This window comes from Archangium lipolyticum (assembly GCF_024623785.1).
Lineage (GTDB): Bacteria > Myxococcota > Myxococcia > Myxococcales > Myxococcaceae > Archangium > Archangium lipolyticum.
In genome coordinates, this window is sequence record NZ_JANKBZ010000009.1 from 1 (window position 1) to 113,138 (window position 113,138).

General features: G+C 68.7%; 95 protein-coding genes and 3 pseudogenes (1 of these 98 running past the window's edge). 42 read left to right on the forward strand and 56 right to left on the reverse strand.

Going from position 1 to position 113,138, the window contains the following annotated elements; genetic code table 11:
* Positions 1–60: 60 nt before the first annotated feature.
* Complete coding sequence (locus tag NR810_RS20335) at positions 61–408, reverse strand: GNAT family N-acetyltransferase (RefSeq protein ID WP_326522512.1); 348 nt, start codon at positions 406–408, stop codon at positions 61–63.
* A 187-nt stretch (positions 409–595) separates the two neighbouring features.
* On the opposite strand from NR810_RS20335, the gene NR810_RS20340 reads away from it, so the two are divergent.
* A complete protein-coding gene (locus tag NR810_RS20340; RefSeq protein ID WP_257454714.1) occupies positions 596–1,345 on the forward strand; it encodes a hypothetical protein in 750 nt (249 codons plus the stop codon).
* Positions 1,346–1,556: 211 nt separating this feature from the next.
* Here NR810_RS20340 and NR810_RS20345 read toward each other — a convergent pair whose 3' ends face one another.
* Together NR810_RS20345 and NR810_RS20350 are read right to left on the reverse strand one after the other, a co-directional pair.
* Complete coding sequence (locus NR810_RS20345; protein WP_257454715.1) at positions 1,557–2,309, reverse strand: hypothetical protein; 753 nt, start codon at positions 2,307–2,309, stop codon at positions 1,557–1,559.
* A 37-nt stretch (positions 2,310–2,346) separates the two neighbouring features.
* Positions 2,347–4,449 carry a PilZ domain-containing protein gene (locus NR810_RS20350; RefSeq protein ID WP_257454716.1) on the reverse strand — a complete coding sequence of 701 codons (2,103 nt, stop codon included), beginning with the start codon at positions 4,447–4,449 and terminating at the stop codon, positions 2,347–2,349.
* A 522-nt stretch (positions 4,450–4,971) separates the two neighbouring features.
* On the opposite strand from NR810_RS20350, the gene NR810_RS20355 reads away from it, so the two are divergent.
* Positions 4,972–5,307, forward strand: a complete 336-nt coding sequence (locus NR810_RS20355) for a tellurite resistance TerB family protein (RefSeq protein WP_257454717.1) — start codon at positions 4,972–4,974, stop codon at positions 5,305–5,307.
* A 45-nt stretch (positions 5,308–5,352) separates the two neighbouring features.
* Positions 5,353–5,949, forward strand: coding sequence for a DUF2378 family protein (locus NR810_RS20360; RefSeq protein ID WP_257454719.1), 597 nt, complete (start codon positions 5,353–5,355; stop codon positions 5,947–5,949).
* A 20-nt stretch (positions 5,950–5,969) separates the two neighbouring features.
* Here NR810_RS20360 and NR810_RS20365 read toward each other — a convergent pair whose 3' ends face one another.
* From NR810_RS20365 to NR810_RS20380, 4 genes are all read right to left on the reverse strand, one after another.
* A complete protein-coding gene (locus NR810_RS20365) occupies positions 5,970–9,662 on the reverse strand; it encodes a VIT domain-containing protein (RefSeq protein WP_257454722.1) in 3,693 nt (1,230 codons plus the stop codon).
* Positions 9,663–9,726: 64 nt separating this feature from the next.
* Entirely contained in the window at positions 9,727–10,062 is a 336-nt protein-coding gene (locus NR810_RS20370) for a hypothetical protein (protein ID WP_257454724.1), read from the reverse strand.
* 137 nt (positions 10,063–10,199) lie between these two features.
* Complete coding sequence (locus NR810_RS20375) at positions 10,200–11,165, reverse strand: zinc metalloprotease (protein WP_257454725.1); 966 nt, start codon at positions 11,163–11,165, stop codon at positions 10,200–10,202.
* Positions 11,166–11,200: 35 nt separating this feature from the next.
* Complete coding sequence (locus NR810_RS20380; RefSeq protein WP_257454726.1) at positions 11,201–12,991, reverse strand: PAS domain-containing sensor histidine kinase; 1,791 nt, start codon at positions 12,989–12,991, stop codon at positions 11,201–11,203.
* A gap of 210 nt (positions 12,992–13,201) precedes the next feature.
* On the opposite strand from NR810_RS20380, the gene NR810_RS20385 reads away from it, so the two are divergent.
* Positions 13,202–14,902, forward strand: a complete 1,701-nt coding sequence (locus NR810_RS20385) for a dihydroxyacetone kinase family protein (RefSeq protein ID WP_257454728.1) — start codon at positions 13,202–13,204, stop codon at positions 14,900–14,902.
* A gap of 123 nt (positions 14,903–15,025) precedes the next feature.
* On the opposite strand, the gene NR810_RS20390 is transcribed toward NR810_RS20385, so the two are convergent.
* A complete protein-coding gene (locus NR810_RS20390) occupies positions 15,026–16,495 on the reverse strand; it encodes a serine hydrolase domain-containing protein (protein WP_257454729.1) in 1,470 nt (489 codons plus the stop codon).
* A gap of 86 nt (positions 16,496–16,581) precedes the next feature.
* The gene (locus NR810_RS20395; protein WP_257454730.1) at positions 16,582–17,661 is read right to left on the reverse strand and encodes a prephenate dehydrogenase/arogenate dehydrogenase family protein; all 1,080 of its coding nucleotides are present in this window, start codon (positions 17,659–17,661) and stop codon (positions 16,582–16,584) included.
* 98 nt (positions 17,662–17,759) lie between these two features.
* On the opposite strand from NR810_RS20395, the gene NR810_RS20400 reads away from it, so the two are divergent.
* Entirely contained in the window at positions 17,760–18,203 is a 444-nt protein-coding gene (locus tag NR810_RS20400; RefSeq protein ID WP_257454731.1) for a nuclear transport factor 2 family protein, read from the forward strand.
* Positions 18,204–18,267: 64 nt separating this feature from the next.
* On the opposite strand, the gene NR810_RS20405 is transcribed toward NR810_RS20400, so the two are convergent.
* Complete coding sequence (locus NR810_RS20405; RefSeq protein ID WP_257454733.1) at positions 18,268–20,856, reverse strand: U32 family peptidase; 2,589 nt, start codon at positions 20,854–20,856, stop codon at positions 18,268–18,270.
* A 232-nt stretch (positions 20,857–21,088) separates the two neighbouring features.
* Between NR810_RS20405 and NR810_RS20410 the strand changes: the two genes are divergently transcribed.
* Positions 21,089–21,925 carry a DUF6544 family protein gene (locus NR810_RS20410; RefSeq protein ID WP_257454735.1) on the forward strand — a complete coding sequence of 279 codons (837 nt, stop codon included), beginning with the start codon at positions 21,089–21,091 and terminating at the stop codon, positions 21,923–21,925.
* Here NR810_RS20410 and NR810_RS20415 read toward each other — a convergent pair.
* Positions 21,922–23,118 carry an aminotransferase class I/II-fold pyridoxal phosphate-dependent enzyme gene (locus NR810_RS20415; RefSeq protein WP_257454736.1) on the reverse strand — a complete coding sequence of 399 codons (1,197 nt, stop codon included), beginning with the start codon at positions 23,116–23,118 and terminating at the stop codon, positions 21,922–21,924. The genes NR810_RS20410 and NR810_RS20415 overlap by 4 nt on opposite strands.
* Before the next feature lie 165 nt (positions 23,119–23,283).
* On the opposite strand from NR810_RS20415, the gene NR810_RS20420 reads away from it, so the two are divergent.
* On the forward strand, positions 23,284–23,829 hold the full coding sequence (locus NR810_RS20420) for a hypothetical protein (protein ID WP_257454737.1): 546 nt from the start codon (positions 23,284–23,286) through the stop codon (positions 23,827–23,829).
* 299 nt (positions 23,830–24,128) lie between these two features.
* On the opposite strand, the gene NR810_RS20425 is transcribed toward NR810_RS20420, so the two are convergent.
* The 4 genes from NR810_RS20425 to NR810_RS20440 all read right to left on the reverse strand — a co-directional run bounded on the left by NR810_RS20425 (position 24,129) and on the right by NR810_RS20440 (position 30,628).
* Positions 24,129–27,293, reverse strand: a complete 3,165-nt coding sequence (locus NR810_RS20425) for an efflux RND transporter permease subunit (RefSeq protein ID WP_257454738.1) — start codon at positions 27,291–27,293, stop codon at positions 24,129–24,131.
* 6 nt (positions 27,294–27,299) lie between these two features.
* On the reverse strand, positions 27,300–28,532 hold the full coding sequence (locus tag NR810_RS20430) for an efflux RND transporter periplasmic adaptor subunit (protein ID WP_407653807.1): 1,233 nt from the start codon (positions 28,530–28,532) through the stop codon (positions 27,300–27,302).
* A complete protein-coding gene (locus NR810_RS20435) occupies positions 28,520–29,950 on the reverse strand; it encodes a TolC family protein (protein ID WP_257454741.1) in 1,431 nt (476 codons plus the stop codon). The genes NR810_RS20430 and NR810_RS20435 overlap by 13 nt, the downstream gene beginning before the upstream one ends.
* Positions 29,951–30,088: 138 nt before the next feature.
* Complete coding sequence (locus NR810_RS20440) at positions 30,089–30,628, reverse strand: M15 family metallopeptidase (protein ID WP_257454742.1); 540 nt, start codon at positions 30,626–30,628, stop codon at positions 30,089–30,091.
* Positions 30,629–30,934: 306 nt separating this feature from the next.
* On the opposite strand from NR810_RS20440, the gene NR810_RS20445 reads away from it, so the two are divergent.
* Positions 30,935–32,302, forward strand: coding sequence for a cytochrome P450 (locus NR810_RS20445; protein WP_257454743.1), 1,368 nt, complete (start codon positions 30,935–30,937; stop codon positions 32,300–32,302).
* Here NR810_RS20445 and NR810_RS20450 read toward each other — a convergent pair.
* A pseudogene (locus NR810_RS20450) lies at positions 32,276–33,391 on the reverse strand (MDR family MFS transporter); the annotation flags it as partial. The gene NR810_RS20445 and the pseudogene NR810_RS20450 sit on opposite strands and share 27 nt — an antisense overlap.
* A 223-nt stretch (positions 33,392–33,614) precedes the next feature.
* Between NR810_RS20450 and NR810_RS20455 the strand changes: the two are divergent.
* A complete protein-coding gene (locus NR810_RS20455; RefSeq protein ID WP_257454744.1) occupies positions 33,615–34,517 on the forward strand; it encodes an AEC family transporter in 903 nt (300 codons plus the stop codon).
* 6 nt (positions 34,518–34,523) lie between these two features.
* On the opposite strand, the gene NR810_RS20460 is transcribed toward NR810_RS20455, so the two are convergent.
* Positions 34,524–34,739: a hypothetical protein gene (locus NR810_RS20460; protein WP_257454745.1), complete on the reverse strand. Its 216-nt coding sequence runs from the start codon at positions 34,737–34,739 to the stop codon at positions 34,524–34,526.
* Positions 34,740–34,953: 214 nt separating this feature from the next.
* On the opposite strand from NR810_RS20460, the gene NR810_RS20465 reads away from it, so the two are divergent.
* Both NR810_RS20465 and NR810_RS20470 read left to right on the forward strand, forming a co-directional pair.
* Positions 34,954–35,190, forward strand: a complete 237-nt coding sequence (locus NR810_RS20465) for a hypothetical protein (protein WP_257454746.1) — start codon at positions 34,954–34,956, stop codon at positions 35,188–35,190.
* 77 nt (positions 35,191–35,267) lie between these two features.
* Complete coding sequence (locus NR810_RS20470; protein ID WP_257454748.1) at positions 35,268–35,555, forward strand: hypothetical protein; 288 nt, start codon at positions 35,268–35,270, stop codon at positions 35,553–35,555.
* 73 nt (positions 35,556–35,628) lie between these two features.
* Here the strand turns inward: NR810_RS20470 and NR810_RS20475 are convergent, their stop codons facing one another.
* Both NR810_RS20475 and NR810_RS20480 read right to left on the reverse strand, forming a co-directional pair.
* Positions 35,629–36,840: an aminotransferase-like domain-containing protein gene (locus NR810_RS20475; protein WP_257454750.1), complete on the reverse strand. Its 1,212-nt coding sequence runs from the start codon at positions 36,838–36,840 to the stop codon at positions 35,629–35,631.
* Positions 36,841–36,843: 3 nt separating this feature from the next.
* Positions 36,844–37,314, reverse strand: coding sequence for an Lrp/AsnC family transcriptional regulator (locus NR810_RS20480; RefSeq protein WP_257454751.1), 471 nt, complete (start codon positions 37,312–37,314; stop codon positions 36,844–36,846).
* Between the two features lie 206 nt (positions 37,315–37,520).
* On the opposite strand from NR810_RS20480, the gene NR810_RS20485 reads away from it, so the two are divergent.
* From NR810_RS20485 to NR810_RS20505, 5 genes are all read left to right on the forward strand, one after another.
* Positions 37,521–38,405: a hypothetical protein gene (locus NR810_RS20485; RefSeq protein ID WP_257454752.1), complete on the forward strand. Its 885-nt coding sequence runs from the start codon at positions 37,521–37,523 to the stop codon at positions 38,403–38,405.
* A 116-nt stretch (positions 38,406–38,521) separates the two neighbouring features.
* Complete coding sequence (locus NR810_RS20490; RefSeq protein WP_456062032.1) at positions 38,522–39,994, forward strand: HNH endonuclease; 1,473 nt, start codon at positions 38,522–38,524, stop codon at positions 39,992–39,994.
* A gap of 2 nt (positions 39,995–39,996) precedes the next feature.
* Entirely contained in the window at positions 39,997–40,434 is a 438-nt protein-coding gene (locus NR810_RS20495; protein ID WP_257454754.1) for an SMI1/KNR4 family protein, read from the forward strand.
* A gap of 78 nt (positions 40,435–40,512) precedes the next feature.
* Positions 40,513–43,602 carry an MG2 domain-containing protein gene (locus NR810_RS20500; RefSeq protein ID WP_257454756.1) on the forward strand — a complete coding sequence of 1,030 codons (3,090 nt, stop codon included), beginning with the start codon at positions 40,513–40,515 and terminating at the stop codon, positions 43,600–43,602.
* Positions 43,599–45,980 carry an alpha-2-macroglobulin family protein gene (locus NR810_RS20505; RefSeq protein WP_257454757.1) on the forward strand — a complete coding sequence of 794 codons (2,382 nt, stop codon included), beginning with the start codon at positions 43,599–43,601 and terminating at the stop codon, positions 45,978–45,980. The genes NR810_RS20500 and NR810_RS20505 overlap by 4 nt, the downstream gene beginning before the upstream one ends.
* Positions 45,981–46,265: 285 nt before the next feature.
* On the opposite strand, the gene NR810_RS20510 is transcribed toward NR810_RS20505, so the two are convergent.
* The 9 genes and pseudogenes from NR810_RS20510 to NR810_RS20550 all read right to left on the reverse strand — a co-directional run bounded on the left by NR810_RS20510 (position 46,266) and on the right by NR810_RS20550 (position 52,374).
* Positions 46,266–46,646 carry a DUF3969 family protein gene (locus tag NR810_RS20510; protein ID WP_257454759.1) on the reverse strand — a complete coding sequence of 127 codons (381 nt, stop codon included), beginning with the start codon at positions 46,644–46,646 and terminating at the stop codon, positions 46,266–46,268.
* Positions 46,647–46,962: 316 nt separating this feature from the next.
* Positions 46,963–47,956: pseudogene (gene sitA5 / locus NR810_RS20515) on the reverse strand (SitA5 family polymorphic toxin); the annotation flags it as partial.
* A 227-nt stretch (positions 47,957–48,183) separates the two neighbouring features.
* Positions 48,184–48,477 carry a hypothetical protein gene (locus tag NR810_RS20520; RefSeq protein ID WP_257454762.1) on the reverse strand — a complete coding sequence of 98 codons (294 nt, stop codon included), beginning with the start codon at positions 48,475–48,477 and terminating at the stop codon, positions 48,184–48,186.
* A complete protein-coding gene (locus tag NR810_RS20525; RefSeq protein WP_257454763.1) occupies positions 48,474–48,782 on the reverse strand; it encodes a DUF3969 family protein in 309 nt (102 codons plus the stop codon). Before NR810_RS20525 ends, NR810_RS20520 begins: the two co-directional genes overlap by 4 nt.
* A 67-nt stretch (positions 48,783–48,849) precedes the next feature.
* On the reverse strand, positions 48,850–49,077 hold the full coding sequence (locus tag NR810_RS20530) for a hypothetical protein (RefSeq protein WP_257454764.1): 228 nt from the start codon (positions 49,075–49,077) through the stop codon (positions 48,850–48,852).
* A 14-nt stretch (positions 49,078–49,091) separates the two neighbouring features.
* Entirely contained in the window at positions 49,092–49,367 is a 276-nt protein-coding gene (locus NR810_RS20535; RefSeq protein ID WP_257454765.1) for a hypothetical protein, read from the reverse strand.
* Between the two features lie 259 nt (positions 49,368–49,626).
* Positions 49,627–50,637, reverse strand: a pseudogene (gene sitA5 / locus NR810_RS20540) (SitA5 family polymorphic toxin); the annotation flags it as partial.
* Positions 50,638–50,767: 130 nt separating this feature from the next.
* On the reverse strand, positions 50,768–52,087 hold the full coding sequence (locus tag NR810_RS20545; RefSeq protein ID WP_257454767.1) for a cytochrome c peroxidase: 1,320 nt from the start codon (positions 52,085–52,087) through the stop codon (positions 50,768–50,770).
* 59 nt (positions 52,088–52,146) lie between these two features.
* On the reverse strand, positions 52,147–52,374 hold the full coding sequence (locus tag NR810_RS20550) for a hypothetical protein (protein ID WP_257454768.1): 228 nt from the start codon (positions 52,372–52,374) through the stop codon (positions 52,147–52,149).
* Between the two features lie 76 nt (positions 52,375–52,450).
* On the opposite strand from NR810_RS20550, the gene NR810_RS20555 reads away from it, so the two are divergent.
* The gene (locus tag NR810_RS20555) at positions 52,451–52,897 is read left to right on the forward strand and encodes a nuclear transport factor 2 family protein (protein WP_257454769.1); all 447 of its coding nucleotides are present in this window, start codon (positions 52,451–52,453) and stop codon (positions 52,895–52,897) included.
* A 36-nt stretch (positions 52,898–52,933) separates the two neighbouring features.
* Here NR810_RS20555 and NR810_RS20560 read toward each other — a convergent pair whose 3' ends face one another.
* From NR810_RS20560 to NR810_RS20585, 6 genes are all read right to left on the reverse strand, one after another.
* On the reverse strand, positions 52,934–53,719 hold the full coding sequence (locus NR810_RS20560) for a hypothetical protein (RefSeq protein WP_257454770.1): 786 nt from the start codon (positions 53,717–53,719) through the stop codon (positions 52,934–52,936).
* 91 nt (positions 53,720–53,810) lie between these two features.
* Positions 53,811–55,088: an alpha/beta hydrolase family protein gene (locus NR810_RS20565; protein ID WP_257454772.1), complete on the reverse strand. Its 1,278-nt coding sequence runs from the start codon at positions 55,086–55,088 to the stop codon at positions 53,811–53,813.
* Positions 55,089–55,125: 37 nt separating this feature from the next.
* Positions 55,126–56,007, reverse strand: a complete 882-nt coding sequence (locus tag NR810_RS20570) for a GspE/PulE/PilB domain-containing protein (RefSeq protein ID WP_407653808.1) — start codon at positions 56,005–56,007, stop codon at positions 55,126–55,128.
* 60 nt (positions 56,008–56,067) lie between these two features.
* Positions 56,068–56,841 carry a ZIP family metal transporter gene (locus tag NR810_RS20575; protein WP_257454773.1) on the reverse strand — a complete coding sequence of 258 codons (774 nt, stop codon included), beginning with the start codon at positions 56,839–56,841 and terminating at the stop codon, positions 56,068–56,070.
* A gap of 18 nt (positions 56,842–56,859) precedes the next feature.
* Positions 56,860–57,657 carry an alpha/beta fold hydrolase gene (locus tag NR810_RS20580; protein ID WP_257454774.1) on the reverse strand — a complete coding sequence of 266 codons (798 nt, stop codon included), beginning with the start codon at positions 57,655–57,657 and terminating at the stop codon, positions 56,860–56,862.
* Between the two features lie 46 nt (positions 57,658–57,703).
* Entirely contained in the window at positions 57,704–59,065 is a 1,362-nt protein-coding gene (locus NR810_RS20585) for an erythromycin esterase family protein (RefSeq protein ID WP_257454776.1), read from the reverse strand.
* Between the two features lie 236 nt (positions 59,066–59,301).
* Between NR810_RS20585 and NR810_RS20590 the strand changes: the two genes are divergently transcribed.
* Positions 59,302–59,850 carry a chalcone isomerase family protein gene (locus NR810_RS20590; RefSeq protein ID WP_306818354.1) on the forward strand — a complete coding sequence of 183 codons (549 nt, stop codon included), beginning with the start codon at positions 59,302–59,304 and terminating at the stop codon, positions 59,848–59,850.
* A 6-nt stretch (positions 59,851–59,856) separates the two neighbouring features.
* On the opposite strand, the gene NR810_RS20595 is transcribed toward NR810_RS20590, so the two are convergent.
* Complete coding sequence (locus tag NR810_RS20595; protein WP_257454778.1) at positions 59,857–61,086, reverse strand: cyclic nucleotide-binding domain-containing protein; 1,230 nt, start codon at positions 61,084–61,086, stop codon at positions 59,857–59,859.
* Positions 61,087–61,218: 132 nt separating this feature from the next.
* Here NR810_RS20595 and NR810_RS20600 point away from each other — a divergent pair, with 132 nt between their 5' ends.
* Both NR810_RS20600 and NR810_RS20605 read left to right on the forward strand, forming a co-directional pair.
* Entirely contained in the window at positions 61,219–63,126 is a 1,908-nt protein-coding gene (locus NR810_RS20600) for a hypothetical protein (RefSeq protein WP_257454779.1), read from the forward strand.
* A 60-nt stretch (positions 63,127–63,186) separates the two neighbouring features.
* Positions 63,187–63,426, forward strand: coding sequence for a hypothetical protein (locus tag NR810_RS20605; protein ID WP_257454780.1), 240 nt, complete (start codon positions 63,187–63,189; stop codon positions 63,424–63,426).
* Between the two features lie 260 nt (positions 63,427–63,686).
* Here the strand turns inward: NR810_RS20605 and NR810_RS20610 are convergent, their stop codons facing one another.
* Positions 63,687–63,875, reverse strand: a complete 189-nt coding sequence (locus NR810_RS20610; RefSeq protein ID WP_257454781.1) for a hypothetical protein — start codon at positions 63,873–63,875, stop codon at positions 63,687–63,689.
* Positions 63,876–64,322: 447 nt separating this feature from the next.
* Complete coding sequence (locus NR810_RS20615) at positions 64,323–64,739, reverse strand: SRPBCC domain-containing protein (RefSeq protein WP_257454783.1); 417 nt, start codon at positions 64,737–64,739, stop codon at positions 64,323–64,325.
* Between the two features lie 52 nt (positions 64,740–64,791).
* On the opposite strand from NR810_RS20615, the gene def reads away from it, so the two are divergent.
* The 3 genes from def to NR810_RS20630 all read left to right on the forward strand — a co-directional run bounded on the left by def (position 64,792) and on the right by NR810_RS20630 (position 68,129).
* Positions 64,792–65,394, forward strand: coding sequence for a peptide deformylase (gene def, locus NR810_RS20620; protein WP_257455167.1), 603 nt, complete (start codon positions 64,792–64,794; stop codon positions 65,392–65,394).
* Positions 65,395–65,398: 4 nt separating this feature from the next.
* Positions 65,399–66,631, forward strand: a complete 1,233-nt coding sequence (locus NR810_RS20625; RefSeq protein WP_257454784.1) for a cellulase family glycosylhydrolase — start codon at positions 65,399–65,401, stop codon at positions 66,629–66,631.
* Positions 66,632–66,764: 133 nt separating this feature from the next.
* Complete coding sequence (locus NR810_RS20630; protein WP_257454785.1) at positions 66,765–68,129, forward strand: alpha/beta fold hydrolase; 1,365 nt, start codon at positions 66,765–66,767, stop codon at positions 68,127–68,129.
* Between the two features lie 12 nt (positions 68,130–68,141).
* On the opposite strand, the gene NR810_RS20635 is transcribed toward NR810_RS20630, so the two are convergent.
* Positions 68,142–69,392: an Hsp70 family protein gene (locus NR810_RS20635; RefSeq protein ID WP_257454786.1), complete on the reverse strand. Its 1,251-nt coding sequence runs from the start codon at positions 69,390–69,392 to the stop codon at positions 68,142–68,144.
* A gap of 260 nt (positions 69,393–69,652) precedes the next feature.
* Between NR810_RS20635 and NR810_RS20640 the strand changes: the two genes are divergently transcribed.
* On the forward strand, positions 69,653–70,039 hold the full coding sequence (locus NR810_RS20640; protein WP_257454787.1) for a hypothetical protein: 387 nt from the start codon (positions 69,653–69,655) through the stop codon (positions 70,037–70,039).
* 23 nt (positions 70,040–70,062) lie between these two features.
* Here NR810_RS20640 and NR810_RS20645 read toward each other — a convergent pair whose 3' ends face one another.
* The 6 genes from NR810_RS20645 to dps form a co-directional block, all read right to left on the reverse strand.
* Complete coding sequence (locus tag NR810_RS20645; protein ID WP_257454788.1) at positions 70,063–70,953, reverse strand: CHAD domain-containing protein; 891 nt, start codon at positions 70,951–70,953, stop codon at positions 70,063–70,065.
* A gap of 9 nt (positions 70,954–70,962) precedes the next feature.
* Positions 70,963–71,511, reverse strand: a complete 549-nt coding sequence (locus NR810_RS20650) for an inorganic diphosphatase (RefSeq protein ID WP_257454789.1) — start codon at positions 71,509–71,511, stop codon at positions 70,963–70,965.
* A gap of 81 nt (positions 71,512–71,592) precedes the next feature.
* Entirely contained in the window at positions 71,593–72,069 is a 477-nt protein-coding gene (locus NR810_RS20655) for a hypothetical protein (protein WP_257454790.1), read from the reverse strand.
* Positions 72,070–72,265: 196 nt separating this feature from the next.
* The gene (locus tag NR810_RS20660; protein ID WP_257454791.1) at positions 72,266–72,892 is read right to left on the reverse strand and encodes a glutathione S-transferase N-terminal domain-containing protein; all 627 of its coding nucleotides are present in this window, start codon (positions 72,890–72,892) and stop codon (positions 72,266–72,268) included.
* A complete protein-coding gene (locus NR810_RS20665) occupies positions 72,889–73,752 on the reverse strand; it encodes an SDR family oxidoreductase (RefSeq protein WP_257454792.1) in 864 nt (287 codons plus the stop codon). Before NR810_RS20665 ends, NR810_RS20660 begins: the two co-directional genes overlap by 4 nt.
* A gap of 84 nt (positions 73,753–73,836) precedes the next feature.
* A complete protein-coding gene (dps, locus tag NR810_RS20670; protein WP_257454793.1) occupies positions 73,837–74,394 on the reverse strand; it encodes a DNA starvation/stationary phase protection protein Dps in 558 nt (185 codons plus the stop codon).
* A gap of 530 nt (positions 74,395–74,924) precedes the next feature.
* On the opposite strand from dps, the gene NR810_RS20675 reads away from it, so the two are divergent.
* Entirely contained in the window at positions 74,925–75,548 is a 624-nt protein-coding gene (locus NR810_RS20675; protein WP_257454794.1) for a hypothetical protein, read from the forward strand.
* A gap of 3 nt (positions 75,549–75,551) precedes the next feature.
* Here the strand turns inward: NR810_RS20675 and NR810_RS20680 are convergent, their stop codons facing one another.
* Both NR810_RS20680 and NR810_RS20685 read right to left on the reverse strand, forming a co-directional pair.
* Positions 75,552–76,268, reverse strand: a complete 717-nt coding sequence (locus tag NR810_RS20680; RefSeq protein WP_257454795.1) for an esterase/lipase family protein — start codon at positions 76,266–76,268, stop codon at positions 75,552–75,554.
* A gap of 34 nt (positions 76,269–76,302) precedes the next feature.
* Positions 76,303–77,439 (reverse strand): esterase/lipase family protein, encoded by a 1,137-nt coding sequence (locus NR810_RS20685; RefSeq protein WP_257454797.1) that lies wholly within the window; start codon positions 77,437–77,439, stop codon positions 76,303–76,305.
* A 197-nt stretch (positions 77,440–77,636) separates the two neighbouring features.
* On the opposite strand from NR810_RS20685, the gene NR810_RS20690 reads away from it, so the two are divergent.
* Positions 77,637–79,634, forward strand: a complete 1,998-nt coding sequence (locus NR810_RS20690; protein WP_257455168.1) for a S46 family peptidase — start codon at positions 77,637–77,639, stop codon at positions 79,632–79,634.
* A gap of 48 nt (positions 79,635–79,682) precedes the next feature.
* Here NR810_RS20690 and NR810_RS20695 read toward each other — a convergent pair whose 3' ends face one another.
* Positions 79,683–80,222, reverse strand: coding sequence for an OsmC family protein (locus tag NR810_RS20695; protein WP_257454800.1), 540 nt, complete (start codon positions 80,220–80,222; stop codon positions 79,683–79,685).
* Between the two features lie 81 nt (positions 80,223–80,303).
* Complete coding sequence (locus NR810_RS20700) at positions 80,304–80,690, reverse strand: hypothetical protein (RefSeq protein ID WP_257454802.1); 387 nt, start codon at positions 80,688–80,690, stop codon at positions 80,304–80,306.
* Between the two features lie 295 nt (positions 80,691–80,985).
* Between NR810_RS20700 and NR810_RS20705 the strand changes: the two genes are divergently transcribed.
* Together NR810_RS20705 and NR810_RS20710 are read left to right on the forward strand one after the other, a co-directional pair.
* Entirely contained in the window at positions 80,986–81,600 is a 615-nt protein-coding gene (locus tag NR810_RS20705; RefSeq protein WP_257454803.1) for an adenylate/guanylate cyclase domain-containing protein, read from the forward strand.
* A 39-nt stretch (positions 81,601–81,639) separates the two neighbouring features.
* Positions 81,640–82,290 (forward strand): glutathione S-transferase family protein, encoded by a 651-nt coding sequence (locus NR810_RS20710; protein ID WP_257454806.1) that lies wholly within the window; start codon positions 81,640–81,642, stop codon positions 82,288–82,290.
* Between the two features lie 4 nt (positions 82,291–82,294).
* Here the strand turns inward: NR810_RS20710 and NR810_RS20715 are convergent, their stop codons facing one another.
* From NR810_RS20715 to NR810_RS20725, 3 genes are all read right to left on the reverse strand, one after another.
* Positions 82,295–82,900, reverse strand: coding sequence for an HAD family hydrolase (locus NR810_RS20715; protein WP_257454808.1), 606 nt, complete (start codon positions 82,898–82,900; stop codon positions 82,295–82,297).
* 9 nt (positions 82,901–82,909) lie between these two features.
* Positions 82,910–84,805, reverse strand: coding sequence for a methyl-accepting chemotaxis protein (locus NR810_RS20720; RefSeq protein ID WP_257454809.1), 1,896 nt, complete (start codon positions 84,803–84,805; stop codon positions 82,910–82,912).
* Between the two features lie 200 nt (positions 84,806–85,005).
* Positions 85,006–85,440, reverse strand: coding sequence for a host attachment protein (locus NR810_RS20725; protein ID WP_257454810.1), 435 nt, complete (start codon positions 85,438–85,440; stop codon positions 85,006–85,008).
* Positions 85,441–85,571: 131 nt separating this feature from the next.
* Here NR810_RS20725 and NR810_RS20730 point away from each other — a divergent pair, with 131 nt between their 5' ends.
* From NR810_RS20730 to NR810_RS20765, 8 genes are all read left to right on the forward strand, one after another.
* Positions 85,572–86,783, forward strand: a complete 1,212-nt coding sequence (locus tag NR810_RS20730) for a M20 family metallopeptidase (RefSeq protein WP_306818355.1) — start codon at positions 85,572–85,574, stop codon at positions 86,781–86,783.
* A 114-nt stretch (positions 86,784–86,897) separates the two neighbouring features.
* Positions 86,898–88,139, forward strand: a complete 1,242-nt coding sequence (locus tag NR810_RS20735; RefSeq protein WP_257454812.1) for a PEGA domain-containing protein — start codon at positions 86,898–86,900, stop codon at positions 88,137–88,139.
* Positions 88,140–88,141: 2 nt separating this feature from the next.
* Positions 88,142–89,422, forward strand: a complete 1,281-nt coding sequence (locus tag NR810_RS20740) for a MopE-related protein (RefSeq protein ID WP_257454813.1) — start codon at positions 88,142–88,144, stop codon at positions 89,420–89,422.
* Positions 89,423–89,600: 178 nt separating this feature from the next.
* Complete coding sequence (locus NR810_RS20745) at positions 89,601–90,899, forward strand: serine/threonine-protein kinase (protein ID WP_257454815.1); 1,299 nt, start codon at positions 89,601–89,603, stop codon at positions 90,897–90,899.
* On the forward strand, positions 90,874–91,563 hold the full coding sequence (locus NR810_RS20750; RefSeq protein WP_257454817.1) for a tetratricopeptide repeat protein: 690 nt from the start codon (positions 90,874–90,876) through the stop codon (positions 91,561–91,563). The genes NR810_RS20745 and NR810_RS20750 overlap by 26 nt, the downstream gene beginning before the upstream one ends.
* Positions 91,564–92,023: 460 nt before the next feature.
* On the forward strand, positions 92,024–93,172 hold the full coding sequence (locus NR810_RS20755; protein ID WP_257455172.1) for a peptidylprolyl isomerase: 1,149 nt from the start codon (positions 92,024–92,026) through the stop codon (positions 93,170–93,172).
* A gap of 23 nt (positions 93,173–93,195) precedes the next feature.
* Positions 93,196–97,737 (forward strand): PKD domain-containing protein, encoded by a 4,542-nt coding sequence (locus NR810_RS20760; protein ID WP_257454818.1) that lies wholly within the window; start codon positions 93,196–93,198, stop codon positions 97,735–97,737.
* 14 nt (positions 97,738–97,751) lie between these two features.
* Entirely contained in the window at positions 97,752–98,441 is a 690-nt protein-coding gene (locus NR810_RS20765; protein WP_257454820.1) for a hypothetical protein, read from the forward strand.
* 65 nt (positions 98,442–98,506) lie between these two features.
* On the opposite strand, the gene NR810_RS20770 is transcribed toward NR810_RS20765, so the two are convergent.
* Positions 98,507–99,058 carry an FHA domain-containing protein gene (locus tag NR810_RS20770; protein WP_257454822.1) on the reverse strand — a complete coding sequence of 184 codons (552 nt, stop codon included), beginning with the start codon at positions 99,056–99,058 and terminating at the stop codon, positions 98,507–98,509.
* 249 nt (positions 99,059–99,307) lie between these two features.
* Between NR810_RS20770 and NR810_RS20775 the strand changes: the two genes are divergently transcribed.
* On the forward strand, positions 99,308–103,966 hold the full coding sequence (locus tag NR810_RS20775; protein WP_257454825.1) for an amidohydrolase family protein: 4,659 nt from the start codon (positions 99,308–99,310) through the stop codon (positions 103,964–103,966).
* A gap of 95 nt (positions 103,967–104,061) precedes the next feature.
* On the opposite strand, the gene NR810_RS20780 is transcribed toward NR810_RS20775, so the two are convergent.
* From NR810_RS20780 to NR810_RS20795, 4 genes are all read right to left on the reverse strand, one after another.
* Positions 104,062–104,700: a TetR/AcrR family transcriptional regulator gene (locus tag NR810_RS20780; protein ID WP_257454827.1), complete on the reverse strand. Its 639-nt coding sequence runs from the start codon at positions 104,698–104,700 to the stop codon at positions 104,062–104,064.
* Between the two features lie 22 nt (positions 104,701–104,722).
* A complete protein-coding gene (locus tag NR810_RS20785; protein WP_257454829.1) occupies positions 104,723–105,913 on the reverse strand; it encodes a metallophosphoesterase in 1,191 nt (396 codons plus the stop codon).
* 69 nt (positions 105,914–105,982) lie between these two features.
* Entirely contained in the window at positions 105,983–106,888 is a 906-nt protein-coding gene (locus NR810_RS20790) for a TIGR01777 family oxidoreductase (protein ID WP_257454831.1), read from the reverse strand.
* Complete coding sequence (locus NR810_RS20795) at positions 106,885–107,418, reverse strand: peroxiredoxin family protein (protein WP_257454833.1); 534 nt, start codon at positions 107,416–107,418, stop codon at positions 106,885–106,887. Before NR810_RS20795 ends, NR810_RS20790 begins: the two co-directional genes overlap by 4 nt.
* A gap of 133 nt (positions 107,419–107,551) precedes the next feature.
* On the opposite strand from NR810_RS20795, the gene NR810_RS20800 reads away from it, so the two are divergent.
* The 5 genes in view from NR810_RS20800 to NR810_RS20820 are tightly spaced (at most 13 nt apart) and all read left to right on the forward strand, a layout consistent with a single transcriptional unit that may run on beyond the window.
* On the forward strand, positions 107,552–108,637 hold the full coding sequence (locus NR810_RS20800; protein ID WP_257454835.1) for a polyprenyl synthetase family protein: 1,086 nt from the start codon (positions 107,552–107,554) through the stop codon (positions 108,635–108,637).
* A 13-nt stretch (positions 108,638–108,650) separates the two neighbouring features.
* Positions 108,651–110,195: a phytoene desaturase family protein gene (locus NR810_RS20805; protein WP_257454837.1), complete on the forward strand. Its 1,545-nt coding sequence runs from the start codon at positions 108,651–108,653 to the stop codon at positions 110,193–110,195.
* Positions 110,192–111,217, forward strand: a complete 1,026-nt coding sequence (locus NR810_RS20810) for a phytoene/squalene synthase family protein (protein WP_257454839.1) — start codon at positions 110,192–110,194, stop codon at positions 111,215–111,217. The genes NR810_RS20805 and NR810_RS20810 overlap by 4 nt, the downstream gene beginning before the upstream one ends.
* Positions 111,214–112,536: a hydroxymethylglutaryl-CoA reductase, degradative gene (locus NR810_RS20815; RefSeq protein ID WP_257454841.1), complete on the forward strand. Its 1,323-nt coding sequence runs from the start codon at positions 111,214–111,216 to the stop codon at positions 112,534–112,536. The genes NR810_RS20810 and NR810_RS20815 overlap by 4 nt, the downstream gene beginning before the upstream one ends.
* On the forward strand, positions 112,533–113,138 hold the start of the coding sequence (locus NR810_RS20820; protein WP_257454843.1) for a phytoene desaturase family protein. 852 nt of this gene lie beyond the right edge of the window; only the first 606 of its 1,458 coding nucleotides appear in the window; its start codon is at positions 112,533–112,535; its stop codon lies beyond the right edge, outside the window. Before NR810_RS20815 ends, NR810_RS20820 begins: the two co-directional genes overlap by 4 nt.

Sequence of the window (113,138 nt, forward strand, 5' to 3'; positions counted from 1 at the left end):
TGATCGCCAAGGCCGTCGCCGCCGGCGGCCGTACTCCGCATCCGCCCGAGGACCACGGCTTCATGTATGACCAGGGCTTCGAGGACCTCGACGGCCACCTGTGGAACCTGGTCTGGACGGCGCCGCAAGCCTGATGCGGCCGGCCTTTTCCAGCACCCGCGCCGAGCCGATGTTACGCGGGTCGATGTCGGCCTCGATGCGGTTCAGGTTCAGGGCGTCGAAGCCATGGCGGATCGCCGCGCGCAGCGCTTCGGTCGCATAACCTTCACCCCAGTGGCGGCTGGCGAGCGCGTAGCCGATCTCGCAGCGGCGGTTCTGCTCGAAGAAATGGTGCAGGCCGACGTTGCCGATCAATTCGCCGGTCGACAGCGGTTCGATACCGAAGCGGACCTCGCCCTCGTACAGCACCGTCCCCTCCGGCCGTCTCCGCCGGTACTCCCACCCGCGCTCCCCCACCTGCCCCTCCCTGGCCATACCCAGCCAGGGCACACGCTACCGCCAGGCTCCTACGAAACTCAGTCGGGCCCGCTCTGGGAGTGCCAGGCGGCGGGTTCGATTTCCGCCGCTTCCGTGCGTTTCTGCTAGGACGCACCGCATGCACTTTCACATGCCTCGCATCGTCCCAAGGTGGTCCGCTCTGGCCCTCTGCCTTTTGCTACCCGTCGCTCACGCGGCCGAGGTCTCCCCCGCCAGCCAGGTGGAGACCTCCCCCGGCCTCTCTCCCGAAGCGGTCAAGCGCGTCTTCGAGCAGCAGCGGCAGGCGCTGGCCTCCTGCATGCGCCTGCTCACCGAAGAAGACCCCAGGGAAAACACTCCTTGGAACCCTCCTCCCGATGTGGATGACCGGGTCTTGCTGAGCTTCGAGGTGGGGCGCGACGGCAAGGTGCGGGAGGTCGCGCACGACGGAAAAGGACCGCGCGTGGAAGGTCTCTACCTGGACAGAACCTGTGTCCGGATGCTCGTGCGCTCCTGGCGCTTTCCCGCGTTTCCCGCCCGTCAGGGCGAGTGGGTGAGGGTGGAGATCCAGGCGCGCTTCAGCACCACGGCGGCCGAGCGTAAGGCAGGACTGGCTCGAATCCGCGAGGAGTTCGAAGCCCTCTGCCGCGCCCTCTCCGCGCTGGGTGGAGGCAAGCCGCCACCGAAGCAGGACGTGACGCAGATCCTCCAGCGTTTCCTCGCGGAGCGTCGCTCCCGCCTTTTTCCGGGCATGCGGTACAGCCTGGAGGGGCTGTTGGACGTCAACGTGCGGGACATGGTGACCCTGTACGAGAACTCCGCCATCGAGCTCCTGGGCACGCCAGTCGCATGCCCCACGGTCCATGGCTGGAGTACACAGGAGCCATGAGGTTGAGCTGAGGTTGTCGACACCACGCCAGACATCCTCTTGTCCAGCACTACTTTCCCGGTTACGTCTCGCACGGCTCCTCTTCAACCAGGCCCATGCGGTGAACGGTTACCGCCCACCCGTTCACCTGGTCGTGGACTCGCTCCAAGATGTACGGGTGGGTGGAGCGCCGCCTCTCCTGACTATGTCCAAAAACTTCGCGGACACTCCACTAGGCCACCGCCACCACCTCGGTCGGGGTCCATAGCGCGGTCTCGGCCGAGTGCAGGCAGTCCCCGATGAAGCGCAGGTAGATGTCGAGCGCCTCGGCGCCGAGCTCCGCGATCGCCCGGGCGTTCTCCGGCATCTGCTGCAGCAGTTCCTCCAGCAACCGCTCGTTGAGCGCCGTGTGGCCGACGTCGAGTTTCACGTGCTCCTTGAGGAAGCTGAGCCCCTCCAGCGTCTCGCGGCCGAGCACGCGCGCCACGTTGGACAGCAGGTGCGGCCCCAGCACCACGGACAGGTTCTCGATTTCGAACTCGATGGCGATCTGCCCCGCCGGCAGGTCCCCGTTGAGGGTCTGCTCGTGGAGCTGCCGGTAGGCGCGCATCGCGTCCGTGGGGTGCTGGGCGAGCAGCCGCTCCACGTGCAGGGTCTGCGCGCGCCGCGCGTTCCACCTCCGCACCAGGTGGCGCACGTCGTCGATCATCATCTGGTGGTGGCCGGCCTCGTGCTTCGCATGCGCGACGAGGGACTTGCCGATGGAGTCCTGGCCCTGGGAGATGCAGCGCTGGCCGGCGCGGCGGATCCACCCCTCCACGGGCTCGGTCATGTACACGCCCAGGGAGTTGAGCTGGATGAAGAACCGCTCCAGGACCAGCGGCTCGATGGCGGGGTCGACCAGCCTGCGCATCACCGGATCCGTCGAGATACGGGCGCGCGCGGGCAACACATAGGGCTCGTACAGCTCTTTGACCAGACTCATGGTGCCTACTCCTTGGGTACTGCGGACTGCTCTACAATCAGGGGTTGCGGTTCGCGGGCATCAATCGGCCCACGGTCGCCTCGCTCACGTACTCGAGGAACTCGGGAAGCAGCCGGGCGGACAGCAGCCAGAGGCAGGGCCGGGTGCCGGGCTCGTCATGCAGGCGCGCGGCGGCGGCGTAGCTGTCGTCCTCGTCCTCGCGCAGGAAGACGAAGGAGGAGCGGCCCCGGCGCGCGTACCAGCGGCGGGCCTCGTCCAGCAGCGCCACGTAGGCGTCCCGGCCCTCGGGCGCGAGCGGGAACAGGCGCGCGGCGTCCAGCAACCGGAAGAGGTTCGTCCCGGGAGGGCCCAGCTCCAGGACGATGGCGGCCAGCGGCACGCCGTCGCGGCGGGCCACGAGGATGCGGCGCTCGCGCTCCAGCCCGGCCGAGAGCCACGTCTCCGACGCGTCCCGCATGTCCATCCGCTCGCGCGAGAAGTCCAGCGCGTCCACGTAGCAGGCCGGGCGCGTGCGGGCGATCTCCTCCGCCAGGAGCAGCTTCTCCGAGGCATGGGCGGGGCCGATGTCCAGCCCGTCCGCGGGCAGTCCGCTCTCCTCCTCGCAGCTCACGTCCATGAGGCGCACGGGCATCACCAGGGCATCTCCGCTCGGGGCCTGGGCCCGGGCGTAGGCGATGTGGACGCGCTCCATGAGGGGGACGGTGGACTCGGCGTAGGCGATCAGCCACCGGAAGTGGGGGTCGCTCTGCGAGTGCTCCAGCGTGCGCACGTGGATGTCGCGCAGGATCTGTCCGGGCGGCACGTCCCCGGCGGGCTTCCCGGGGCGCTTGGCCAGCTGGTGCACCAGCCAGCCGTGACGGTAGGGGCGCACGGAGGACAGCGTGGCTTCCACTCCCCGCTCGGAGGGCCACACCGTCTGGCAGAAGAGCCGGGGCAGGTGCGCGGCGCGATGGCTCAGGTGCATGAAGCCGGTGCGCAGCTCCTCGAAGTGCTCCGTCGTCTTGCCGGCCAGGTTGAAGTAGCCCGAGTCGACGAAGAGCTCCCACAGCGGCTCGAGCAGCTCCGCGCCCCCGCGCGTGGAGGGGCAGAGCGCCTGGGAGACGAGGTGCACCCAGCGCGCCTCGTCCATGGGCGAGCAGGGCGTCACCTGGAGGCCGTACATCCGCTGTCCCTCCGGCTGCTTGTCCGCCACGTGGCGGATCTCCCCGCGCAGGAGGATGGGCTCGTCGTCCTCGCCCCAGACTTCGATGGGCTGGAGGAGGAGGCCGGGAAAGACGAGGTCCTCGGGGACGCCCCGCAGCCCCATGCCGCTGAAGGAGAGATCCACGACCTCGCGCTCCCGGGGTCCCAGCTGGTTCCACAGCGGGTGTTGGAAGCGGGCGCGCAGGCCCGCGGGAGCCGCCACGCGCCGATGCCAGCGGTGGCGCACCTTCCACAGCCGCCGGGGCATGGGGGTGATCATCCGGTCCCCGCGCACGTCGATGGCCGGCACGCGCATGCGGTAGGCCGAGTTGTAGCCCACCACCTCGATGTCATAGGGGGCCGCGCCCCAGTCGAGCTCCGGATCCTCCCGGCGCCAGTGGAGCTGGGAGGACTCGACGTCGAAGTACTCCAGGGTGACGCGCAGGGTCCGGCCGAGCTGCCGCAGCAGGCCCTGGTGCTTCATCACGCACACGGACTTGAGGATGGAGCGGATGCGCTCGGGCTGGACGAGGGCCTCCTCGATGGGCAGCGGCGAGACCGCGGGCCGGGCGCGTCCCCGCCGGGCCTCCGTGTCCAGCAGGGAGAGGATCTGCTGCCCCTGCTCCAGGGACACCCCCACCAGCTGGATGCCGAGGGGCGCGTCATACCGGCGCGAGTCGCTCCACAGAATCTCACCCCGCAGCGGGCCGATGGTGTGGCCGTTGCCATCCAACAGCAGGTGGAGGGGCCGCTCGCGGGAGGGGAGCTCGGCACCCGGCGAGGGGATGGCCCACACCGAGGTGGGGCTCAGGCGCGTCACCCGGCTGCAACTGAGGCCGGGCTGGGACAGGATGAGGTTGATGCCCTCCTCGGGACCCTGGGCATGCAGCGAATAGCCCGAGTAGCTCCCGGCGGCCAGCACCGGTCCGGTCGGGGTCTCGAGGTCTGTACTGCTCATGGCTCCTCCTTCTCCGGGGGACGCAGCGGCGAGGGCGCTGCCTCATCGTGGTCTTTCTTGTTCCACGAGAGGGTAATCCCTTGCACGAAAATGAGAACGCCCATGCCCTTTTTTCGTCAAGCGGAGCTGCCATTCTTTGCCCAGCGTCCGCCGTGCGCCCGGCGTGGCTGGAAAACTCCGCTCCTCCCGGTCGAGACCCTGGAACCCCTGTATATCTCAGGGAAAACGGCTCCCGCCTGGAGTCGGGCAAACAATGACTTGCAGGGTGCGTGGGAAGGCTTGTCAGGCTTTTGCCGGACTGGCGGAGCTGCAGTCCCGCCGCATCAATTGCCTCGGGACGTGAGAATCCGTCCGCCACGTGAGAGGGGTTGCGGGGTTTGGAGGAATTGCGAGGCCCTGGCCGCCACCGGGGTGTCGCCGGGTGGGCGGAGTCCGGGGACGGGGTGTGCGGCGCAAGACGGTCGAACGCGCTGTGGACGGCCGCTGCGGGAACGGCGAGGCTCCTCCCTGGGAGGATGCCGCATGGCCAGGCGTACCGCCGAGGACGACTTCAACATCGAGGTGCTCAAGCTGATGCTCCAGCTGGCCTGGAGCGACGGTCAGCTCGATGAGCGGGAGGTGGGGCTCCTCCTCGGCTCGGCGAGGAGCTGGGGAGTGCCGGAGTCGGAGGTGGCCGCCCTGAGGAAGGCGCTGGAGAGCAACGCGTTGCCCCCGGCTCCGGACCTGGCGCTGCTGCGCAACCGCCCGGACGAGGTGTTCGAAGCGGCCCGCGCGCTCATCGCGTGCGATGGCCAGTTGCAGGCATCCGAGCAAGAGATGCTCGAGGAACTGCGCATCATCCTGAGCCCCGGGCGCTGACCCAAGGGTCCTGGCCGCATCCGGGTGTGCAGGGGAGGGGAGTGGATGCTAGAGGATACGAAAGAGGCACTACGGCAACGGCTCCTCCGGACGAAGCCGGAGGATCAGATCGCCGGGATGTTCTGCGAGAGCGCCTTCCTGGCGATGAGCGAGCTGTTGGGGCGCGAGGAGGCGGAGTCGATGCGCGCCGCCGTGTGGCCCATCTGGGAGTGGGTGGGGGTCGCGCGGTATCCCATGGCGGACCTGCTGCGGCTGGCCGACGCCGCGGCGGACCGCCTGGCGAGCCAGGGCGAGCTGTCGTACGGGAAGGCGCTGGAAGTCATGGGGGAACGCATGACGGGGCGGGTGCTGCAGCTTCCGCTCATCAAGGCCTACCGCATGAGCGACAGCGGCAACGCGCATGACCGCCTGGCCTTCTCCATCAAGTCGAGCCAGTTCATCTGCACCTATGGAGAGCGCAGGTACGAGAGCCTGGGTCCCAACCAGGGCCGGCTCATCCTCGTGCGTGAGCTGCTGGGGCCCTCGTGGGTGCTGGGGCTCTACAAGGGGACCGTCAAGAACATCACCAGCGTCCGGACGACGGTCTTCCTGGAGGCGTGCTGGGAGCCAGGGCTGGAGTTCCACCTGTTCTTCTCCTGGTAGGGCGCGGACGGAGGAGGCGCTCACTCCTCCGTCCTCGCCACCGGGACGCTCTCCGCCAGCACCACCTCGCGCCGCAGCAGCAGCCGTGCGTCCTTCTTGGGGAGGATGCGCACCTGGAAGCGCCGCTGGTACGCGTCGTCCTTGGCGAAGGCATCCCGGTCCGACACCAGCAGCAGGGCAGTGGGGACCGCGTACCTCGGCGAGTTGTTGCCGTAGTAGTGCACCACCACGAAGTACGTGCCCGTGACGGCCTCGCGTGCGTGGTACAGCTCGGGGCCCAGCCCGTCCGTGATGTCCCAGTGGAGTTGTCCGCCCAGCGTCGTCCGCTTGTTCTTGTAGAAGCACTTCTCTCCCGTGGGCTCCACCACCCACAGGTCGATGTCCGTCCCATCCGAGTTCCAGTGCGTGGTGAGCTGGTAGTCGATGGGCCCCTGCCTGGCGTGCCCCTCCAGCTCGCTCCGGCGCGACTCCAGCACCTTCATCTCGCCCACCAGCCGGGGGTGCTTCGCCAGCGCCGCCAGCATCCGGCCGTAGTGGTAGGCCGCCACCGTCTTCGCCTGCTCGCCATGGCGCTTCCAATTGCCGGCCAGGACGATCTCCCAGTTACGCGCCGCCTCCGCCGGCCGCCCCGCCGCGTCCAGCGCCAGGGCCTCCTCCAGGTAGGACTGCGGCTCGAAGGGACGGTTGAGGCGCACGTGCTCGAAGAGCTCGGCGGCGGCCGGGTACTGGCCGAGCGCCAGCAACCCGTAGCCCACCAGCCGCAGCGCCTCCGCGTCCTTGGGGCGCAGCTCCACCGGTGACGAGAGGGCCCGCACCGCGCCCCACGTGTCTCCCGCGAAGGCCCGCTTGCGCGCCACCGCCTCGTACACCATCACGTCGTCCTTGTTGGACCGCCGCGCCTTCCGGTACGCCAGCTCGGCCTGGAGCCGCTCCTCGCCTCCCGTGTAGGGCGAGTCCCGCAGGGCCTGGGCCTTCAGCTTCGAGCCCAACACCTCCTGCTTCGCCTTCAGCACCCGCAGCACCTCGTGGCCCGTCTCCGGCACGCCCTTCAGCGACAGCCCCAGCAGCTCGTCCCGCCGCTGGTCCTCCTGCTGCTTCTTCAGCGTGTCCAGGTCGGAGAGGTCCATCTGCTCGTCGCGCACCGCGAAGCGCACGTAGTCCCCCTCCGACTCCAGCACCAGCATCGAGGCCCGCGCGTTGGTCAGCCGGTAGTGCTGGCTGAGCGCCACCACCATCCGGTCCAGCTTCACGTCGTCCAGCGCCACCAGCCGCGACACGAACAGCTCCGCCCAGGCGCGTGGGGCGAAGGTGCTGTCCTGCTCGCGTGCCAGCGGCACCGTCAGCGAGCGCTCCTCGCCCGCGGCCTGTGTCACCACCTCGAGCTGTGCCGGGCCGTCATCCACCAGCCGCCCGGCCACCTGGAGCTCCTGCCCGGGGAAGACGAGGTGCGGTCGGCCCGCCACCACCACGTCCTTCACCCGCGCGCCCTTCACCTCCACCCGGGCCAGCACCACCGAGGCCGCCCGGTGCGCGCGTGCCGCCGCCTCCACCTCGGCACCGGACAGCACGTTCACCACCCGGCCACCGCTCGCCCGGGCCAGCGCGTCGAAGAGCTCCTGGTTCACCGCGGCCTCGCCGAAGCGGTAGCCCACCCAGCGCAGCGTCTCCGTGGCGGAGTGGCGCGAGATGAGGGCGTCCACGTGGCTCTGCCCCCAGGTGACGTTCCCGTCCGAGAGCAGGAAGGCCGTCACCCGGCCGCCGCCCGCCGCCGGCTTCAGCCAGTCCCGGCTGGCCCGGTCCAGCTCGGCCAGCATGCCGTCCACATGGGAGGCCCCCTCGAGGTAGACACGCTCCAGCTCGGCGAACGTCTCCTGGCGCGCCTCGGGCGTGTTGCGCCGGAAGCCCGGGCCATGCAGCCAGCGCGGACGTACGTCGAAGAGGAGCACCGCGTACTCACCGAGGCTCTCGTCCTTCTCCAGCAGCGCGCGCAGCAGCGCCGCCTGGAGGGCCCACGCATTGCCCTCCTCCACCGAGAGCGAGGTGTCCACCACCAGCACCGCGCGCCCCGTGGGCGCTCCCTCGTTGCCCGCGGTGAGCCGCTCCGGCAGTCGCACCCGCGTGTAGAAGGCGTGTCCGGGCAGTCCCGCCGGGTCCCCGCCCACCAGCACGTCCGCCTCCGCGTTCCTCGGGGTGAGCGCCACTTCCAGCGCGCCGTCCCCCTTCAGTTGCGGCCAGTCCCATGCCCGCCAGGCGCCGAGCGTGCGCGGCTGGCCCGCTTCCGGGCCCACCGTCACCTCACCCGCGTGCCTCGGGTCCACGTGCACGCGCGCCGACACCTTGAGCGCCTTGCCCGCTCCCGGCGGCAGCGGCCACGTGTAACGCAGGTGCTGGCCATCGAAGAGGAGCGTCTGTTCGTAGGCGACGACCACGCGCTTGAGGGACTTCGGCGGCAGCGGGAAGACGCGCGCGCTGAAGGTCGAGGCTCCCGCCCACTCCAGCAGCGCCGGGTCCACCCCCTGGCGCACCACGTCCTCGTAGACCTCGCGGGCACGCTTCTGCTCGACGACGCGGGCCTCCTGCGCCACGCCCCACGAGCGCTTCGTTCCCGGAGGGCCCGGCGGGGCCGCCGCCACCAGCTCCTCCGGCTTCCCCGAGCCATCCCCCAGCGGTGGCAGCAGCTCCGCGGACTGGAAGAGCGACGGCGAGTCCACCGCCACCGCGCCCGAATACAGCGCCAGTCCCGCCACCGTCGCCCCTCCGGGCAGCGGGTAATAGAAGGTGCCTTCCAGCGTGCGCGGGGTGTCGTTCTCGAAGAGGTAGTCCACCACCGTGCGCGCGCGGGCGCCCTGGATGTACGTCACCACGCGCACCGCGCGGGCCTTCAGCGGCTGGTAGCGGCCCGACTCGTCCCGCACCAGCACCTTGGCCATGCGCGGCGCGGATTCCACCTTGGGCAGCACCGGCCGGGGGGCGGTGTCCGCACCGGGAGCGCTCGCCGGTTCGCGCAGCGCGTCCTTGGTGGGCTTCGCGTCGGCCTTCGCGGGTGCTCCGCTTCCCTTGATGATCTGGATGACCTCCCGCCGCTTCTGCTCCAGCACGCGCGGGCGCTCGTACCGCGCCATCTTGCTGCGCTGCTCGGCGTAGTCCGCTGGAATCACGGGCTCGGCCGCCGGGGCGCGGGCCGTGGCGGGTTCCGGAGCGGGAGCGGGGCGAGGCGGCGGGGGAGCCGGTTCCTCCCTGGTCAGGAGCTCTACTGACGGATGATCGCTCCTCTCGGCACGCCGGGACGCGTCCTCGTCATCCGCCTGGCCAAAGGTCCTGAGGTCCTTGCGCCTCAGCTGAGGATGCACGGACGAGCCCGTCGTGGAGTGCTCCTCATCGGAGCGCTCCGCCTTGACGCGCCGCTGGCCGGGCGGTTGCCCATCCTCGCGCCAGTTCGCCTCCCGCACGAGGTTCCAGAGATCGGGCTCGGTGACGGGCTGGGGATCCGCCATGGCCTCTCGCAGCTCCGAGAGGTTCACCGTGCCCGGGTCCGGCACGCCCGGTACGGTGGTGGGAGCGGTGAGCCCGGCGCGGGCGAAGAGGGATGGATCCGCCTGGGGAAGCTCGGGCTCCGGAGCCTTCTTCTCATCCGACCGCGAGTCTCGCTCGCAGCCCGACAGGGACAGGGCCGCGAGGAGGAGTCCGGTGAGCAGGGCGCGCGGGAGGGACATGGCGCCGCAGATTAGTCCACCCGGGTCCCTCCCGTGATGGGGGGTCCCTGTCGCGCGTCTGGGATTACTTCGTCGACAGCCAGGAGGGCGCGGGCGAGGCCTTCAGGTAGCGGCTCGCCAGGGAGGAGGGCTGCGCGAGCGGAGCCGGGGCCGAGTCGCACCCGGTCTTCGCCTGGGCGAAGAATGCGCTCACGGGCTGGGCACGGTACGGGATGGGGTACTTCCCGCCGCAGCCGTTGTAGACGTAACAGGTGGTGATGTAGCCGTAGTCGTCGCAGCTGCCGCAGACGCCGCGCTTGCAATACGTCTCACAGGCGGGGGCCGCCTGGGCGGTCTGGGCGAAGCCCACTCCAGTGAGAGACAGCAGCGACAGAAGGCCCATCACGGTGTTCTTGGTCATGCTCGCTCCGGGGGGGACGGCGGTGTTTTGGCCCTGCGGGTGCCGCGACGACGACCTGGAGTGTAGAGATGAGCGTACGCGAGGCGAAGCACCTCCAGGGTTTCCCTCGGTTACCCGTCTCGCGGGAGCAGATGGCTTCAGGGTTGCCTGGAGGCCCAGCCCAGGAACAGCAGGCCGATGAGGAGCGCCAGCATCCCCGCGAACCAGACGCCGGAGAGCGCGAGGCTGGCCAGCGCCGAGGGCGGACGTTGCCGCACCCGCTGGTGGAGATCCCTCATCACCCGGGCGCGCCCCACGTAGGCATTCGTCTCGTGCTCACCGCTCGTGCCCACCATCATGAGCGAGGCGTCGTAGAGGGCGCGCATCGAGGTGTCATCGAGCCGCTCCGGGGCCTGCGCCATGCCCGGGTACGCCGCGCGCAGCTCGTGGACGTGACGCAGCAGCCGCGCCTGGCGGAACAGTCCCATCACGTTGAAGAGACCGACGGCGGCCAGCAGCCAGGTATCGAGCGCGAGCGCCACGCCGATCAGCGCCAGCGAGGTGAGCAGGGTGAAGGCGAGCTCCAGGTAGCGGTGGCGGCTGAAGAGGAGCAGCTGGAAGAGGCGGCCTCCATCCAGCGGCATCAGCGGCAGCAGGTTGAAGCCGTTGAGGGCGAGGAGCAGCAGGGCCGCCTCCGTCAGCCCCTGGGATTTCGTGGCGGCCACGAAGCCCACCAGTCCACAGCCCGCGAGGATGCCAGGGATGGGGCCCAGGAGGAGCACCAGCGCCTCCTTCCAGCTCTCCGCGCCCTGGTTCCGCCCGGACACGGCCGCTCCGAAGAAAGGGATGAAGAACATCCGCACATCCTGGAAGCCGAAGAGCCTCATCCCGGCCCAGTGGCCGAGCTCGTGGAAGAGCAGCACGGAGATGAGCAACACCAGGTAGCGCCAGTCGTGCTCACCCCACAGGGAGAGCGCGAACAGGACGAGCGTCCCCATCAGGAGGAGTGCGCCGCTGCTTGCCCGCTCCGGGAGCAGGAAGGCCACCCGGGCCCGTTGGTACTCCCGCTCCTCGGGTGTGATTTCGATGGAAGGAGGAGCGAGCTCCTGCGCAGGTTCGATCATTCCCTCCCATTCTAGGTCGAAGAGGGCCTGGCCCGTCAGGGGGGCGTCCGCCGCAGGGGCAGCGTCACGACGAAGGTCGCGCCCTTGCCGGGCTCGCTCTCGACCTGGATCGAGCCTCCATGGCGCTCGATGATCTCCCGGGAGATGTAGAGCCCGAGACCCAGACCACTGACGGTGTTCGCGGACGTGGCGCGCTCGAAGCGCAGGAAGATCCGCTCCTGGTCCTCGGGCGTGATGCCCGGTCCCTGGTCCCGTACCTTCAGCACGGCGTCCGAGTCCGAGCCCTGGACGGTGAGCTCGACGGGTGAGCCCTGGCCGTAACGGACGGCGTTCGTGATGAGGTTGGTGAGCACCTGATCGATCCGGAAGCGGTCCCAGTCGCCTTCGACCACGCCGTGGCACTCGCAGGAGATGGGGGCGCCGCCTGCTTGAACGGTCAGCCGCTCCACGACTTCCCGGGCCAGCTCACACAGGTCGAACGTCTCCGGGGTGAAGGTGAGCTTCCCGGTCGAGATGCGGGAGATGTCCAGCATGTCGTCCACCAGCCGGGCCAGCCGCTGGACGCTCTTGTCGGTCTGCACCACGAGCCGGGTCACCCGGGCGGGATCGAAAGCGTCCGGGCGGCCCCGCTCGATGCTCCGCTTCATCATCTGGGTCTGGAGCTGGATCGAGGTGAGCGGGGTCTTGAGCTCATGCGAGGCGATCGACAGGAACTCGTCGCGAGCACGGACGGCCTCCTCGAGCGCCTGCCGGATCTTCTTCTGCTCGGTGATGTCGTGGGCGACGATGATGGCGCCGCGGATCTCCCCGGTCTCGGAATCCCGGTCGGGGACGAACTCGACATCCTGGACGGTGTATTCACCCGAGGGCTTGCGCAGCACGTTCTCGTAGCGCACCGGCTCGCCCGCGAGCGCGCGCTTTTCATGGGGCTCCGCCAGACGTGCTGTCTCCTCGGTCACGAAGTCGCGGCGCTTCTTGCCCAGGAGCTCGGAGCTCTTGATTCCGTACCAGGTCTCGTACGTCCGGTTGACGAACCGGTAGCGGCCTTCCCGATCGATATAGCTGACGAAGCCGGGCAGGCGATCGGTGATGAGTTGCAGCTGCTCCTGGCTCCGTTGAATCGTCTGCCGCGCGAGCACGTAATCGGTCACGTTGATCCCCATGAGGATCAGACCCCGCACATGGCCGGACTCATCGAAATGAGGCGTGAACGTGTAGGTGTAATACCCGAGCTTCATGGTCCCGCTGGCGGTGCGGAAGTGGAGGGGCACCTCGCTCTGCTCGACCCGTCTTCCCGTCCGGAAGGCCTCATCGAGCTGCTCGAAGATGCCGGTGCCCTCCAGTTCTGGCAGCACGCTTCGAAGAGGGATGCCCAGGTACTCGCGTGAGCCCAGGAAGAGCTTCAGGTATTCGTCATTGGCGAACTCGTAGATGTGCTCGGGTCCGTGGACGATGGCCGTCGCGGCCGTCGCGGCCTTGAACGCGGAGATGAGCCGTTCACGTTCGCCGGATTTCAACTTCTCGGTCTGGGTTCTCGCACGCCCGAACCCGGCCGCGGCTTCGCGGATCCCTCCATTGACGAGGTCGAGGATGAGCTGGATGCCTTCGGGAGATGCTCGCGCTTCCCGATGGAGGAGCTCGAGCAGCACCGATTGCAGGAGCCCGTACACCTGGATGACATCCTCGAGCTCGTCCTCGCCGAACCGGAGCTGCTGCCGTCCAGCACCCCCGTCCAGATGGATCAATCCCGCGGTCAGGTCATCCAGCAGCCCGGGAAGGTGGGACTCGAGCCCCAGAGCGCCTCGGGCCTTCCGCTCCCAGGTCACGAGAATTTCCGATCTCCTCCGTAGCAGGAGCTCCGCGATGGATCGAGCCAGCTCTGGAGAGGGACTTGTTTCGTGACTCAATCGCTCGCTGCCTTCCAGATCGCGCCGGATCGGGAGCCCCTTAACATAATGAGACGCCGCGTCTCAGTGCCAGGAAGCGGGGCGTGCCCGGACTTGACGTGACTCGGGCCTCACGTTCACTTTTGGAGGATGAAGAAGCTCGTCAATGGTCCCCGCGCCGTCGTGGGGGAGATGCTCGAGGGTCTGGTCTCGCTCGCGCCGGGGCAGGCGCTGCTGGAGGGGGAGTCCGTGGTGGTCCGCGCCGACACCCCCATGGAGGTCCATCAACGCGAGGTCGCCGTCATCTCCGGAGGTGGCAGCGGACACGAACCCGCCCACGCGGGCTACGTGGGCGCCGGCATGCTGCACGCGGCGGTCGCCGGGGACGTGTTCACCTCGCCCAGCCCCGATGCGGTCCTGGCGGCGATCCGCGCGGTGTCGGGTCCGGCGGGCGCGCTGCTGATCGTGAAGAACTATACCGGGGATCGGCTGAACTTCGGCCTCGCCGCCGAGCTGGCGCGCGCGGAGGGCATCCCGACGGAGATCGTCGTCGTCGCCGACGATGTCTCACTGCGCGACACCGTCGAGCCCTCGCGCCGGAGGGGCATCGCGGGGACCATCCTGGTGCACAAGGTGGCTGGTGCCGCCGCCGCCTCCGGCGCCTCGCTCGCGGAGGTCGCACGGGAAGCCGCGGCGACCGCCGCCGGGCTCGGCACCATGGGCGTCGGGCTGGGCCCCTGTACCGTGCCCGCGGCGGGCCGCCCTGGCTTCGCGCTCGGCGTGGGAGAGATCGAGCTCGGCCTGGGCATTCATGGTGAGCAGGGCGTGCGGCGCGTGCCGCTGCAGCCGGCGGACGCGCTGGTGGACACCCTGCTGGAGACCATCCTGGAGGACCTGCGCATCGGCGCTGGCGAGCGCGTGGCCTTGTTGGTCAATGGTCTGGGCGGCACCCCGCCCATGGAGCTGGCGATCGTGGCCCGTCGCGCCCTGGCCGTGTTGCGCGAGCGGAAGGTCGTCGTGGAGCGGGCCTGGAGTGGCTCGTTCCTGACGGCGCTGGAGATGCCGGGCTGTTCGCTGAGCCTGTTGAAGGTGGACGACGAGCGGCTGCGCCGGCTCGACGTGGCCACCGCCGCACCCGCCTGGCCGGGCAGCGGAAGGATCGCCCCGGCACGTCAGCGCCGGCCCGTGCCTCCGGCGCCGCCGGTACCCGTGGAGGCAGGCGCGGAGCAGCCCGGGATGGCCCGGTTCAAACAGGCGGTCCTGTCGGTCGCCGACGCGCTCGAGACGGCCGAATCGTTCCTGACGGAGCTCGACAGCGCGGCGGGCGATGGCGACCTCGGCATCAGCCTGGCGCGCGGCGCGGCGGCCCTGCGTGCCCTGCCCGAGTCCTCGTGGGCCAGCCCCTCCCGGGCGCTGACGGCGATGGGTGAAGCGCTGCGCCGCAGCGTGGGCGGTAGCTCGGGGCCGTTCTACGCCACCGCGTTGTTGCGCGCCGCCCGCCGCCTGGGGGACACGACGCCGGACGCGAAGGTGTGGGCCGGAGCCTTCCTGGCCGCAGTCGAGGCCGTGGCGGAGCTCGGGGGCGCTCGTCCCGGGGACCGCACGATGCTCGACGCCCTGCATCCCGCCGCCGACGCCTTCGCCCGGGCGTTGGAGGCCGGGCAGTCGCTGGCCAATGCCTGGGAAGCCTGTGTCCTGGAGGCGGAGCGGGGCGCGGAGGCCACCGCTCGGATGAAGCCGCGCCTGGGACGCGCCAGCTACCTGGGCGAGCGCGTCCTCGGTGTTCCCGACGCCGGGGCGGCGGCCGTCGTCGTCTGGATGAAGCCGCTCTCCCGCTATGTGTCCCAGTAGGGAGTGCGTCGACTCCGTGCGCTCCGCCCCGGTCCGATTCCGGTGCCACCGTCCGGAGGGCACGTGGGTTGTCGGCCGGGGTGCATCCACCTCACGTGCCCAGGCAGGAGCGGTGACGGACAATTACAGCCGGCGTCCCAGTGGCTGGCCATCCACCAACAGGAGCATCTGGCCGTCCGCGGTGCCCTGGAAGCTCACGTTCATGCCGTCGTTGATGCCGAGGTCATTCCGGATGACGAAATCATTGTCACCGTAGGCCTCGAGCTCCAGGACCTGGGTCGGCGTCGTGTAGGTCCAATCCGCCAGCAACCGGCCCGACTCCTCGTAGAGCCTCATCCTTCCATAGATGTGGAGGACGTAGTCGCCCACGTACCTCTGCCATACCGAGGTGTCCGGCACGAAGGTGCTGGGGGCCCGGTAGACCAGGGGCGGGGCCGGAGGTGGCTCGGCGCCCAACAGCAGCGCGGCAACGCTCTTGGCCAGCTCCTGCTGGTGGGGTCCGTTCAGGTTGGCGAGCGTCGCCACCGCCAGGTTGTCCTCGGGGAACAGCATGAACATGGAGCCGCTGCCGATCACGCTCCCGTCGTGGTAGACGGCCTGCCTGCCGGACATCGGCCCCAGCTCCCAACCCCAACCATAGGCGGCGTCCGCGGAGGTGGCCGCGGCGGGTTGCCACATCTGGTGGAGGGTCTCCGGGGTGATGACGCGGCCATGGACGCCCCGGCCCTTCGCGAGCATCGCGGCCAGGTAGCGGCTCACGTCATGGGCCGAGGAGTAGGTCGAAGCGCCGGCCGGGTGTTGCTCGCGGGCGAGCAGCATGGGCACGGGGCGGGTGTTTCCTCGCGTCCACGCATAGCCCTGGGCGAGGTGACCCGTTGCCTCCGGCGGAGGGCCGAACGTGGTGTGATTCATTCCCAGGGGCTGGAAGACGTGGTTCGCCAGGTATTGCTCGTAGGGCATACCCGACACCGTCTGGACGATGAGTCCGAGGACGGCATAACCCGTATTGGAATACATCCATCCCTGTCCCGGCGGGAAGGCGAGGCTCAACTGAGAGAACGAGCGCACCCGGCGCTCCAATGCGCCGTCATCCGTGGTGCCCTCCAGGAGCGATTTCGCGGGCATGCCCGAGGTATGTGAGAGGAGTTGTTTCACGAGGATGCCGCTGCCCCGTCCATCCGCTGTCTGGAACCAGGGCAGGTAGCGCGTCACGGGCGCCTCCAGGTCCACCTTGCCCTGCTCCACCAGTTGCAGCAGGGCCAGCGCCGTCATGGACTTGGTGGTCGACCCCACCGACACGCGTGTGCACGCGGTCATCGGCTCGCCCGACTCCAGGTTGGCGCTCCCGTAACCCCTGACGTAGACGGGCTTTCCATCACGCACCACGACCAGCGAGAGGCCCGGGATACGGCCATGCCGCATCCGCTCCTCGACGAGCTGGTCGATGCTCTCCTTCAGCTCCCGAGGCAGGGAGGGCCGTCTCTGCAGGCAGGGTTGGTACTGCATTTCCGGTGGGCTCGAGGGCTCGGCGCACGCGGTGCTCCAGCTGACGCCCAACGAGAGCGCGGTGGCGAGAACGAATCTCTTCATCATGAGGGTGACTGCTCCGAGGAACTGGGGCTGGTCCGGCCAACCGCCCCTGGTTCGATGGACTGAGTCTCGGGAGCACCCGGAAATGATCAAAAATTCGAAACCGGCTCTCGGCCCTTCGTGTGCTGGGCGCGCCGGGAGAAGCGGAGCACCGCGCGGAAGACGGCCTCCACGCCCTCCGCGTCCAGCCCTCGCTCGGTGGCCCAGGCACGGCGCGAGGCGATCATTGCTTCCTCTCGCGCCGGGTCGGGCACCGGCTGTCCCGCCTGTGCCTTGGCCTGGAGCGCGCGCCGGGCCAGCTCGGCCCTCCGGGCCAGCAGCTCCACCAGCTCTCGATCGACCTGGTCGATGAGCTCGCGTGTCTCCGTCAGCTCCGGCAGGCCCGTCTCCAACGCTGGGAGCTCCAGGTGCGGTGTCTCCGGCGCCTCGGCCTCGGGAGGGATGGCCTCCAGCTCCTGATGGATGGCGTTGAGCGCGCCGAGCAGATGGCTCCGTGCCTCCGCCGCGAAGGGATTGTCGTGCTGGATGGCCGCGAAGAGGTGTCCGGCGTCCGCGCGGATGGTCTCGATGGTCCGTGACAGCGCCTTGAAGCTCGCCGGCGCGAAGGGCACGTCCACCCCCGAGCCCGCGTCCAGCATCCCCTTGGCCACGAAGAAGGTGAGCGCGTGCGTGTGCGCCATGATCCGGTCGTGCCCCTCGGGCGTCTGCTCGATGATCTCGCAGCCCAGCCGCTCGAAGAAGACCCGCGCCCGCTTCGCCGCGTCCGGGTGGAGCGGGTTGGGGCAGACCACCACGCGCAGCGGGCGCTCCGCCATGGCGAGGCTCAGAGGCCCGAAGAGCGGATGGGTCCCCACCCAGGGCACCTTCGTGCCGAGCACCTCGGCCAGCGCGTGCACGGGCTTCACCTTGACGCTCCCCACGTCGAGCACCAGCTGCTCTGGTTTCAGGTAGGGGCGCAGGCTCTCGAGCACGGCCTGCATCCGCGGCACCGGCACGGCCACCACCACCAGCTCCGCCCCGGCGGTCAGCTCCTGGAAGGACCCGGCCCGGTGGGCCTCGGGAATGTCGGCCACCGGGTCCAGCGCGCGGTAGCCCACCCCCGCCGCCTCCAACAGTGAGCCCAGCGCCCGGCCGAACCGTCCGTATCCAACGATGGCGACTCGCGACATGACCGCAACTGTACACGAGCCCCCAACGGCCTTGGACCCGCCTCCGTCCACAGGCGCAGAGTGCTTCCTTTCGCAGCACCCCCGAGAGGCAACCGAGCGTGTCCGAAGCGAAGAAGAACGTGGATCGCACCAGGCAGATCTTCGAGGAGATGTCCCGCACCGGCTCCGTCCAGCCCCTCCTCGACAAGCTGGACGACGATGCCACCTTCAAGCTCTCCCTACCCCCTGGTACCCCCCTCAGCGGCGAGTTCTGCGGCAGGCTCGCCATCGTCGATTACTTCGACCGGCTCGACGAGGTGCTCGACGTCCAGGAGATCCACACCTGGAACTTCGTCGGCAACGGCGACCAGGTCATCGTCCTCGGTGACGAGCAGTTCATCGTCAGGAAGACCGGCAGATCCTGCCGCAGCGAGTTCGCCTTCATCCTCGATTTCCGTGACGGGATGATCGTCCGCGTGCTCGTCATCGAGGATTTGTCCGGCGTCGTCGAGGCTTTTGCTCCCGTGGGGGCCCGGGCCGTGGCTCGGGCCTCCGGATCTTGAGCACGGGGTGGAGGACGGAATCGTCTACCCTCACCCCGTCCCTCTCCCAGAGGGAGAGGGGTTTTCAGCTCAGGACCTGCATCGTTCCTCTCGTGACTCCGAACTGCTCGTGCACCGCTGTTCTCCTCACCGCCTCGGTGGGGCTGATCTTCCCCGCCAGCAACTCCTGGTAGGCGTTCAGCACCCGCGTCGCTTCCTCCCTTGTCTCCCGCACGAACTCGACCCGGTAGCGGCGCACCCCTCGCTCCAACAGCTTCGGCACCAGCGACGCCGCGCTCTGCGCCTGCGCGTTGAACACCGTGTTCCGGCAGCCCACGTCCACGATCACCGGATGCTCCAGTCCGATCCGGTCCCTCAGTGAGATTTGATGCCGCTCGCATGGACGGCCGCAGCTCCGGTAGTCCCGTCCGTTCGACAGGTTGTGCGAGTACACGCAATGCTCCGTGTGGAACGTGGCGATGTGGTGGTGCAACGCCACCGCGAAGCGGTGCGCCGGCGCGTGGTCCAGCAGCGAGAAGAGCTGTGTCTCGTCCAGGTCGTGCGAGAAGGTGAGGGTGTCCAGCCCCAGCCGCAGCAGGTGTGCCGCCGTCAGCGAGTTGGTCACGTTGAGCGAGAAGTCCCCGTGCAGCACCGGGCGCGGCTGGCCCGCCGGGCGCTCCAGGAAGTGCATCATCGCTCCCCAGTGGCGCACCAGCACCGCGTCCGGCCTCAGCCGGTCCAGCCGCGCGTCGTAGCCCTCCTCGCCCGGCTTCTGCACTCGCACCGTGGCGATCGTCACCCGCAGCCCCGCCGCCCGCGCCCGCTCCACCGCGCGCTGCAGGCCCACCATCTCCATCCAGTCCAGCTCCACCTCGCGCAGGCCCGCCGCGATGACCGCTTCCAGTTGTTCGTCATTGCGGCACAGCGGCAGCAGACGCGCCCCGTCCTCTGTGGGTGCCTCGGGCACGGTCGCGAGCAGCGAGGCCCGTACCTGCTCCAGCACCGGTGTCTCCACCACGGTGCGCTTCGGGCCCCGCTCCACGGCGGCGGAGAGCCCCGCCACGAGGTCACGGCGCAGCGCCTTGAGCTCCGACACGGGCAGGTGCAGGCCCGGCGCCAGCTCCGAGCAGTCCAGGTGTGCCAGCGTGAAAGGCGTGCCTCCGAACGCACCCAGCTTGTCCCGCAGCAGCGCCTCGTCGAGGCCCTTGCCCTTCGCGGGCGCTAGCGGTGTCTGGCTGCTGGCCGAGCCCTCGTGCCCCCAGGCGCTCGCGTGCAGGCGCAGGGGCGTGCCCTCGGCCCCGGAGAGCTTCAGGGTGAGCGGGATGCGGCCCTCGGGCTCGCCGTGGGAGAGCAGGCCCTCGGTGCGGCGGGCCAGGGACGGGTCGCTGTTGAGCCACACGCGCTGACCGGGCGCCACGCGTCCCAGGTCCGGACCCGGGTGGCCGAAGCCGAGCACCCAGCCGTTGCCCCTCCGGTCCACGCGGAAGATGGGGCCTCCGGGCTCGTGCTTGTCCTCGGGCGTGCTCGCGTCGAAGACGACGCCCATGCCCGGGCGTGGATCCACGTCGGCCGGAGTGGGCTCTCCCGCGAGCGGAGAGGACACCTGTCCGCCGGGCGCCTCGGGACGTTCCCCTCCCAGGCCGAGGGCTCCCGTCCAGGGGCGCTCGTCGGGCGTGACGACGACCTCCTTGCCGGACACCGAGCGCACCCGGCCGAGGTACAGGCCCCGGTGCTTGGGGAAGCGGCCCTCGACGAGCGTCTGGTGGTCCGAGCCCGCGAGGAAGCCGTTGGAGAAGCCGCGGCTGTACGTGAGGGACATGTCGGCCAGGTCGCTCGCGAGCTGGCGCTCATCCGGCTTGCCGGCGACGACTCCATCCACCCACCGGCGATAGCCCTGCACCGTGGTCGTCACGTACTGCGGACCCTTCAGCCGCCCTTCGATCTTCAGGCTGTGCACGCCGATGTCGACGAGCTCGGGCACGGCGCGCACGCCCGCCAGGTCCTTGGGGCTGAGCAGGTACTTCACGTCGCCCAGATCGCGCTTCTGGCCGTCCACCATCAAGTCGTACGGAAGGCGGCAGGATTGGGCGCACTGGCCCCGATTGGCCGAGCGCCCGCCCCATGCCTCGCTGGTGAGGCACTGGCCGCTCCAGGACATGCAGAGCGCCCCGTGGATGAAGACCTCCAGCTCCATGTCCGTCTGACTGGCCAGCCGGCGGATTTCAGTGGTGGAGAGCTCTCGGGGAACCACGACGCGGGTGATGCCCAGGCCCCGGGCGAAGCGGATGCCCTCGGCGCTCGAGACGGTCATCTGCGTGGAGGCATGTAGCTCCAGTTGCGGGCAGATGGCGCGGGCGAGCAGGGCGATGGCCGGGTCCTGGACGATGAGGGCGTCCACGCCCGCCTCGGCCACCTGGCGGAGGATGCGCTCCACCACGGGCAGCTCGGGCTCGAAGATGAGCGTGTTGAGCGTCAGGTAGGCGCGAGCCCCGGCCCGGTGGACGAGCGCCATCGTCTCGGGGAGGCGCTCCAGGTTGAAGTTGTCGGCGCGGGCGCGGGCGTTGAAGCCCTCGTCGAGCCCGAAATAGACGGCGTCCGCTCCGCTGGCGAGCGCGGCGCGCATGGACTCGAGGTCGCCCGCCGGGGCGAGGATTTCAGGACGTCGGGGAGGCATGCCGCCTCACATAACACGCCCCCCTCTCCCTCGCGTCCCCTCGGTTTCGAGCTGTCGGGGTGACACCGCTGCCCCTGGCGGAAGGCTCGCACCCAGGAGGGGAGGCAGGCAGGCGAATCATCTGCCGGATGCCTCACCCGCCTGGCGCAAACGCTGCGCGTCGGACGGCGTTCTTCGAGGGGAGCGGCCCGGCATGTGCTCTGCATGAGAGGAACATGAGGAGGTGAGGCGTATGGGTCTGGTGATGACCGGCGTTGTCGTCGCTTCCCTGGTGCTGGCCGTCGGCATTGCGTCCGGGCTCGCCGGCAGACGCTTCCGCGCGAGGTACGAGGCGGAGAAGGCCGAGCTGCTGCGGAAGGCGCGTTCCGCTTCCCCACCGGTGGTTCCTGGTTCCGCGGTGGAGAGCCTTCCACCGCCGGTGCGCAGGTACCTGGAGGTCACACGCGCAGAGGGCAGGCCGGTTCCGAAGTCCGCCATCGTCCAGCAACGGGGCGGTCTTCGCACCGCGGCGGACAAGCCGTGGATGCCGTTCGAATCCGAGCAGGTCTACTCCATGGACCCGCCGGGATTCCTCTGGTTCGCGCGCGCGCGGATCGCGCCCGGCATCCACATGCTGGCGAGGGACAAGTTCGTCGACATGCGCGGCAACATGTTGATCACCCTCGAGGGGCTCGTCACCCTGGCGGATGGCGTGGGTCCGGAGATGGATCAGGGCGCCGCGTTGCGGTTCTGGGGCGAGGCGCTCGCGTTTCCAGAGCTGGTGCGCAGCCCGTACCTTCGTTGGGAGCCGATGACCGAGACGCAGGCGCGCGTCCGGATCGAACAGGGTGAGCTGAAGCTCGACGCGGTCATCGAGTACGACGAACAAGGCCTGCCAGTCGCCATGCACGCGCGGCGTTATCGCGATGTGAACGGCAAGGGCGTGCTGACTCCATGGACGGGGTACAGCCGCGAGTGGCGCGAGCTGGACGGCAGGTTGTTCCCCACGCAGTGGGAGTCCGTCTGGCACCTGCCGGAGGGCGACTTCCCGGCCGTGCGCATGGAGATCCTCCACATCCAGACCGCCTAGCGCGCGTAGCGCTCGCGGACGAAGGCCTCCAGCCGGTCGAAGGCGGCGGTGAGGATGTCCTCCGGCGGCAGGAACACCACCCGGAAGTGGTGCGTCCCCTGCTTCTGTCCGAAGCCGCTGCCGTGGACGAAGAGCACGCCCGTCTCGCGCAGGAGCGAGAGCACGAACTCCTCATCCGACGTCACGCCGGGCAGCTGGATGCGCGTCATCGCGTAGAACGCGGCGGCGGGCTCCACCACGGACAGGCCGGGGATGGCGTTGATCCGCCGCACCATCAAATCCCTCCGGGCGCGCAGCCGCCCCATCATCTCCGGGATGTGGTCCTGCGGGCCCTCCAGCGCGGGGGCGATGGCGTACTGCTGCGGGGCCGGGCTGCACAGACGCGCGTCCGCCAACCGCATCACCGCGCCCTTGAGCTCCGGCATCAGGTGCGCGTTGCAGAAGACCAGCCACCCCACCCGCCAGCCACAGGCCACGTACGCCTTGGACAGGCCGTTGAAGGTGATGATGGGCACGTCCCTCGCGAGCGACGCCGTGGCCACGTGCGCCTTGTCGTAGAGCAGCTTGTCGTAGATTTCGTCGGACAGCACCACCAGCCCGCGCCGCCGGGCGATCTCCAACAGTCCCTCCAGCACCTTCCGGTCGAGCACCGCGCCCGTGGGGTTGTTGGGGCTGCACAGCAGGATGGCCCGGGTGCCGGGGGTGCACAGGGCGTCGATCTCCTCGAGATCCAACGACCAGCCATTCTCCTCGTCCAGCGAGTAGGGCACACCCTCCGCGCTCAGCTTGGCCATGAGCGCGCCGTAGAGCGGATAGCCGGGGCAGGGCAGCAGCACGCGCTCCCCGGGCTCCAGCAGCGCGGTGAGGGCCAGCTCGAGCGCCTCGCTGGCACCCGTGGTGACCACCACGTCCGAGGCGGTGATGCCCGGAATGCCGTTGCGCGCCGCCTCGCGGGCGATGGCCTCGCGCGCGGCCGGGATGCCCGCCGAGGGCGCGTAACCGTTGTGTCCGTCCTTCATCGCCCGGTGCACCGCCTCGATGAGGTGCGGCGGGGTCTGGAAGTCGAACTTCAGGGGATCCCCGATGTTCAGATAGAGGATCCGCCGCCCCTGGGCCTCGAGGCGGCAGGCCTCGGCCACGACGTTGCGGATGGCGTATCGGACGTTCTCGATGTGTCTGGCGGCGCGAACCAAGGGAGGCCTCGGAGATGTGCGGCTCCTTCTAACACCGCGTCCCGGCCTTTTCGTGCCTCTCCAGGGCCCGCCATCGCACCTGGCAGGTCCTGGCCTCCCGGCGTTCCCTCTGCTGGGCTCACTCCATCCAGGCAATCAGCCAGGCAACAAGCCAGGGGGAAGCCCATGAATGAAGCTCGCCGAGCAGGGTGGTGGATCGTTGCGCTGTTCCTCTTTTCCGCATGTTCGCACGACGTCGGTGCCCGGTCCCGGGCGGAGCTGGCGGCGGAGGATGAGGCGGAGCTGTATGCCGCCATCGTCCGCGGCACCGTCGCCAACTTCGGAGGTGATCGCACGGGACAGACGCTTCACTGCCTTCGCGTCTGTGTCCGGGGTGAGTGCGGCGCCCCCAGCGATCGGTTCCTGTCGCTCTTCGTGAAGGACCGGTTCATGGTGTCCGGCCCGGAAGCCTGTAAGTGGCAGGGGGACAAGGTGGTGCCCGCGCGGGATTCACTCCTCACGGTCGCCACCGGGCGGTACGAGACCCGCGTCGCTCCCTCCAGCGCGATGTTCCTCGACGTCGAGAAGGTGCGTTACACCTCGCCCGACCACGCCTCCGCCGATGCCTCCATCACCCATGGCAACGTCGGCGCCAACGGCCTCACTCTGACGCTCGAGCGCGTCGATGGCCGATGGAAGGTGGTGAAGACCGTGAGCACCTGGACCTCCTGAGCCACCCCGGGGTTGTCCGCCATCAGGACAGCGCTGTCCGATTCGGAGACAGTCGGCGTTGATGGCTCCAAGCCATTGGATTCCCAGGGGATTTGGCTGGATGTGTCACGAGGCGTTACATCCGCTCTCCCCCGAGTGGAGCCCGCATGCACCAGTTGCATAAGAACGCCTTCGAGGATTCAAGCGCTTGCCTGCTGGCATGGGACGTGCTTTAGAGAGGCAGTGGCCGTCTCCTCACGGCCAACCGGGAGCGGCGGACGGCCCTTTCCAGAGGGGCCGCCCGCCGCCTTCTTTTTTCCTCAGGCCGGGTGCGGCGTCTGCCCACCGCCCGCCGTCGGAGGCGTGCCCCGCTCGTGGCGCTTGAGCAGCTTCGTGCGCGCCGTCTCCACCAGCGTGTACAGCACGGGGATGAAGATGAGGTTGACGAAGGTGGACAGCAGCATGCCGCCGAACACCGCCGTGCCCAGCGACTTGCGCGAGGCCGCTCCCGCGCCCGAGGCCAGCACCAGCGGCAGCACGCCCAGCAGGAAGGCGAAGGACGTCATCAGGATGGGCCGCAGCCGCGTGTCCGCCGCCTGGATGGCCGCGTCCACCACGCTCAGGCCCTGGTGACGCAGCTGCTCGGCGAACTCGACGATGAGCACGGCGTTCTTGCTCGACAGGCCCACCAGCATCACCAGCCCCACCTGGCAGAAGACGTCATTGGCCAGCCCGCGCAGGTTCTGCAGCCCCAGCGCTCCGAGCATGGCCACCGGCACCGACAGCATGATGACGAAGGGCAGGGCGAAGCTCTCGTACTGCGCCGACAGCACCAGGAAGACGAAGACGATGCCCAGGGCGAAGATGAGCAGCACCTTGCCCGCGGACTGCTTCTGCTCCAGGGACAGGCCCGTCCACTCGAAGGTGTAGCCCGTGGGCAGGCCCTGGCGGGCGATGGCCTCCATGGCCTCCAGCGCCTGGCCCGTGCTGACACCGGGGGCGCCCTGGCCGTTGATGGTGGCCGAGCGGAACAGGTTGTAGTGCTGGATGTTCTGCGCGGTGGTGACGGACTCCACCTTCACCAGGCTCTCCAGCGGCACCATGGCCCCCTGTGCCGAGCGCACGTAGAAGGCGGAGATGTCCCGGGGCTCGTTGCGGAAGGGCGTGGCCGCCTGCACGTACACGCGGTAGACGCGGTTGGAGAAGGTGAAGTCGTTGACGTACTGGCTGCCCATGTAGATCTGCAGCGTGGAGTAGAGCGCGTCCAGCGACACGCCCAGCGCCTTGGCCTTCTCCCGGTCCACCGACACGTTGAGCAGCGGGGTGCTCGCCGTATAGGAGGAGAAGACGCTGCGCAGCTCCGGTGACTGGTTGGCCCTCGCCGACAGTTGCTGCGTCGCCGCCGACAGCTCGTCCAGCGTGTGGGTGCCCGACTGGTCTTCCAGGACGAACTCGAAGCCGCCCACGCTGCCCACGCCGCGGATGGTGGGCGGCTGGAAGGCCAGCACCCGCGCTCCGGGGATGGCCGCGAACGGCCCCTGCAACCGGGCCACCAGCCCCGCCACGCTCTGCTCCGCCTCCTCGCGCTCATCCCACGGCCGGAGGTTGACGAAGAGCACGCCGTAGTTGGGGCCGCTGCCCAGCAGGGAGAAGCCGCCCACGGTGAAGAGGCCCGTCACCTCCGGCTGCTTGCTGAGCACCTGCTCGGCTTGCAGGAGCACCTGGCGCGTGTACTCCAGCGACGTGCCCTCGGGGCCCTGGATGGCGACGATGAGGTAGCCCTGGTCCTCCTCGGGGATGAAGCCGGTGGGCGTCGTCCTGTAGAGCAGCCCGGTGATGCCCAGGCACACCACGAAGACGGCCACCACGCCCCACCGGGCGCGCGGCCCCAGCAGCCTCCCGAGGAAGCGCGCGTAGCCCCGCCGGAAGGAGTCCATCCCCTGGTCCACCCAGCGGAAGACGCGCCACTTCTGGCCCTCGTGCGCCCGCAGCAGCCGGGCGCACAGCGCGGGAGACAGCGTGAGGGCCACCAGCGCCGACAGGCTGATGGAGAAGGCGAGGGTGAGCGCGAACTGCCGGTAGATGGAACCCGTGGTGCCCGGGAAGAAGGACACCGGGACGAACACCGCCGACAGCACCAGCGCCGTCGCCACCACCGCGCCGCCCACCTGCTTCATGCTCCGGTGTGTCGCCTCGCGCGCGGACAGGTTCTCCTCCACCATGACGCGCTCGACGTTCTCGATGACCACGATGGCGTCGTCCACCACCAGGCCCGTGGCCAGCGTCAGGCCGAACAGCGTCAGCGTGTTGAGCGAGAAGCCGAACGCGCTGACGAAGGCGAAGGTGCCCAGCAGCGACACCGGCAGCGTCGTGGCCACCACGAGGATGCTGCGCCAGCCGTGCAGGAAGATGAAGACCACGAAGATGACCAGCGCGACGGCTTCCATCAGCGTGTACAGCACCTCGTTGATGGACTCCTCCACCGCCGCCGTGGTGTCGAAGGACTTCTCGTAGATGAGGCCCGGCGGGAAGCTGGTCTTCAGCCGCTCCAGCTCGGCCACCACGCCCTCGCGCACCTCCAGCGCGTTGGAGCCGGGGAGCTGGAAGATGCCCAGGCCCACCGCGTCGCGGCCGTTGAAGCGCAAGAGCTGGTTGTAGTTCTCCGCCCCCAGCTCCACCCGGCCGATGTCCTTCATCTGCACCAGCGAGCCGTCCTCGCCCCGTTGCACCACGATGTCGCCGAACTGCTCCGCCGTGGACAGCTGCCCGAGCACCTGCACGTTGATCTGATACGTCTGACCCTGGGGCGAGGGCGGTTGCCCCACCTGTCCCGCGGCCACCTGCACGTTCTGCTCGCGCAGCGCGTTCACCACGTCCTGCGCGGTGAGGCCCCGGCTCGCCAGCTTCACGGGGTCCAACCACAGGCGCATGGCGAAGCGGCGCTCGCCGAAGATGCGCACGTCGCCCACGCCCCTCACGCGCAGCAGCGCGTCGCGGATGTAGACGTCCGCGTAGTTGCTGATGAAGCCCGTGTCGTAGCGGCCCTCCTTGTCATACAGGCCGAAGGACATGAGCAGCTGCGACTGTGTCTTGTTGATGGTGATGCCCAGCGCGTTCACCTCGGCGGGCAGCCGTCCCGAGGCCGTGGCCACCCGGTTCTGCACGTCCACCGCGGCGACGTCCAGATCCCGCTCCGGCTCGAAGGTGACCGTGATGCTGCTGGTGCCGTTGTTGCTGCTGGTGGAGGAGATGTAGCGCATGCCCTCCAGACCGTTGAGCTGGCGCTCCAGCACCGTCGTCACCGCGCTCTCCACCACCTCGGCGGAGGCGCCGATGTACGTGGACGTCACCGTCACCTGGGGCGCGGCCAGGTTGGGGTACTGCTCGACGGGCAGGCTGGGGATGGAGATGGCCCCCACCAGCGTGATGAGGATGGAGATGACGCTGGCGAAGATGGGCCGGCGGATGAAGAAGTCGGAGAACATGCGCGCTCACCTGCCTCCGTCCGGGCCCGGGCCCAGGCCCGCGTCCCCCGTGCCACCCGTGCCCGCGTCCGCGGCGCCGCCCACGCCCTGCTCCTCGCCCGGGGGCTGCCGCATGGGCTTGGGTTGGATGGGCTGGCCATCCCTCAGCAACTGCAGCGACCCGACGATGACCGGCGTCCCTTCCTCCAGTCCGCCCAACACCTCGTAGTAGTTGCCCTCGAGCCCTCCCAGCTTCACCGGCCGGCGCTGCGCGATGGGCGTACCCCCGTCGCCCTGCGCCGCCACCAGGGCGAAGTACTGGCTGCTCTGCTGCGTCACCGCGTACGTGGGCAGGCGCAACGCCTCGCGTGTCTCGTACACCACCTGGGCGTGCACCACCTGGCCGGAGCGCAGGCCCACCGTGTTCTCGAAGGCCGCCGTCACCTCCACCAGCTGCGTGCGTGGATCCGGCGTGGGGGCCACGAAGACGACGGGGGCGCTCAGCACCGGCTTGCCTTCGTCATCCAGGACCTCCACCTTCGTGCGCCCCAGCTCCACCTGCGCGGCGCGCTCCGGCGGCACCGCCACGGACACCTCCAGCGCCTGGCTCTGGTTCACGCTCGTCAGCGCCGTCTGCGGGGTGACGTAGTCGCCCGGGTTCACGGGGATGTCGCCCACCACCCCGGCGAAGGGCGCCTGCACCGTGGTGTAGCCGAGCTCCACCTGCTGCGACTGGAGCTGCGCCTCCGCCGAGCGCGCGCCGGCCTCGGCCGCCGTGGCCTGTGCCACCGCCTGCTCGTAGTCCTGGCGGCTCATGAGGCCCTCGCGCAGCAACTGCTCGGCGCGCTGGCGGGTGCTCCGCGCGTACTCCCGCTGCGCCAGCGCCGATTGGCGTTGGGCCTGGGCGCTCTGCACGCTCGCGCGCTCGCGCCGCGGGTCCACCTCCAGCAACAGCTCGCCCGGCTTCACCTGCTGGCCCGGTTTCACCGCGATGCGCCGGATGTAGCCAGCCACCTGCGGGTAGATGGTGATGCTGCGGCGGGACACGAGCGTCCCCAGGTACTCGCCGATGTCACGCACCGGGCCGGGCCGTAGCTCCATCACCTCCACCGGCATCGGCCGTCCGGCACCAGGTCCCCCGGGTCCTCCAGGGCCTCCTGGCCCCCCCTGCGGGCCCGCCTTTCCGTTCGAGCCGCTGCACCCGGTCAGTGCAAGGCCCACCAACCATGCTCCCCACACTCCATGCCTCACCAGTCGCATGCCGCCTCCGCCAGGAATGCTTCGATCCGCGCCTGGAACAGTTGGAACTCACTCACCACCAGGTTCAGCTCCGCCTGCCGCAGTGCCGCCGCGGACACCACCAGGTCCTGGCTCGTTCCCGCGCCCACCTCGAAGGCCCTGCGGGTGAGCCGGTCGTTCTCCGCGGCGAGCTCCCGGGTCCGGGCCGCTATCCGCTGCTCCGCCTGGGCCACGTCCACCTCGCGCCGTGTCTGCGACACCTCCACCGACACGGCGCGCTGGCTGGCCACCACCCGCTGGCGCACCGTCTCCTCCTGCGCGCGGGCTTGCTGCACGAGCCCCTCGCGCGCACCGCCCTCGTAGAAGGGGAAGGTGAGCACCGCGCCGATGTTCCATACGGGCACCCGCGCGAAGCCCGGGTCCACCGTCAGGCCGATCACCGTGCTCTGCGCCGCCAGCGTGGGCAGGTACCGAGCCCTCGCCTCCGACACGGAGTGCCCGGCCGCCTCCAACTGCGCGCGCGCCGCCGCGAGGTCCGGCCGCTGCTCCACCGTCTCCAGCCTCCGGCACTCCCGCTGGCCCTGGTCCAACAGGTTCTCCAGGGAGACGCCCCTATCCAGTCCCACCGGCTGGTCCGCGCCCAGCACCAGCCCCAGCGTGTCCCGCGCCTGCCGCAGCGTCTCGTCCCCGGACACCACCGACGAGCGCGCCGACTCCGCGTCCTGTTGCAGGCGGATGACGTCCAGTTGCGTGCCCGCGCCCAGCTCCAGCCGCCGCTGGGCCAGCGCCAGCCGCTCCAGGGCGGAGCGCAGGTTGACGCGGTTCACCTCGGCGAGCCGCTCCGAGGACGCCACCCGTGCCAGCGCCCGCGCCAGGCCCCCGGTGAGCTGGCGCCGCGTCTCCTCCACGGACAGCTCGGCGGCCCGGCGCGACGCGCTCGCCGAGCGCAGTGATTGGATGGAGCTCCAGTCGAACAGGGGCACCGAGGCCGTCAGCACCCCCGTGCCCAGGGGCGACGTGGGCCGCGTGTCACCGCCTCCCGTGCCCGTCCCTCCACCGACTCCCCCTCCGATGCCCCCGCCCCCGAGGATGGGCGTCGCGCTCGGGTCGAGCACGTTGGACTGCACGGAGAGGGTGCCCTGGAGCGAGGGCAGCAGTCCCGCGAGCGCCGCGCGCCTCTGTCCCGCGGCGGCCTCCACCTGGGCCAGTGCGGTACGCAGGTCCGTGGAGCGCTGGCGCAGCACCGCGAGCGCCTCGTCCCAGGAGCCCACCTGTACCGGCGCGGGTGGGACGGGGGCCAGCATCGGGTCGGAGACCTCGGGCTGGGGTTGTGGAGTCACCGCGGAGGGCTCGGCGGCACCCGGTCCCACCTGGGCCAGTGGCGTTCCAGCGGGTGGGCTGGCGTGCCAGAGCAGGGCTGTGAGCAGGAAGGCGGTCATAGGCAGGCCGCCCACATTGCTGTCGGTCCCCGCTCGCCGCCTCCTCCCGGAGTACGGGAGTGACACAGCAGGACATTGTAAGTGCCTGCTAGCGGGCACTCCCCTTCACCGAGGGTGGGAATGCCACAGAGTGAGCCGTCAGCTCTGTCCGGAGGAGGCCGTTCGCGGCGGCTCCTTCGGCGTCACGGGCTGGCCGAGGCAGTCACTGCCCTGCGCGGGCGGGGGCGTGGTGCGGGGCCGGTACTCCCAGTGCCACGGCTCCGAGGGCACCGTGCGCCGGAAGCCATGGCGGCACGCGTTGGCGGCGAGCCACCGGTAGGTGGGCGTGTCCTCGTGGCCCACGGACACGTCCACCGCGGTGCCGCGCTGGTGGTTGGACTGGCCGGGGCGTGCCGCCCGGGGGCCCAGGCCCTGCTTGTAGCGCTCATAGAGGAAGCGTTGCTGCCGCCGGGTGCGGTAGCCGCTGCTCACCCAGAGCCGGACGCCCTCCGCGCGGGCCGCGGCGGACATCCGCTCGAAAGCCTTCGCGGCATCACGGCGCAGGGCCGAGCCACCGGGAAGGGTGACGAGGGGGGGCTTCTTCCGTTTGGGTCTGGCACCCGCACCCGGGGCGAGTCCCGGTACGAGCAGACAGACGAGGGCCAGCAGGAGCTTCCAGCGGAGTGGAGGGAACGGCATGGGGCGGTCCCTGTCCAGAAGGGCAGGAGAGGGTGCTCTCACATTCATTCCCGGAATGCGAGCAAGCAGCCAGACATGCGCTCCGAGGTCCGCTGGTTGGCCACGGTCCTCATGGCCGTCCGAACCGTGCCTGGACATGCCTGGTGAGCGTTGTGACGCCGCCGTCACCAGCCAGATGTTCGAGGTGCCGCGGGCCCACGCCCTTCTCATTTTTCGAGGCGCTGAGTGGGCGCTGTCGATGCTTGGCGTGGTCGTGGCGTGGGTGTACGGCTTCCGGCGTTTGCCCTCTTTCCAGGAGCTTCGTACATGAGTGGCCGCCCCAACCTGATGACCCCGGAGCTGAAGGCCAACCCCTATCCTCTGTATGCGGAGCTGCGCCGGACCGCGCCCGTGTGCCAGGTGGATCCGGGGGGGTACTGGGCCGTGACGCGCTTCGAGGACGTGATGTTCGTGTTCAAGAACCCGCAGCTCTTCTCGTCCGAGGGGTTCGGGCGCGCGACCAATCCGCCGTGGCTCGGGGGCAACCCGTTCTCGGAGTCGATGATCGCCATGGATCCGCCGAGGCACGGGCGGCTGCGGTCGCTCGTCAGCCGCGCCTTCGGCAACGCGGCCATGGTGCGGCTGGAGCCTCGGGTGCGCGCCTTCGCCCAGGAGGTGGTGGCCGCGCTGCCGCTGGGGCGCCCCGTGGACATGGTCTCCGCCTTCGCCCTGCCGGTACCGGCCTCGGTGCTCTGCCTCCTGCTGGGATTGGATCCCTCTCTGCGCAAGGAGCTCAAACACTGGGCGGACCAGCTCACCACCGTCACCGCCCTGGGGCCCGAGGACACGGAGCGGCAGGGGCCCGTGCGTCAGGCCATCGTGGACGCGAGGCGCTACTTCAGCCAGGTGGTGGAGGAGCGCCGGCTCCGGCCCGGGGACGACATGGTGAGCGAGCTGCTCAGGGCCCAGGTGGATGGGGAGGCGCTCACGGAGGACGAGTTGATGGCCTTCCTCTTCCTCCTGCTGGTGGGCGGATTGGAGACGACGGCGAACCTGCTGGGGCTGTCGCTCCTGGTGTTGATGGAGCGCCCCGAGCTGCTGGCGCGGTTGCGCGCGGACCGCTCGCTCCTGCCCCGCTTCATCGACGAGGTGCTGCGCTTCGAGGCGCCGGCTCAGGGTGCATTGCGGATGACCACCCGCGAGGTGGAGCTGGGCGGTGTCCGTCTGCCCGAGCGGGCCTGGGTGGTGGCGCTGATGGGCTCGGCCAACCGGGACGAGACGCACTTCCCGGACGCCGACCGCTTCGACCTCGACCGGCCCGGCCCGCAGCACATGCCCTTCGGCCACGGCGCCCACTTCTGTATCGGGGCGCAGCTGGCGCGGCTGGAAGCAAGGCTGGCCCTGGATGCGCTGCTGGACCGGTGCGGAGGTCTGTCCCCCGTGCCGAAGCCAGTGGTGTGGCACCGCTCGATGGTGGTGCGTGGGCCCGCGTCGCTCCACGCCGTGGTGCACCCGGCCAGAGCCTCAGTCCAGCGCGGCGCTCACCCCGGGGCGGGTGAGGCGCAGGGCATCCATGCGGCGGCGGCGGGCATCGGCGACGGCCAGGTGACAGCCGGCGGCGAACAGCCCTATCACGAGGCAGCCACCCCACAGCGCGGAGGCGCCCAGGTGTGCCAGCGCCCACGAGCCGAGTGACGGGGCGACACAGGAGGACAGGGCCCACAGCATGTAATAGGCGCCCTGGTAGGTGCCGCGCTGCTCCGTGGGCGCCAGGTCCGCCACCACCGTCGAGGCCACGGGGGACTGGGCGATCTCCCCCATCGTCCACACCACCACGGCCAGCGTCGCCAGCCCCGGGCTCGCGCCGAGCACGTGCAGCCCGAAGCCCAGCCCCATCAGCCCCGAGGCCCAGGCCAGGGCCGTGGCGCGCCGCATCCGCCCCAGCGCCCGTCCGGCGAAGGGTTGCAGCAGCACGATGAGGACGCCGTTCACCGCCAGCACCGTGCCGAAGGTCTCCGGAGACATGCCTCGAGATGTCAGGTCCAGCGGCAGCGTCACGTAGCCCTGGGCGAAGACGATGGCCGTGAGGAGGGTGGGCACGGCGAAGGCGATGAACACCCCGTCCCGGAAGGGGGCCAGGGAGGGCAGTGGGAGCGCGGGCTTCGCCGCCTCCGCGGGGCGGACGGGGCGCGTCTCCGGCACCTTCCACCAGACGAGCACGCCGTAGAGGAAGCTGGTGACGGCGTCCGCCACGAAGAGGGTGAGGAAGCCGAAGCGCGAGGCAAACCCCGCCAGTGGCAGGGCGATGGAGAAGCCCACGTTCACCACCCAGTACAGCAGGCCGTACGCCCGTGGCCGGTCCTCCGGCGGCACCAGGTCCGCGATGGCCGCGGACACCGCGGGCCGGTACAGCTCGCCCACCAGGCCCAGCACGAAGGAGGAGAGGGCGATGTGCCAGGTGGCGCGCGCCAGGCCCAGTGACAGCATCGCCACCGCGCCCAGCCACAGCCCCGCCAGCAGCGTCTTGCGCCGGCCCACCCGGTCCGCCAGCGTCCCCCCCACCAGCCCCGCCAGCACGCCACCCGCCCCGTGCAGCGACACCACGAGCCCCGCCTCCTCCACCCGGAAGCCGCGCTCGCGCGTGAGGTACAGCGCCAGGAACGGCACCACGAACGAGCCCAGCCGGTTCACCAGCGTGCCCGTCCACAGGTACCAGTACGTGCTCGGAAGGCCTCCCGCCGTCTCGCGGAGCTCCGCCCTCAATCGCCCCAACAGGTGCTTCATGCCGGGTGAAGCTTGCGTGATGCCACGGGCGGTTGCCAGCGGCGCGGCGTGGGGCCTACGGGGCAACCTGGGAGCCGCATACCCTCACCCCGTCCCTCTCCCAGAGGGAGAGGGGAAGTGGGCTCGATATCTGGCTGGTGGTTCTCGCGGATTTGCAGCACAACGCGCGTGTGCGCGTCATCCTTTGTTTCTTCGCCGGGCCCGGTTCCGCGAGGAGGGCTCCGTGAGCCAGCTCGCCGGCCTGCTGGTCGCCAGTCTCCTGCTCGGTGCCTTCGCGCGGCGCAGCGGCCGCTTCCCGGAGCAGACGGCGCTGGTCCTCAACGCCTACGTCCTCAACGTGGCGCTGCCCGCCCTGGTGCTGCGTGCCATCCACCGGCTGACGATCGTCCCCGAACTGCTCGTCGCCGCCGTCACGCCCTGGCTTGTCTTCGGTGGCGCCTGGCTCTTCTTTCGCGCCCTGGGCCCACGGCTCGGCTTCGCTCCCCGCACCGTGGCGGCGCTCGTCCTCACTGGCGGGTTGAGCAACACCTCGTTCGTGGGCCTGCCTCTCATCGAGGGACTGATGGGCCGTGACGCGGTGCGGGTCGCGGTGGTCGTCGACCAGCTCGGCTCGTTCCTCACGCTGGCCACGGTGGCCACCCTCTTCGCCACGCGCGCCGCCGCGAAGGACTCCCGGCCCGGCGTGCTGCTGGGGAAGGTGCTGGGTTTTCCTCCCTTCATCGCCCTGGTGGTCGCGTTCCTCTCCCAGCCCTGGGATTGGCCCGGGTGGGTGGACGTGGTGCTCGGCCGGTTGGGGGATATGCTCACCCCGCTGGCGCTCTTCTCCGTGGGGTTCCAGCTCCGGCTCTCGGGGCTTCGGGGCCGGGTACGCGCGCTCGTCCTGGGGCTCGGTTACAAGCTGGTGCTGTGCCCGCTCGTGATTGCACTGCTGCTGCTGGCTCTGCCCGGCATCAGCCGGCTCACCCTCGAGGTCTCCGTCCTTCAGGCTGGCATGGCGCCCATGGTCACCGCCGCCATCCTCGCCGCGGATCACGATCTGGATCCGGACCTCTCGGCACTCATGGTGGGGCTGGGCATTCCGCTCTCGCTCGTCACGGTGCCGTGCGCCCTGTGGTTGCTGCGCTGAAGGCGACTACGCCACGGCTCGAGTGGCGTAGGCGATCTCCAGACCTCCGTTGTGCATGCGCACCCGCGTGCGGGACAGCCAGTGGCAGTGAGGGCAGTAGCTGTGCGAGCCGTTACCCGGCGAGCTGCGGATGATCAGCGCGCCGCCACACAGCATGCAGCCTTCGGGCAGGGTGAACTCGGCGACGTTGTCGCCCAGGCTCTTCTCGGGAGTTGATGTCATGCCTTCCACGTAACGCAGCATTCGGCGGCCACAAGGCGACGGGCCGCGTTTTCGTACTCCCTCGGAGGGCAGGCGGGCGGGCGGGCGAGCCTGTAGCGGCTACCGTCCTACCGCGCTGTGTCCACGGCCGCACACCTCAACCCCGCGAGCGGAGGTGTTCCGGTTGGCACGCCCCTTTCAAGGAAGGGGCGCGTTCCTGAGGGGGGCGGTAGGTATGGAGATTGCGCGAGTCGCGCTGCGCCGACGTGGGAAGGGCTGGGGGGTGGAGGTGACCCTGAAGGAGGGAGGTGTGCGGCGTTATCGCTACGGCAGCGAGGCCCAGGCGCGCTACTTCGCGGCCGTGTTCGCGCTCGGACCCCGGTGGCTGCCGCCGGTGTCGCGAGGCCAGCGCCGGCGGGGCTCCCGGGCCGAGGCCTCCTCCGCCGGGCGGGCGGCGAGCGTGCCCGGCTAGGGGTGTGGGGGCCGGGTATCCCCCGGCCTCCCGTGGGGGTTCCGGAGAGGCTTCGCACCTGCTAGGAGTCACGCCTCATGAGCAACAACGGCAAGAGCAACTACACCCCCCGGTCCCACCGCGAGCCCATCACCCGTGAGACGGACCCCGCGGGCCGCTGGTCCAAGAATTTCCCGGACATGATTGGCTACAAGAACCAGGGCGGCGGCAAGGTGCCCGCCGACTTCGGGTGGAACACCAACCCGAAGCAGTGGCAGGAGGAGATGACGCCCGAGACCCTCGCCACCGAGTACCGCAGCCGGGTGGTGCCGCGTCTCGCGGCCGCTCCGGCGCTGCCCGAGGGCGCGAAGCCCGAGTCCAAGTAGTCCCGGTGCCCGGGTGAAGGGCGGGGCCGCGAGACGCCCTCGCGCGGCTCCGTCCCACCGCGCGCGGGAAGGCTCACTGCTGGGAGGCGATGACCGCGCCGAGCCGGCGCATGCCTTCCTCGAGCAGCTCCGGCGGGCGGTTGGAGTAGTTCAGGCGCATGAACTCGGTGCGGGGCTCGGCGGCGAAGAAGGGAGCGCCGGGCACGAAGGCCACGCGCTTCTCGAGCGCCAGCGGGAAGAGGGTGTCCGCGCTCATGCCGCGCGGCAGCTCCACCCAGATGAACATGCCGCCGTCCGGCTGGGTCCACCGGGTGCCCTCGGGCATGTGCCGCTCCAGCGAGCCGAGCATCGCCAGGCACCGCTCCCCGTAGACGGCGCGCAGCTGCTCCAGGTGGGCGTTGTAGTCGAAGCGTGACAGGAGCCGCGCCGTGGCCCGCTGCGCGACGGTGGCGGTGTGCAGGTCCGTGGACTGCTTGACGACGGTGAGGGCGCGGATGATTTCGCGCGGGCCCACCGCCCAGCCGATGCGCAGCCCGGGGGCCAGCGTCTTGGAGAACGTCCCCAGGTTGACGACCACGCCCTCGGTGTCGAGCGAGGCCAGCGAGGGCAGGTGCTCGCCCCGGAAGCGCAGCTCGCCGTACGGGTTGTCCTCCAGGATGAGGATGCGGTGGCGCTGGGCGAAGCGCACGAGCGCGTGCCGGCGCTCCAGCGACAGCGTGGTGCCCTTGGGGTTCTGGAAGTTGGGCACCAGGTAGATGAGCTTGGGCTTGCGGCCCGTGGTGACGAACCGCTCCAGCTCGTCCACGCGCATGCCGTCGTCATCGCTGCCCACGACGCTGAAGGAGACCTCGTACCCGCTGAAGGTCTGCAGCGCGGCGAGGTAGCTGGGGTTCTCCACCAGCACCACGTCCCCGGGGTCCAGCATCACCTTGGCCACCAGGTCGATGCCCTGCTGCGAGCCATTGGTGATGAGCACCTGGTCCGCCGCCACGTGCAGACCGCGCTCGCCCAGGTGCGAGGCGATCCACTCGCGCAGCGGCCCGTAGCCCTCGGTGGTGCTGTACTGGAGCGCGGCGCGGCCCTCGTCCGCGAAGACCTCGGCGTGCGCCTGGGCGATGGCTTCCACGGGGAACAGCTCGGGCGCCGGCAGCCCACCCGCGAAGGAGAGCACGTCGGGACGCTCGGCCACCTTGAGGATTTCCCGCACGGCGGACGCCTTCATCCGCGACATGCGCTGTGCGAGCGGGAACGCCGGAGGGGCGGGGATGCTGACAGCTGCGGTCATGGATCAGGCTCCTTTCAGCTCTTCTTCGGAGACGTGGACGTACGTCTCCTCCTTGATGGAGGACAGGACGATGGTGGTGTGGGTCCGGGTGACGCCGGAGATGGTGCGCAGCGTCTCCACGAGGAGCGTGTCGAGCGTCTTCGTGTTCGACGTCCTCACCTTGAGGATGTACGAGTCCTGGCCGGCGACGCGGTGGGCCTCGAGCACCTCGGGCATGGCGAGCACCTTGCGGGCGAAGCCGTCGAAGTACTTGGGGTGCTCGATGCTCACGCCGATGAAGGCGGTGATGTCCTTGCCCAGCTTCGACGCGTCCACGCGCGCCGCGTAGCCGGTGATGACTCCCCGCTCCTCGAGCTTGCGGATGCGCTCGGCCACCGCCGGCTGCGACAGCCCCACCGTGCGGGAGATCTCCAGCTGGGTGGCGCGGCCGTCGCGCTGCAGCACATCGACGATGCGGTAGTCGAGCTCGTCCATCTGAAGACCGGGGACCTTTTTTTTATAAGCTCCGGAGATCGGGCACGGATAAATTATATGTATCCCGGGAAATGTCGCAAGAGGAGAGCAGCCGGGCAGGCAAGCCAGACTCACGCTCGGCCGGTGTGCGGACGGCGGGATGAATAAATGGGGGGCGACGGAGTCTCTGTGGGGATAGAGGCTCTGTAGTCAGCGGAGACGATGTGATGACTCGTCGATGGTGGATGTGTCTGGTGGTCGCGCTGGCGGCCCCGATGGTTCAGGCGCAGACCGCACCGGTCGCCGCCCCGGAATTCGAGAACGCCGACGTCGCGGACGATGTGGAGGATGCGTCGCCCATTGCTCCATCCCCGCCTCCGGCGCTCCCGGCCGAGACGCCTTCGGCGCCTCCCTTCGCCAACGCGGTATGGGCGTCCGGTCATTGGTTCTGGGATGGCAGTGAGTGGCGCTTCAACCCGGGGACGTGGATCGCCCAGATGCCGGGCTACCAGTTCGTCAATGGGTACTGGCGGCAGGAGGGGAGCATCTGGCGTTGGATTTCAGGTGGGTGGGCGCGGCCCGGCTCGCTGCAGGTGGAGTTCCCCATCGCGGTGACGCGCGAGGAACTCTCCGCGACGCAGGCGCCCCCGCAGCTCCGGGCGGAGACGCCGCCGCCTCCACCCGCTCCGCACCTGACGTGGGCACCGGGTTATTGGTACTGGTCCGGCGCCAACTGGGTCTGGGTGGAGGGCTCCTGGGTCGAGCCCCCGCGTCCCGGTCTGGCGTATGTCTCGCCGAAGTGGATCCGCCGGGGACCCTCCTGGGTCTTCATGAGCGGGGGCTGGGCCCCTCCGGGCTCGCTGCACGTCTCCGTTCCCCTCTACCGTCACTCGGGGATCGCCGTGCGTTGGGGGCACCCCAACTACTTCCTCCACTCGTGGGACCGCTACCGCGTGGTGCGTCATGACTATTGGCACCGGCGAGGGCCCGGCCGCTGGCACGACGGCCGCAGGTACGACGGCCGCAGGTACGACGGCCGCAGGTACGACGGACCTCGTCACCATGACGCGGGCCCCGTCCGGCACCATCGAGGGGGCCGTCACGACTGGTGAGCTGCCGCTGAGCCGGTTCGCTCTTTCTCGTGGACGCTCGTTGGGGGCATCATCTCCGTTCGATGAGGAACTCGCGCGGAGGGATGGTCTGGCTGCCAGTCCTGCTCCTGCTGGCCATGGCCTGCGCCACGTATGACGGGCGACGTGTTCGGCACGAATTCACGGAGGACTCAGCACCGGCCGCCTCTTGCGAGTCCGCCAACACACCGCGAGTCTTTCTGGATGACGGCCAGGGTCGTCTCCTCGCCCTGCCTCCGCTGCCCCGCCATGCGACCGTGGAGGTATCTCAAGCCCGGTTCGAGCTGGCCATGGCCAGACTGGCTGCTGGATTGTCCACGCCCTTGCGTCCCCTGCTGCCCGGGTTGACGCTCTCCTGGGCACCTCCTCTCTCCAGCGGCGAGCAGGCAGCTCTCGTCAGTGACTACCGGCACTGGTGCACCGGCCGTCCCGGGGACTGCCTTCTTCCTCCCGAGGACGGGCTTCACCTGGAGCCTGACGAGAAGGTGGACATGGCCCTCTCCTTCGCCGTGGACGGAGTGTGGGCCGGAGCCCATGCCGCCGTGCAGGACTTCCTGGACCCCGCTCAGCTCTACACCGCCGTCGTCACCTCCCTGACGATGTACCTCACGCTCCTGGTACTGCCCGAGCCCATCTCGAAAGTCATCGTCATCGGCCTCACCGCTTGGATGGTGGCGTACCTGGGAATGGACACTGTCGGGAGCCTGCTCGACGGTTGGCGGCAGCTGCGAGCCGAGGCGCTGCGGGCACGCTCCTTCGCCCAGCTTCGTGTGATTGGCGAGCGCTTTGGCGGGCTGATCGGTGCGCGGACGGCGCGCGTGCTCGTGATGCTGACCACCATGGCGCTTGGTTCCACCAGCCATGCCGCCATGCGGGGGCCACCAGGGCCGGGCTTGCCTGCCCTCGCCGAGCTGCGGGCCGGAGCCAACCTCCTGGTCCTTCTCCAGGCGCGGACGGTGGCGCTCTCCGAGGCCGGCATCATCGCGTCCTTCGCCCCCAATGCCCTGGCCATGGTGTCCAAGGATGGCGGCGGTGGCACTCGCTTCGGCGACGAGGCTCCCCGGGCTACTCCCGTCTCGGACAAGTACCGGATCCAATCCGTCGAATCCTGGCGCAGGCCCCGGTTCACCGAGGATGGAAGGATTCGGCCCTACGAGGGGTCGAGGGTTCCTCCCGAGCCCATTGCCAACCTGGGCCGTAATCGCGCCGGGCAGTCCGTGGCCGACGGGCAGCGGACCCTCCGCTTCGACAAGGATGGCTTCCCCGAGTTCAAGACGAAATTCGAGACCCTTCTGGACGACAGCCACATCGGCAGTCGCTCGCGGCCCGGGCACTACAGGGCCGCGAACCAGAAGCTTCTCCAGGCAATCGAGAAGGATCCCGCGCTGGCTCGGGAGCTGGGCCTCTCCCGAAGCAGCATCGAGAGCCTGCGGAACTCTCCCAGGGCACCCGATGGCTACGCATGGCATCACCATCAGGACGTCGGCAGGATGCAGCTCGTGCCTGATGCGGACCACCAGCTCGCCAATCCTCATACGGGGGGCATGGCCATCTGGGGTGGAGGCCGGTGACCATGGCGATTCGCTGGAAACCGTACCTTCTAGACGAGGCTCATCCCATCGAGGTCAGCAGGCTCGAGCCAGTCGAGCAGGCCTGGGGGGTCAGGCTTCCTGAGACATACAAGCAGCTCGTCTGCCGTTACCAGGGCATGGCCCCCGAGCCTTGTGTCTTCAACGTCGGTGGCGCCGAGGATGTCTTCAACGACCTCCTGACCATCACCCCCATCGCTGGGAGGGAGTCGTATTCGGTTGGACGGGTCCACGAAGTCCTCGCGCAACATCTCCATCCAGGCATCTTCCCATTTGGGAGAACCCCCAGCGGTGAGTACTTGTGCTTCGATTTCAGGAACACTCCTGACACGCCAGGCGTCGTCCTCGTGACTGGCGAGCTGTCCATCCTCCCCATCGCGAACAGCTTTCAGGAGTTCCTGGAGGGGCTTCATGATGGATGAGGGCTTCAGTGCGTGAGGCGTGGGGGGGGAGACCGTTCAGCACCCTTCCTGGCGTAGAGTCCCGGCCGGGGAGGACAGATGAACATCCGTTTGAAACGCCGGGTCGCGCTCGGCTTCGCCGCGGGACTCTTCGCGGGTGTCGTGGGGTGGGCTACCTCGGACGTGTGCGTCTCCACCTGGCTGTTCCAGGGTGTGAAGGTGCCCCGCTGCCCGGATGGGCGCCTCCGGCAGGTACCGAGCCTGTTCGTCGAGGGCCTCGCCCGCGAGACCACGGGCAGCGTCGCTGTCTCGGCCGAGGCGCATGGCGTCACCAGTCGCGACGGAGAGCGGTTGGCGGCCCCGGTGCGGCGCCTGGATGCCTCGCTCTTCCTCGTGGATGCCCAGGGCAAGGAGTCCCCGCTCGAGCCCGAGCTCGATTGGAAGCAGGACTCCAGCTTCACGCTGCGCTCCCGGGTGAAGCTGCCCGCGCTGCCGGATGGGGACTACCGGCTGCGTGCCCGTGTCACCTCGCCGCTCGGCACCGACACCGTGGAGGCCCCGCTGGCCCTCTACGCCCCCGCCCGCGTCCACGTCCTCTCCGACCGGCCTCTCTACGAGCCCGGTCACCAGGTGCGCTTCCGCGCCGTGGTGCTGCGCGCCAAGGACCTCGCGCCCATCGACGGGCGCCCGGGCACGTGGTTCGTCATCGACCCCTCCGGCGAGGTGGTGCTGGAGCAGCGCGCGCCCGCGGGCCCCTGGGGCGTGGTGGCCGGAGACTTTCCTCTCGACAGCGGCGCTCCCACGGGCAGGTGGACGGTGCGCTGGACGAGCGGGGATGCCTCCGCCGAGACCTCCTTCCAGGTGAAGCCCTTCACCCTGCCGCGCTTCCGCGTGGAGGCCCAGAGCACCCGGCCCTTCTGGCGCGCGGGTGAGTCGCCCGTCGTCGAGGGCCAGGTCGTCTACAGCTCGGGCGCGCCGGTGGCGGACGCGGCCGTGGACGTGAACTGGAACGCCTCGGGCGGTTGGCCCCCGCCCAACGAGTGGCTCGACGAGAAGGCGAAGGACGGACTGCCCCGGAAGGCTCGCACGGATGCCTCGGGACACTTCCGCCTCACCCTGCCGCGCGTGCCCTATGACCTGCGCGGCCAGGCCACCCTCTCCGCGTGGCTGTCCGCCACGGACCCCGCGGGAGACCAGGTACAGAGTGGGGCCTCGGTGCTGCTCGCCGAGGACGCGCTCTCCGTGTCGGCCGTGACGGAGCTGGAGGACGGCCTGGTGGAGGGCTACAGCAACCGCGTCTACCTGCGCGCCACCAGCGCCGATGGCCGGCTGCTTCCCGGCGCGGAGCTCACCGTCAAGCGCGCGTGGGACCCGCGGGACGAGGGCGTGCGCGCGGTGACGGACGAGGATGGCGTGGCCGCCTTCCAGCTCGACCCGGGCCCGCCCGTCAATGTCGTCATCCCCGCCATGCCGGTGCGCCGTGTGCCTCCTCCTCCTCCGGTGGCGCTGGGCTCGGTGAGGGACCTCCTCTCGGAGGACGGTGAGCCCGGACTCGAGGATCAGCTCGCCCTGGAGCGGTGGTTGGGCTCCCTGCGCCCCTGCGCGCGCTTCGTGGCCGAGGACGGCTCCGCCTCTGTGACGCTGGGCGTGCGCGTGGCCTCGGGCGGTACGGTGGTGGACGTGACGGCGGAGGAGTCGCCGCTGGGGGACTGCCTCGCCTCGGCGGTGCGCGCGCGCACGCTGCCGCCCGGCCGTGAGCGGATGCTGTCGCTCGCCCTGGAGGTGAGCGACCCGGGCCTGCCCGTGCTCTCCTTCGAGGCGGACGACGTCTCCGGTGGGGACTCCTCCGAGGGAGTGCAGGCGGCGCTGGGCTCCGCCCTGTTGGATGCGCGAGCGTGCCTGCCCGAGAACCTGTCGCTGTCCGCCCCGCTGCCGGCCACGCTCACCTGGCGCACGCGTGCGGGACGGCGCGAGGTGGAGGTGGGCTGGCTCTCCCTACCGCAGGCGCGAGGCATGTTGTCCGCCGAGCACCTGCCCTGCATCCAGTCGCGCTTCACGCGGCTGATGCTGATGTACGAGGCGGGGGCGCCGGAGAACGCCATGGGCGTGGTGCGTCTCACCGCCGAGCCCCAGGGCCATGGCGAGTCGGATGGTGTGTCCCAGGAGACGACGCTGCTCGGCTACGAGCTGCGGGTGAGCGCGACGGCGGGGAAGGAGGACCTGGGCGCGACGAAGCTGGTGCTGCACCCGGCCCGGTTGCCGCCCACGCGCCTGCGGGCCACACCGGTGTTGGCGCGCGCGGGCGAGGAGGTGCGCATCGAGCTGCTGCGCGGCCCGGACTTCAATGGCGAGCTGCCGAAGACGCTCTACCTGCAAGCAGGGGAGGAGCGGCTGGAGGCCGAGGTGGAGAAGCCGGGCCCGGTGGCGCGCTTCCGCCTGCCGGTGGGTTTCGAGGGTTGGGCCGAGGCCTCCTGGGCGGGCGCGGTGGCGCGGGTGTACGTGGCGCCGCGCGCGCAACTCTCGCTGGAGGTGGCGCCGGACAAGGCGGCCTACGCACCCGGCGAGCTGGCCCACCTCCAGGTGCACACGCGGGTGGATGGACAGGCGGGCCCGGCGGCGGTGGGTCTCTTCGGCGTGGACGAGAGCCTGTCTCAGCTCGCGTCCCTGCCAGGGACGGGCGCGCTCGATGGGATGCGCCCGGCTCCCACGCTGGCGTCGCCGGCCTTCGGTGTGCTGGATGGGACGGCACTCGCCATGGGGCGCATCCGCGGTGCCAACGCGGCCGCCGCCACCCTGCTGCGGGTGTCGGGCCTGCCCCAGCGCAACGGCGGAGAGAAGCCGGTATCGGTGGCGGTGCGGGGGAACTTCATGCCGGACGTGGAGCTGACGGAGCCCTTCTACCGGGTGCTCGCGGAGCTGACGGTGCAGGTGCGCGCCTGGGAGGCGTCGGCACCCCCGGGCGAGACCCTCTCCGCCGCTGGCATGACGAAGCTGTGGGAGCGGGCGCTCGAGGCCTGTGAGAAGCGCGGCGAGGCGGTGACGGACGCCTACGGCCGCACGTTGAAACTGTCACGGCTGCCACCGGAGCTGCTCGCCCTCACCGACCCGCGGGCGGTGGTGGTGAGCGGGACACGGTTGCCCGAGGACGTCGAGAACTGGGGCGCGTGGGTCGCCCGGGAGTCGCCATGAAGCGCTACTACATCATCGTGGGTGGGCTGTGTCTCATGGCGGGGTTCGGGCTGAACACGTGCCTGGACAATGTGCGCCGCATGTTCGGGTCTTCCGCCGAAGCGCTGGCAGCCTCGGAGGGGGCGTTCGTTCTGCATGAAACGCTCAGTCTCTCCGGTGTGGCGGACGCGGACGAGGGGGCGCCGGCGATGGCGATGCCTGAGATGAGTGAGGAGCTCACCCCCAGGTCGGCCGCCAAGCAGATGCGGCGGGAGAGCATCCCTGGCATCGGCAGCATCGGCAGGGGCGGAGGAGGGATGGCACCGAAGCCAGCGATGACGGCCGGGGCACCCCCGCCACCGCCGCCCGCTCCTGGCGCCGCGGAAACGCCGGCCACGCCGGGGCGAGCCTGGTTCCCCGAGACGTTCCTCTTCGAGCCGCTGGTGGTGACGGACGCGTCGGGCTCGGCCTCGGTGCCGGTGAAGGTGCCGGACCGGCTGACGAACTGGCGGGTACTGGCGCTGGCGCACTCGCGCTCGGGAGCGCAGGCCGGCGCGGTGAGCACCTTCGCGGGCACGCTGCCCACCTACGTGGACCCGGTGCTGCCGCCCTTCCTGCGCGCTGGGGACGTGGTGCGCGTGCCAGTGCAGGTGGTGAACACCACGCAGACGCCGGTGACGCGCTCGCTGAAGGTGGAGGCCCAGGGCGCGGCGGTGGAGGGCGGCTCGCGCACGGTGACGGTCCCCGCGGCGGGCAGCGTGGTGGAGTACGTGACGATGCGCGCGGCGCAGCCGGGGCCGGTGACGGTGCGGGCCTCGCTGGGGGGGACGGACTCGGTGACGCGCACCTTCGACGTGTGGCCCACGGGCCGGCCGGTGACGGAGACGCGCGGAGGTACCCTGGCCGCGCCCCGCTCACTGGAGCTGGTGGGCCCCGCCGACGCGGTGGCGGGCAGCGAGCGGGTACGGCTGCTCGTCTACCCGGGCGCCCTGGGCGTGCTTCGCTCGGAGCTGTCCGCGGCCCTGGGGCGCGGAGGCGTGGCCGAGGATGCCTATGCACTGCTGCTCGCCGGCCGCGCGCCGGAGCTGCTGAAGTCGCTGGGCGAGACGGCGGACGCGGAGGCACTGAAGCGCATGTCGGCCCTCGCCGGGCAGCGCGTGCTGCGGGCGGGCCGCGCGCCGGACGTGGCCACCGCGACGCTGCTGGCCGAGGCGGCGCTGGCGCACCCTGAAAACCCCGTGCTGACCCGCCTGGGCGAGCGCCTGTCCACGCAGGTGGCCTCGGCCCAGCGGCCCGATGGGACGTGTCTGGGCGCGGATGGCTGGACGTTGCAGCGGCTGCTGGTGGCCACCGCGGACTGTGCCCGGACGGTGCGGGCCGGGGAGGGCTCGGACGAGGGACGCCGCCGGGCCTCGGCCTTCGGTGCACGCGTGGCGGGGGCCTTCGAGCGCTACGTGGCGCGGGTGCAGGACGGCTACACGGCGGCCGCCATCCTCGCCAGCGGCGGAGTGAGCGGCTCGGTGCGGGACGCGCTGCGCAAGCAGGTCCGCGAGTCCATCCAGAAGCGTCCGGATGGCTCCGCCTTCCTGCCCGTGGGCCCCGGGGTGGTGCGCGCGGACGGACTCGTTCCCTCGGTAGCCGAGGCCACGGCGCTCGCGGTGCTGGCGCTCGTGGACGACAAGGAGGCGCCCTTGGCGGACCTGGGCACCTCGCTGCTCGCGGACTACCGGCCCGAGCTCGGCTGGGGTGACGGACGCGCCAACCTCGTGGGCCTCCAGGCGGCGCTGGCGCTCTTCAAGGAGCCGCTGCCGTCCCAGGTGCGCGTGGTGTTGGAGCGGGACGGCAAGGTGGTGACGGAGGGGACGCTCGACGCGAAGGCGCTGCGCGAGGTGCTCGCGCTGGAGGGCGAGGTGCCCGGCTCGGCGGGAGCCCATACATGGGCGGTACGCGCGGAGCCGGCGGTGCCGGGACTGGGCTTCTCCCTCACGCTGGGGGCCTACGTGCCGTGGCGCGCGAGCGAGAAGAGCAGCGGCCTGGAGCTCGCCGTGAAGGGCCCGGCCGAGGTGAAGGTGGGCCTACCGGCGGAGCTGACGGTGCAGGCGGCGTCGCCCGCGGGGATGGCGCTCACGCTGCGCCAGGGTCTGCCCGCGGGCGTGCAGGTGGACCGGGCGAGCCTCGATGCGTTGGTGAGCGAGGGCAAGGTGACGTCCTACGAGGTGGAGGATGGGGCAGTGAGCCTCACCCTGCCACCACGAGGTCCCGCCGAGCCCTTCAGCGCCCGATTCCGGGTGATTCCCACGCTCGCGGGCTCGCTGCAGGGGGGCGCGTCGAGTCTCTCACCCGTGGATCGGCCGGAGCTCGTGTTCCACGTCCCTCCGGCCACCTGGGCCGTCCGCTGAGCGCTCTTCTGAGTCCAATGACTCAACAGCCGACAGAGGAATCGAACCTCCCAGGGGCATGTCTCCATGATCCCCACCGGTTTTGAAGCTCCGCCGCCCGGCTCGGCGGGGTCCTCATGTGGGTCGGCTCCCTGATGATGCGCAGGAGCGACGAGACCGAGTACAGGTGTTTCTCCGAGATGTTCCAGTAGAAGCCATCGGTGACTTCGATCTCCGTACGGCCAGTTCGCTCCAGGTGAGTGAACAGGTCATCTGCCACCCGTCGCAGGCCGGAAAGCTGGAGCCTCACTGAGCCTTCACCAGCCATTTTTCTCCAGCAGGTTTGTTCGCAACCAACGTTGTTAGCGCCTTCAGAAGCTCGGCTTCGATGTCCGCGATCGCGCTGGCCAATTTGTCCGGGATAAGGTTGGCCACATCTTCGAGTTCGGTTGCCATGTGGATGGCATGACGAAGTGAAGGGCAAGCCTTCATTTGGTTGAGCCGAGTTAGCAGGGCCGGCCCGAAAAGCCGCTGACAGGCATAATCTGGGCTTAGTGCGCCGGTAGCCAACGCTTGACACATTCCCAGTGAAGCAACGGTGATGAGCAACTGCGCATCATCGGCCCCCTTTGCCCGAAGAGACAGTTCCATCTGTGGATCGGAATTTTCAGGCAAGTGCCCATTCATTGATTGCTCCACTCAAACTTGATTTTGAAGTCGAAAACCTTCCCCGAAGGACTTTCGAAGTAATGGAGGGATACCTTTTTGTTTCCGATCCAGCCGTCCTTGTAAACCTTATGCCAGTTGCCGGGTTCGAGCTCTCGTAGCTTCTCCAATAAATCCTTTCTGGATATGGAATTTCTGGTCGTCCCGTTCTGAATGCTTCTGAAGTTGGATGGGTAGCCGGGAGTATTTTTCAGTCCATTGTAAACGTTTTTTGGTTCCGCATCGCTATTTTCATCACGGAGGCTCCTTTCAGCTCCTTGCGAGCTTTCATCACCCCCGCTTCGTGTCGCCATCGCCACTGCATTGGGGGCCAGCGCAATGGTGACGGCCTCGGCATTCACGGCAACGGTCTCCACTTGCCCTACCGCCGCGAGACGGATCCCCATCTGCGTCTCCGCCTGGACCGCCGCCTGCATCGAGCCGGGCAGCCTCGGCACCTTCGCGGCCAGCCCTGGCGCCGTGTTGCCGATGGCCGCCATGGCCAGCATGGCGAACGCTCGCGCGGCGTTCCGGCCCATGAGCTTGCCGTACCGCTCGCCTGCCGCGCGCAGCTCGTTGAACGTGGTGGCCCGGTCCGTCTCGTCCATCAGCCGCTTGAAGCCGACGATGAGGCCCCAGAAGGTATCGACGCCCACGTAGGAAATAATCGTGGCGGTCATCACCGCCGCGAGGCCCTTGGAGACCGTCACGTCGGGAAGGGAGACGAGGACCATGTACGTGGTCCAGGTCCAGAGAACCGCTGCCACCATGGCGTGTGGGTCAGCCGTGTCCTTGAACGCCTCCAGCATCTCGTCCAGCACGACGCCCTTGGCCAGAGCCATGCTCAGCGCGAAACGACCATCCCCATTGACAGTGGGGCGTTCCGTCAGCAGGAGGAGACAGTCTCCGGGCCTGCCGGTGCGCTCGCACCAGCGCAGGTAGTCGCGCGTCAACTCCACCTCCGGTGTTGTGGACTGCCCCTCCAGGTGCTCGCCTGGCTCGTGCGGAGTGATGCGGCGGCTGGGTGTCTCGTACGTGTACGAACCGCTCCGTGCCCCCACCTCGAACAGTCGTCGGGCCGCTTCCTGCGGTCGGGGAGGGGGCCGCACATCCCGAGCCAGCTCCGACATGGCCTGTTCGAGCTCGTCACCGTTCATTGCCACGGGCTCGGCGCCGGAACGTGGGGTGAAGACGAGCGTGTCGGTCTGGCCCGTGTCCAGGCGCACGACCCGGGAGGCTGTGCCACACCCGACGAGGAGCACCAGCAACACGGCCGTGCAGCACAGCTTCATGAGGATTCCTCCTGGCCTTGACTCCCCCCTCGATGGGTAGCCAGCCCGGAAGAGTGGGCCTGGCTCCCCACCGGTTTTGAAGCCCCGCCGCCCGGATCGGCGGGCTGCTCGTGGGGGGAGGCTTCCCTCTGGAGCGGGGCCGGTGGAGCGTCCGTGGAGGTCCACCCGCGTCCGTTCATCTTGGGTACGATTTGGGTACGCGGCGGCTGCATGTCCCCGTGGTGCCTTCAGGAGACGAGCTTCGAGCCGATGAAGCGCAGGAGCGACGAGAGCCAGATCAGGGCGTAGGCGATCGGAGGGCGTTGGCCGGACGCGATCTTCGCCACCTCGTTCCAGTCATCGGACAACTGCCCCACCGTCAGCTCGGACTCGGGAGGAGGGGAGTACACCAAATACAGCCGCTTCTCCGGGATGTTCCAGTAGAAGTCCTCGGTGAGGTCGATCTCCGTGCGGCCTGTCCGCTCCAGGTGATCGAACAGGGCATCTGCCGCCCGTCGTAGGTCGGAAAGCTGGATCCTCATGGGGACTTCACCAGCCACTTCTCGCCAGCAAGGCCGGCTGGAGCGAGATCCGCCAGGGCCTTCAGGAGTTCGGCTTCGACATCCGCGATCGCGCTGGCCAATTTGTCCGGGATGAGGTCGGCCACATCCTCAAGCTCGGTGGCCATGTGGATTGCATGGCGAAGCCCGGGGGATGCGCCGAGCTGATCGAGTCGCGCCAGCAAGGCCGGGCCGAAAAGCCGGTGACAAGCGTAGGCAGGGCTGATCGTGCCCGTGGCCAACGCGCGACACATGCCGAGGGCGGCTACGGCGACGAGGCGCTGCATTTCATCCCCTCCTTTTGCACGGAACCACAAGTTCTCCTGAGAACCGGAACCATCAGGCAGGTGGTTCTCACTCATCAGGGCGTCCCAGGGTCAGATCGACCTGACCGTGCCTTGCCTGCTGTACGGCGCGCATCCAATCGTCCCAGACACCGGGATCCGCAGGCGTACTGTCTTCGAGCAGCGACATGCTGCCCAAAAAACCGCCCAAGTCGTCCGAGCCTGTCATGTCGTAGAGCACTTTGAGGTAGGCGTACATCGCCGCGTATGCTTCCTTGATCGTGATCTTGTCGTCCATGCGATGCCTCCACATCAGTTTCCGAACTCGGCATCGAATGCGGCGATTGCTTCCTCAATGGAAGCGTAGGGTCTTGATCGTTCTTCAGGTGCCACCTCGCAGAATAGTTCCCAGAGCTGTCGCTCATGGTGCTGCATGTGTTCCTGGCTTGCCGGCAACGAGATCCTGTCGGCGCTTTGGACGACAAAACCTTGCTCCGGAATCAGTTCGAAGCATCGATAGATCACGGCCTCTTTGTCGCTGAGCCGTCGGCACACATTGATCAGCTTGTACAGTGTTGGGCTATTCATCTTTTGGCACCCACCTACCACTCTGGATTCGCGATTGCGTATTTGCTCGTGGATTCTTGAGCTGCGTGACGATCCGGCCATCCTTGCTCGTGATCACGACCCTATCGCCAGATACGTGCACGATGTTTCCCGTTTCGGTATCGGTGAGTTTGCGTCCCTCCTGAATGACTCGATTCGCATCTCCTACCTGCCTGTGAGTGTCGCCACCGCGCGCCTCGTCGGCTCTCTGTTGGCCGTGTTGGGTTCGTCCAGTGGAGCCAGCACCAGCGCCTTGTCCATCCCGGGCTGTCATCGCCACCGCGCCCGGCGCCAAGGCGATGGTGACGGTCTCGGCACTCACGGCGACCGTTTCCACTTCCCCCACCGCTGCGAGCCGGATGCCCACCTGCGTCTCGGCCTGTACGGCCGCCTGCATGGAGCCGGGCAGCTTCGGCACCTTCGCGGCCAGCCCCGGCGCCGTGTTGCCAATGGCCGCCATGGCCAGCATGGCGAATGCTCGCGCCGCGTTCCGGCCCATGAGCTTGCCGTACCGCTCGCCCGCTGCGCGCAGCTCGTTGAACGTGGTGGCCCGGTCCGCCTCGTCCATCAGCCGTTTGAAGCCCATGACGAGGCCCCAGAAGGTATCGACGCCCACGTAGGAAATGATCGTGGCGGTCATCACGGCCGCGAGGCCCTTCGAGACCGTCACGTCGGGAATGGAGACGAGGATCATGTACGTGGTCCAAGTCCAGAGTACCGCCGCTACCATGGCGTGTGGGTCGGCCATGTCCTTGAACGCCTCCAGCATCTCGTCCAGCACGGCGCCCTTGGCCAGGGCCATGGCGAGCGCGAAACGACCATCCCCGTTGACGGTGGGGCTCTCCGTCAGCAGGCAGAGACAGTCCCCGGGCCTGCCGGTGCGCTCGCACCAGCGCAGGTAGTCGCGCGTCAACTCCACCTCCGCCGTTGTTGACTGCCCCTCCAGGTGCTCGCCCGGCTTGAGCGGAGTGATGCGGCGGCTGGGGGTCTCGTACGTGTACGAACCGCTCCGTGCCTCCACCTCGAACAGCCGCCGGGCGGTTTCCTGGGGCCGAGTGGGGGGCTGCACATCCTGAGCCAGATCCGACACGGCCTGCTCGAACTCGCCGTTGCCCAGCGCCACCGGCCTGGCGCCGGAACGAGGGGTGAAGACGAGGGGGTCGGTCTGGCCCGTGTCCAGGCGCACGACCCGGGAGGCCGTGCCACACCCGACGAGGAGAACCAGCATCATGGCCGTGCAGCATCGCTTCACGGGGATTCCTCCCGGCCTCCCGTCTGGGGGGGAGCCAGTCCGGAAGAGTACCCATTGGGTATGACAACCCGTGTAGAGGGGTTCACGGGAAGGTCACGCTGCTGGGGGGAGGAGCGCCAGGATCAGGAGCTCAGGGCGGGTCGGTGCGCGCGGAGGCGGGGGACTTCCGGGTGGAGCGGGTGACGGAGTCCAGCAGGGCCTTGCGCGCCGCGCGCAGTGCCCGGCGATCCGCGTCGTTGGGAGGACGGGTGAAGGCCGGACGCGCCGCGACGAGGAAGGCCTCGAGCGCCCGCGTTCCCTTCAGCTCGTCCTCCACCTCGCGCATCACCGTCTCCAGCGTGAGCCGCCAGACGAGTGGATCCTGCGCGTAGGGGCCCTCCAACACCAGGTCGACGAACGCCAGGGAGAGGGCCACCCGGCGATCGCGCCGGTCGGGCTCGTAGGGGTCCACCTCGTCGCCAACGACTTGCAGGTAGGCGGTGAGGTCGCTCCGCTCCTCCTCGGAGAGCCCGAGGCCGAGCATCTTGTCCACCTCGACGAGCACCTCGGGCACGGTGCGGGCCCGTGCGTCGTGAAGATACGGTGGGGTGTGGACGAGCCCCAGGAGTGTCGGGGTGTCGTAGCGCTCGCGCTGGCTGCCGAGCACGTGCACCTTGCCGTCGGTGAAGCCGAGCTCCGGAGGGTGACACGTGGCGCAGGAGTCCCCATCCAACTCGGCGCGCGGACGGAAGAAGGCGGCCTGTCCTCGCTGAGCGGCCTCGCTCGCGCCAGGAGCGAGCCGGCCCCGGGGGCCGAGCTTCGGGTTGGGCAGCGGATCCAACTGGTTGAGGAAGGCGACGAGCGCGTCCATCAGGTGGTCTGGCACCTCGGGCACGGCGAACTCGCCGACGATGACGTTGCGCACCTGCTCCCTCAGGCTGTGCGTGCGGCCGTCGAGCGGGTAGGGCGCGGTGAACCGGATGCCCCGCAGCGTGGGCACCATGTGCGCATTGAGGATGCCGTCGTCCCCCGTGGGCGAGAAGTAGGAGACGGTGAGATCGATGCGCCCGGGCACCATGTACGAGTGCTCGGTGTAGACGGTGGGGTTGGTGGCGCCGTGGGGATGGCACGAGTGGCAGGACACCCCCATCCGCACGCTCAGCGGTCCGAGCATCCGGGGCGCGTGGAAGAGCATCTCCCCGAGCAGCACCGCCCAGGGCGTGCGCCGGCCTCCATCCGTGTCCCCGGGCAGGTTCACCCAGGGCAGCGTGCTGGCCGGGCCGCGGTTCTCCGGCGCGGACTCGAAGCGTAGCGCCCGGCGCGGCATCTTCGCGGGCAGGGGAATCATGTGCCGGCCCTCGAAGGCGACCGGCAGGTCCACCATCTCCTCGAACGTCACCGGCCTCGGCCCTTGTTGGGAGGGCGAGGAGCCGAGGGCCACGGCGAACCCGAGCGCCAACACCGGAAGCATGGCCGGGAGTATACAGGTCCAGGAATGGCTCGCCCCGCGCCAATCCAGGGCAGGCCCGCTCAATGTGTCAGCGGCCCCGGTGGATGGGTCCGGTCACGAGACAGTCCCCAGGCCACGAGGGCCACGAGGATGACGGCGAGCACCGCCAGCCAGAGCCAGCCCACTCCCCAGCGCGTGGCCTGGTAGGGCTCATAGGGCTCGATGGGCTCGGCTGACTGGGCGAGCGCCAGCGCCGGACCGAGCAGCAGCGACCACAGGAATGCGTACAGCGCGCGGACCTTTCGCATGTTCGGCCTCTCGCGGCCTGGAATGGGGCCGGGCCGCTCATTAGAAGGGTCGTCACCTGCCAGGAGGGCCGCAACCATGTCCCCGACCGAAACGCAGTCCCCGTCCCAGACTCCACCCGCCATCCGCCCCCCCTTCACCGAGGAGAGCGCGCGGGCGAAGGTGAAGGCCGCCGAGAACGCCTGGAACACGCGAGACCCGGAGCGCGTGGCGCTGGCGTACACGGAGGATTCGGAGTGGCGCAATCGCACCGAATTCTTCCGCGGGCGTGAGGCCATCAAGGCCTTCCTGCGGCGCAAGTGGGCGAAGGAGCTGGACTACAAGTTGATGAAGGAGCTGTGGGCCTATACGGGCAACCGCATCTCCGTGCGCTTCGAGTACGAGTGGCGTGACGCGGACACGGGGCAGTGGATGCGCACGCACGGCAACGAGCACTGGGAGTTCGATGACTCCGGGCTCATGCGCCGCCGCGACATGAGCGCCAATGACTACCCCATCCAGGAGTCCGAGCGCCGCTACCGCTGAGCGGCGCCACCTCCAGGCGAGGCCTGGGAGGCCGGCCTACCAGCGCCCGTCGGACTCGGAAGGAACGTAGACCTCTCCCTCGCGGGAGTAGTCCTTGATGTAGACGCGCGGTTTCTCGCCCGGCTTGCGAGCGCGCTTCCGCTCCTTCTTCTTCTCGTCCGTCGGGGTGGGGGTGTTCCCGTTCCCGGGCGGCGTCTGGGCGAGCACCTTCAGCTCGGCATCGGAGGCCCGGGCCTTCTCGATGGCGTTCGCGTCGTAGATGGAGATCCACCAGCCCCCGTAGGCATCATCCGCCGTCGCGGGCGTGACCACGAACGTGAGGCCATCGCGCTCGAGCTCGTCCTCCTCGAGCGCCAGGTGGTGGACCAGCTCCCGATCGTCCGCCTTCTGGAGGAGCCCGGCGATCAGCCCGCGGATCTCCTTCTTGGTGCTGTCCTTGCCCGCGTAGACGCCGATCTCCACACCGGCGGGGTGCTGGGGGTCCCCGTAGATGTTGAGCTCCAGCTGGGACGCCTCGTACGAGAGATAGGGGACGTACCGGAAGACGCCGGTGTCGATCACCTCGGAGGGGACCTGCTTGAGCTCCCTCGCTCCGAACTTCGCCGCGAAGCTCTCGATGATCAGCCCGGAGTTGACGAGGCGGTTCTCGGTCCGCGGATGGCTGGGGGCCGGGGCTGGCGCCGGTGCCGTCAGCGGCGCCGAGGTGCTCTTCGGCGCGGATGGGGCGGGCTGCTCACTGCGCTGCTGGTGATTCGGGCTCGAGCAACCGCCGAACATGGCGAGCGTTAGGAGTCCACTGGCGACGGCCGACCTCGGTTTCATCTTCCCCCTCGGGTGATGCGGAGTCATGAAGTGCGGGGACTCTACTGGAGGAGTGTGCCGGCCCGGTAGCTGGCCCCTGTTCCCCTCGGCGTCACCTTCCCGCGGCCGGGGAGAAGAGTGTTTCCGGAGGTGCGAGGACGCCCTCCGGGTAGAAGGGGGATGCCCCGTCGAGCAGTGGGGCGGGTGCCTCCTGCAGGTGCCGGTCGAAGAACGCCCGCAGGTAGTCGCTCAGCACGCGCCACATCCGCCGGCCGTCGATGGTGCCCAGGGCCCGCCGCGCGAGCGAACGCCGCTTCAAGGGCAGCAGGCCACAGTCCGTGAAGTTGGCGTGACCCGCCCCACGAATCTGGATGCTGTAGCCGGGTCGGGCCCGGGCATACAGGCGCTGCCAGCCGCCCACCGCGAGCTCGCGGTTCGCCTCGCAGTACTCGACGGACGCGAAGGCCTTCTGACTCACGGATTCGTCGCACGGACGCACGTACTCGGGGTGCTCGGCGAACAGCACCAGCAGCGGCTTGGGGAGTCCCTCCTGGCCCACCGTGCTCCACACGCCTCCGTCCAGGTTGGCCACGGCCCGGCACCGCGCATCCCGCGCGCAGAGCTCCATCGCCGCGTTGCCACCCATCGAGTGGCCGAAGGCACCGAGCCGTTCCAGGTCCATCCGCCCGGCGAGCAGCCCGGAGCCGGCCTGCAGCCGCTCCAACTCGTCCACCAGGGAGCGAAGGTCCTCGGCCTTCACGTCGACGACCGAGGCCCGGGCGCGCACGTCCTCCTCGTGCGAGGCGCGCGAGACCTTCAATGCGCCGCCCACGCTCGCCGGCCTGAAGAGCCGCATGCGCCCATCCGCGAAGGCGGAGACGGGGAGCGCCTCGTAGGTGTGGCTCACGGCGGCGACGATGTAGCCATGGCTCGCCAGCTCCTCGAAGAGGGACGAGTAGTAGAGCGGTGGGAAGCCGGCCGGGGAGAAGACGAGCACGGGGTAGCGGGCCCGAGGGCGTGCCACGGGAGCCCCGGGCACCGCGTGGGCACGCACCCGTGAGCTCCGGAAGTGCCAGAACAGGCTGGTGAGGCGCCATCCCGCGGGCAGGTAGGGACCGGGTCTCGCTCCCGCCTCGGGCTCGGCGGGGTACCAGAGCCACGCGGACAGCTCGCGCGGACGGCGGTGCCCGTGACGGGCATAGGGCTCGTCGCGGTGGGCGTCCACCCAGTCGAAGGCGACGCGGCCGACGTCATAGGGCCCGGTCGGCTCCGGGAGGATCGCCGGGGAGAGCCGGCCGCGCAGCCACTGGAAGAGCCAGGTGAGCGCGCTCGCCCCGAGCACGGCCGTCAGGACGGAGTGCCTCGGGTGGAATCGGGTGGACGCTCTCATGGGTCACCTCCAGGGCGGGAGTCGCCTCCCGCCGCCGTCAGCCGTTCGGACCGGACAGCGGCTGGGACGTATCACCGGGGCCGGGGCGCAGCCGGCGGATGGCGCGCAGCAGCAGCTCGCCGTCGAGCGGGTTGGCCACGTAACCCTTCGCGCCGATCCGGTGGGCGCGCTCGAGGTCCTCGTCATCCGAGGTGCCCGAGAGCAACAGCGCACCGGCGATGTGGGCCTCTCCCGCCAGCAGCCCTTCCATGGCCTGCACGGGGGCGAACACGATGTCCGCGCTCGTCGTGTGCATGACCTCCAGCGGGGAGGCGACCTTCGTCGCGATGCCGTGCCGTGCGAGCGCTCGCGAGATGAGGGTGGCGGTGACCGGTGGCCACGCATAGAGCAGCAGGGGCGAGCCCGGACGCTCCTCGGACAGGGGAGGGGTGGCCTGCTCTTCGGTGTGCTCCTGGATGCCGTAGAGCGCCGCGAGCGCATGGGACAGGGCCGTGTCCGAGGCGAGGTGGGGCTCGACGCGGGGCTTGCCGGAGATGGCACGCACCGCGTCCAGGGCCTCGAGCGAGGCCGGAGCGGGCAGGGCGACGTGCAGCACATCGCGCTCTGCCTTCTCGAGCCGGAGCGGGACGACCCGGTACCGCCGGGCGATCCGCGCGGGCACGAGCCGGGTGAGCTTCGGGTCCAGGCGCTCCCGGTCCAGGTCGATGGCGCCGATGCCGAGCTGCATCGAGAGCGCCCGCAGGACATCGGCCTCGGTGCAGAGCCCCTCGCGGACCAGCGCCCGGCCGAGCGGGACGCGGGTCTCGTGATGGTGCACCAGTCCGAGCCGGAGCTGGGCGCGGTCGATCAACCCCAGCTCCATCAGGATCTCCCCGAGCATTCGCTTGGACCCGAGCTGCATGGCCGGAACCGTGGCCATGCGGCCCTTGTCCTGCGATGGACACCCGGGCCAGCCCCCGCCGCGCTGGCCGCTCCCTTGTCAGTGCGCGAGCAGTCGCCGTTCCATGGCACTGGCCAGGGCCACGAGCATCAAGCCCAGCAGGAAGCCGTACAACCGTCCGCGAGCCTCCCTGGGGCCGGTGGCGCGACGCAACTCCGGCAGCAGGTCCGTGGCGCCGATGTAGAGGAAGGTGCCGCTGGCGAGCGCGAGGATGATGCCCTCCAGGCCTTGCACCCACCGGGAACCCAGAAGCACCGCGCCCGCTCCGGCCACCGCGGTGAGTTGCACGCCTCCGAGCGCGAGCAGGGCCTGGGCTCGCGACAGGCCCTTGGCGCGCAGCAACGCGTAGTCGCCCACCTCCTGGGGCAGCTCGTGGGCGATCACCACCAGGGTGGTGGCCACCCCGGCCTCGGTCGAGACGAGGAAGGCGGCCGCCACCGCCGCGCCGTCCCCGAGGTTGTGCAGCGCGTCCGCCGCGAGCAGCGACGGCACCACGGTGGAGGAGGGACCCGTGTGCGCGTGGTGGCCCGGGGCATGGGCCGAGTGGTCATGGTGGTGGGGCCCGAGGAACCACTCGAGGAAGGCGAGGGCCAGGAAGCTGGCGAAGGCCCAGTGGAAGGCGGAGGGGCCAGTGGCCTGCACGGCCTCGGGGAAGATGTCGAGGAAAACCGCGCCCAGCAGCGCCCCGGCCGCGAAGGCCACCAGGGCCGACAGGTGCCGGGTCAGCCAGCGCTCCGAGAGGAGCCCACCCACCAACCCCGCGAGGCCGTCCGCCAGGACCGCCAGCCAGATGAAGAGGGTGGTTCGTTCCATGAAGGGAGTCGTTCCGTTCTAGCCCTGGCCGAAGCCGGGAGTGCTCGTGAGCCAGCGCAGCAGCGCGTCGGGTGCGTCCACGTGGACGAAGTGGCCCGCCTCGGGGAGCGTGGCCACGGGGCAGCCCAGGGACTCCATGCGGGCCAGGTCCGCGTCACTGACATAGTGGGCCCGGCCGCCGCGGATGCAGCGCACCTTCGCGCCCGGCCGCGTCAGCGCGGCCCACAGGTCCTCTCCGTTCACCCGCCCGTGGAACTCGGCGAGCGACTCGCGATCGAACCGCCAGCGCACGCCCCCCTCCGGTGCCGGCTCCAGGTTCATGTTGAGCCAGTCCGCCAGCGGCCCGGACAGCCCGCGTCCCGTCAGCTCCGCGCGCATCGCCTTCCTGTCCGGCGCGCTGGCCGGCGCGGCGCGGAGGATCTCCAGCACCTTGCCGCTCTCGGACAGGTGGGTGGCGATGGGGGTGGGGGTGATGTCCAGCAGCGTCACGCTGGCGACGTCGTCGGGGGAGCGCAGGCTCGCGGCGAGCGACACGCGTCCGCCCAGCGAGTGTCCCACCAGCTCCAGCGGCCCGCGCAGTCCCGCCGCGCGCGCCGTCTCCAGCACGTCCGCGGCCACCGTGGACAGGGTGGCGCCCGGAGGCAGCCGCGGCGAGGCGCCATGGCCCGTCAGATCCACCAGCAGGAAGCGGCGGCTCTTGTCCGCCTCGCTCCACGCCGTCGCCAGCGAGCGCAGGTTGCGCCCGGTGCCGAGGAAACCATGCAGCAGCACCGTCGGCCGCTGCCCCTCTCCTATCTGGAAGCTCTCGAGAATCACGGTTGCCTCCTATATCCCGAGAGCCCTCGCGCCGCAGCGGCTTCGCTCAGATGCCGTACGGCCAGGTGTCCGCCGCGTCCTCTTCCTCGTGGCCCGCGTCCCGGTCCAGCGGCTTCAGGGCGCTGGTCAGGTCGTAGTGCAGCACGGCATCGAACTGCGCCGGCAGGTCCGCGTAGAAGTAGTGGCTGTAGCGCTCGCTGTGCGGCGCGTAGATGACGCCGATGGCGCGCTCCAACCGCCGCTCGCGCAGGCCTGAGCCCGCCTCGCCCAGATCCTCCATCCTCAGGAGGAAGCCGGGCAGGCCCACCTCGTGGAAGAGCGCCTCGTAGCTGCCCCCCAGCGCCGGCCGTACCCGCCGCTTCAGACCCGGCTCGTCCCACTCCTTCGCGGCGATGACGGTGCCCGAGTACGTGGTGAAGCCCACGTTGAACGTCTCCTTGCCGTGGCGCTCGCGCATCAGCTGGCCCAGGTTCAGCTCGCCCTGGTCTCCCATCTGCGTGGCGCGCGCGTCGCCCAGGTGCGAGTTGTGCGCCCAGATGACCAGGCGCCCGGGTTGCCCGTAGCGGCGGCCGAGGTACTCGGCGAGCGCATCCGCGGTGTCCGCCATGTGCGTGTCGCGCAGGTTCCAGGACTGGTCGCGCCCCGCGTACATGGCCCGGTAGTAGGCCTCCGCGTCACTCGCCAGCCGCGCGTTCATCTCCGCGTGGAAGAGCGCGTCCGCCTCCTGGCTCCCGTCCCTCACCTCACGCCGGCGCAGCTCCAGCAACTGCTCGATGACCTCGGCCTCGCAGGGGTCCTCGAAGCCGTACGCCGTGGCGTGGCCGTAGGACTGCGGGTCCGTGCCGAAGCGGTCGAAGCACGCGTAGCGGGCCCTCGCGCGCTCCGCGGCCTTGGGATCTCTCGCCTCCAGGTAGTGCACCACCTCGCGCATGGAGGAATGCAGGCTGTAGAGATCCAACCCGTAGAAGCCCACCCGGGGTGCGTCCTTGCCTCGCGCGCTGTTGTGCTGGCGCATCCACTCCACCAGCTCCACCACGTCCTGGTTGCGCCACATCCACCGAGGGAAGCGCTGGAAGTTGTCGAGGGCTTGCAGCACGTCCGCGTCCGTCCCCTCTCCGTGCACGTACTGGTTGACGCGCAGCGCGTCCGGCCAGTCCGCCTCCACCGCCACCGCGGAGAAGCCGCGCTCGGTGAGGAGGCGGCGGGTGAGGTGGGCGCGTGCCCTGTAGAACTCGTGCGTGCCGTGGGTGGCCTCTCCCAGCAGAACGAAGCGCGCGTCGCCGATGCTCTCGATGAGCGCGTCGAAGTCCGAGTCCTCGTCCGTCAGTGGAATGGCCGCGGTGCGTACACCCTCGATGAGCTCCGGACGGAAGCCCCGGCCGCCTTCCTCTTCATCAAACGGGTTCATGCCTCTGAAGGTGGGCAGATGGCCCGGACCTGCCCATGACATGCGGACAAGCCGGAGGGTTGACAGCCGGGAGGGCACGCCCGCTCCCCGAGCGACCCTCACCAGGCGGGCAGGCGAGCGCTCGCGGGGAATAACCCGGAACCCGGGGCTGGCCCCATGTCACAGCCGTGTGCACCTTCGATGACATGCATTCCAGGCGAGAGGTGGCGAAGGTCGGGCGGGGGGACGCGAAGGATATGATCGGGCCGAGGCTGCGGGGAGTGCGGTGGCTGGTATTGGCGCTGGCGCTGGTGGCGGGGACGGCCGAGGCCCGGGTGATGGCGGGGGTTCGCCTGCCGGACTCCATCTCGCTGGAGGGCAAGGAGCTGGCCCTGAACCACGTGGACCTCAAGAAGAAGCTCTTCTTCGAGATCTACGTCTGGGGTCTCTATCTGGAGCAGAAGCCGTCCTCCATGAAGGAGGCCATCGCGTTCCAGGGGCCCAAGCAGCTCCAGCTCCACTTCCGGCGCAGCATCAAGCGCGAGCAGCTGGCGGATGCCTTCCGCAACTTCCTCGCGCACAGCAAGGCGGCGGGCTCGCCGGAGATGCGGCGGAACTCGGAGCTGCTCGTCCAGTCCCTGCGCGCCGTGCGCAAGGGCGACAAGCTCCTCATCACCTACCTGCCCGGCCAGGGATTGCTCATCTCCGGCGAGGGCAGCCGGGGCGCCGTCATCCCCGGCAAGGACTTCGCCGACATCCTCTTCTCCGCCTGGCTGACGGAGAACCCCATCTACGGCCGCAACTGACGGCGCTCAGATGAGGAAGGAGTCCTGGACCTCGGCGCCATCGGCCAGCATGGTGGCCGTCCGGTCCAGCCGCTCGCGGGTGAGCTGGGTGAGCCTCCGGCGGACCTCGGGGTGGGTCAGCACCCACTCCTTCACGGTCTCCTGATCCAACACCAGCAGGAGGCAGGGCGTGGCGGCCCTCACGGTGGCGGTGACGCGCAGGTCGAGCATCAGGGAGATCTCCCCGAAGACGGCGCCCTCCGTCATGTCCGGGTAGGGCAGATCGGTGCCGTTGAGATCCTCGTGCACCACGGAGCAGCGGCCGCGCAGCAGCAGGTGGAGCGCGTGGCTGCGCTGGCCCTGCTGGAGCAGCACGGTGCCCGGCTCCACGCTCCGGCTCTGGAAGCGCTCGGCGATGGCCCGCTTCTGCTCCTCGGAGAGCGGCTGGAAGATGGGGTTGGACTTCAGCAGGGTGTCCAGCAGCCGGTCCTTGTAGAACTGCTGCACCACCTGCTCGAGCGAGGGGAAGCGGGCGCCGAGCCGGGTGAGCATCTCCCGCGTCACCTCCAGCAGGGTGCAGTCCCGGGTGGCGATGACGCTGGCCACGCGCGGCGCGTCGGAGATGAGCCCCATCTCTCCGAAGAAGGAGCCCTCCCCCAGCTCGGCCAGTGTGCGCGGCCGCTCGTTCTCGGGCGTGTGCACCACGCGCACCGTGCCCTGCACGAGGATGAACATGGAGTTGCCGCGCTCGCCCTCGGTGATGATGCGCTCGCCGCCGGCCACCCGGCGCATCTCCAGCTCGCCCAGCAGGGCCACGAAGACGTCCCGGGGGAGCTGGGAGAAGAGGGGCGTGGGAACGCGCTTGGGCTGTTCGGGAGCGGCCCCGGTGCGCTCGGGGTGCTGGCGCTCCTCGGCGCTCTGCATCGCGATGAGGCTGGCCAGGTTCTCCTGCGTGGCCTGGTGCTCGGGATCGAGCGCGAGGATGAGCTTGCAGGCGGCGATCGCGTGGATGGTCTGGCCGTCGGCCGCGTAGCGGATGGCGAGGTAGTGGAACTCGCGGACGGCTTCCTGGCGCTGCCCGAGCTGGGCGAGGAGCTCGGCCACCTTGAGGCGGGCGGCGGTGTCATGAGGACTGAGGTCCACCACCTTGCGGTAGTCGGCCAGGGCCTCCGCGGGTTTCCCCTGCAGGATGTTGGCGGCGGCGCTGTCCTTGTATTGACGGACCAAGAGCGAGATGTCGGCGGATGGGATCGCCACGGGAACCTCCTGGGCCGATGATCGGTCAGATGGAGGAGCGGGTAAAGCCACTCGGTGTGTCCAGGTGGTGACGAGTGAGGCGCGGCTTGCGGGGTTCACCGGGCTGGGGCACTGTCCGCGTCCACGAGCGCCATGGGTTGGATCATCTGGATCATCGAGACGCTGATGTGCCTGGGGGCCAGCTGGCTGGTGGCGGCGGCGCTCTACCCGGACCGGGGTGTGCTGCACCGGGTCATCGCCACGTTGCTGGTGGCGCCCTCGCTCATCCTGGTGGCCATGCAGGCGTTGGGGTTGCCGGGGTTGCTGCGGCCGGTGTGGCTCGGGCTGCTGGCGCCGGTGGTGTTCGCGGTGCCCGCCTGGGGGGCGTGGCGCCGGCTGGGGCGTGAGCGGGCGCTGGAGCTGCTGCGCTCGGACGTGGGCGCGCCCGGGAGGCTGGCCCGGGAAGCGTGGCGGGAGCGCGAGCCGGCGGTGCTCACGGTGGTGGCCGCCGCGGGCGTGCTGCTCTTCGCCGCGCTGCTGGTGTGGATCTACAAGTCGTGGACGTGGGATCCAACGTGGTACCACGTGCCCATCACGGCCTACGCCATCCAGATGGGCTCGCTGGACTGGATCGAAACGTCGGTGCCGTGGACGCAGAGCCACCCGAAGAATGTGGAGCTGCTGGCGGCGTGGAACTGCATCTTCCCGCTCGACAACCGGCTGGATGACAGCTCGCAGTTGCCCTTCGCGGTGCTGGGCGCGGCGGTGACGGCGGCCTGGGCGCGGGCCGCGGGAGCGCGCAAGGCCTTCGCGGCGGGAGTGGGCGCGGCGTGGGTGCTGCTGCCGCCGATGTTCCTGCAGGTGTGGAGCACGCACGTGGACGTGGCGTGCGGTGCCTTGCTGAGCGCGGCGGTGTTCTTCCTGCGGGAGCGTCCCACCGCGAGGGACCGGTGGATGTGCCTGCTGGCGCTCGGGCTGTACGCGGGCACGAAGATGACGGGGGCCTTCCACCTGTTGATGCTCGGGCCGTGGATCGCCGTGCGGGGAGCGCTGGAGCTGTGGCACGCGCGGGGCGAGCGGGCGAGGCGGGTGGGGGACATGGTGCTGTCGGTGCTCGCGCTGATGGCGGTGGGGTCGTTCAAATACTTCCAGAACCTGTGGAAGACGGGCAACCCGCTGTGGGCCTTCCGGGTGAAGGTGCCGCTGCTGGGCAAGGAGCTGCCGGGGCAGTTCGATCCCTCCGAGTTCTACGGCTCGCGGCCCGGGGAGAGCCCGCTCTTCTTCGGTGCGCCGGGCGCGTTCGCGAAGCTGCTGCGGAGCTGGTACGTGGAGGTGCCCACCTTCTGGCCGGACGTGCGCACGGGCGGCTTCGGCCCGGTGTTCGCCTACCTGCTGGTGCCGTGTCTGGTGTTGCTGGTGTTGGAGCTGCTGAGCCCGAGGAGCTGGAAGCGCAACCTGCCCATCCTGGGGCTCGCGGTGGTGTCGCTCGCGGTGCAGGCGGCGTGGTGGCCGCGCTTCGTGATGGGCGTGGCCACGGCGGGGCTGGTGGCGCTGGGCGTGGTACACGGGCAACTGTTGCGAGGGCCGCCGCGGCCGGGTCTGTCGCTGGCCTTCCTGGTGCTCATGGGCGTCACGTTCTGGCAGGGCGCCAGCGCGCAGGTCCGGCAGGTGGACCTGTTCATGTACGCGAGGCACTTCGGCGAGGCATTGCGTGCGAGCCCGCTGAAGCGCTCGGCGTTGCAGGTGGTGGACTGGCTGTGGCCCACCGAGTGGAACCTGCTCAAGGAGCGCGAGCTGAAGGCGGGCGACGTGGTCGTGTATGACCAGTCGGTGGACTTCCTGTCCGAGTTCTTCACGAGGGATTACCGCACCCGGGTGGAGTACGTGCCGAGCGATGGGGATGTAAGGGATTACCTCGCACGCATCGACGCGTTGAAGCCGCGCTGGGTGGGAGTGCGGGGGGGCTCGGCGGCGGAGCGGGCCTTGAAGGAGCAACGCGGCGCGCAGTTCCTCTTCGAGGTACCGCGCTCCAGCATCGTGCTGTACCGCATGCAGCGGTGAGACTATACTCAGAGTGAAGAGGCGGGGGCGATCCTCCTCTCACTTTCAGGGGGGCGGTTCATGCGTTGGGGGCTCGTGCTGGGTATCGCGCTGCTGGTGGGCTCTCTTGGGACCGGGTGCCCGGAGCAGATCTACGGGAGGGAGGGCTACCTGGACGATGCGATGCGCGAGGACATCGAGGAGCAGCACGACGAGCGGCAGCGGGAATTGGGGAAACCGGTTCCGTGTCGTGACGGCAAGCGTCTGGTTCAGATCTGCGACCCTTCGACCGGGAAGGTGTGTCACTGGGAATGCCAATGAAGTGGCGCACCATCCTGGGTGTCACCGTGGGGTTGATGCTTCCGCTGGCGTTCATGTTCGACCACTGCGGGGCCCTGCTGCGGGCACACCACACTCAGAGCATGGCCCGGTGGGACGCGAGGGTCGTTCCAATCCTCCCCGCGGACCAGCGACGCGCGCTGCCGACCTACCGGCGTTCCTGTGAGAGTCAGAAAGACTGTACTCCCCCATTGGCCTGCGTGAGCTCCGCGTCTGGGGAGCAGAGTGTCTGTATCGACAGCTCATGCATGACGGACCTGCAATGCAGGCAGGGCTTTGCCTGCCGGACCCGGCGGTCGTTGGGGGATGATGGCCCGTTGGTGCGCCGGTGCGTTCTCATTGGCGTCCGCAAAGAGGGACAGCCCTGCTTCGACCATGCGAATCATCAGGAAGAAGCCTGTGAACGAGGACTGCTGTGCGGCGATGGCCATTGTGGCCGTCCCTGCCAGTTGGAAGTGCCTTCGAGCTGTCCCTCCGGGTTCGTATGCCGGGCGGGGCCGGATGCTCCCTCCTGCCAACCCTTCTGCGAAGGCGGGGATTGCCCCGAGGGCCAGCAATGCGTGAGGGAGGACACCGGCGAGGCCCGTTGCATGATCGTTCACGGAGACAACTGCCAGCGCGCACCGTGCGAGGCAGGGCAGCAATGTCAGCTCACGGGCTACACCCCTGGACCCGAGGCATGGGCCGTCAAGATGGAATGCGTGACGCCTTGTGACGGGACGCGTTCCTGCCCCGAGGGTTCCGTGTGTTTCCTGGGCGGATGTAAACGGGAGTGCCGGCCGGATGCGCGAGATGTCTGCGGCCCGGGTCGGCAATGCACGGAGTACGTACCCGGTCGTCTCTGGCTTTGCGAGCCAACCGTTCAGTGAGCCAGAGGCTCACCCCCGGCGCCGCATGGCGAGGTAGCGCGCGAGGGGTCCCCAGTAGGTGGTGCGCCAGCCCTCGTCGAGCGCCGCGTACGCCTCCGCCGGCACTCCCACCTGCGTGAAGGTGAGCCGCGTGCCCCTCCCCATGGGCGCCAGCTCGAAGGTGGCGATGGAGTAGTGGTGCTCGGGCCAGTCCCGGTGCCTCCACGCCTGCACGATGCGCCGCCCGGGCACCAGCGCCAGCGTGTAGCCACTGTTGCGTCCTTCACAGGTGACGAAGGCCCCACCCTCGCGCGCGTCGATCTCCGCGTCGAACCCGGTGAAGGCGGCATGCTGCCGCGAGTCCAGCAGCGCGTCGTAGATGGCCTCCGGCGCGGCGGACAGCTCCACCGAGTGCAGCAGGTTGCGGACTTCGAGGGGCGGACTCATGGCGCCCGCTTAAGAGCCTATTTCTCCGCCGATGCCAAGCTATCCTCGCGCCATGGTCCTGAAGATCGTCCAGACGGGAGAGCCGGTGCTGCGCCGCCGCGCCAGAGAGCTCACCTCCGAGGAGATGACGAGCCCCGCCATCGGGCAGCTCATCGCCCTCATGCGTGACACCATGCGGGATGCCCCGGGCGTGGGCCTGGCCGCGCCGCAGGTGGGAGTGGACGTGAGGCTCGCGGTCATCGAGGACCGGGCCGAATACCAGGCGGCCCTTCCGCCCGCGGAGCTGGCCGCGCGCGAGCGCCAGCCCGTGCCCTTCCACGTCCTCATCAACCCGCGGCTCGTGGTGGAGGACCCGACGCCCGTGGAGTTCCACGAGGGCTGTCTGAGCGTCAGCGGCTTCGCCGCGCTGGTGCGGCGGGCGCGCGCCGTGCGCGTCGAGGCGTTCGACGAGAAGGGCCAGCCCGTGTCCATCTCGGCACGCGGCTGGTACGCCCGCATCCTCCAGCATGAGATAGACCACCTGGATGGCACGCTCTATATCGACCGGATGGAGCCGCGCAGCTTCTCCACCCAGGAGAACCACCGCCGCTATTGGGCCTCGCGCACCGTGGACGAGGTGCGTCAGGCCCTTGGACTGAACGAGCCTCGGGGCTGAGCACATGCGTGCCCCTTTCGCGTTGGCGCTGTTGCTCCTGGTGGTGGCTTGCGGCGAGGACTCCCTCGAGCAGCTCCAGGAGGAGGCCTCGGACTGCCCCGAGGCTCCGGTGATGCGGCTCGGCCCGGCGCCCTCCGCGGCGGTGGTGCTCAACGCCTACTACCTCCAGGAAGAGGCCACGAGGGATCTGCGGCGCGGCCGCACCGAGTCTCCCGCCGTGGAGGAGACGCTCGCCAAGGTCGCGGCGCTCGGGGGGTGGGCCGTGCGCACCACGGGCCACAACGACGCGGCCGACAAGCGCGGGGACTCCGCCATCCAGGTGGCTCCTTTGGTGTACGACGAGGTGTCCCTGCGCGGGCTGGATCTGGTGCTCACCCGGGCCTCCGCGCATGGGGTGAAGCTCGTCCTCACGCTGGGCAACTACTGGGATGCCTATGGCGGCACCCGGCGGTACGTGGAGTGGGCGGGGTTACCCTCGCCGGTGGAGGGGGATCCGCGCTTCTTCACCGAGCGCCCCGTCATCGAGCACTACAAGGCGCACGTGGCCCGGCTGCTCTCGCGCGTCAACACCTTCGACGGGCTGCGTTATGGCGAGCACCCGGCCGTGCTGGCCTGGGAGCTGCTCAACGAGCCTCGCGGCAAGGGGTTGGACTCCGAGGGCGTGGCCATGCGGGCCTGGGTGGACGAGGTGGCCGCCGTGGTGAAGGAGTACGCGCCCGGGCACCTGGTGGGCACGGGTGAGGAGGGCTTCGACGTCTCCCATGGGGGCTACGACGAGCTCTTCTGGCGCGGCACGGGCACCTCCTTCTTCGAGGGGGGCACCAGCTTCCGCCGCAACACGGCCTCGCCCTTCATCGACTTCGCCAGCGTGCACTTCTACCCGGAGGCCTACGGCGTGAAGCCGGACACCACGGCCCGGGCGGGCGCGCACTGGTTCTCCGAGCACGCCGCCATCGCCAGGGATCTCGGCAAGCCGCTGCTCATCGGCGAGTTCGCCCTGCGCAACCGGGAGGGCTTCTCCCTCGACGAGCGGCGCGCCCTGTACCGGGGCTGGTTCCGCTGCGCCTGGCGCACCGGGGTGGGTGCGAGTGGCCCCTGGATGTTCGCCAACGATGCCCGTCCGGATGACTGGGATGACTTCACCTTCTACTACCGCGATGGCTCCGTCCCGGCCGACCCCCGCAACCGCTACGCAGACCTCATCGTCGAGGCCGCGGGTCTCACCGGGAAGCGGTGAAAAAATCCCGCGTAGCTGTCCGTTCCTCTTGCCTATTGTTAAAAAAATAAAGCATTATTCGAGTTGTCAGGAAAGACCGGGATGCCCAGTTTCCCGTAGAGGACCGGTCTTTCATGCAGGGAAGGATGTCGGTATGCGCATTTCAACCAGGGTGTTCGCGTGGCTATGTGTCGGTGTCATCGGTCTGGGGCTGGAGGCCCGCGCCGATGCAGGTGGGCCGGAGTCCCGGCCCACGGTGAAGCCCCCCGCGCGGACCTGTGGTGAGGAGCTCGCCGACGAGCAGTGCACGCTGGAGGGCAGCGAGCGCCGGCAGCTGACCGCCGACATCTTCGAGTACAGCTACCACCTGCGGGTGGGGCCCGGGGCGTATGACCGCATCACCGTGCACCGCGTGGTGCGCGAGGTGGCGCAGGGCGTGCCGGCGCACACGGACGAGTCTGTCTTCCTGGTGCACGGGGACGTGTGGGGCTTCCGGGGCGCCTTCCTGGCCAGCGCCGGGAGCGAGGCGGTGCCGCGGCAGCAGTCCTTCGCCATCTTCCTGGCGCAGCAGGGTGTGGATGTGTGGGGCATCGACCTGCGCTGGGTGAACGTGCCGGCCAACGCGACGGACTTCTCCTTCATGAAGGACTGGAACCTGGGGTTGCACGCCCGGGATCTGGGCATCGGGCTGGCGCTGTCGCGATGGGTGAAAGAGGCCAACGCCACCATCAAGGGTGGGAAGACGGTGCTGCTGGGGTGGAGCCGCGGGGCGACGGTCTCCTACGCGTACCTGAATGAGGAGGCGAAGCTGTTGCCGGGCAAGCGCCGGGTGAAAGGGTTCATCCCCGTGGACATGGCCTACAAGCTCGCGCCCGGGGACGAGGCGCAGCGCCAGGCGGCGTGCCAGAGCTACACGACGCTCGCCCAGCAGCAGGCCTCGGGGCACTACGAGGGTGGCGCGACGGGCGCGCTCCTCCAGGCGCTCGGGGCGGGTGCCATCGCCCAGCCGGACGCGCCCTCGTTCCTGCCGGGGCTCACCTACCGTCAGGCCGCGCTCACGGCGGGCCAGGCCACCTTCGCGCTGCAGAACCCGCCTGTCATCCCGGCCTACCACTTCGTCGGTGGCCAGTTCGGCGCGGACGGTCTGCCCACCGGGCCGACCTGGACGCGGGAGCGCTTCTTCTACGACTTCCTGCTGCAGGCCTCGCCCTACCAGAGCATCGGCGAGCAGGTGGACACCCTGGCGCTGTGGTGCGGCACGCCGGACGTCCCCTATGACGATCACCTGGCCCAGGTGAAGGTCCCGGTGCTGTACGTGGGGGCCGAGGGGGGCTTCGGTCACTTCGGTACCTACAGCACCTCCCTGCTGGGGAGCACGGACGTCTCCTTCCTCCAGCAGCAGCGCATGCCGGCGGAGGCCCGCGTGATGGACTACGGGCACGCGGACCTGTTCCTCGCGGACGACGCGAAGGACACGGTGTGGACGCGCATCCTCGACTGGATGCACTCCCGCGACTGAGGCGCGGGTGGCTCAGAGGGACGCCGCGGCCCGCCCGAGTCCCTCGGCCACGGAGGTGAAGGCGTCCCTGGTGCGCACGCGCTCCTCGCCGAAGCGCTCGGAGTAGAGCCGGCGCACGGCGGGAATCTGCGAGGAGCCGCCGGTGAGGAAGACGGCATCCACCTCGCCCGCGCCCTCGCAACGCTTCAAGAGTCCCTCGGTCACCGCGCGCAGCTCGGTGAGGAGGGGCTCGCTGGCGGCCTCGAACTCGGCGCGGGTGATGCGCTCGTGCAGGTGGATGCGGGCCTCCTCGAAGTCGAGGGTGGTCTCCTCCTCCTTGGAGAGCTGCACCTTGGCGGCCTCGATGGCACGGAAGAGCCGGTAGCCGAGGTTGTCCATGACGAGGTCATACAGGGCCTCGGCCTCGGCGGGCTTGTCGCTGGACTCCTGCATCAGCTCGAGCAGCTCCTGGGTGGACTTCTCGCGGATGAAGGACATCTCGTGCCAGGAGAGCAGCTTGGCCATGACGTGCTGGGGCACGGGGAGCCGCTTGTCGCTGAAGCCGCGCACCTTGTAGGTGGAGCCGGCGCCGAAGCGGGGCAGCAGCTTGTGGCGCATGATTTCGGCGTCGAAGCGGTCGCCGCCGATGCGCACGCCGGTGGAGCCCACCACGTCGCCGCGCCGGTCCGGGTTGCCGCGGCGCGAGGGCCCCAGCCGCATGAGCGTCAGGTCCGTGGTGCCGGCGCCGAAGTCGGCCACCAGCACCAGCTCGTCGCGGGTGAGCTGGGCCTCGTAGGAGAGCGCGGCGGCGATGGGCTCGATGAGGAACTGGATGTGGGTGAAGCCGGCGATTTCGGCGGCGCGGCGCAGGCGCTGCTCGGCGAGCGCGTCCGCCTCGGGCTCTGGGGTGAAGACGGCGGGGCGGCCGAGCACGACGGCCTCGGGGGCGCCGCCGGCGTGAGGGGCGGCGGCCTCGCGGACGCGGCGCAGCAGGAGGGCGACGAGGTCCTCGATGAGCCAGGTGCGGCCGCGAATCTGGGTGGCGCGGAAGGAGGCGCTGTGGAGGAAGGACTTCACGGACTGGATGAAGCGGCCGGAGTTGTCCTCGAGGTAGCGGGCGATCGCCGGGGCGCCCGTGTAGACCTCGCGTTCATCCTCGGGGAAGAAGATGACGGAGCGATAGAGGCGGGGATCGCTGTAGCCGGGGGAGACGGGGAGGACCGTTCCGTCGGGGAGCGCGATGGCCGTATTGCTGGTTCCGAAGTCGAGTCCGCAGGCGCGCATGGGGGGTCGCATCCTCTACGCGCAAACGATGCGCATGGGTAGAGCGGAGTGCGGAAGGGGAGGGGTATCGGGAGTACCCGGGTCGAGCCCTCTCCCTCTGGGAGAGGGACGGGGTGAGGGTATTGGAGTTGGAGCGCTCCCCGGGGCCACTGGAGGGCACGCGGGCACGCGGGCAACGAGCGCCGTCGCCACCGGAAGGGCTGGCATCCAGGGGACAGGATGCATCTTAGAAGTCGTCCTACGAGAGGACGGGGGAAGTCATGCGAATCGGAGCGAGCGGGTGGCTGGCGGGGATGACCGCGTTGCTCATGGCGGCCGTGAGGGAGCCGGTCGAGGCGGCGGATATTCCCCAGGGAGAGTCCGGAGTGCCCGACGCCCCGGCGGAGAGCGCACCGGGCGAGATCTCGGGCGCGGTGAGGAGTGCGAGCCCGGAGGGTGTACACGTCTCCGTGCGAGGCGCACCGGATGTCCAACTGCGGATGAGGCCGAGGACGATCGTGATGGTGGAGGGGCAGATGGCCACGGTGGGTGACATCCAGGAGGGCGACAGGGTGCGAGCCTTGTACCGGGACGTGCAGGGCGAGCCCATCGCGATCCTCGTGGAGGTGACGGCGCGCGCCCGGCCAGCTCCCGAGGGGGCGAAGTAGGAAGCCCTCCCATCCCGGAGACGTCACTTCAGCAACCGGCGCAGGCCGCGAGCCAGCTCCTCGGCGTGCCAGCGTTGCAGCTCCCTGGCGGTCCGGGCGGCGCGCCCGGCACGCTCCTCGCGCACGCGTTCCAACAAGGTTCGCGCGGCGGTGCGCTCGGTGGCGGAGCCCTCCGCGGCGAAGCCCTCGAGCAGTCCCAGGCGAACATCCGAGTCGTGCAGCTCGCCCAGCACTTCCTGGAGCGGCACCAGCGCCTCGAGCAGGGCCTCCATCCTGCGGCGCAGGGCGGGGCGGAAGATCTCCGCCTCATAGCGGAGCTTCTTCACCGTCTTGCGCAGCTCGTGAGCCGTGAGGGCATCCGGAGCGGCCGAGTAGTCCTCCAGGAGCAGCTCCACCGCGCGCAGGCGGCGGCGGAGCTGCTGGCGGACGCGCTGGCCTCCATAACGTCCGGGCCCGTCCAACCGCTTGGCCTCGCGCAGGAGCGCGGGCACCGTCCTGTCCGCCCAGCGGGTCAGCGTGCGGCGCAGCTTCTTCTCCTTCGCGTCGAGCTGGGACTCCACGCTCGTGCGCAGGGCGAGGAGCCCGGCGCGCTTCGAGGTCTTCTCCTTCCGGGCCGCCTGGGCGAGCCAGGCGCCCTGCACGTGCACGTCGCGCACCTCGCCGAGCGCGTCCTGGAGCTTCTTCACCTCGCGCTCCAACGGAGCCAGCGCACCCAGGTCGCGGAACACCTTCAGGGCGGCGCGCAGACGCCGGGTGGACACGCGCATGTCGTGGACGCCGTCTTCCGTGAGGCGCGTGGCGAGCGTGTCCTCCTCGTGGCGCACGTCGGCGAGCCGGTTGGCGACGATGCGGCGGGCGGCCTCGGCCAGACGGCTCTCGGGGCCGAGCCCGCGGATGGGCGTGGGACGGGGCATGGCTCGATTCTAACGCCGGGCCCTCTTCTCGAATTCGGTGGCGGCCTCCCCCACCATCCGCTCGGCGACATCGGGTCCCTCCCAGCCGAGGATCTTCACGTCCTTGTCCGCGAAGGCGACGGCGGCGGTGAAGAAGTGAGCCAGCTCATCGCGCTCGCGGCGGGACAGGTCCTTGATGCCACTGAGGTTCTCCGCGCGTGCCGCGATGGTGGGGACGACGAGCAACCGGTCATTGCGTTCCCGGCCACCGCCCCGCTTCTTCTTCTGATCCACCTTCAGCACGCCGAGCGCACGGCAGGGGAGCACCACGCCGGGGTAGGTGGACTCGTCCCAGTACACGAGCGCGTCGAGCGGGTCTCCATCCGGGGCCAGGGTGCTGGGGACGAAGCCCCAGTCGAAGGGGTAGCTGAGTCCGTGCACCAGGGGCTTGGAGACGGTGAAGGCGCCGAGCTTCGGCTCGTACTTGAGCTTCACCGAGGAGCCGCGGGGTGATTCGACGACGACGTGAAAGGCACCGTCCTTGCCTCGGAGGGGGACGCGGGTGAGGTCCGTGGTCATGCCGTCGAGGCTCGGACGGCGCGCCCCCCGGGACAAGGACTCCGGGAGGCGAGTTTCACCTCGGCAACCTTCGAGGCGGCGTCACGGCGTGGCGGGCGTCAGGAGCGAGCGCCGGGCGGCCCGCGCCGCGCCGAGGCCGCCGAGGGTGTACCAGGCCACGGTGAGGAACGCGGTGGAGCGCTTCGCGCGGCTGGGACGCTCGCCGAGGCCGAGGTAGGGCGGGAGCACCACGGCTCCGAGCCCCGCGAGCGCGCCGAGGAGCGCGCCCCGCAGGTAGATGCGGCGGGGGCGGCCCACGGCCACCAGCGCGTAATAGAGGGTGTTGCTCACCAGGTCACCGATGAGGCTCTGGCGGTACAGCGCGCGGCCATGGGCGGGGCGCAGGCCGAGCCACCGGGAGACCTTCTTCAACGAGCGCATGCCGAGTACGTCCATGCGCGGTGGGTGGTCGAGCACGGCGCGAGCGCCCTGGTGGACGAGCGTGAGGGAGAGGGCGCCCGCGAAGCCGGGGCCCAGGGACTGGAAGAAGCCGCGAGGCGGGGAGACGAGCTCACTCATGGTGCCGCTCAAGCTAGGCACCGGACGTGGCCGGGTCCCGCCTCCGTGAGCCTGCTCGTCTGGTGGGGGCTCGAGTGGGTACAGACCCTCACCCCGACCCTCTCCCAGAGGGAGAGGGCTGAACCTGGTTCCACACGGTGGATGTCCCCTCTCCCTCTGGGAGAGGGCTAGGGTGAGGGTATTTCCCCCACCGTGCTCATCTACTCTCCGGCACCTTCATGCCGCGCTGCACCGCCGGGCGAGCCCCCACGGTGTCCAACCAGCGCCGCACGTTGGGCACCGGCTGCAGCATCTCCGGGTAGTACTGCCCCGTGCCCACCAGCCACGGGTAGGTGGCGATGTCCGCCACCGAGTACTCCGGCGCCAGGAACTCGTGCTGCGCCAGATGCTTGTCCAGCACGCCCAGGATGCGAGCGGACTCCTGCGAGTAGCGCTCGATGGCGTACGGAATCTGCTCCTTGGCGAAGCGCTTGAAGTGGTTGAGCTGCCCCAGCATCGGGCCCACGCCGCTCATCTGGAACATCAGCCACTGCACCGCCTCGGTGCGCCCGCGCGGGTCCTTCGGCAGCAGCCTTCCCGTCTTCTCCGCCAGGTAGAGCAGGATGGCGCCGGACTCGAAGACGGAGATCGGCTTTCCGTCCGGACCCTGGGGGTCCACGATGGCCGGAATCTTGTTGTTGGGGTTGATGGCGAGGAACTCGGGCTTGAACTGGTCGCCCTGGGTGATGTCCACCACGTGGACGTTGTAGGGCAGCCCCAGCTCCTCGAGGGCGATGGACACCTTGCGCCCGTTGGGCGTCGTGAATGTGTAGAGGTCGATCATGCTCCCACTCCCGTCAGCTCGGCGCTCTTGCGCCACAGTGTCTCGGCGGCTTCGTCGCTCTGGGCGGCCTTGGACTCCCGGGCCACCTTGCTCTTGATGAAGTACCTGCCGCTCACGCCCTCCACCTCGGGCGAGGAGGCGAGGAACACCGAGGTGCGGGCGCCGCCCTCGGCGGAGAGCATGAAGGGCGCGACCAGCTTCACCAGGTGTTTGGTGATGCCCTCGGAGTTGAGACCGAAGCCGGTGCGCACCACGCCCGGGTGCAGGCTGTTGGTGGTCACCTTCGTGCCCTCCAGCCGCCGCTTGAGGCCGCGGGTGAAGAGGATGTTGGCCAGCTTCGAGTTGCCGTACACCCTCATGCCGCTGTAGCTGCCGCGCTCGGCCTGGAGGTCGTCGAGGAAGCCGAGCGAGCCCATGCGGTGGCCCTCGGAGGCGACGTTCACCACGCGCGCCGGGCCGCTGGCCTTGAGCACATCCAACAGCAGGTGGGTGAGCAGGAAGTGGGACAGGTGGTTGGTGGCGAAGGTGGCCTCGAAGCCGTCGGGTGTCACCTTGCGCCGGTCGAGCATGAGGCCCGCGTTGTTGAGCAGGACATCCAGCCGCGAGTAGCGGGCCTGGAAGTCCTGAGCGAGCTTGCGGACCGAGGCGAGCGAGGTCAGGTCCGCCAGCATCAAATCCAACTTCGCATCGGGGACGGTGCGGCGCACCTCCGCGAGGGCTGCCTCGCCACGTCCCGGGTCACGTCCCGACAGCACCACGGTGGCACCCTGGCGCGCGAGCGCGCGGGCCGATTCCAGCCCGATACCCGAGGTGGCTCCGGTGATGAGGCAGACCTTTCCTTGCATGTTTCCCGACGTCATCCGGCATGGCCCTCCAGAAAAGAGGGCCATCTATATCCGCCGGGGGGTCCGCGCGCATGCTGGCGAGCGGACCGGGAGCGGGGGTCAGGCGGTGGGCGAGGGACTGCGCTCCTCGCGGATGGAGGTAGGCGCGATTTCCTCGCGGCCCGTGGCGGCCGAGCCGTACAGGTGGCTCTCGAGGAACCACAGGTCCTGCTCCACCACGCCGAGCACCTGGGTGAGGAGATCCGAGGTGACCGGATCGTTCAGCTCGTCGCAGCGCTCGATGCCCGCGCGGATGGTGGAGCCATAGGTCGAGACGCGGTCCACGAGGACGCGGACATGGTCGTCGCCGTTGACGGCTGCCAGGTCGTACTCGTCCAGCTCGCTGTTCTGGGTGGCCAGCCGGATGGTGCCCTGGGCATAGCCTCCGAGGGCTCCGGCGCGCTCGGCGAACTCATCGGCCTGTTTGCGCACGTGGTCGGCGACCTCGTCGAAGAGCTCGTGGCGGCTGATGAAGTCCCTGCCGCGGATGTTCCAGTGGGCCTGCTTCACCTGCCAGTGCAGGTCGATGGCGGTGGCCAGACAGGTGTTGAGCAGCTCGATGAGCTCCTCGCGGGCCTCGCGCGGGAGATTGATGTGGCTCGGAAACTTCGTGGTCATACGTCCCTCGTCATGGTTCCGCCCGGCGGGAATCCGTCGGAGGCTTTTCCAGACGGTGGGGACGGCGATGACCCGCGCCAACCCGGGGAGCTACCTCGCCTGGAGGGGCGGGGGCCGTCAACTGAGGGAGCGACCGTGCAAGCACATGCGCCCTCTGTATGCTCGGCGCTCGTCTCGTCTACCGGGAGTGGGGAAACTCCGACGTCTTCCCAAAGCGGAGCGGGATGCCTTCTCGCTACTCTGGGAGACGCTGGAGCTGCGAGGTGCCCGCGCGCTCTCCGAGGCCGAAGAGCGCGAGTTGAGCAGGCTCGCGAAGCGGCTCGAGGAACTCATCTATGGACGAAGTTCCGGAATGGGCGTGGCGGTTCTCGGGTGGATGCCGCTGAGGTGAAACAGGTGGCGGAGATCGTCGATCGGCATTTCCAGCCTTGGTACGATGCACTTCACGATCCACGGTCCACATCGGCGCTCGATCGGGCGACGCAGTCCGCTCTCGAAGACATCGAGAGGCTGCTCGCGAGAGGATGAGGATGACGCCCGTACACTCGCTTCCCGGCTTCGAGCGCATGCTCGAGGTGTGCCGGAAGGACGGAATGGCGCTGTATCAGGAGCCTCCAGATTCTCTCACGCTCGTTATTGGAGAACTCGTGGCGGGACTGCCTTGCGATCCTCTTCTTTCCGCCGTTCTCGCTCGTGTGAACACACTCGGTCTGCCAGAGGGGTTCTTCCTGCTCCCTGGCAAGGCCGCGGACGGGTTCGACCTGCGGGGGGTCAATGCGGAATGGCGCCGGGATTGGCCCGAGCCCTTCAGGTCCCTGCTCGTCTTCGCCAAGGAACAGGCGTTGGCCTATTACCTGGCAACCGTTCCCACCCTGGCGGATGAGCAGGGCATACAGCCAGTCGTATGGGTCGACACCTACGAGGACCTCTATGCGTTGCCCATCGCATCGAGTGTCGACCGCTTCTTTGACACCTACTCGCGCTCCCTGGAGCGCCAGGTGGAGCGCCTCAACTTCCCCAGGGATGTGCCGGACCTCATCGCCCGGGACGCGTCCCTGGTGGGAATGATTCGGTCCGGGCGATTCGATTTCCTGATGGAGACCTGTCAGGAGGCCCACGAATGGGCCGGAAAGGTGCTGGTGGCCAGCACCTGAGCGCTACGGGTTCGCCGGCTTCGACAGCGCCTCCACCGTCGCGGAGATGACGGCGGGGCTGCTCAGCATCAGCTGGTGCATGGGCACGAGGAAGGTGCGCTCGGTGGCGCCCGGCAGGCGCGCGCTGTCGGCCGGGACGACCGTGCTGTCGAGCGGCGTCCAGAAGGAGAAGACCTCGATGTCCCCGAGGGGCTTCTCGCGGCGGTTCAGCTCGCGCAGGAAGTCGCTGTCCGGGCGCATCTGCACCAGCGCCGGGTCCGACTTCAGGTACGCCGCGCGCGTGCCGTGGTGCGGCCCCGAGATGGAGACGAAGCGCCGCACGCGTCCCTGGCCGCCCAGCTCCTGCATCCAATAGCGCGACGACAGCGTGCCCTGGCTGAAGGCCACCACGTCGATGTGCTCGGCGCCCGTGCGCTTGCGCAGTCCCTCCGCCGCGCTGCGCACCTGGTAGGCCATGACCTCGATGGGCATCTGGCCATTGTTCGGGTGCAGGCGCACCGCGTGGAGCCGCTCCTTCGGCCAGCCCGCCTCCTCGAACGCATCGAGCATCGCGTAGAACGCACCCGGGGTGTCGTCAGTACCGTGCACGAACAGCACCGGCGCGGGCGGGGGCGTGGATTGCGCCTTCGGCGTGGTGGCACAGCCCGTCAGGACGACGAGCAGCGCCAGCACGAGGACCCGGAGTGCGTGCGGAGAGGAATCACGGAGGTGGGAGGACATGGGGACTCCAGATGGCTGGGGCCCGCTGTGTATCTCAGGTCTCCAACAGGACGAAATCCACCACGCTGCGCCACAGGCGCTCGAAATGGAGCCGCCGGAAGCCGGAGCCCGAGATGAGCCAGTCCACGTGCGGCGGCCGGTGCGCCGGTTGGTCGAAGTGGCCGATGGCATCCAGGTGGTCCGCCCGTACCGCCGCCAGCACCCGCCCGTACACCTGCGAGCGCGTGGGCACGATGCCGTCACACGCCTGCGGGCCCGGCAGCGCCCCATACGCCTCCACCAGCGCCGCCGTCTGCGCCGGGGTGTGCAGGGGAATCGCCGTGAGGGGCATGTTCTGCGTGCGCCCGTAGAGGAAGGAGTACACGGTGTGTGTGAGCTGGGCGTATGGATCCAACCCCGCGCTCAGCCGCGTGCGCAGCGAGGGCGGCCGCGCCTGGGTGATGACGGAGCCATAGCGCACCCCCGGCCGGTCCTGCGTACCCGCGTTGAACAGGTCGATCCCCTCGGGCGTGAGCTGGGGCACGAGCGAGGCATCGTTGCCCACGTCTCCCAGGAAGCGCACCAGCTCCTCCCGGCGCTCGGCGGAGAAGTCCCCCAGCAGCTGCTCGAAGAGCTGGTCCAGCAGCGTGGGCCGGAATCCGAGCTGCTCGTCCCAGCGCGTCAGCAGGCTGCCCAGCCGGAAGGCCACCGTCAGCGGCAGACGGCCGAAGCGCAGCACGTACACGGTGAAGAGCGACAGCAGTTGCAGCAGCCTCTGCCCGAAGAGCCCCAGGAAGAAGGACGCCAGTGGCGTGCCCGCGTGCGGCGTGGACACCGTCACCACCGTCCTCACCCGGCGTGCGAAGAACTCCACTTCCAGTCCCTCGCCCAGCGAGGCACTCGGGCTGACGAAGAGCCGCGAGTCCAGCCCTCCCGTGGAGTGGCCGATGAGGTGGATGGGGCCGTCGTCGTCCTTCGCGCTGCTGGCCTCGATGGCCTTGTAGAGATCCGCCGCCCGGGTGCGGATGGAGCCGGTCGGGTGCGAGAGCACCTGGACCACCTCCACCTCCACGCCGCGGCGGGCCATCTCCGCCACGAAGTAGTCGCGCACGTGCCCGAAGTAGAGCAGCTCTCCCAGGTTGGCGAAGCCGAAGAAGCCGGGGACCAGATAGATGTGGTGCTTCGTCGCCATCCTCCCAACCTTCCGGGGTCCTGGCCTTCAACTCAAGTCCGACGTGCGTTCACCGTGCGTTCCGGGCTGTCCGGGTTGACGCCACGTCCCTCCCACGTCACAACGCGGGCTCCCCCTCACCCCAAGGACGCTTGCCCGTGCAACGCCTGCTCGCTCTCGGCTTCCTCCTGGCCCTCCCCGCCGCCGCGGAGGAGGGAATGTGGACATATGACGCGTTTCCAGCCACCGCCGTGAAGGCCAGCCATGGGTTCGAGCCCTCGCGCGAGTGGTTGGACCATGTGCGGCTGTCCTCCGTGCGGCTGGCTGGCGGGTGCTCGGCCAGCTTCGTGTCGCCGGATGGCCTGGTGATGACCAACCACCACTGCATCCGCTCGTGCGTGGAGGACCTGTCCTCCCCGAAGCGGGACTACCTCGCCACCGGCTTCTACGCGAAGGAGCCGAAGGACGAGCTGCGCTGCCCCAAGGTGGAGGCCAACCAGCTCGTGGAGATGACGGACGTCTCCGCGCGGCTCCAGGGCGCCACCCAGGGGTTGAGCGGCGCGGCCTTCAACACCGCCCTCAAGGCGGAGATGTCGAAGCTCGAGAGCGAGTGCGCCACCGGGCCGGAGCTGCGCTGCGACGTGGTGACGCTCTTCAACGGCGGCAAGTACCACCTCTACAAGTACCGCCGCTTCCAGGACGTGCGGCTGGCCTTCGCCCCCGAGTTCTCCATGGCCGCCTTCGGCGGGGACCCGGACAACTTCAACTTCCCGCGTTTCGGCTTCGACGCCGCCTTCATCCGCGTGTGGGACGCCAACGGCCAGCCCTTGAAGACGGAGCATTTCCTGTCGTGGGCGAAGGAGGGCGCCAGGGAGGGCGACCTCGTCTTCGTCTCCGGCCACCCGGGCGGCACCGAGCGTCAGAGCACCGTGGCGGAGCTGGAGTTCCAGCGTGACGTGGCGCTGCCCTACACGCTCCTGCACCTCTCGGAGATGCGGGGCATGCTGCGCGAGTACGCCTCGGCCTCGCCGGAGCGCTGGCGCACCACGCGCGCGAAGCTGCGCTCGGTGGAGAACGGCTTGAAGGCCCTGCGTGGCCGGCATCAGGCCCTGGCCGAGCCCTCGCTGCTCGCGGACAAGCGCAAGGCCGAGGCGGACCTGCGCTCGAAGGTGGAGGCGGACCCGAAGCTGAAGGCCTCCACCTCGGGCGCCTGGGACGCCATCTCCCGCGCGCTCGACGTCTACCGGCCCCTGCTGGCCGAGTACAAGCTGAAGGAGGGTGGGGATGGCTTCCCGTCCGAGCTGTTCAGCCTCGCGCGGCAGCTGGTGCGCGCGGCGGACGAGCTACCCAAGCCCAACGCGGAGCGGCTGCGCGAGTACACCGATGGCCAGCTCCCGGCCCTGCGTCAGGGGCTGCTGCGCGAGGCCCCCATCACCCCGGAGCTCGAGGTGGTCACGCTCACCTTCGGCTTCAACAAGCTGCGCGAGACGCTGGGCGCCGATGACCCCTTCGTGCGTGAGGTGCTCGGACGCGAGGCCCCCGAGGACCTGGCTCGCGCGCTGGTGAAGGGCACGAAGCTCTTCGACGTGAGGGTGCGCCAGCGTCTGCTCGAGGGGGGGAGGGCCGCGGTGGAGGCGTCGAAGGATCCGATGATCCTCCTGGCTCGCCGGGTGGATGCGCGGGCGCGCGAGGTGCGCAAGCGCTACGAGGACTCGGTGGAGTCGGTGCTGAAGAAGAACGGCGAGCTGCTCGCGCGGGCCCGGCTGGCCGCCTACGGCACCACGGGCTATCCGGACGCCACCTTCACCCTGCGCCTCAGCTACGGCGTGGTGAAGGGCTGGGAGGAGAATGGCCGCACCGTGGGCGCGCTGACGACGTTCGCCGGGGCCTATGCGCGGCACACGGGCAAGGAGCCCTTCCGGCTGCCGGACTCGTGGCTGAAGGCCCAGGGCAAGGTGCCCGGTGAGACGCCGCTCGACATGGCCACCACCCACGACATCATCGGCGGCAACTCGGGCTCGCCCATGGTGGACCGCGAGGGCCGTGTGGTCGGGCTCATCTTCGATGGCAACCTGCCGTCACTCGGGGGCCGGTACGCGTACGTGCCGGAGACGAACCGCGCGGTGGCGGTGCACGGCGAGGGCCTGCTGCGGGCCCTCGAGCACATCTACGGCGCCCAACGGTTGGTGAAGGAGATTCGGGCCAACCAGCGCTGAGCCTTCCTCCCCCGTCCCTCTCCCTCCGGGAGAGGGGAGGTGGGGAGCTCAGGCGGCCACCGTGCCTCCGAGCTTCATCACCCGGCCGGAGATGGCCGTCGGGTTGAGGATGTTGTCGAACATCGGGCTGCTCTTCTCCGCCGCCTTGCGGATCTCCTCCAGCGTGGCGGCGTCCGCCTCCGTGTCCACCTCCACGGTGTACTGCAGCTCCAAGAAGCCAGGACGCACCTGCGGATCCAGGTTGAGGTAGCCGCGCAAATCAAAGGGCGCGCTCACCTTGATGCGCAGGTCCCGGTAGTCCAGGCCACGCATCCGCGCCTGTGTCACCCAGCCAATCGTCAGGCACGTGCCCAGCGACGCCAGCAGCAGCTCCATCGGATCGATGTGCTGATCCTTCCCTCCGAGCGCCGTGGGCTCATCCGTCTCCAGCGTGAAGGAGCGCGCCCGCGTCACCGCCTGGGCGCCATCGCGCCACTCCGTCACCGTCTCGAAGCGGCCCTTGCCGGCCTCCGGGTTGGCGGCCACGTGCGTCTTCGTGGCCTGCATGGTGGCGATGTCCAGCGTGCAGCAGCTTCCCGGGGTCTTCATTCCTGGCTCCGTCGTTCGAGTGCGAAGGAGCCCGACGCTAGGGCGGTGCCGTCCGGAGCCGCAAGATGGCCTCCCGTCCCATCACCGCGCGCGGCGGCCCGGCCCCGGCCCCGCCCAGGCCCAGTACAGGAGGGTTCCCAGTACGCCGGCCCATGGCACGAAGGGCACTCCGGCGAGCACTCCCTCCATGCACAGGTGGATGCGGCACTCGGGCCTCTCCAGCGTGGAGCACGCTCCGAGCAGCAGCGGCACGTGGCTGGCGATGTAGCCCGCGCCCAGTCCGCGCAGCACGTCCCCTCGCACCCACCGGCGCGTCATGACCCGCCACGCCGTGGGCAGCAGCACGAGCGCGGCGAGCGCCGTGAGCGCCAGCTTCGCGTGCCGCGTCTCGGTGGCCACGTACAGCACGCCCAGCGTCAGCAGCAGGGGCGGCCAGAGCGGCGCGTGTTCGTCCTGGGGCTCGGACATGGGCGGATTCGCTCTCAACAGTAACAGGGCGACACTCGCACCACGTCCGCTGTCACCTCGCCGACGTCTCCCTACTCCGGAGCCCTTCCGGACATTGTGCGTTGCGTTACGGGTGGGTTACTTATCGATGTCAATAGGTGGGATTCAGGCGCGGATGTGGGCGCCTCGTCCCGACCGGGCGGTAGGTGCCCGGGTTTTTTCTCGCTGGCCCGGCTGGGGGGCGCGGGCAGAACAAGCGAGTGTCGGTGGGGTAACATTCGCTTTCTGTCTGGTTGGGGGGGAAGGAGACGCGTTGATGATGGCGGACGTACCGCAACCGGAACCCAGGAAGGTGGCGGCCATCATGTTCACGGACATGGTGGAGCTCAGCCCCGAAGCCCGGCGGGACGAGGCGCTCAACCTCGAACTGCGCGAGGAGCATGGACGGCTCGTGCGTGGCCTGTTGTCCGGGCACGGAGGTCGCGAGATCAAACAGATGGAGGACGGCTTCCTCGTCGAGTTCGACGAGGCGCTGCCCGCGGTTTCATGTGCGCTGGAGCTTCAGTCGGCGTTGTGTGCGCGCAACGAGTGTGTGCCGCACGAGCGCCGGGTGGAGTTGCGCATCGGCATCCACCTGGGCTCGGTGGTGCACCGGGACGGAGACGTCTTCGGCGAGGGCGTCAACCTGGCCGCCCGGCTGGAGGCGCTCGCCCGGCCCGGCAGCCTCTACGTCAGTGAGTCCGTGGTGCGGCAGGTGGAGCGCCAGGTGCTGGCTCCCGTGGTGCGCCTCGGCCGAAGTGATTTGAAGAACATCCGCCTGCCGGTGTCCGTCTACCGCATCGATCCTCCCGTGCTCCGGCGGACCCGCCGCGGCTCGTGGATTTCGCGTCTGCGCGGCCTGTTGCCGGGACGGCGCCGCGTGCGGAGCTGAGCCTTCCCTCGCGGACCGGGGGCGCTAAGGTGCGCCCCCATGAAAGAGCTCACCCTCGTCGTCGCCTCGAAGAACTACTCCTCCTGGTCGCTGCGGCCCTACCTCGCGCTCGCCCACACCGGGCAGCCCTTCCGCGAGGTGGTGGTGCAGCTCGGCCAGGCGGACACCGCCGCGCAGATCGCGAAGTACTCGCCCAGTGGCCGCGTGCCCGCGCTGCTGCACGGCGAGCTCGTCATCTGGGACTCGCTGGCCATCTGTGAATACCTGGCCGAGCTCTTCCCCCAGGCGCGCTTGTGGCCCCAGGACGCCGCGGCCCGCGCCATGGCCCGCGCCGTCACCGCGGAGATGCACTCGGGCTTCGCCAACCTGCGCAACCACATGACGATGAACCTCCGCGCCCGCAAGCCCGGTGCGGGCCGCGCTCCCGGCGTCGCCGAGGACATCGCCCGCATCACCTCGTTGTGGAAGGAGTGCCGCGCGCGTCATGGGCAGGGGGGGCCCTTCCTCTTCGGCGCCTTCTCCATCGCGGACGCCTTCTACGCGCCCGTCGTCACGCGCTTCGTCACCTATGGCGTGGAGTTGGAGCCGGTGTGCGCCGCCTACCGCGACGCGGTGCTCGCCCTGCCGGCCCTGAAGGCCTGGACGGAGGCCGCCCGCAGCGAGCCGCCCGTGGCGCGCTACGAGCAGTAGCGCCCTACAACCCGAGCGCCTTCAGCTGCGCGTCGAAGGTCTCGGCGGTGGTGAAGAGGTGGCCGCGGAGGCCCAGCGCGTTGGCGGCCTGGACGAACTCGGGCAGGTCGTCGAAGAAGGCCGCCTCCTGGGGGGCGCACCCGGCCAGGCGCAGCGCCTCCTTGTAGATGCCGGGCTCCGGCTTCACCGAGCCCACCTCGCAGCTGAGCACCAGCGCGTCGAAGCGCTCCAGCACCGGCAGCTTCGGCCGCAGGAAGGCCGCGTGCAGCACGTTGGTGTTGGACAGCAGCAACAGCTTCACCCGCCCCACCAGCCCCTCCACCCGCGGCAGCACCGCCTCGTGGATGGTGAAGTGGCTGCTCCACAGGGCGTTGAACTCCTCCGCGGGCAGGTCCACTCCCAGCGAGCCGCACACGTCGCGCCGGATGCCCTCGGCGCCCAGCAGCCCGCGGTTGGCCGCCGTCCAGCCGAGGCCCTCGGCCAGCCGGCGCTCCGCTTCCGCCGGCGACAGGCCCGCTCTCGCACCCAGCCGGCGGAAGAGCAGCCCGTTGTCGTGGAAGACGAGCACGTTGCCGAGGTCGAGGATGACGGCACGGGGCGGTGTGGTCATGGGTTCCCCTTATACCCGATAGCTGCGCGCCACCTTCTGCATCTGCTCGGCGACGTCGCGCAGCGCCTGGGTGACGCGCTGAGAGGCCTGCAGCCCCACCATGGTGTCGTGCATCATGGTGGAGAGGTCCGTCATCGCGGTGAAGATCTGCGCGATGCCGGCGTTCTGCTGGCTCACCGCGCTGGCGATCTGCCTCACCGCGTTCATGTTGTCCTGCACGATGGTGCTCAGCGCCTGGATGCTCTCGCCGCTGCTGCGCGCCTTCATCAGGCCCTGCTCCATGCGCTGCTGGCCCTGCTCGCTCAGCTCCACCGTCTTGATGATGGACTGGGTGATGTCCTCGAGCAGCGTGCCCACCTCGGCGGTGGAGTGGATGGACTGGTTGGCCAGGGTGCGGATCTCCTTGGCCACGATGGCGAAGCCCTTGCCGTGCTCGCCCGAGCGCACCGCCTCGATGGCGGCGTTGAGCGCCAGCATGTTGGAGCGGTCCGCCAGGCCCTTCACCGTCTGGGTGATGCCGCCAATGCGCTGGGCGCGCTCGTTGAGCCGGCCGATCTGCGCGGCCATCTCGTTCACCTGGTCCTGCATCCCCTGGAAGCCGGTCATGCTCTCCGAGAGCGCGCTGGCGCCGCCCTGGCCCAGCTCCTCGGCCTTCGTGGCCACCTGGAGCACCGCGGTCGCGCGCTCCGAGGCGATCAGGGACGTCTGTTTGATCTCCTGCGCCGTCACCTGCGTCTCCTGCAGGGCCGCGGCCTGACGGGTGATGTTGTTCTCCTGCTGCTCGGCGGCGCGCGTCAGCTCGGCCACGGTGTCGGTGAGCACCTGGGTGCCGCGCTGCAGGCTCTGCGCCGTCTCCTTCAGGTTGTCCACCATCTGCACGAAGGAGCGCGCCAGCTCGCCCACCTCGTCATCCCCGTGCGCCTCCAGCTTCTGGGTGAGGTCTCCCTCCCGCACGATGTGGCGCACCGACTGGTTGAGCCGGGTAATGGGCAGGGCAACGCCGCGCGCCAGCAGGAAGGCGCACAGCGCGACCACCACCACCGTGGTCAGCACCATGCCCAGCACGGCGAGGCTCAGCTTGTTGACCGAGGCGTAGACATCCTCCGGATCCGACAGCGCCACGAAGCGCCAGCCATCCCCCACGTCCGGAATCTCCGGCCCGTTGATGGCCTCGACGGCCACGGGATGGGCCATGCGCTCGGCGCCCTGGCCGCGTGAGTCGAAGAGCAGCTCGTCCGCCTGGGTGCGCACCTCGAGGGAGAAGCTGTCGTTCTCACGCGCGCGGGCGCGGAGCATGGCGGCCTTCACCACCTCGCCCACCTGGCCCCAGTCATACGCCGCCAGCAGCACGCCCAGCCGCCGCCCGCCGCGCGACTCCATCACGGGCGCCGCCAGGTGCAGCACCTGCATGCCGAAGACCGGATCCTCCTGGGTGAGCAGCGCGCTGGTGAAGCGCCCCTCCAGGGCCGCCTTGAACCAGGGCGAGCTCCGCACCGCCTCCTCCTGGCCCACGAAGGAATCCTTCAGCGGCTCCGTGCTGGCGGAGACGGCCCGGCCGTCCTCGGTGAAGAGCACCAGTCCGGTGAAGGTGGTGTAGCGCAACTGCAGCCGCGACAGCACCGCATCGCTCTGCCGGTAGCTGCCCGTGAGCAGCGCCTCGCGCAGCAGCGTGTCCTCGGCCCAGCTGCGCACGCTCGTCTCGCGCTCCGCCAGCGAGGCTTCCACCAGGTCCTTCAGACCCTCGGCCTCGATGCGGAGCATCTCGTGCACCTGCTCCTGCATCATCCTCTGGGTGGCGTTCGAGCCCAGCAGCGAGGACGCCAACAGGGGAACCACGGCCAGGAGGGTGACGTACAACGTCAGCCGGCCACGCAGCTTCAGGGTGCCGATCAGGGGAAGTCTCATGAATTCGTACGTCCGCGCGGTGGGCTCGCTGGAGACCCCAGTGCCCTCCAACCGGTTTCCATTCCACCTGTACCACGGAGCGCGTCCGATAGGAGGAGCCCCTCCCGGGTACGTCCAGGTGGGTGTGGTGGTTACTTCGCGCGGACGGCGCCCGGAGCGGGTGAGGAGGCCCCGGACGCCGCGTCTGCCCGTGTGCCTACCTAGGAGAGCGGAATGCGCTCGGGCAGCTCCCGTTCTGGCACGTTCACGTAGTCGGCGCGCATGTCCAGCATCAGCCGCTGGTGGACGCGGCGGCTGATCATCTTCCGCAGCCGGCCGAGGAACTCGGGGGGAGCGGCGATGACCAGGCGGTCATACGCATGGTCGTTCAGCCCCCGCTCCAGCCGCTGGGCGAGCTCACGTGCGAAGCGCTCGTGCTCCAGTTGCTGGCGCGCATCGGGTTCGTTCTCCGGCTGGGGCTTGTGAAGCGTGCCGGCGTTGGGGTTGTCGAATTGGCCCATCAGCTCCCGGGAGGGCATCCGGCTCTCCTCGTGCTGGAACTCCTCGCGCAGGTCCCACCGCTCCGCCCGCTCGTCCGTCGCGAAGAGTTTGGCCCGGCTCGAGTTGGCCACCAGAATCCACAGCGCGTCCGCCATCGTTCATCCTCCTGGCCTTGAGGTGCGGACCCCCACCGTCCCCGGCAAGCTTCCTTCCCCCGGAGGGCTCGTGCTGGAGCCCCAGGCGGGCGGGCGCCGGGATACCTTCCCTGGAGCCGGGGGCCTGGCGTATGCCCGGGTTGCATCCGGGGATGCACTCCGGATGGGAGGCCGAGACGATGCGCGAGATGGGTGAAGCGGCGGCCAGCTGGCTGGTGGGCAGGCTGGGGGAGATGGAAGAGGCGCTCGCCGCGCTGGTGGAGGTCAACTCCTGGACGAACAACGTGGAGGGCGGCCGCAAGGTCGGCGCCCTGCTGCGCGAGCAGCTCGCCCTGCCGGGGCTCGGGGCCGAGGTGGTGCCCAGCACGCGGTTCGCCGACCACCTGGTGTTCCGCTCGAAGGGGAAGGCGGGGCTGAAGCCGGTGGCGCTGGTGGGCCACCTGGACACCGTATTCCCCCCGGGCAAATTCGAGGGCTACCGGCAGGACGGGGCGCTGCGGCGCGGCCCCGGCGTGCTGGACATGAAGGGCGGCCTCGTCGTCATCACCTGGGCGCTCAAGGCGCTCGCGGCGTCGGGCGGGCTGGAGTCGCTGCCCCCGCTGCGGCTGGTGGTGGTGTCGGACGAGGAGGTGGGCTCGCCCGAGGGCGCGGACGTCATCCGCAAGGCCATCGAGGGCGCGGATGCCTGTCTCGTCTTCGAGTCCGGCCGGGCCGGGGACGCCATCATCACCCGGCGCAAGGGCACCGGCATGGCCACGGCGGTGGCGCACGGCAAGGCGGCCCACGCGGGCAACAACCACCAGGATGGGGCCAATGCCCTCTGGGCCCTCGCCCGCTTCGTGGACCGGGTGCAGCAGCTCACGGACTACCCGCGTGGCATCACCATCAACGTGGGCAAGGTGACGGGGGGCCAGGGGAAGAACACGGTGCCGGACCACGCCGTGGCCGAGGTGGACCTGCGCTTCTGCACCCGCGCGGACGGCGAGGAGCTGGTGCGGCGCTTCCGCCAGGCGGCGGAGGAGGCGGCATCCGGCGTTCCTGGCACCCGCATCGAGGTGGAAGGGGGCGTGGCCCGCGAGCCCCTGGAGCGCACCGAGGCCTCCGCGGCGCTGATGGCGGCGTATGGCTCCTGCGCCCATGTCTCCGGGTTGGGCCACGGCGAGGCGGCCCTGGTGGGGGGCGGCTCGGATGCCAGCACCTCGTCCGCCATGGGGATTCCGTCCATCGACGGGCTCGGTCCTCGCGGCAAGGGCTTCCACACGGTGGATGAGTTCATCGAGGTGGACACGCTCATCCCCAAGGCCCAGGCCCTGGCTCGCTACCTCGCCTCGCGGGCGGGATGAGCGTCTGACACACCGGGCGCGCACCTCGTGTGTGTGCGCCCTTGTGCCACATGACCCGGGTCCAACGCGAGGGGTGCTCCGCAGCGGGCTCTGTTCAAGGTACAACATGGGGTCATGCGTACCCCCGTCGTGTATGTGGCCGGAATGCTGGCGCTCGCGCTCGCCGCTGGCCCCGCCAGGGCCCAGGAAGGCCTCGGGCTGGATCTCTCCAGCGATTCGAACGCCCAGAAACCCAACGAGCAGCAGGACTCCGAGGACGCCTCGCTGGACACGGGCAACCTGGGCCTGGACCTGAGCGGGAACACCTCTGGAGTGGACCTGCGCTCGCGCTTCGCGTTCCTGGGTGTGGACACGCCGGATCGCGCCGGTGCCGCGGCGTTGAAGCGGTGGCTGGGCTGGTTGCAGCCCGTGGCGTTCCGCTCCGGTGTGTCGAGGGCCGCCGACGTGGGCGAGTCCCGCGGCCAGCTCGGGGCGGACTACGACTCCGCGCTGCGCTGCGGGGAGGCCTCGTGCTTCGGGCCGGCCGCCGAGACGCTCGACGCGGACCTGCTCACCACAGCGCGCCTGGCGCAGGAGGACGGGACGTGGACGCTGCGCATGTGGACGTATGACCGGGACCGGGGCGCGGTGGAGATGGACGTGGTGACGGGCCGCAAGGCGAACGACAGCAACTTCATCCGCGAGGCCGGCAACGTGCTGTCGAAGCGGCTGACGGGGCTGGCCCGGCAGCGCGCCCTGTTGAAGGTGTCCAGCAACGTGCCGCAGGCGGTGGTGCGCGTGGGCGAGCGCATGCTGGGCGTGGGCAAGGTGGAGGCGAGGCTGCCGCCCGGCGAGGTGCAGCTCATCGTGGAGGCCGACGACTACAGCACCTATACGAAGACGCTGACGCTCGCTCCGGGCGCGACGGAGGAGGTGCAGGTGCGGCTGGAGCTCAACGGCCCCTCGCCGGATGGGCCGCCGTCGGACGCGGTGGCGGTGGTGAAGAAGTCGAGCAAGAAGTCCTCGGGGGGACCCTCCGTCTTCAGCCGGCCCGCGCTCTACACCACGGTGGTGGGACTGGCGGCGGTGGGCGCGGGCGTGGCGCTCGGGATGAAGGCCCGCGACGCCGCCGCCAAGGGCGTGGACGGGCAGGGCGTGCAGAACCTCACCCGCGGTGAGTACCTGGCCGCCCGGCAGCAGTCGATGCTCTCCTCGGTGCTCATGGCGGGCGGCGGCGCGGTGGCCGGCGGCAGCCTGCTGTGGCTCATCATCGTTCCGGCGCGCTCCGAGCCGTCCTCCTCGTCGCTGGCCCCCGTGGCCACCGGGGCGGGCAAGGGAAGCACGGACCTCCACCTCGTCATTGGCGGGAGCTTCTGAACATGAAGTCCTTCTCTTCTCTCCTCTGCTGTCTCCTGCTCGCGGTGTCCGCCGCGGGCTGTTGGGTGCCGGAGCTGCCGGACGACACCGTCTTCAGCTGCGACACGAACGCCGACTGCGCCGAGGAGGGCGTGGTGTGCATGCCTCGCGCGGGCCTGCGCGGCTTCTGCTGCAGGGCCGACACGGAGGTGTGCAACGGCGTCGATGACAACTGCAACGGCGTGAAGGACGACCTGTCCGGCGAGCCCTGCTACACCGGCCCCGAGGGGACGTTGGGCAAGGGCGCGTGCGAGGCCGGCAAGCCCGCCTGCGGCGCCAATGGCCAGGTCATCTGCACGGGCGAGGTCAAGCCCACCTCCGAGCTGTGCAACGGCAAGGACGACGACTGCGACGGCGTGCCGGACGAGGAGGAGTTCGACCTGCTGACCGACATGGCCAACTGCGGCGAATGCGGCAAGGCCTGCAACGCCGTGTCCGAGACGTGCGCCAGCGGGGCCTGCCAACGGCGCTCGGAGCTGGATTGCGGCAACGGCGTCGATGATGACGGGGACGGCAACAAGGACTGCGCGGACCTGCTCGACTGCGACAAGAAGTCGTGTGGCGCCGCCTGCACCTGCGTCAACGGCAGGCCCGGCGAGGGCGCGTGCGGCGACGGCCAGGACAACGACAAGGATGGCGATATCGACTGTGTCGATTTCGACTGCCTGAATCAGTCGTGCGGCACCGGCTGCGTGTGCTCGTCGAGCTACATCAAGACCGAAACCGACTGCGGTGACGGCCAGGACAACGACAAGGACGGCAAGATCGACTGCGCGGACACCGTCGACTGCGGCAGCCAGTCGTGCGGTACCAACTGCCAATGCCAGGGCGGCAGGGCGGTCGAGACCTCGTGCAGTGACGGCCAGGACAACGACAAGGACGGCAAGGCCGACTGCGCGGACACCGTCGACTGCCCGGAGTTCACGAACCGTGGCAATGGCACCATGTGCGCGGGTGGCAATGCGGTGGAGGTCGCCTGCTCGGACAAGGCCGACAACGACGGCAATGGCGCCACCGATTGCACCTCCGGAAAGGTGGATGCCAACTGCAACAATGGTGTCTGCGGCGCGGGCTGCTCCTTCGTGAGCTGCACCAAGAAGGAGACCGTCTGCAACGACAACCTGGACAACGACGGAGACACCGGGGTCGATTGCGCGGATTCGGTGGATTGCCCCACCAACGCGGTCTGCCGCAGGCCGAACGGAACCGCGGGCAAGTGCCTGGCCAACAAGACGTGCGGCTGAGGATGTGCGGCTGAGGTCCACCCGGTAGCAGTTCCTCCTCCGGGTGGGCCTCTTCCCAGTTCTCGATAACCGCGAGTGGAAGACAGTCTCCGCTCGCGGGCAGAAGGGTCGTCACCCTGGCGACATTTTGAGCCCGATGGGTTGCCGGGGGCTGAGAGGATGGAAAGGTTTGCCGCCCATGGGCGGCGACGACGTCATCTCGGGCACTGTGCTCTCCAGCGGCATCCGCTCTACCGGAGGTTCAACGGTCGTGGACCGGGAGCTTCAGGAAGGAGAGGTCCTGGGCAGCTACCAACTGGAGCGCTTGCTGGGCGAGGGCTCCATGGGCCAGGTGTTCCAGGCCCGCCACGTGCGGCTGGGGCGCCAGGTGGCCCTCAAGGTGCTGCGTCCCGCCTTCGCCCATGACAGCGGCTTCGTGCGGCGCTTCTTCCAGGAGGCGCACGCCGTCAACCGGATCAACCACGAGCACATCGTGGAGATCTTCGACTTCGTGGAGGACGCGCGCAGCGGACACGTCTACTGCGTGATGGAGCTGCTGCGCGGGCAGAACCTCTCCTCCTTGGTGAAAGAAGAGCAGCTTTCCGTGATGCGCATCCGCCGCATCACGGTGCAGGTGTGCGCGGCACTGGGCGCGGCGCACCACCTGGGCGTGGTGCACCGGGACATCAAGCCGGACAACCTCTTCATCACCCACAAGAGCGGGCAGGCGGACTTCGTCAAGGTGCTCGACTTCGGGGTGGCCAAGGTGCTCACCGCCGAGAACACCGGCGGCACGCTGGATGGCACCATCATCGGCACGCCCACGTACATGTCGCCGGAGCAGGCCGCGGGCCTTCCGGTGGACCACCGCGCGGACATCTACGCGGTGGGCGCCGTCCTCTACGAGATGCTCTCCGGACGGCCTCCCCATCTGGCGTCCAACTTCGGCCAGCTGATGGTGAAGATCATCACCGAGCCGCCCCCAGCGCTGCCCTCGCACACGCCCTCGGGAGAGCCGGTGCCGCAGTCGCTGGCGCAGCTCGCCCTGCGCTGCCTGGCCAAGGAGCCCGCGGATCGTCCGCAGTCACTCGCCGAGGTCATCACCGTGCTGCTGGCGGACCCGGCGCCGGAGCCCATCGCGGAGGATCGCCGGCCCACCCAGCCGCTGCCCGTCCCCGAGGGGCTGGCCGGTGCGCGGCGCCGGGGAATGGCGATCGTCGCGGGGGTGCTGGCGGTGAGCCTCGCCGGGTTCGCCCTCTGGGCGCGCGCGGGGCACGTTTCCTCTCCGGACACGGTGGAGGCGTCCACGCCGGCCGCCCTCGAGCCTTCCCCTGTGGACGAGGCGCGGCTCGACTCGCCCGCGGCCCTCGAGGTGCCACCCGCCCTGGCGGAGCCGCGTGCTCCACGGGACGCGGCACGAGGGCCCGTGCGCACCAACGTCCACCGCAAGCAGAAGGCAGGAATGCGAGATGATGTCATCGATCCGTTCGCTCTCTGAGCGCTTCGTGCTGCCGGTGCTGGTGGCCCTGTCGCTCGCCGTCTCGCCCTTGTCCGCGCACGCCGCCGACTTGAACACGGGCGCCGACAAGGAGGCGAAGGCCCGCGCGATGTTCGCTCAGGGCAACGTCTCCTATGACCTGGCCGAGTTCAACAAGGCCCTGGACGCCTACAGCGAGGCGTACCGGCTGATGCCGCTGCCGGGCTTCCTCTTCAACATCGCGCAGTGCCACCGGCAGCTGGGCAACCCCGAGCGCGCCGCCTTCTTCTACCGGCGCTACCTGGCTCTCTCGAAGGGGGAGCCGCGCAACGCCGAGCTGGTCCGGGAGCTGCTCGCGGAGATGGACGCGGCAGCCCGCAACAAGGAGCAGGAGCGGCGCATGGCGCGGGAGGCGACGGCGAAGGATCAGGCGAAGGCCGCGGCGCTGAAGGCGCAGGCGGAGACGACCGCCGCGCGCCGGGTGCAGGACTCCGAGCGCAAGCGCGTCCTGGTGCCCCGGGCCTCACCGGCGCAAGCCAGGACGGAGGTGAAGGGCGAGAGCCTGACGAAGAAGTGGTGGGTGTGGGCGGGAGCGGGCGCCGTGGCGCTGATCGCCGGTGGCACCATTGCCTACGTGGCCACCGCTCCCCAGCCGCGCTCCACGACCCTGGGCACCGTGCACTAATCAGGGTTGTCGGATGCAGGGGGCTGCGGGGGGCCATGCCGGTTCCTCTGCTATTCAGGGGCCGGTAATCAACGGAGAGTTTGTGATGGCGTGAGCTGAGTTCGGGCCGGCTTTGTGCCCGACAGCGTGCTCCGCCAAGTTGGCTATTGGGTTCGAGCCTTAGGCTGGGCGAGCCGGTCTGAAACCACGTCACCATCACGCGTGAGTGTTATTGCTGATTTGTCACGCGCGATTCGTCACGTTTGAAATGTTCTCGATTCACGCGAATAGGTGCGCTACTGCGTGAAACATTCGTTCCATTGTGTGAACTAGCTCACAGCGCCAAGGCGGGAAAAACGGCAGATCGGGGGCAGGCTGGTCATCCGCACTTTGATGAGCGGAGCCGCCAGACTCGTTCCTGGTCTACTAGATGACATACAAGCCGAATTTATCCCCAAGGTTAGCTGCTCGTTCAATCCACATGGGACCCAACGGGTCTCGGGCGGGCCTCTGCTCCGTTACGCACTTGCTCGGTGTGAGCCTCTGCCTTCTCTTGCTTCCGCTGACAGGAGTAGCTGGTTCTGCTTCCCTGAAAAGACTTGATCTCCCCGAAAATGAGAGTATTGCCGAGGTAAACGGGCAACAAGTTTCCTTGGAGCGGTTCAATGCTCTCTGGGCCATCAATGCCAAATTGCATCGTTTGGAAGATGGTCGTGTCCCGGATTCTCGGGCCGTTGAGTTGAAGATAAATATTGCCGAGCAACTCATCGATGAAGTGTTGATCGAGCAGGCTGCGGAGCAGGCTCAAGTTTTTGTTGAGCCGCATCAAGTGGATGCTGCCCTTGATGCATACAAGGAACGTTTCCCAAATTCCGAGGCCTTCGAGAAGCACGTGGGTGCTCTTCCGTTGGGGTTGAGCGAGTTGCGCCGGAAACTCAGGTTGGAACAACTTCGCGAGCGCTTGTTGTCATTGGGGGATGTACCCTCTCCGTCTGACCGACACCTCCGTTTCTTCTACGAAAATCACCTCGAACGTTTCCGTGCACCCTCGACCATTGCCGCGTTGGAGATCTTCCTCAAGGTCGAGTCGGATACGTCTACCGAGGCGGTTCGTGCGAAGCGCCAGAAGGCCGAGGAGTTGCGCCGACAGGCATTGCAGTCAGATGCTTCGTTTGAGGAACTGGCAAAGAAAAAGTTGGAGGGCGTAGAAGCTTCGAGCAGTGGAATTCTGAAGGTCTTGAAGCCGCATGACGTCGCCCCTGAATCGTGGTTGGCGCTTGCCGGAATGAGACCGGGAACGATATCGCCGGTCGTCAGGACGGAAAAAGGGTTCCACGTATTCAAACTTGTCTCTCAAGGCCCTTCGTCTATTCCGCCTTTCGAGGACATAAAGCCCGTGGTCGCAGTGGAGATGAAGTCCTTTGGACGAGAACTCCGTCGTTCTGTCTTCCTGAAGCAACTGCGTGCGAATGCCATCATCGTCAATGTACTGGCGGAACGTTACGCACTGCAGCAAGGCGACGGCTCCAGAGGTAGCGCTGGCATTCGGCATGATGGTCTTGAACCTCAGTCACCCAGATCCTCGCCCCAGCCAGTGCTTGAGATTGACGCTTCGACCCGTCCTCGCTGACGGCCTTTTTCAGGAATACAACCTTGAACTCCGCCGTATTAATCGTAGTGTCTCTTCTCGCGTTTGGTCCCGAGCCAACCACGGGTGATGGAATCAATCTGAGCGCCGGGAGCACCACGTATCTCGGAAAAATTCTTGCCAAGACAAGCCATAGGGAGTCTGTTTTTGCGGCTGGATACAAGCCGATGTTGGGCAACTGCCGTCGCATCAGCTTCGTGGCAGGCCAGCTGGTGAATATTTCTCCTTACAGCAACGATCCTAGAGCGCCTACTTCCGATACCAGCATCGTCTTTCCGGACGGGCAATGCCCCATCAATAGCCAAGGCTATAATTTCAGATTCTACCCGCGATCGCTTCGTGATCTAGGTTCGCACGTCGTTGAATGCACCTTCGGCTATGTGTCGGCCAATTCCTCGTGTTCTCCATGCTTCAGCTCATGCATCACTGAGTACAATACTACACGTAGGATGGAGTACGGGGCCGACAATATCGCTCCCTGGGCAGAACCAAAGACATTGCCTAATTCGCCAGCCTGGAATTCTTTTGTTTCCTTCCAGGCAAATGCCTATGATGGCGATGGGGGGCCTATGTCCTATCGGTGGTTTATCGTTTCCCGTCCGCCCCAGGCCACGGCATCCCTGAGCAATGCATCGACCGAATCCCCGACTCTTTCTCTTGGTAGCGAGCGGGACATCGGGACATGGAGGTTCCTGCTGGAGGTGGATGACGACGAAGGACAGATGAGCAGTTTCCCCTTCCAATTCACCGTCCCCAACGTTCCGCCGAACTTCGAAATCAACGGTCCCCTTGAGGTGGTAGTGAATAAAGCCATTGGGCTCGGCAGCAGCAGGACCACTGACGACGACGGGGGCAATCTCTCCTTCGTCTGGGACATTCTACAAACCCCGGTACGCTCGTCGCAGCAACCGCAGAACAATTACTCTACCGCCTACAATATCTCCATTCCGACGACGAAGGCCGATATTGGCGATTGGGTGTTCCGCCTCACTGCTACGGACAATGAGGGGGCCCAGGTCTCGAAGACCGTCACGGTCAAGGTGGTGAATGCCAAGCCACGCATTGTATTCAGTGGTCCCGCTGAGATCGATGTTGGCCAAGATTTGCTGGTCTCGACGACAATACTCCATGATGACGACGGTGGCGATCTCACATTCAAGTGGGAGGTGGTCCAGGAACCTGGCTCTACGGGTCTGCCGCTTCCATATGCTGTCTCAACAACGTCGTTGATGAGCAAGCCTTCACTTTCGACGTCTGGCACATGGATCTTCCGTCTGACTGCAACGGATGACGAGGGAGATTCCGTGCAGGGGGAGTTCAAGGTTCTGGTTGATGGGCTTCCTTGGGCGTACGTGGAAAGCGATGGAGATGACCATTCCCACCCAGAAGAGCCGCTGGTTGTCAGTCAGGCCGATTACTTGCTGCTCTATGGTTGGTTCAATGATCCGGACTCACCATGTACAGATAGGCCGAATCGTTGTCATAGGACGGATGGGCGGTCCGTTTCAATATCCCAGGGAATCGTAAGATACCAATGGAACATCATCGAAATCCCCGGGAGTGTGAGAAACGACATGGGCCACTACGCGCTGGGTCCTGTTCATGAGTCATTTTTTGGCGTGGCGGATGATGGTCCCAACCTCGATTTCGGCTTCCTCAACATTCCTGTAGGACTGTGGGGACTCGAACTGCGCGTCTGGGATGCAGAAGGCAATGAGGCCAACTACCCAATCTATATCAATGTTCAATGGGAGCCAGTTCCTCCGCATGCCTCGTTCTACTCGTCTTTGATTTCTTCCGGCGAGCGGGCAACAACGTCGCTGTCCGGCGTGCTTCCGGTAGGTGTCTCGTTCTACGCTCACCAGAGCTATGACCCAGATAATGTGAATCCGGGTTCGGGAATCATTCGCTACAGATGGCAAGCGATTCCTCCCACCCCGGGTTGCAGTGTTCCCACATTTCCGGAGTGGCAGATGGAGGTTGTCCTCTATCCAGTAGGAACAGTCGTTCCTCCGGCGTGCCAAGGGCGTTGGCGCATGCGCCTCACGGTGGACGACGATGATCGAGTGACGAATAGCGCCACCTATGAATCCTCTTTCTCTATTGGAAACTGCAGCGGAAAGGTTTGCCTCGATACTCCTCGGCAGATAGCTCCCGCAGTGTTGTCCCTGGCGGGCACGGGTGGGGTGCTGATTGGTTATCACATCGACTCGGCTCTATATGACGAGACGGTTTTGGGGCTGGGCGTGTACGCGAAGTTGGATGTTTTCAGCGAAGATGATTCCCTCAATCCGGTCTACAGCTCACTGAGCGGTCCTGCTACGCAGTCGAGCCGAGGTCAGTCCCTGCTATTCTATTGGAATGGTCTTACCCAGTCTGGAGTGAGGGTACAAGAGGGGAAGTACTTCCACATCAAGGTGTCTCTCCTGGATTCCAATTCCAATATCCTGAGCTCTCAAAGCGAGTATCGCGCAATTACGTCGGAGCCGATGAGGGTTGTCTTCAACGAAACGACTACCAAGTATGTAGACTATTTAACGCCTGACGCCGTCTCCTTTACGCTTACTGGGGCGCAGAGTCCGGTGGATTCCTACCAAGGGACGCTGCGCGACTCGGCTGGTAAGGTGGTGGCCATCTTTTCGGCTCCGGCATCAGCTACCACCATGGCGATCAAATACTCAGTTCCAGGAATTTATACGCTCGAACTCTCGGCCATTCGCGGCACGTCTGTTATCGCCTTGGGTTCCCACCCTGTGGTTTTCTATGAGCTCAGGATCACGATCCCTGGGATGGGTTCCTCCTCTGATTGGGAGTTGCTCGTCAACAACGACGACGACAATTTGAACGAATTGTCAGACTTTGATGATGCTTTCATCTACGGTGACGACGAAGTCAGGCAGATGTTCGTGGATTTCAGTCCTTCGACGCTCGGCGGCACGCTGATGCTGGAGCATAGCCTGGGGGCCGGAGCCTTGAAGGCCTGGACAACGCTTTCAAAGGCCACGGAGGCTCCGTTGCCCAAGACGTGGAATTTCCCAGGGAGAGACACGGGCTGGCAGGAGTACGGCTATCCTTTGTATTTTGAGGCGCTCAAAGAAGCCAAGGGTGAGTTGCGGTTGCGATTCACCACGACGGACGGGACCTCGCTTCCGGAGGTCAAGTTGGGACTGAGTTCGGTATTGCTCGAGGCGGTCCAGGACACGGATAACGATCATATCGTCGAGGATGAAGATACCGTACTTCGTAGCGTGCGTGCTGGCCGTTGGGATAATGCTTTCGACTCGGCGACATTCAATGTGAAGAATGGCATGGACCCGGACCACTTCGTCGACCTTGACCCCTCGCGCTTCTATCTGCGGGCCCGGGGGCCCGGTCTTGATGTCGACTCCAGTAGGATCGATACTCTACCCATCGATTTCAACACGAGTGTCCAGACGGTCGTCTATGACAGCTCTAGTCAGATGCGGATTCCAGAGAGTAGTGTCAACTCGTCCACGATGGTGTCTCGTTCCCTGTTACTGACGGGACCGGATATCGAAAGCATTCCCCGGACGGATACAGACGATGGGTTCCCAGCACATGACGGTATCAGCAGGGTGGTCGCCGACGGCTGGCCTGGGGATAGGACATGGGCTGCTCCCATCGATGGTCATCTGGAACTCTATTACAATACAGCAAGGAGTGCCGGAATACTGAGATGGCGTCTTCCGGTTTGTGGAGAGGCTCGAAGGAAGGTTCCGCTCCGAGTCCACGTGTTCCTGGAACCGTTCGAGGATGTGGGCATTGATGCTGATGGAAACCCGAGTACGTCCGACATAGTTGGTGATCGGAATGGCAGGTTCGACTATGCCGACACGAACGGGAATGGACAGCACGACCTCGGAGAGCGGAGCGAGCCGTACGTCGACCTGAGTGATCCCATGACTGATGGGCTTGCTCACTCGGGTGACGACCCCGTTGTGCACAGTGCACGAGGGCCACTCACGCCTATCAATGAAGTCTGGCGTGAGCTACGTCAGACGGACAGTCTTTGGTCACCCGCTTGTATCAAGACTGAAGTGGTAGGTGGTACGATCCTGGTCGAGGACGCCCCCTTGTCGTACAGTGGCACCAACATTCTTGTGGATGGAGTGATTACTGAATCCGACATCAAAGCCCTCTATCAGGCATACAACGAAAGCATGACGGAGGATGTGATCGATGTTTTCTATGGGACGCAGATGTACTATTCGGGCCCTGCTTCCGGCCTTGCCTTTCCTCCGTACTATCAGGCGCCTGCCTTGCATGGAGAGAAGCTGTTTACGATCATCCAGAGTAATCTTCCGACATACGCAATCCTCGCCCATGAGCTAGCTCACCTGCTTACCAACACAGGTGACTCCGCTGGAGTTCAGACATTCTTCTACCCGAACAACACGGGGCTTGATCCGCTCACGACGGTCAGCGGCGGCCGGCGCATACCCGAGTGGGTGGCAATCGAGGCCCGTTCACCACGTCCCTCGGGGGATTTGAATGCCCGAGGCAACCGGCAGCTCAAGGCGTACTAGGAGCACTGGAATCCATGCGAACTCATGTCATTGTCATCATGGGGCTGCTATTCGTTGCTCCGTTGTCTCGAGCGGCAGTGCCTCCCCCTGAGCAGGCTGTCGAGCAGCTCCTTCATGCCAGCCATGGCATCAACGAGCTGTCGGGTAAGGAGATTTTGGAAACGTGGGAGGAGGTACGCCGCAACCCCAAACCCTATCTTCCATTCTTGAGGGCGCGGCTCACACTGGAGAGCATCGAAGCCGCGAAGGAGCCGGAGCGGCTTCGAGATATCCTGGGTGCGACCGGTCTCCTTCTGCGCCTGGGCGGGAACGAGGAGAGAGAGTACCTGGCGGCGAGGCTGAAGGAACTGCACCGAAAGCGGGATGAGCTGTCGGCACAGGTGAAGGTGCGGGCTCATTCCCTGGGGGCGTCCATCGCCCGCGACGATGAGTCCTTCAGAACTCAGGTCTGGCACCGGGGACGGCTCATCCAGGTGGAGAACGCTATCTTGAGGGGGTTCGCTGAGGAGAGGGACTCACGGTTGCGCGATACGCTCCTACCGCGGCTGGAGCAGGATGCGGATATGCGTGACAGGTACATTGAGTACTTCGAGGTCACGGCCCGTCAGGATCCAGTCGTTCGGGCTCGATTGAAGAAAATGCTGGCGGCTCCGGGCTCTCCGGTGACAGAGAAGCGCTTGCGGCGTTTCTTCGAAGCCAATTGACGGGTAGTTCGTCTCTCTCATCCCCTGCGTTCAACGGCCGGGGGTGATGTGGTCGGTTGGAGCACTCAAGCCGGGCTCTCCCGGGGCCCGCGCTGCTGGGCCAGCAGCAGCGCGGCCGTGTGGCCCATGCGGGTGCTGAAGCTGTCGGCGTCGTGGAAGGTGAGCCGCACGTCACCCAGCTGCAGCTGCATGCCGGACTCCATCGGCGTGGGCTCGCCGGGCCGCAGCAGCTTGCCGCCGAGCGTCGCCGGCCCTCCCTGGGCCAGGGCCTCCACCGTCCAGCTTCCCTCCGGCAGCGGGCGCAGCACCAGGTGCTCGCGCGACACGGTGGCGTCGTTGATGACGAACACGTTGTGCGAGGCGCGCCCCAGCGACAGCACGTCCCTCCCGCTCGTCCCGAGGGCCAGCTCGAAGCACATGGCATCCCCCGAGGGCAGACAGTCGCGTAGATCCGACGTGGGCAGCCGCGTGGTGCCGTGGTTCTGCTCGCTGTTCTCCGGCACGTTCCACACGCCCGCCTCCCACACCAACCAGCAGTGAGGATAGCGAACGCGGAATTTCTCCTTGAGTGCTAGGTGCTGCCGCACGAGCAGCGAGAGCAGCAGGGAACGCGCCATGGGGAACAACCAATCATCTTCGGGGCGTGATCGCCACTGCTTCGTGAGCCGCGAGTCACGGGGTTGTCGACGAGTGCGCGTTTGAGAGGGAGCCGCGCCAGCGAGCGGGCATCCAGCCGATCGGTCCGGATTTTCCACCTGCTTCACCTCCGGCGTAAGGTGTCGCTCAAATGTTTCAGTGGGCTTCACACTCCTGTCACACGGAAGGAGCCCACTGCCCCTGGTCCAACCTCAACCCCCAGGAACCGCATGCGCAACAACCCCCGCCATCTCCTGGCACTCCTCGGCACAGGATTGCTCCTGCTGACCGCTTGCCCCTCGTCCGATGAGCAGTGCGGCAACGGCCGCGTCGAGGGCAAGGAGCAATGTGACGACGGCAACACCGTCGATGACGACAGCTGTACCAACCGGTGTACGACCGTCGATCACCAGGCCACCTGCGGCAACCGGGAGGTGGAGGTGGGCGAGGCGTGCGACGACGGCAACTCCATCAACGGGGATGGATGCCAGAACGACTGCAGCCTCACGCCGCCGGAGCAGGAGACGCTGGCCGTCTGTGGCAACAAGGTCCGGGAGATCTCCGAGGCCTGTGACGACGGCAACAAGGAGGACGGGGACGGGTGCGACAACAACTGTGAGATTTCCCGGCCCGCGCAGGAGCAGTGCGCCGCGCCGGCGAGCCTGCCGCAGCCGGAGGCCGGGGCCACCTGCAAGGTGATCGCCGGGACGGGCGGTGCGCGCCTCTACATAGGCGTGGTGCTGCTGGACGGCAAGACGCTCAATGGGGGCCAGGTGCTGGTGGATGCCCAGGGCATCATCACGTGCGCGGCGTGCGACTGCTCGGCGGAGGCCGGTGCGGCCGAGGCGACGAAGATCTCCTGCCCCGCGGGTGTCATCTCGCCGGGTCTCATCAACGCGCACGAGCACATGAACTTCCAGAAGGCGCCGGACCCGGGCCGTGAGGAGCGCTTCGAGCACCGCCACGACTGGCGCAAGGGCAACGATGGTCACAAGGCGGTCGATCAGGGCAGGAGCGCGGTGGATGACGCCCAGCGCTGGGCCGAGCTGCGCCAGGTGATGGCCGGTACCACGTCGAGCGCCGGAGCGGGCGGACAGGCGGGCCTTGTGCGCGATCTGGCCGCCTATGGCACGGACAAGGCCAGCCAGGAGGGTCTGCATGAGATGAACGTGAACTTCCAGACCTTCCCGTTCAACGACGACGACAAGGGCGAGGAGCTCGAGAGCGGGTGCGGCTATCCGTCCATCGACACGCCGAACGACATCCCGGGGCTCTCGGCCTACATGCCGCACGTGGCCGAGGGCATCGAGGAGTCGGCGCGCAACGAGTTCCGCTGCCTCTCCGGCCAGGGCGCCGGCAGCCAGGATCTGGTGACGGGGCGTACGGCCATCGTCCAGGGCATTGGCCTCACGGCGGCGGAGATCGGCAAGATTGCCGAGCGCGGCGCGAGCCTCGTCTGGTCGCCGCGCAGCAACGTGTCCCTGTACGGCGACACGGCCATGGTCACCGCGTACAAGCAGATGGGCGTGAACATCGCGCTGGGCACGGACTGGCTGCAGTCGGGCTCCATGAACATGCTGCGCGAGCTGAGGTGCGCGGACTACCTCAACCAGGTGCACTACTCGAAGACGTTCACCGACGAGCAGCTGTGGCGCATGGCCACCGCGGGCGCCGCGGACGCGACGGACACCTGGGAGAAGGTGGGCCGCATCGCTCCGGGCAAGGTGGCGGACCTGGCCATCTTCCGGTTGAACGCCAACGCGTTCTCTCCGCACCGCGCCGTCATCACCGCGAAGCCGGAGGACGTGGCCCTCACCGTGCGCGGCGGCAAGCCCCTCTACGGTGACCAGTCCCTGGTGACCGAGCTGACCAAGGGTGAGACGAAGGCCTGTGAAGTGGTGGACGTGTGCGGCGCCGCCAAGGCGGCGTGCGTGGAGTCCGATACGGGCAAGACCTTCGCCGCCCTGAAGGAAGCCAACGCCACCTCCTACGCGCTTTTCTTCTGTGGCGACCAGCCCCAGAACGAGCCCACCTGCGCCCCGCAGCGCACCGCCTCCACTCCGGTGGCGGCCTCGGTGAATGGCTCCAACACCTACAGCGGCACGCGCCGGCTCGCCGACTTCGATGGTGACGGCATCGCCAACGCGCAGGACAACTGCTCCATCGTCTTCAACCCCATCCGCCCGATGGACAACGGCAAGCAGGCGGACACCGACAACGATGGCATGGGTGATGCCTGCGACCCGTGCCCGCTCGATGCCAACAGCACGACCTGCAAGGCCGCCAACCCGGCCGACAGGGATGGCGACGGCATCGCCAGCCCCGCCGACAACTGCCCGGCCATGGCCAACAAGGACCAGGCGGACTCGGATGGTGATGGCAGGGGCGATGCGTGCGACCTCTGCGCCGCGAAGAATCCCGGCGACACGGTCTGCCCGGTCTCCATCTACGACATCAAGAAGCCGGTGAATGGTCTCCGCCCGTTCGTGGGCTACCCGGTCACCATCGCCAACGCGATGGTGACGGGCACGGCCGGTAGCAGTGGCTTCTTCATCCAGGTGGTGGACGAGGAGCGGACCGCCGGTCCGGACTGGTCCGGCATCTTCGTCTTCGGTTCCTCTTCCTCCTCCGGCCGCAAGGTCGGGGAGCGGATCACCGTCACCTCGGCCGTGGTGGATGACTACTTCGGTCAGATCGAGCTCACCGACGCCACCGTCGTTTCCCAGAACACCACCGCTACTCCGGTGCCCGTCTCCGTCACTCCCGCCGAGGTGCGGACGGGTGGCTCGCGGGCCGAGGCGCTCGAGGGCGTCCTGGTGGAGCTCACCGATGTCTTCGTGACGAAGCACGAGCCCACCCCGGGCTCGGGCGATAGCACCACCACCAACGAGTACGTCGTCGACATCAAGGCGGGTACGGATGGCGAGACCGTGGGCGTGCGCGTGGATGACCTCATGTACAAGCCCTCGGCGCTTCCAGCGGTGGGCACGGAGTACCACCGGTTGCGTGGCCTGCTGAACCTGCGCAACGGCAACTCCAAGGTGGAGCCGCGCAACTCGGGTGACTTCCTGGCGCCCGCGCCGCCGCTCGCCTCCCTCGGTCCCTCGGGCCTGTTCTCCCGTGTGGACTCCGCGTGCGAGACCGATGGGTGCCAGGCCATCGGTGGGCCGCTCCTGGTGACGCTGTCCGAGAAGTACGCCGAGGATGTCACGGTCACCATCACCTCCGCCGATTCGTCCAAGCTGGACATCGCCAACGGCGGCAAGGTGGTCATCCCCGCCGGAGAGACCAGCGCCGAGGTGAAGCTCATCCCCAGGGCCCAGGCCGCCAGCGTGAAGCTGACCGCCACGCTGCGGGCCTCGAGCGTGGAGACTACGGTGCGGGTGCTGGGTACCAACGAGCAGCCCACGCTCACGAAGCTCACGCCCGACACCGTCTACGTCGGGCAGGGCGGAGACGTGACGCTCACCGCCTGGGTGGACATCCCGGCTCCCGAGGGCACCACCATCGCCTTCAGCGTGCCGGCGGAGATTGGCACGGTGGATGCGACGGCGGTCTTCGGACTCAACGCCACCACGGCCACCTTCGTCTTCAAGGCCGCCGCTTCGCCCACCGTCACCACGGCGGAGATCGTGGCCACGCTGGGCAGCAGCACCGCGAAGGCGACGGTCAACATCGACCCCGATCCTCCGGAGATCGCCAGCCTCACCCCGGTGGGCCCGCTGAGCCTCGTGCGTGGCACCACCCAGGAGTTCACGGTGACGCTGAGCAAGGCGGGGAAGGGAGACACCCCGGTGAACATCTCGGCGGCGCCCGATGTGGCGGGCGCGGCTTTCGGGACGGTGCCTGCCGCCACGGTGACGGTGCCTAAGGGGCAGACCTCGGAGAAGTTCGTCTTCACCGCCACCAAGGGGCTGAGCGCGGACACCGTCATCGGGAACGTCACCGCGCGGCTCGGCGTGAAGCAGTTCTCCACTCGCGTCACGGTGCGCCCGTCGTTCCCCATGCCCGCTACCATCACCCCGGCCGACGTCCGGTTGCTGCCGGGTGCCACGCAGGTCTACACCGTGACGCTCGACAAGCCGGCCGAGAAGGATGGCCTCGTCATCAACTTCACCCTGGAGCCGGCCGCCGGGCTGGGCTCGCTCTCCCAGGCGAAGACGACCATCCCCGAGGGAGCCACCTCTGCACAGGTGACGTTCACCGCGGGTGGGTCGTTCAAGGTGGGCAAGGTGGTGGCTTCCAATCCCTACGGCAACTCGGTCTCGGCCAACGTGGCGGTCACGCCGAAGATCGTCATCAGTGAGATCTCCGCGCGTGGTCCCACGGACCCCAACAGCACCACCTTCAACACGAACGAGTATGTTGAGCTCTACAACCCGACGGACACCGCCGTGGACCTGAGTGGCTGGAAGGTCCAGTACAAGCCCGCCACCAACACCACGGGCTACTCGAGTACGGCTGTCATTCAGGACGGAAAGAGCATCCCCGCCCACGGCTACTTCCTGGTGGCCAACAAGGACTACGTGGGAGAGGTCACGGCGGACGCGCAGTACGGCTTCGACATGTCGGCCTCGGCGACGGGCGGTGGCCACGTCCGTATCGGGCCCGGCCTGATGGGCACCGGTATCGAGGACCTGTACGCCGTCGACAAGATCGGCTACGGCACCGCCAACTCGCCCGAGGGCTCCGCGGCTCCGGCCCATCCCTCGGCGGGTGGCAGCCTCGAGCGCAAGGCTCTCGCGACCTCGGACAGCGCCTCGATGGCCATCAACGGCGCCGACGAGAAGAAGGGCAACGGCCACGACACCGACAACAACTCGACGGACTGGGTGACCCGCGCCATCCGCGATCCGCAGAACTCGTCGAGCCCGGCCGAGAAGCCGTAATCCGGGCCGGTGCAGTCCTCACGCCCTCCGCGTCACCCATTCCAGGTGCCGCGGGGGGCGTCGTCGTTTTCGGGGAGACGAGGAGCGTGTGCCCCTCAGGTCTTCGTGGTGATGCCGTCCGCCGCCAGCCGCTCCAGCGTCGTGAGCATGGGGTCGTACGACACGGAGTCACGGAACAGGTTCTGGTTCAGCAGCGCGCCCATGAAACTGCCGAAGATGGTGTGCGCGGTGACGTGCGCATCCATGTCCGTGCGGAACTCCTTCGTCTTCGTCTGCCCGTAGCGGATGATGTTCTCCAGCGCCGCCACGTAGATGCCCAGCTTCTCCCGGATGGCCTCGGCCACCCGGTCGTTCGTGTACGCCGACTCCGCCGACACCATCGCGAAGAAGATGCCGTACTCGCGGTGGTAGCGCAGGAACTGCAGCGTCCGCTCGTAGAAGCCCTCGAACTGCTCGCGGGCCGACATCTTGCGCAGTTGGCCGAGGATCTCCTCGAACTCCTTGAGGTAGCGCTCGTGCAGCTCCTCGATGGTGGCCAGCAGCAGGTCCTCCTTCGTCGGAAAGTGCCAGTAGAGCGCCCCGGGCGTCATCCGGATGGCCTTGGCCAGCTCGGCCATCGTCGTCGCGAGGATTCCGCGACGCGCGAACAGCATGATGGCCGCCTCCATGATTTCCAATCGCGTCCGAGCCGCGCGCTCCTGCTTGATCTCCCGCTTCGCCGCTTCCTTCCGCATTTACGTCCGTATCCTACCCACCTCAGGCGAGCAGCGTCACCTTGACGATCTCCGGAGGTGCCGCCACGCGCAGCGGCGGGCCCCAGAAGCCCGTTCCCCGGCTCACGTACAGGTGGCTGTCTCCCTCGCGGAACAATCCGGCGGGGTGCTCCCAGATGGCGGACACCACCAGGTTGAAGGGGAAGAACTGTCCTCCATGCGTGTGTCCGGAGAGCTGCAGTCCCATGCCCGCCTTCTGCGCGAGCTCGCGCCAGCCGCTCGGCTGATGCGCCAGCAGCACCGCCGCGCGTGACGGGTCCCTCCCCGCCGTGGCCGCCGCCAGGTCATAGCTGCGCGCGCGCGGATAGCCCGAGCGCTGCGCTCCCCAGTCATCCACTCCCACCAGGTCGAACGAGGCGCCCGGCTCGCCGATGGGCACGTGGCGGTTGCGCAGCACCGTCATCCCCATGCGCGTGAGCGCCTCGGTCCACTCCTCGTCTCCCGAGTAGTACTCGTGGTTGCCCGTGCAGAAGTACGTGCCGTACCTCGAGCGCAGGTTCCTCAGCGCCCCCGCCGCGAAGCCCAGCTCCTCCACGCTGCCGTCCACCAGGTCCCCGGTGATGCACACCAGGTCTCCCTTCAACCCGTTGGTCTGCGCCACCACCGCGTCCATGAAGCGGCGCTGGATGAGGGGACCGACGTGCACGTCACTCAGCTGGACGATGGTGAAGCCGTCCAGCGCCTTGGGCAGCCCGGGCAGCCGCACCGCCACCTCGTTCACCACCGGTGGCGTGAAGGCGCGCCACACGCCGTAGCTGGCCATGCCTCCGGTGGCCGCCAGCGCCGCCCCCGCGCTCGCCCGCGCGAGGAACTGCCGCCGCTCCTCGGACACGGGGGCCGGCTCCACCTTCCCCGCCCGCCGCCGCTCCAGCCACCCGGAGAGCTTGCGCACGCCTCCCAGCGACAGCACCGCCAGCAGCAGGTAGGTGGCCGTCCCCATCCAGTACCAGCCCAGGTTGGCGAAGGCGAACGTCGGCGTCGAGGGGAAGAAGTGCGTCAGCACCCGCGAGCCGAGGATCGCCGAGGCCAGCACCGCCATCACCCCCACGCCGGCCCGGCGCCAGGCGCGGTGCGCCGCCGTGTCACGGAAGAGACGCCGGTAGAGGTAGATGTGGCCGGACACCACCACCAGTGACAGCATGCCGAAGAAGATGACGAAGCGCAGCGGAACCATGGGGCCTTGGATACTCGGCGCTCCATGCGCCGCAACCCCATCGTATGTGAAGAAGCGTGAAGCCGCGCCTCACCCCACGAGCGACCGCAGCGTCTCCGGCAGCTCGGGGTGCTGGAAGCGGTAGCCGGACTCCAGCGCGAGCCTGGGCAGCACCCGCTGGCCTCCCAGCACCACCCGGGACATCTCCCCGAACGCCACCTTCAGCGCCAGCGAGGGCACCGGCAGCACGGCCGGCCGGCCCAGCGCCGCTCCCAGCGCCCGGGTGAAGTCCGCGTTCGTCACCGGCTCCGGCGCCGTCACGTTCATCGGCCCGCGCAGCTCCTCCTGCTCCAGCGCGAAGAGCAGCATCCCGAGCGTGTCGTCACGGTGCACCCAGCTCATGTACTGCCGTCCCGAGCCCATGCGCCCGCCCACGCCCAGGCGGAAGACGGGCAGCATCTGCTTCATCGCGCCGCCCTCCGGGTGCAGCACCACGCCGATGCGTGGCACCACCGTGCGGATGCCCGCCGTGTCCGCCTCCAGCGCCTCGGCCTCCCAGGCCCGGCACACCCTCGCGAGGAAGTCGTCCCCCAGCGAGCTGCTCTCCGTGAGTGGCTCCGCGCCCCGCTCGTCTCCGTAGACGCCGATGGCCGAGGCGGACACGAAGTGCCGCACCGTGCCCGCCGCCTTCATGGCCTCCACCAGCAGCCGCGTGCCCACCACGCGGCTGTCGTGGATGCGCTGGCGTGCGCTCTCCGTCCAACGTTGCGCCACCGGCTCGCCCGCCAGGTGCACCACCGCCTCGGCGCCTCCCAGTGCTTCCGGCGACAGCGGCGTGACCGCGTCGTAGAAGGAGCCGCTCACCCCCTCCGGCAGCCGCGCCAGCGCGCGCTTCACGTCCCGCGCGAGCACGTGCACCGTGTGGCCCTTCTCCAACAGCCGCCGCACGAGGTGGGGGCCGATGAAGCCGCTCGCCCCGGTGAGCGCCACCTTCACGGGTGTGCCTCCTGGGGAATCTCCCGGCCGAGCAGGGTGCTGAGCGCTTGGAAGAAGGTCTCCCGCTCCTGTTCATTCATACGGCCGGAGTATCGGTACACCACGGTGCCCGCGCCATCCATCAGCAGCACCGAGGATGTCTTCGTCGGCAGGTTCCACGGTGCCACGCCGAGCGTTCCCTTGAGGTCCACGAGAATGGGAATGCCCCACTTCTTCTCCTCCTCCCTCACGTGAGAGAGGGCGATTCCCCTCGCGGGGAAGAAGTCGAAGGACTCGAGATTGGCCACCGCCACCACCCACGCGGCGTCCAGCAAGCCGAGCGCCTGCCCCCGCGAGAAGAGGGCATCCTTGAGGCTTCCGTTGAGTGTCGTGGAGTGGCGATCCTCATAGAAGAGAATGACGGGTTTTCCCCGCCACCGCGACAGCGCCACTTCCTTTCCATCCGAACCCCGCAAGGTTGCGTCCATCGGTCCCGTCCGGGTCGTGGTGGCGAGCGCGGGGCTCGTGGCCAACAGGGCGATCGTCAGCATGCCAGCTATCCGTGTGGTCATTGGAAACTCCGTGGACAAACCTTGGACATACCTTGAACATAACCTTGACAAGGGCTGGACACAAAGATTACTTCCAGGGTCGAAGGTACCCATCGCCCTGGAGGACAGCTGTATGGGCCCCACGCCGTTCATCGCCGCTCAGCCCATGCCCGCTCCCTCGGTGGAGCAGGCGTGGCTGAAGCTGGTGCAGGCCCAGGTGCAGGGGTCCCTGGTGGAACTGCTCGAGCTGCCCGATGAGGCCGGGTTGGACATTCGTTGGACAGAAGCCCTTGGCCACGTCCGCGAGTTCGTGTTGCGCCCCTCGCGGCGGCTGCGTCCGGCGTTGCTGCTGGCCGGCTACTGCCTGGCACGGGGCTCGGCGGCGGCACCGGCGGGGCTGTGGCGCTTCGCGGCGGGGCTGGAGCTGCTGCACACCTGCCAGGTCATCCACGACGACGTGACGGAGGAGGCGGTGCTGCGGCGCGGAGGCCTGGCCATGCACTTCCTGCTGGCTCCGGGCCGCATCGGGCAGGATCTGGCGGTGGTGGTGGGGGATCATCTCTTCGCCCGCGCGCTGGAGACGATGCTGAGCGCGTCGCTGCCGGGCGCGGCGCAGGCCACGCAGTACTGCCTGCGCCTGTGCCGCTACACGGCGGTGGGGCAGTACGCGGCCCTGGAGCGCGGAGGCGTGTCGCCGGCCGACACGAGCGTGCGTCAGGCCCTGCGCGCGGTGCGCCTGAAGACGATGCGACAGGGCTTCTGCTCTCCGCTGGTGGGCGGGGCGATGCTGGCCGGCGCGGACGATGCGCTGCGGCTGCGGCTGGCGCGCGTGGGTTGCGACGTGGCGCTGGCCTGGCAGTTGCGAGAGGAGCTGATCGGCCTCTTCGGAGATGGTCGTGGCTCCGGCCGGGGCACGTCCTGCGACTTCACCCTGGGCCGGCGTACATTCCCGCTGGTGGCGGCCTGCTCGCGGGCCAGCCCGGAGGTTCGCCGGGAACTGGTGGCGCTGTGGGCGCTGCCCCCCGAGGCCAAGGATGACGCGGCGCTCGCGCGGGCGCGCCGGTTGGTGGAGGAGGCCGGGGGCCGGGTGGCCACGGAGCGCCTGGTGGCACGGGCCTCACGTGGCGCGGTGCGGGCGCTCGCGGCGCTGCCCAACCCCAATGGCCTGAGGGATTTGCTGCAGGCGCTCGTCGGCCAGTTGACCCACCGGATGGAATGAGAGGAGAAGCACCGTGAGCAGCGGCAAGCGACAGGCGGTGGTGGTGGGCGCGGGAGTGGGGGGACTCGCCGCGGCGGCGCGGCTGGCCCACCAGGGGTTCGACGTCCACCTCTTCGAGAAGACGGACGGCCCCGGTGGCCGCTGCAACCGGCTCCAGGTGGACGGCTTCACCTGGGACATCGGTCCCACCATCGTGCTCATGCCCGAGGTGTTCCAGGAGACGTTCGCCGCGCTCGGCCGGCGCCTGGAGGACTACCTCACGCTGCTGCGGTGCGATCCCAACTACCGCATCCACTACCGCGACGGCTCGGCCATCACCTTCACCTCCGAGCTGTGCACCATGGGGCAGGAGCTGGAGCGGATAGAGCCGGGCAGCTACGCGCGCTACCTCGCCTTCCTCGCGCAGGGCCGCACCCAGTACCGCACCAGCCTGGACCACCTGGTGGGCCGCAACTATTCGGGCATCAGCGACTACTTCGCGCCCTCGGTGCTCAAGAAGATCTTCCAGGTGCGCGCCCACCGCCGCATGTACGCGGACGTCAGCCGCTTCTTCCAGGACGAGCGGCTGCGCGCGGCGATGACCTTCCAGACGATGTACCTCGGGGTGTCGCCCTTCGCGTCGCCCGCGGTGTACGGGCTGTTGCCCTTCACCGAGCTGGGGGTGGGCGTGTGGTTCCCCAAGGGCGGGCTCTACGCCATTCCGCTCGCGCTGGAGAAGGTGGCGCGCGAGGAGGGCGTGCGGCTGCACTACGGCACGCCGGTGAAGCGCATCCTCACCGAGGGCTCGCGCGCCACGGGCGTGGAGCTCGAGAGCGGCGAGGTGGTGAAGGCGGACGTGGTGCTCTGTAATGCGGATCTCCCCTACGCGTACGAGAAGCTGTTGGATCCGGGCGTCACCCGGCTCAAGCGCGCGGAGAAGCTGCGCTTCACCTCCAGTGGCTACATGCTCTACCTGGGACTTCGCCGGCGCTATGACGGGTTGCACCACCACAACGTCGTTTTCGGCCACGACTACAAGGGCTCGTTCGAGGACCTCTTCGAGCGCTTCCGCGTGCCCGAGGATCCGAGCTTCTACGTGAATGCTCCGGCGCATACGGATCCGAGCCTGGCGCCTCCGGGCAAGGATGCCCTGTACGTCCTGGTGCCGGTGCCCCATCAGCACCCGGGCCTGGACTGGAAGGTGGAGGGCCCGAAGGTGCGCGCGAAGGTGCTGCGGCGCCTGGCGGAGCTGGGCTACCCGGAGCTGGAGCGGGACATCGAGGTGGAGCGTGTGTTCACGCCCGACGACTGGGCCTTCACCTTCAACCTGGCCCGGGGGAGCGCGTTCGGGCTGGCTCAAAACTTTATGCAGATTGGCCCCTTCCGACCCTCCAACCAGGATGCGCGGGTGCGGAACCTGTTCTTCGTGGGGGCCTCCACCCAGCCGGGGACCGGACTTCCCACGGTGCTCATCTCCGCGAGGCTGGTGGTGGAGCGTATCCTGGCCTGGTCGGGTGTGACGGATGTGGTGAAGGAGCCCCGGGGAGCCGGGCGCGGAGCAATCGAGGAGGCGGCATGAAGGCGCATGACAACACCCTGGTGGCACGTGGTTACGAGATGGCGGAGCGCGTGACTCGCAATCACGCCAAGAGCTTCTTCTTCGCCTCGTTCATGCTCTTCGGCATGCGGCGCAAGGCGGCCTTCGCGCTCTACGCGTACTGCCGGCGGCTGGATGACATGGTGGACGTGGCGGACGGGGCGGACCACGGCGCGGTGCCCGAGGGGTTGGGCGAGCGGCTGGTGCGCGCGCGCCGCGCGGTGGCCGAGCTCTTCCTGGAGACGCCGGAGCTGGCCGATCCACGCATGCCGCCGCCCGCCACGCGTGCCAGCGGTGGCGAGGGCCCGTGGGATGCGGCGGAGCTGGCCGCGCTGGTGGACTGCATCCGCCGCTTCCGCGTCCCCGAGCAGCCCATGCAGGACCTCATCTCCGGCATGGAGATGGACCTGACGAAGCGCCGCTACGACAGCTGGGCGGAGCTGGACCTGTACTGCTACCGGGTGGCGGGCGTGGTGGGGCTGATGATGGCGCCGATGCTGGGCTGCTCGGACGAGTGGGCGCTCGGGCCGGCGGCGGATCTGGGCCGCGCCATGCAGCTCACCAACATCCTCCGGGACGTGAAGGAGGACCTGGACCGCGACCGCGTCTACCTGCCGCTGGACGAGCTGGCCGCCTTCGAGCTGACGGTGGACGACCTGCGCCGGGGCGTGGTGGACGACCGCTGGCGCGGCTTCATGCGCTTCCAGATCGAACGGGCGCGCGCCTACTACGCGAGGGCGGCGGCGGGCATCCCCGCGCTCACCGGCTTCGGCTGCCAGCGCATGGTGAAGCTGATGGGCTCCATCTACGGGGACATCCTGCGCGTCATCGAGCAGAACGACTACGACGTCTTCAAGGGGCGGCTCTCGGTGCCGGGCTCGCGCAAGCTGGCGCTGGCCACCTCCATCCTCGTGCGGCCCTCGTCGGTGCTGCCCGCCCCACCGACTCCTGAAGTGAAGGTGCCGCTGCTGCCCACCGGCATCACCCCGGGAGTCAGTCCATGAGCGACGACAAGATACAGAAGCTGAAGGTGCGGCGCTCCTCGCGGCTGTCGGGCTTCTACCGTCAGTCGCCGGAGAGCCGCCGCACCCGGCTGGTGGAGTCGCGCTGGCTGGAGCCGGAGGATGCCGAGGCGTGCGCGGGCCTGGGCGGTTTCGACGAGGCCTGCGCGGACGCCATGGTGGAGAACGTCATCGGCCTGCACGGCCTGCCGCTGGGCCTGGCGCTCAACTTCGTGGTGAACGGGCAGGACCGGCTGGTGCCCATGTCGGTGGAGGAGCCCTCCATCATCGCCGCGGCCAGCTACGCCGCGCGCCTGTGCGCCGAGGGCGGCGGCTTCACCGTGACGGCGGATGAGCCCATCACCACCGCGCAGGTGCAGCTGCTGGACGTGCCCTCGCTGGCCGAGGCGGAGACGGTGCTGCGCACGCGGGCGCCCGAGCTGTTGGCCGAGGCCAATGGCCTGCTGGGGGCCATGTGCGCCCGGGGTGGAGGGGCGCGCGAGCTGGAGGTGCGCGTGCTGGACGCCACCACGCTCGTCGTCCACCTGCACGTGGACACCCGCGATGCCATGGGGGCCAACCTCGTCAACGGGCTGGCCGAGAAGATGGCACCTCGGCTCGCGGCCCTCACGCGAAGCCGGGCGGGGCTGAAGATCCTCACCAACCTGGCGGATCGCCGGAAGGTGTACGTGCGGACACGGGTTCCGGCGGCGGCGCTGGCCTTCGAGGGCTTCCCCGATGGCCAGGCGGTGCGGGATGCCATCCTGGAGGCGCACCTCTTCGCGGAGTTGGATCCGTACCGGGCCGTCACCCACAACAAGGGGGTGATGAACGGGGTGGACGCGGTGCTGGTGGCGTGCGGCAACGACTGGCGCGCGGTGGAGGCGGGAGCGCACGCGTACGCGGCCCGCTCGGGCGTGTACCGGCCACTCACGTCGTGGAGGAAGGGGCCCGAGGGCGAGCTGGAGGGGCAGCTGGTGATGCCGCTGGCCACCTCGACGGTGGGCGGAGCGGCGCGCACGCATCCGGGCGTGCGGCGGGCGCTGAAGCTGGCCTGCGTGAAGAGCGCGGTGGACCTGGCGTGCGTGGCGGCGGCGGCGGGACTGGCCACCAACCTGTCGGCCCTCAAGGCGCTGTCCACCGAGGGCATCCAGAAGGGACACATGGCGCTGCACGCGCGGCGCGTGGCGGCGGAGGTGGGGGCGGAGGGAGAGCTGGTGGAGATCGTCGCCGAGCGGCTGGCGCGCGAGCGCGTCTACCGGCCGGAGCGTGCGCGGGAGATCCTCGCCGAGGAGGTACGTCGGAAGGGGGCTTCGCGATGAAGACGATGCGTGTCGCGGTGGTGGGCGGCGGAATCGGAGGGCTGACGGCCGCCGGGCTCCTGGCGAAGGAGGGCCACGACGTCACGCTCTTCGAGGGAGGCCCTACCCTCGGGGGAAAGGCGCAGTGCGTGAAGGCGGACGGGCTCGTGTTCGACACCGGGCCCACGCTGCTCACGCTGCCGGAGGTGGTGAAGGGGCTGTTCGAGCGGCTGGGCGCGGCGGAGCTGCTGCCGCCCGTGACGGAGCTGGAGCCGCAGTGCACCTACCGCTTCGCGGACGGGTGCGGCTTCGTGGCGTACAAGGACCTCGAGCGCACCGCGGAGAGCGCGGGCGGGCTGCGCCCGAGCGAGCGGCACGGGGTGCATGGCTTCTATGAGGAGGCGGAGGCCATCTGGCGCGCCGCGGGCGAGCCATACCTGGAGGCCCCCTTCGAGGGCATGGCGGGCTTCATGGCGCGCGTGGCCCGGCGGGGCGTGGTGGCGATGGCCCGGGGCATGAGGCTGGCGACGTTGGACGATCTGGCGCGGGCGCACTTCAAGACGGACCACATGCGGCAGTTCGTGGGCCGCTTCGCCACGTACGCGGGGGCGTCGCCCTACGAG

Coding starts and splice junctions, on each gene's coding strand:
- NR810_RS20730 (WP_306818355.1), top strand. CDS start 85,572: ATGCCCGGGTTGCATCCGGGGATGCACTCCGGATGGGAGGCCGAGACG.
- NR810_RS20510 (WP_257454759.1), bottom strand. CDS start 46,646: ATGAATGGGCACTTGCCTGAAAATTCCGATCCACAGATGGAACTGTCT.
- NR810_RS20545 (WP_257454767.1), bottom strand. CDS start 52,087: ATGCTTCCGGTGTTGGCGCTCGGGTTCGCCGTGGCCCTCGGCTCCTCG.
- NR810_RS20600 (WP_257454779.1), top strand. CDS start 61,219: ATGGGTTGGATCATCTGGATCATCGAGACGCTGATGTGCCTGGGGGCC.
- NR810_RS20695 (WP_257454800.1), bottom strand. CDS start 80,222: ATGAAGACCCCGGGAAGCTGCTGCACGCTGGACATCGCCACCATGCAG.
- NR810_RS20485 (WP_257454752.1), top strand. CDS start 37,521: ATGACTCGTCGATGGTGGATGTGTCTGGTGGTCGCGCTGGCGGCCCCG.
- NR810_RS20780 (WP_257454827.1), bottom strand. CDS start 104,700: ATGCGGAAGGAAGCGGCGAAGCGGGAGATCAAGCAGGAGCGCGCGGCT.
- NR810_RS20435 (WP_257454741.1), bottom strand. CDS start 29,950: ATGACCGCCTTCCTGCTCACAGCCCTGCTCTGGCACGCCAGCCCACCC.
- NR810_RS20630 (WP_257454785.1), top strand. CDS start 66,765: ATGCGCATTTCAACCAGGGTGTTCGCGTGGCTATGTGTCGGTGTCATC.
- NR810_RS20390 (WP_257454729.1), bottom strand. CDS start 16,495: ATGATGAAGAGATTCGTTCTCGCCACCGCGCTCTCGTTGGGCGTCAGC.
- NR810_RS20800 (WP_257454835.1), top strand. CDS start 107,552: ATGGGCCCCACGCCGTTCATCGCCGCTCAGCCCATGCCCGCTCCCTCG.
- NR810_RS20350 (WP_257454716.1), bottom strand. CDS start 4,449: ATGAGCAGTACAGACCTCGAGACCCCGACCGGACCGGTGCTGGCCGCC.
- NR810_RS20710 (WP_257454806.1), top strand. CDS start 81,640: ATGAAAGAGCTCACCCTCGTCGTCGCCTCGAAGAACTACTCCTCCTGG.
- NR810_RS20615 (WP_257454783.1), bottom strand. CDS start 64,739: ATGAGTCCGCCCCTCGAAGTCCGCAACCTGCTGCACTCGGTGGAGCTG.
- NR810_RS20625 (WP_257454784.1), top strand. CDS start 65,399: ATGCGTGCCCCTTTCGCGTTGGCGCTGTTGCTCCTGGTGGTGGCTTGC.
- NR810_RS20715 (WP_257454808.1), bottom strand. CDS start 82,900: ATGACCACACCGCCCCGTGCCGTCATCCTCGACCTCGGCAACGTGCTC.
- NR810_RS20665 (WP_257454792.1), bottom strand. CDS start 73,752: ATGACGTCGGGAAACATGCAAGGAAAGGTCTGCCTCATCACCGGAGCC.
- NR810_RS20425 (WP_257454738.1), bottom strand. CDS start 27,293: ATGTTCTCCGACTTCTTCATCCGCCGGCCCATCTTCGCCAGCGTCATC.
- NR810_RS20410 (WP_257454735.1), top strand. CDS start 21,089: ATGGGTCTGGTGATGACCGGCGTTGTCGTCGCTTCCCTGGTGCTGGCC.
- NR810_RS20590 (WP_306818354.1), top strand. CDS start 59,302: ATGATCGGGCCGAGGCTGCGGGGAGTGCGGTGGCTGGTATTGGCGCTG.
- NR810_RS20480 (WP_257454751.1), bottom strand. CDS start 37,314: ATGGACGAGCTCGACTACCGCATCGTCGATGTGCTGCAGCGCGACGGC.
- NR810_RS20750 (WP_257454817.1), top strand. CDS start 90,874: ATGTCATCGATCCGTTCGCTCTCTGAGCGCTTCGTGCTGCCGGTGCTG.
- NR810_RS20720 (WP_257454809.1), bottom strand. CDS start 84,805: ATGAGACTTCCCCTGATCGGCACCCTGAAGCTGCGTGGCCGGCTGACG.
- NR810_RS20525 (WP_257454763.1), bottom strand. CDS start 48,782: ATGCAGCGCCTCGTCGCCGTAGCCGCCCTCGGCATGTGTCGCGCGTTG.
- NR810_RS20460 (WP_257454745.1), bottom strand. CDS start 34,739: ATGACATCAACTCCCGAGAAGAGCCTGGGCGACAACGTCGCCGAGTTC.
- NR810_RS20445 (WP_257454743.1), top strand. CDS start 30,935: ATGAGTGGCCGCCCCAACCTGATGACCCCGGAGCTGAAGGCCAACCCC.
- NR810_RS20610 (WP_257454781.1), bottom strand. CDS start 63,875: ATGGCCATCGCCGCACAGCAGTCCTCGTTCACAGGCTTCTTCCTGATG.
- NR810_RS20465 (WP_257454746.1), top strand. CDS start 34,954: ATGGAGATTGCGCGAGTCGCGCTGCGCCGACGTGGGAAGGGCTGGGGG.
- NR810_RS20640 (WP_257454787.1), top strand. CDS start 69,653: ATGCGAATCGGAGCGAGCGGGTGGCTGGCGGGGATGACCGCGTTGCTC.
- NR810_RS20735 (WP_257454812.1), top strand. CDS start 86,898: ATGCGTACCCCCGTCGTGTATGTGGCCGGAATGCTGGCGCTCGCGCTC.
- NR810_RS20505 (WP_257454757.1), top strand. CDS start 43,599: ATGAAGCGCTACTACATCATCGTGGGTGGGCTGTGTCTCATGGCGGGG.
- NR810_RS20370 (WP_257454724.1), bottom strand. CDS start 10,062: ATGACCAAGAACACCGTGATGGGCCTTCTGTCGCTGCTGTCTCTCACT.
- NR810_RS20530 (WP_257454764.1), bottom strand. CDS start 49,077: ATGGACGACAAGATCACGATCAAGGAAGCATACGCGGCGATGTACGCC.
- NR810_RS20770 (WP_257454822.1), bottom strand. CDS start 99,058: ATGGCGCGTTCCCTGCTGCTCTCGCTGCTCGTGCGGCAGCACCTAGCA.
- NR810_RS20555 (WP_257454769.1), top strand. CDS start 52,451: ATGTCCCCGACCGAAACGCAGTCCCCGTCCCAGACTCCACCCGCCATC.
- NR810_RS20340 (WP_257454714.1), top strand. CDS start 596: ATGCACTTTCACATGCCTCGCATCGTCCCAAGGTGGTCCGCTCTGGCC.
- NR810_RS20345 (WP_257454715.1), bottom strand. CDS start 2,309: ATGAGTCTGGTCAAAGAGCTGTACGAGCCCTATGTGTTGCCCGCGCGC.
- NR810_RS20385 (WP_257454728.1), top strand. CDS start 13,202: ATGAAGAAGCTCGTCAATGGTCCCCGCGCCGTCGTGGGGGAGATGCTC.
- NR810_RS20755 (WP_257455172.1), top strand. CDS start 92,024: ATGGGACCCAACGGGTCTCGGGCGGGCCTCTGCTCCGTTACGCACTTG.
- NR810_RS20365 (WP_257454722.1), bottom strand. CDS start 9,662: ATGTCCCTCCCGCGCGCCCTGCTCACCGGACTCCTCCTCGCGGCCCTG.
- NR810_RS20360 (WP_257454719.1), top strand. CDS start 5,353: ATGCTAGAGGATACGAAAGAGGCACTACGGCAACGGCTCCTCCGGACG.
- NR810_RS20575 (WP_257454773.1), bottom strand. CDS start 56,841: ATGGAACGAACCACCCTCTTCATCTGGCTGGCGGTCCTGGCGGACGGC.
- NR810_RS20675 (WP_257454794.1), top strand. CDS start 74,925: ATGACGCCCGTACACTCGCTTCCCGGCTTCGAGCGCATGCTCGAGGTG.
- NR810_RS20680 (WP_257454795.1), bottom strand. CDS start 76,268: ATGTCCTCCCACCTCCGTGATTCCTCTCCGCACGCACTCCGGGTCCTC.
- NR810_RS20650 (WP_257454789.1), bottom strand. CDS start 71,511: ATGACCACGGACCTCACCCGCGTCCCCCTCCGAGGCAAGGACGGTGCC.
- NR810_RS20635 (WP_257454786.1), bottom strand. CDS start 69,392: ATGCGCGCCTGCGGACTCGACTTCGGAACCAGCAATACGGCCATCGCG.
- NR810_RS20740 (WP_257454813.1), top strand. CDS start 88,142: ATGAAGTCCTTCTCTTCTCTCCTCTGCTGTCTCCTGCTCGCGGTGTCC.
- NR810_RS20700 (WP_257454802.1), bottom strand. CDS start 80,690: ATGTCCGAGCCCCAGGACGAACACGCGCCGCTCTGGCCGCCCCTGCTG.
- NR810_RS20470 (WP_257454748.1), top strand. CDS start 35,268: ATGAGCAACAACGGCAAGAGCAACTACACCCCCCGGTCCCACCGCGAG.
- NR810_RS20810 (WP_257454839.1), top strand. CDS start 110,192: ATGAAGGCGCATGACAACACCCTGGTGGCACGTGGTTACGAGATGGCG.
- NR810_RS20745 (WP_257454815.1), top strand. CDS start 89,601: ATGGGCGGCGACGACGTCATCTCGGGCACTGTGCTCTCCAGCGGCATC.
- NR810_RS20605 (WP_257454780.1), top strand. CDS start 63,187: ATGCGTTGGGGGCTCGTGCTGGGTATCGCGCTGCTGGTGGGCTCTCTT.
- NR810_RS20705 (WP_257454803.1), top strand. CDS start 80,986: ATGATGGCGGACGTACCGCAACCGGAACCCAGGAAGGTGGCGGCCATC.
- NR810_RS20430 (WP_407653807.1), bottom strand. CDS start 28,532: ATGCGACTGGTGAGGCATGGAGTGTGGGGAGCATGGTTGGTGGGCCTT.
- NR810_RS20570 (WP_407653808.1), bottom strand. CDS start 56,007: ATGGCCACGGTTCCGGCCATGCAGCTCGGGTCCAAGCGAATGCTCGGG.
- NR810_RS20585 (WP_257454776.1), bottom strand. CDS start 59,065: ATGAACCCGTTTGATGAAGAGGAAGGCGGCCGGGGCTTCCGTCCGGAG.
- NR810_RS20645 (WP_257454788.1), bottom strand. CDS start 70,953: ATGCCCCGTCCCACGCCCATCCGCGGGCTCGGCCCCGAGAGCCGTCTG.
- dps (WP_257454793.1), bottom strand. CDS start 74,394: ATGACCACGAAGTTTCCGAGCCACATCAATCTCCCGCGCGAGGCCCGC.
- NR810_RS20355 (WP_257454717.1), top strand. CDS start 4,972: ATGGCCAGGCGTACCGCCGAGGACGACTTCAACATCGAGGTGCTCAAG.
- NR810_RS20785 (WP_257454829.1), bottom strand. CDS start 105,913: ATGGTTCCGCTGCGCTTCGTCATCTTCTTCGGCATGCTGTCACTGGTG.
- NR810_RS20440 (WP_257454742.1), bottom strand. CDS start 30,628: ATGCCGTTCCCTCCACTCCGCTGGAAGCTCCTGCTGGCCCTCGTCTGT.
- NR810_RS20375 (WP_257454725.1), bottom strand. CDS start 11,165: ATGATCGAACCTGCGCAGGAGCTCGCTCCTCCTTCCATCGAAATCACA.
- NR810_RS20495 (WP_257454754.1), top strand. CDS start 39,997: ATGGCGATTCGCTGGAAACCGTACCTTCTAGACGAGGCTCATCCCATC.
- def (WP_257455167.1), top strand. CDS start 64,792: ATGGTCCTGAAGATCGTCCAGACGGGAGAGCCGGTGCTGCGCCGCCGC.
- NR810_RS20775 (WP_257454825.1), top strand. CDS start 99,308: ATGCGCAACAACCCCCGCCATCTCCTGGCACTCCTCGGCACAGGATTG.
- NR810_RS20475 (WP_257454750.1), bottom strand. CDS start 36,840: ATGACCGCAGCTGTCAGCATCCCCGCCCCTCCGGCGTTCCCGCTCGCA.
- NR810_RS20795 (WP_257454833.1), bottom strand. CDS start 107,418: ATGCTGACGATCGCCCTGTTGGCCACGAGCCCCGCGCTCGCCACCACG.
- NR810_RS20560 (WP_257454770.1), bottom strand. CDS start 53,719: ATGAAACCGAGGTCGGCCGTCGCCAGTGGACTCCTAACGCTCGCCATG.
- NR810_RS20520 (WP_257454762.1), bottom strand. CDS start 48,477: ATGAGGATCCAGCTTTCCGACCTACGACGGGCGGCAGATGCCCTGTTC.
- NR810_RS20815 (WP_257454841.1), top strand. CDS start 111,214: ATGAGCGACGACAAGATACAGAAGCTGAAGGTGCGGCGCTCCTCGCGG.
- NR810_RS20690 (WP_257455168.1), top strand. CDS start 77,637: ATGTGGACATATGACGCGTTTCCAGCCACCGCCGTGAAGGCCAGCCAT.
- NR810_RS20550 (WP_257454768.1), bottom strand. CDS start 52,374: ATGCGAAAGGTCCGCGCGCTGTACGCATTCCTGTGGTCGCTGCTGCTC.
- NR810_RS20395 (WP_257454730.1), bottom strand. CDS start 17,661: ATGTCGCGAGTCGCCATCGTTGGATACGGACGGTTCGGCCGGGCGCTG.
- NR810_RS20490 (WP_456062032.1), top strand. CDS start 38,522: ATGGCCTGCGCCACGTATGACGGGCGACGTGTTCGGCACGAATTCACG.
- NR810_RS20765 (WP_257454820.1), top strand. CDS start 97,752: ATGCGAACTCATGTCATTGTCATCATGGGGCTGCTATTCGTTGCTCCG.
- NR810_RS20565 (WP_257454772.1), bottom strand. CDS start 55,088: ATGAGAGCGTCCACCCGATTCCACCCGAGGCACTCCGTCCTGACGGCC.
- NR810_RS20685 (WP_257454797.1), bottom strand. CDS start 77,439: ATGGCGACGAAGCACCACATCTATCTGGTCCCCGGCTTCTTCGGCTTC.
- NR810_RS20405 (WP_257454733.1), bottom strand. CDS start 20,856: ATGCCTCCCCGACGTCCTGAAATCCTCGCCCCGGCGGGCGACCTCGAG.
- NR810_RS20660 (WP_257454791.1), bottom strand. CDS start 72,892: ATGATCGACCTCTACACATTCACGACGCCCAACGGGCGCAAGGTGTCC.
- NR810_RS20420 (WP_257454737.1), top strand. CDS start 23,284: ATGAATGAAGCTCGCCGAGCAGGGTGGTGGATCGTTGCGCTGTTCCTC.
- NR810_RS20655 (WP_257454790.1), bottom strand. CDS start 72,069: ATGAGTGAGCTCGTCTCCCCGCCTCGCGGCTTCTTCCAGTCCCTGGGC.
- NR810_RS20535 (WP_257454765.1), bottom strand. CDS start 49,367: ATGAATAGCCCAACACTGTACAAGCTGATCAATGTGTGCCGACGGCTC.
- NR810_RS20500 (WP_257454756.1), top strand. CDS start 40,513: ATGAACATCCGTTTGAAACGCCGGGTCGCGCTCGGCTTCGCCGCGGGA.
- NR810_RS20725 (WP_257454810.1), bottom strand. CDS start 85,440: ATGGCGGACGCGCTGTGGATTCTGGTGGCCAACTCGAGCCGGGCCAAA.